The organism is Pseudomarimonas salicorniae, from assembly GCF_023156535.1.
GTDB lineage: Bacteria > Pseudomonadota > Gammaproteobacteria > Xanthomonadales > Xanthomonadaceae > Pseudomarimonas > Pseudomarimonas salicorniae.
This window is the reverse complement of record NZ_JALNMH010000005.1, coordinates 1-96174: the sequence shown is the minus strand read 5'-3', so window position 1 is coordinate 96174 and position 96174 is coordinate 1. Positions and strand designations below refer to the sequence as shown.

Here is a 96174-nt window from a genome sequence, read left to right as displayed (position 1 = left end):
GTTGCCGCCAAGAGCCAGGTCATCGCCGCCGTTGTTGCGCAGGACCAGGCCTGACCCGGATAGACCGGACAGCGTGCCGCCCACCGAGAAGGTGTTGGTGGAGCAGGTCACTTCAACGTGGGTGATATCCGCCGAGCTGACCGTGCCACTGCCGTTGGCGACGGTGCAGGTCTGGTGCGGAGAGACGGGCTGGCGTGCCACCGCAATGCGGTAGCGTGTGCCATCGACCATGGCCCTGTCGAAGGTGAAACTGCCTGCGCTGCTGATCGCTAGCGGGTCCTCGGCTCGGTTCCTCAGTTCGAGCCCGCTGCCGACAAGTCCAACGACGCTGCCCCCCAGCCGATAGCTGCGCAATGGGAACACGTAGGCAGCACCGCTACGGTCCGCTCCATCGTCATCGCCATCCCCGTCGATGCCGGTCGACCGGCTGGACTCAAGCGGCGCGCCCACGGCGACGACATCGCCTTCCAGCGCCACGTCATTCCCGAACCAGTCACCCTGCCCTGCATTGTGGGCCTTGAGCATCGACTGTTGCCGCCAGCCCACATCACCGCGCACGAACACATACGCTGCGCCGCTGTCGGTCAGCGAGTCATCGTCCTGGCTGCCGCCGACCGGACTGTCCTCGCGCCGGGCGCTCACCACCACGACGTCACCGGAGACGGCCAGGTCGTCGCCGAATCGATCGACACTGCCGGGGTTGCTGGGTTTGAGATAGGCCTCCTCGGTCCAGACGTCGGCCTCGCGCACAAAGACGTACGCGGCGCCACTGTCGAGCACGCTGTTGTCCGCCCCGTCACCGTTGACGGTACGGGCGCCCCCGTCTTCCAGAACGGCGCCGACCACCAGGGTGTCGCGGAAAAGCGCCACCTCCTGCCCGAAGCGGTCATCCGCATCGCTGTTGCTCGCCTTGATATAGGCCTGCTCGCGCCAGATCTCGCCCTCACGAACAAATACGTACGCGGCACCGGCTGCGACAGCCGAGTCATCGTGACCGTCACCGTTGACGCCCCGTGCAGAGCTGCTTTCAGCAACCGCGCCCACGGCAACCGTGTCGCCGAAGACCGCCACCGACACGCCGAAGCCATCGCCAGCGCCGGCGTTGCTCGCCTTCAGGTAGGCCTGCTCACGCCAGGTCTCGCCCTCACGGACAAATACATAGGCGGCGCCGCTCCGGTCTGCGAAGTCGTCGCTACCATCGCCGTTGACCCCTCGGGCCGCGCTGTCTTCACCAAATGCGCCGACCACGACCGTATCTCCCGACACATCGACAGACCAGCCGAAGAGGTCTCCCGGGCCGGGGTTGCTGGCCTTGAGGTAGGCCTGCTGGCGCCAGGTGTCGCCGCTTCGAACGAAGACATAGGCGGCGCCGCTGGAAGGCATCGAGTTGTCGTCTGCCTCGCCGTTCACCCCCGTGGAGGCGCTCGATTCATAGATTGCACCCACCACGATGGTGTCGCCGCAGATCGCCACGGCCACCCCAAAGTCGTCGTTCTCCTCGGCATTGCTAGCCTTGAGATAGGCCTGCTGCTCCCAGCTTCCGTTCCTGCGGACAAACACGTAGGCCGCGCCGCTGCCCGGGACGGAGTTGTCTTGCCCACCCTGCCCCGCCCCCGGCGCAGCGCCATCCTCCTCGGGCGCCCCCACCACCAGGGTGCTGCCAGAAAGAGCCAGTGAATAACCGAACTGATCGCCGGCATCGACGATCGCGGCCTTCAGATAAGTCTGGCCAGCGACAGAGGTGATGCCCTTCCCCTTTGGCCCGTTCCGGACAACCCGTTCCGAGGCGGTCGCAGGGGACGCTTGGCGCAGTTGGGCGGACACCTGCGCCCAGTCGGAGCCGCTCAGTCCCTGCGGCAGTGTTGGTGATGCGAAGGCAAGACCCGATACCAGGGGCAGCGCTAGGGCGAGGGTAGAGAGAGATCGGATCAAGCGTAGAGCAAGGTACATAGAACCCCCGAATGTACGTTCAACGGTTGGGCAGGCTCTGGGCATCCGGAATCGCCAGGGCTGCCCGGAATGATGTGAATCAGTGCTTGGGTGGTGCGGATGCGGAAAGCACTTCGCCCGCGGCCGATTCAAAGGAATCGACCGCGAGCGCCGACGCGCTACTCGTACCCCGAGCGGAACAGCGCCTCCGGCGCCGCCAGCTCGGACAAGACCCGGCGCAGGCTGCCGACCCGCTCGCTGCGGGCATCGGCAAGGCCCGTCCCGGTCAGCTCGGCCACCAACTCGATGAACCGCGCGCCCGGCACGAGGCGCCCGCTCACTTCGATGCTGACGCTCTGACCGACAGCAAGCCGCACCTGGGTGCGCACGTCCCCGCTGCCGTTGATCGGCGTGCAGGCGGCCGGAGGCGTGCAGGACCACAGCACCTCGCTCAGCGCGCCCTGGGCAGTCAACCGCACGCTCGCCGCGGCGAGCGGCTGCGGGCCGCGGTTGCTGATCTGCAGCGCGTAGCGCAGCAGGGTGCTGCCCTGGGCCACGTCCTCTCGCAGGTCGGCGCTGCCCGGATCCAGGCGCTGCAGAAGGAGATCCGTATGGGCGCGTGCGTTGACGTAGCTGCAGGTGATGCTGACCTGCGAGACCGCGGCGCCGCTGACCGTCCCGTTGCCGTTGCTCACCGTGCAGGACTGTGCCGGGGCGCCGGGCTGGGCGTGAACGGTCACCGCATAACTGCCTCCGTCGACCACAGGCGTGGAGAAGCTGAACGGGCCCTCGGCGTTGATGACCAGGTCGTCAACGCCGTTGTTGCGCAGGACCAGGCCCGAGCCCGTCAGCCCGCTGACCGTGCCGCCAATGTCAAAGCGGTCGATGGCGCAACTGACGACGACATCCGTGACGTTGGCTCCGTCTACCGTTCCGCTTCCGTTGGCGATCGTGCAGGTCTGGCTGGGTCCGGTGGGCTGCGCGGCAACCGTGACGCTGTACGGGGTCAGGTCGAACAACGGCGTAGCGAAACTAAAGCGACCGTTCACCCCCACCAAGAGGTCATCCCCGCCATTCTTCTGCAGCACGAGGCCTGCGCCCTCCAGGCCCTCTGTCGTTCCGCCGATGGTGTACGTGCCGGGGACGTAAAAGACGTAGGCAGCGCCGCTTCTTGCAGTTCCGTTGTCTGACTGCTCTCCGTCAACCCCTGATGCGCCGCTGCTCTCCCAGAAAGCCCCGGCCGCACCGACTCCACCGGAAATGCCGAGGGAGGTACCGAACCCGTCCTGAGGATCCGCATTGCTGGCCTTGATGTAAGCCTGCTGGCCCCAGAGCCCCCCAATGCGCACGAAGCCGTATACAGCCCCGCTGCCGCTGTTGGAATTGTCGTTCTCATCGCCTCCCACACCCCGGCTGCCGCCATCCTCTCGCGGCGCACCCACCACCAGGCTGTCTCCGGAGATGGCGACTGATGCGCCGAACCAATCGCCCGCTTCCGTATTGCTCGCCTTGAGGTAGACCTGTTGTCGCCAGCTCTCGCCATCCCGGACGAACACATAGGCAGCGCCGCTGTCGGGCGCCGAGTTGTCGATGCCCTCGCCATTGACACCGGTGGCGCTGCTGTCCTCACGGAATGCACCCACGACGATGCTCTCGCCCGACACCGCCACGGCGGAGCCGAACTCATCGCCCTCTCCCGGGTTACTCGCCTTTAGATAGGCGTGCTGAGTCCACGATCCTGCGCGGCGCACGAAGACATAGGCGGCCCCGCTGTCGAGCAGCGAGTTATCGGATTGATCACCGTTTACGCCACTGGCCGCGCTGGCCTCGTATCGCGCGCCGACCGCCAGCGTGTCGCCAGCCAGCGCGATGGCAGTTCCGAAGTAGTCTCCGGCGTCGGTGTTGCTGGCCTTGAGATAGGCCTGTTGCGACCAGCTCCCGCCTGCTCGCTCGAAAACGTAGGCAGCGCCGCTGTTGCTGGCTGAAGCGTCGTCCTGCCTTCCATCGACCCCTGTCGCACTGCTCGCCTCAAGTGGCGAGCCGACCGCGACGGTGTCGCCCCATACCGCGACCGAGGACCCGAACAGGTACGAGCCACCGGGGTTGCTCGCCTTCAGATAGGCCTGTTGGCGCCAGACACCTGCCTCACGCACGAAGACGTAGGCGGCGCCGCTTCTGAACAGCGAATCGTCGGACGCATCGCCATTCACGCCTATGGCGGCGCTGCTTTCGTTCGGGGCTCCGATCACGACAGTATCGCGGGAGATCGCCACCGCCGTCCCAAACCCATCCAACTCGCCGGGATGGCTGGCCTTGAGATAGGCCTGTTGCCGCCACGCGCTGCCCTCGCGCACGAAAACGTAGGCAGCACCACTGCTCAGCAGAGTATTGTCAGCTTGGTCTCCGTTCACGCCGCGGGCAACGCTGTCCTCGGAAGGCGCACCCACCACAACCGTGTCGCCGGACACCGCCAGAGCGATGCCGAAGTTGTCATCCACATCGGGATTGCTGGCCTTGAGATAGGCCTGCTGGACCAGGGTCGGATCAATGGTGACCGGGTACACCGCGCCGCGATCGTCGATCTGCAGGGCCAGCTGCCGTTCGTGCAAGACCATCCGTGCCGGCAGTTCGCGCTGCTGCGCATCCCACACCTTCAGGCCCTGGTAGCGCAGCTCGGCGCGCGTATCGAACAGCCTCAGATACTGATTGGGCAGATCGCCTTCCAGCGTCATCTGCAGGCTGCTTTGCACGTCCAGAAGCACCTCCAGCGGAGCACCCTCAGCGCCGCCTGCCGGGCGGCGGGCCAGCTCGAACCACTGCTGCGCTCCACTCGGACGGTTCTCCCACCACTCGCGAAAGCTGGGTGTCCACTGCGTGTGCACCGCGCCCTCCTCGGCGCGCTGGGACAGCGGCGTGTCCAGCCGCTCCCGCTCATCGGCGTAGCCGACCGACAGGGGGCGGATCCGCACACTGAAGTCCACGTCCGCGTCGGAGGGCGTGACCCCGGTCTGGCCGTCGGCGCCAAACCGCAGCCGGTAGCCCTGCCCGGGGTTGGCCATCAGGTACCCGTCCCCCGCCTCGATGGGCGCATAGGCCTGGGCTTCGATTCGCGACTGGATCTGCGTCCAGTCCGCTTGCGCAAGCCCATCCGGCAGGTCGGGCCGGGCCTGCACCCAGGTGCCGATGAGAGCGAGCAGCCACCAGGCCCGGATCAGAGCCGGGCGAGTGCGCATGGACACGGTGAACCCCCTTTGCGTGCGGTCTGACCGCGCTGACTGTGCGTGCAGAGGGGCGCTCGGCGCTGCTCCAAATGGTGCGATCTCGCGCTGGAATGTTGCAGGAAGGCGGCCGCGCGCTTGGCTAGGCCGACCCCGCCCGTGGGTGAACGCCTCTCTGGCGCAGCTCACCGGGCGGCATGCCATAGGCCTCGCGGAAGCAGCGGCTGAACCAGGACAGGCTCTCGAAGCCGCAGGCATAGGCCGCCTCCGACACCGAGCCTTCGCCGCGGAGCAGGCGCTCGCGGGCCGCGGCGAGACGCACGCCACGGATGAACTCGACCGGCGTACCCGCTTCAAGCTGCTTGAACTTGCGGAACAGCGCGCTGCGGTCCATGTGGAGGGCGGTCGCAAGCTCGGCGACGCCAAAGTCGGCTTCGTCCAGATGCGCCATGACTTGGGCGCGGGCATTCGCCAACAGCGCAGGTTCGCTGGGGGCCGGTGAAGGCGCCTCGACCGGCGGGCGTCCCTCGAAGCGGCGGCGGGCACGCAGTAATCCGGCGATGCGCGCGAGCAACTCATCGCTGTCGAAGGGCTTGGGAAGATAGTCGTCGACGCCCGCCTTCAGGGCAGTGGTGGCGTCCTCGGCATCCTTGGGTCCGGCGACCATGATGAAGCCGACCCCATCCAGTTCGCTGTCCGCGCGCACCGCTGCGACGAGGGCCATGCCGTCCATGCCGGGCATGCGCCAGTCGCTGACGATGACATCCGGCAGCTGCGCTCGCGCGAGATCCAGTGCGGTCTGCCCGTCACCCGCCTGCAGGACGCGGTAGTGTATGGCGAGCCGCCGGGCGACAAAGGCGCGCAACTCGGAGTTGTCGTCCGCCAGCAATACGCAGGGGAGATCTTCGGTCCCGCGATGGGCGACAGCTTCGGCGACGGGCGTCCGGAAATGGGCGATCGGATCCTGCCCGTCCTGCCCGCTCAGGGCGGGGTACTCATGGGAGCAGCGGTGATCCTTCGCATCATCGGCGTCGGAGGATCCCGGTTCCGCACTTGGGAGAAGGAGGATGAAGCAACTGCCGCCACCCTCCCGAGCGGTGACCTCCGCACGCCCCCCGTGGGCCTCGACCACTGCGCGGACAAGGGCGAGGCCGATGCCGGAGCCGACGCTCTGCTGACGGCTCGTGCTGCCGCGGTAGTAGAGTTCGAACACATGGGGCATTTCGCTTTCGGGAATGCCCTCCCCGCGGTCGCTGACGCGAACCTCGCAGCGACCGCTGGGGCGATCAAGCGTCACATCGATTGGGGCCCCGGGCGGCGAGTATTTGAAGGCATTACCGATGAGGTTGATCAACGCTCGTTGCAGCTGGGCCTGGTCGCCCTCGATCCAAGCCGGTACGGAGGCGCCCTCCAGCGTCAGACTGCGCTGCTGATGTGCGGCGAGGCTTTCAAACAGTGAAAACACGTGGCGCAGGAGCAGAGCCAAGTCGAACCGGGTCGTTCGCAGGCGAATGCCCTGCGCAGCATGCCGATTCAGTTCCAGGATCTGGTCGACAAGTACCGCCAGTTCTGCCGCGTTTCTCTCCATCACGCGAAGTTCCGCCGCTACCGACGCCGGCACACGACCCGCGTCTCCGCGGCGCATGCCCCGCAGCGGTCCGAGAATCAGCGAAAGCGGGGTCCGGAATTCGTGAGAGACACTGGCAAAGAAGCGTGTGCGGGCTTGGTCCATCGCCTCAAGACGACGGTTCTGTTCGGCGATCTGTTCCGCGCGCTCGGCCAGCTGCACGGTGCGCTGTTGGACTGCGGCCTCCAGCGCGCGCGTGCGCTCCAGCAGTTGTCCGGTGCGCAGCCGGGTCACCCAGCGCATGATGAGCGCCAGCAGCGCAAGCCCACCCAGCGCCCAAATCGCTCGGGCCACGCGGTGTGTGTACCAGGGGCGGGCGATCACAAACCTGTAGTTCGCCCCCTTACTCAATCGTCCGTTGGCGTCCCGTGCCTGCAGGTGCAGCCTGTACTGGCCGGGCTGCAGGCCGGAAAGTTCACGCGTTGCCTCATTCCGCCACGGTGTCCAATTGCGTTCGTGGCCCTCGGCCCAAGTCCGGTACTGGAAGGGACCGGCCAACGGGTCGCCGGCCCAGGCCAGGGCAAAGCGCAGGGCACGCGTACCGGGCTCCAGGGCAACCGCGCCATGGGGATCAAGCGGCAGCGCATCGCTACTCGACTCCCATGAGACGACCTGTGGAGACGGCAAATGCTTAGCTTGCGACGGGGCGGGGTCGAGGCGAAGCAGGGCGTGGTTGGTCGCGATCCACAGCGTGCCGTGTGCATCTCGCAAGGCGTCGGCGGGAGGGAACCGATGCCAAGGAGCCAGCGCCACGGGGTCGCTGCGCAGGTTGCCGCCCTCTGTCCAGCTTGCACGCTTGAGCTGGCCATCCAGATAGATCAGGAACTCCGTTTCCCCGATCGCCAACATACGATGGACGTTCTTTCCGCAGAGTCCGGCCAGCGGTCCACTGACGCAGGCGAAGCGGCCTTCGGGCGCGGGTTCAAACAGCCCCTGCCGCGTCGCAATCCAGAGCCGATTGCCTACGCGATAAGGGCGCGTATCGCCGAGTGGAAGGCCGGCTTCTGCGCCGAAGAGGCTGAGCGTGCCGTCGGTAGCCACGCGGGCAACGCGTTGCTGCGAGCTACCCGCCCAGACAACGCCGTCGGCGGCCAGGGCTAGGTGAGTCCATTCCCCCTCGCTGCCGGCGAGCCGTTCAGGCGCATGGGCCCCGGAAAGCGAGAGGCGGTGCAGTCCGTCCCCGGTTGCGACCCAGGCGGTGTCACCATTCACCAGCAGGTCAAGCGTGAATCGGGCCGGCATCAAGAGATCCGGTTGCCTGGGATTGCCCTCTCCGTCGAGACGGGTGCGGTAGACCCCGCCCAGCGCTCCCAAGAGCAGGTCACCTTTCACGTCCAACATGCGCCACACCTGGCCTGGCAGGGAGTCCAGCCGACGGGGCACTGCAGTGCCCCGGCCCAGGCTGAACACACCGCGCTGTCCGGCAGCCAGCAAGTGCCCGGAATGCTCGACAAGACTGAGCACAGGCGCCAGCCCGAAGTGCTTGCCGAACGCGGTCAGGGGTCCTGGCCAAGCGACTACGCTAACCCCGCCTTCCCCGGCCAGCCAAAGGCGTCCGTCCGGCCCCGCCGCCGCATGCACCTGGGTGTCGGCTGGCAGGCCGCTTTCGCGATCCAGGCGGAACGCCGGCTGCAACTCGGCATCCAGTACCAGCGCCCCCCCACCCACCCCCACCAGGACTACTCCGCCATCAGGGAGGGCCGCCATCTCAAGACCAAGGTGGTTGCTCAGCCAATCGCTGGCGACGCCCTCAAGTTGAGTCCAGCTACCGTCCTTGTTCAGCAGATACAATCCCTCAACGGCCCAGCCAAACAACTGGCTCCCATCCGGTCGCTGCACGCAGCCCATCCACAGGTCGCCGCGGAAGCGCTCCGACCCCGGCACAGGCTCGAGCGCACGCCGATCTTCAGACAACGCAAGCAGCCCGCCCTTGCGCTCGTTGATCAGATAGCGCTCACCGCACAGCCTGCCGACCTGGAACTCGATCTCCGCGGGCAGGCTGTGAACCCCCTCCCGTCCCCAAACCACCAGCTGGCGGCTATCCTGGAGAAGCAGGTCGCCATCGAGACGGCTGATATCAAACAGGTCACCGAGTGCGCGGGCAGGCATGGGGATCCGGTCACGCCAGGACTCCAACTGCAGCCGGCCATCTGCGGCGGTTTTCACTGCGCCGAAGTCATCGACGCTGGCATAAAGCACTTGGCCATCTGGCTCCCGCCAAAGGTCGCGCACCCGGGTGCCCTGCGGTGTGGGGGCGAAGACCCAACGCTGGCCATCGAAGCGCAGCACGCCGCCGCCATTGCCGGCCAGGACCTGACCCTCCCCCAGCGGGAGAACGACGAAGTTCTGAAAGTGTGCGCCGAGCTCAATCTCAAAATGATCGAACACGCGCATCGGGGGAGTGCTCGCTGCTCCTGAGGCCGGCTGGAACAGGAGGAAAACAAGTGGCAGCAAATTGGAACCGCTGAACCTCAGAGATCCCAGCATCGACAACCCCGCCCGACGATGACGAAACACAAAGACTAGCCGAAGCCATGGAGAACACCAGCACCGCCCTTGACTTGATGGTGGGTCGGCAGCGGTTCCGCGGTAGCGGAGGGGGCGCGAGGTACGACGCCGCCCACCCGGTCAGTCAAACCCACCGTGGTAGCGTAGCCCCTGGTTTCAAGGAGCGCCTGCATGGCTTCGGCACTCAGCGCCGTGGGGATCGAGCGCGGCGACAAGGTGACCCGGCTCGAGGCATTCGTCGATGCCTCCTTCGCCTTCGCCCTGACCTTGCTGGTGATCTCGGGCGACACCATCCCGGGCAGCATCGGCGAGCTGACCGATGCGCTGAAGCAGATCCCCACCTACGCGCTGAGCTTCAATCTGATCGCGCAGTTCTGGAGCTCGCACGCGCTGTGGAGCCGCTGGTTCGGCCTGGACGATGCCCTGTCGCGGCGGCTCAGCCTGACCCTGGTCTTCGTCCTGCTGATCTTCGTCTACCCGCTGAAGATGGTCTTCGCCGCCTTCTTCCACGCCATCAGCGCCGGCTGGCTGCCGGCCACCTTCACCCTGCAGAGTGATGTCGAGCTGCTGGTGATGTTCCAGGTCTTCGCCGTCGGTTACGGCAGCATGGCGATCATAATGGCCCTGCTCTTCGCTCACGCCGCGCGAATGGCCACGCCTCTCGGCTTCACCCCCATCGAACGGATGCGCGCCCGCCACCATCGCACCAACTGGCTCGTCGTCGCCGGCTTCTGCGCCCTGTCCTTCGCGCTTACCCTGATCCTCCCCACCGACCGTCCCCTCGGTCACTGGCTGGGCCTGCCCGGCTACATTCTGTTCGGACTCTTCGTCTTCCAGTTCATCCGCTGGCGCGTATTCGTCCGGCGCGAGCGGCGGATGGAGGCGGCGGGATAGGCGAGCAGCTATTGCTCGACGGACGAGCCGCCCGAGCTGCTTCCGCACCGCGGAAGAACCCAGGGGCCAGTTGGATCATGCTGGTCGCGGCCAGCCAGGGACATCCGCAGCTGATACGGCGAGGTTCTGGCAATAGATTGCCTCGGGGAGTGCGGGATTGGGCGCACGTTTGCCGCTCCTCACCGCCGCGGATGGGCGGGCTTCTCGTAGGAGCGGACATGGCCGCGACCGCAAAGATTCGCTCTGGCCACGGTCTGTGGTGGATCCGATACGCCGCGGTCGCGCCCATGTGCGCTCCTACGGTCGGGCTTCATTGGGCGTGAGCGAAGCCCCATAGGGTGTGCCTTGGGCGCACCGGTATGGGCATTCGGACGGTACGCCCGGTGCGGCCAGCCGCACCCTATGAATATCTGCTTTGCGCCGAAGCAGACATTGCCGAGCGCACCCCTGCAAACTACTCGTGCCCAGTCCGGCACCGTGCACCATTTGGTTGATCGGCCAAACGATAGGCTAAAATCCCCGGCCATTCTGTGATTCAACCGGAGGTTGCCTTGAAGTGTCGCTTGCTCGTGCTTCTGGCAACCGCTGCGGCGATTGGCTTTTGCGCCCTGCCACGGGCGACGGTGGCGTCCGATCTGCCTGCCGTGCCCTGCATCAACTGCGATGCGGAGGACTCCTTCCTGCGACCGACTTCGGGCCTGTGGTACGACCCGGACCGGCCGGGCACCGGTGTGCTTGTCCAGTTCCAGGGCGACATCGCCTTCGGGGCGCTGTATGCCTACAACCCGGACGGCTCAGCGCAGTGGTACACGTTTTCCGGTCCGCTGCGTGATTCCGTCGAGGGGGGCTATCAGCAGACGGTCGAAGGCGAGTTGCTGCGATACTCAGGCGGGGAATGCCTGAACTGCGAATACACGGAGCCCGAGGAAATCGCCGACGCCGGGCAGATCCGGCTGCAGTTCCGGCAGGCCAACTACGGAATCCTGACGGTGGCAGGCGGAGAGCCTCGCAGGATCTTCCCGCTCGTTGTCGGCGTCGACACCGCGGTGGATCTCGAGGGCACCGGTTATCCGGTGCCAAGGTTGACGGGCGTCTGGGTCTTTGCCTTTCAGGACACGCGTGAGCCGCTGCCCTACGGGCGCGCTTCCTCCGTTCTGCATCTCGGGCCGAGGTTCCTGACCGTGGATCCGTCCAGCGGCAGGACGGACCGTTTCCACTTTCCATTGAGTTCCTACGCGTTTCGCGGACCGGAGCAGTCCGTCATCGGAGGTCTCACCTGCGGGATCAATCTATTGAATGCCGAAAGAACCGCGCTCAAGCCGCCCTCCTGTGAACTGAGCTTGATCGTTCCCTCCATCACCGATGGGTCAAAGAGAGTGATCTTCAACATCAGTCTTGCGAACTTCGGTGTAGACACCTTTTCCGCGGTCAGCGATGACGGCGTGTTCCTGTTCCAGGCCTTTCGAGTATCCAAGCCGCTGGAATCCGATTGAACCGCCACGTGGCGGGGGCAGAAGTGGCGGGGTCAGCTCGATTCGCGGCTCCGGTCGTGCGGCGTGGTCGAGCGTACCAACGCTTGATGGGCGGAGACGCATGCGGTTTGTTGATCGCCCCAGTAAATGTCGTCCATTGCGGTTCAACGAGAACCAACCATCGATGATGCATTCTCGCCGGTTGCTCACACGGTAAGAGCTGATTTCCGTCCCGCGGCTCGGCATCTCGGACGGCGGCCAGCGCCGACGGAATATTCGGTGCGCCGAGGCGCACCCTATGAGCGGGCTTCGCCGCGCCGCTTGGGCTCCTCCCCTTGCGCTGCCGCAGACTGCGGAGGGGGAGGCTCGGAGGGGTAGGGCGGTAAGCGCAGTTGTGGCGCCCGCGAACAGGTGCTTCCCCGCTGAAGCGCATGAGGGAACCGAACCCGTTCGGACTGAGGTATCGAAGTCCGAACGGCCCCCATTCGCCGCGTCTGCGGCGCCGCTATCGATAGGGGTCCGCGGGCGTCAGCGCCGGACTTGCACTGCCGTCGACGCTGAGCGTGATGACGCTGCCGCTCTGGCCGCCATTGCCCAAGTGGTAGCTCTGCCCGGCCTGCAGGCGGATAGGCCGGAGGGTGCGGTGGATCAGCGGCCGGTTCGGGTCGACCTGGACCCGTGCGGTGCTGGCGGTCTCCTCGATGACATAGTTGGCGAAGTCGCCGTCAACCGTGCCGGGGCCCTTGCGGTCGATGAGCATCGAAGTGTCCTCGTCGATGCCCGGGCCCGCGCTGCGCTGGGCCGTGCGGTCACCGCGTATCCTGGCCATGAGGCCGGCAGGCCCACTCGGTCGCGCCGCGCGCGGATCCACGAGTTGGCGGAATGCGCTAACCGCGGCAGCTGGCGACGGCGTGGGCGAAGTCGCGGGCGACGATCTCGCGCAGCACGGCGAGGTCGATATCGGCCAGCTTGTTGACGTAGAGGCAGGCCACCGACTTGCGATGCTTGCCAAGCCGCGCGTAAAGCCCGGCCGCACCGGGAAAGCTGTCGCCGACGTAGAAGCTCATGTTGGCCTTGCGCGGCGAGAAGGCCGCCTGCGGCATGTCGCCCTCGCGCCCGCTGTCGTAGACGTAGTGCATCGAGCCGAAGCCGATGATCGACGGCCCCCACATCACCGGCGGCAGCCCGGTCACGTCCTGGTACAGCGCCAGCGCGGTGACCGCATCCTCGCGCCGCCGCGCCACCTCGATCGAGTCGATGAACTCCGCCACCGAGGCCGTGGTGGGCCGGGTCTTGTTCTCGGCCATGGCGATACCTCCGGGGGGGGCGCCCTTTCGACGACGTTTGGTCACGGTAGCAGCATGTGCTGGGCGGGAGGAGTTGGCCTTGCCCTTCAGTTGCGCCTCAAACGGATAGGGCGAAGGGATGTCTGTTGCGGGCGCAAATCGGAAGTTCGCCACCGACCCCGATCGGGCGGGCTCCTCATAGGAGCGGACATGGCCGCGACCGCGGAGATTCGCTCTGGCCGCGGTCTGTGGTGAATACGCCGCGCCGCGGTCGCGCCCATGTGCGCTCCTACAGTCGGGCTTCGTCGGGCGTCGACGAAACCCCATAGGGTGAGTCTTGGACGCACCGATTCGGGCGTTCGGACGGTGTGCCCGGTGAGGCCAGCTGCACCCTATGGATGTCTGCTTTGCGCCGCCAAGCAGAACTCGCCGCAGTCGGATTGTGGGGGGCGCCCTTGGGCGCGACCGCGGCGCTACGGATTCACCTCAGAGCGCGGCCAGATCGGAACTCGCGGTCGCGCCCAAGGACGCTCCTACAGTCGGGTTTCGTTGGGCGTCAGCGAGATCCTATAGGGTTTGACTTGGCGCGCGGGCACAGGCTTTAGACGGTACGCCCGGTGCGGTCAGCTGCACCCTATGGATGTTTCCCTTGCGCCCGAACCGCGCCCGCATCCGAGGGCACTCCACAGAATGCACGGCAGTTCGGTGGATGTCCGGAGAAGCATTGAGTCGCTGGCGGATTCCGCGCGGCGGACGCCTATCGATGCAAGTTCGCCGAGTCCAGACGCTCAACCGGAGCATGCAGTGGGGCGCCGGAGTGGCTCCACTGGATGTCGACTAAGCGGCACGTTCAGAAACTCTCGCGGGCGGGTTGCCCAGGCGGGCTGTTGGGCCGCGTGCGCAGCGCAGTTGCCGCTCAACGCCCCCGCAGCCGAAACCGCTCGCGGTAGTCGGACGGCGTCTATGTAGTTGCAATTGCGGGGCGTGCGGTGGCCAAAAGCAACGGACCTGCCGCGAGGCCTGGAACGTATGTCGACGCAGATGCGCGGGCGCAGGCGGCTCGTTCCCTTGGCTCCCCGGCTGCAGCTTCCCCGGCCTCATTGCCGGCTTGATTCAAGCGCGCCCAGTTGACCTTGGTGCAAGAACGGCTGCGCGCGTCCAATCCTGACGCAAATCGTCCAGGAAGGCCCTTTCGTGGCATCTTGACTGTCAATCAGGAGATTCCTTAATTTCTGCGACACAGTTCACGCAAGCGAAGACCAACCTCGGCTCGCCCTCGCAGGAACGTCCGTCATGCCGTCGGTGGTGATCGGGCCTGAAGCGCGGCGAGCCTGACAGAGGGGGCGGTGCGGAGAGCAGGCTCGCTTGGAAGGCGGGCAGCGCAGCGTCCTGGCGAGGGGGCGCGGGTTGCGCAACGGTTCCGGGGAAAGGGGCTGGCCCTCGGACTCGAAGAAGCAGGACGCGCCAGTTGTCGCTTCCATACTCGGAGATCCTGCATGTTGCGCACGCTCGTCGTCGCGTCGTTCGGCGCGTTGTTGTCCTGTTTCCCTGCGATCGGTCACTCGGCCTGCAGCATCGACCGGGTGTACTCCACGGGCTTCGAAGTCCAGGGGGCGTTGACCCTCAGAGGCTACGTGGCCGGGCTGCAGCAGGCCAGGGTCGAGGTGCGCCAGGGCGCCGCCGTTCTCAATCAAGCCACCGCCAATCAGGGGGCGTTTACGCTGCAATTGCCAGCCGGCGCCGCCGAGGCTGTCATCGAGTTGCGCCTGCGCGGGCTGGTCGAGAACGGTCAGGAGTTCATCGAGTTGGCCTCGGTGCTCGGGCCGCGCCGGTTTCTGGCCGAAAGCGCGGAGGCCGACGGAACGGTTTCCGCCGGAGCGGTGCCGGCGCTCGCCGTATCGCCCAAGTCGACGGCCCGTTTTTCGATGCTGAATAGCGAAGTGCCGCTTCCGGCAACCGAATGCCAACTTGAGGCTGAAGGCGCCGCGCTCGACCAAGAGGAGCTCTTGCGTCGCGCGGCCGTCATCAAGCTGTTGATCGAGAACGGAGGCGTCTACGCCTCAAGCGGGCAGTCGTCCAAGGGATCAGCCTCCACGCTTGACGTGCTGTTGTCTCCCACGCTGCTGAGCGAACAGGTCAACGCCATCGAGCAAGCGCGTCCGGGGCAGCTGGCGGCAACCGCCAGTCTTCTGGGAGAAGACTTCTGCGCCTACTTCCAGCCCGAGGCGGTTTTCATTTCGGCCGATGCCGATCGCCAGTACAACATTTTTACGGGCGAAGTTTTTCGAATCAGCGACCCGGTGAATGGCGAGCACGTCAACACCTTCGGCAGGGACCGATTCACCTATGAGTGTCGCGACGACCAGCTGATCGCCCAGCTGGAGGGCGAGCGGATTTCGGTGAGCTATCCGGTCAGGCAATTTCCTTCGGGCGCGCGGCAGGTCCAGCAAGAGTTCCGCACGCGGCAGATCAGGGTCATCCGGATCGATGCATCTTTCGACGAAGTGCGGGTGCTGCGCAGCAGCCAGATCGAGGGCAGCTTTCCCTTCGAGAATCTGCCCAACGAACAGAACGTGGAGGATGAGACGCTATCCCTGATCCGCCAACCAACCGCCGCGCCGTTCAGCGAGCAGCTCTTGCGTGGCACCGAATGGGTCTTGCCGAGCCGTCAGGAGACTACGCCCGCCTCCCAGCTCGGGGTCGAACGCCTGCGTTTCGAGGTGACGGGCAATACCGCCACGCAAGTGGACACCGGCGCATCGATGAGCTGGGAAGTGACACCGCGCGGGGAGCTGGTCATCAGCTCGGCGACGCGTATAGCGCGGGTGATTCCCCTGCGCTCGGTGCCCGGCGCCACCCGGGTCATGACCCTGGTCGATTTTGCGGACGGCAGGCGGGCGGCCTCCTCCGAATTCGCGGTGAGGGTCGAGCAGACGAACGACTGGGAGATGGAGGCCAATGTCCCGGCGACTTATCTGCAGAATGCCGGCAGGGTGTTGGGCGATAGCTTCTTCTGGCGACTTTCTGCCGACCGCTCCGCACCGGCCTTCAGCCGGGTCGCGGGTGCCGATGCCTTTGTTTTCCGTCTGCACTGGACGCGTGACGGCTCGACTTCCGTGGTCCTGCGGCGCTGCCGAGGGCCGGACGCGTCGAACGCGATGGTGGAAAAGGTAGTCACCGATCGTGAGCCGGTCATCGGCGAGTGCACCCAGTTCTACCGTCGCCGCGAATGGACCCTGCTCAACAGCCAGGCCGACCCTGACGGTGTGGGCCGATGGCTATGGGTGATCGAGGACAACCGGGACTGGAGCGGGGTGGATCCGGCGTCAAGCGCCGAAACCTTCCGCTTCTACCGGACGATCCTGTATCGCCGGCAGGCCAACGATGCGCCGATCCCCAAGGGCGAGCAGGCCGACATCGACGATCCATTGGGTGCGACCGGCTTCGTGCCTGCGACGCATAACGCCGCCGCCCGCTAGCACCCGCCGAGAGGCCGCCAGCGTGATTCGGTGCTGGCGGCCCGGTTGGCACATCCCATGAGTGCCCGGCTCGATGCCGGACAAGAAGAGGTTCGCGATGACGACGTTCGATGGGGTTCGGAGCTTCTTGTGTATTGTCGCGCTGGTTGGCCTGCTTGGCCGATCTCCACACGCGACCGGGGCCAGCTACGAGTTGATCACCGAGGCCGCGGTGCCTGCGGTCCTTCAGCCCAACTCGTCCGGGTCCGGGTTCCCCGACGCATCCTCGGACGGCCGGTTTGTGGTCTTCGCAAACTTCTCCAGCAATCTCGTGCCGACCGACAACAACGGCACCTGCGCCGACATCTTCCTCTTCGACGCTCAAAGCAGCGCCGACACCCTGGAGCATGTCTCCGTGAATGATCAGGGTGTGGGCGGAAGCAGCTGCTCCTACTCGCCGTCTATCTCGGCCGATGGACGTTGGGTGCTGTTCTTTTCCTTCTCAACCAACCTCGATCTGACCCTGCCCGGCTCTGTGGGCATGTTCCTGCGCGACCGCCAGGCCGGTACCACCCGCCGCGTGGATGTGCGCCCTGACGGCCAGCCGATGTCGGTCGGGGGCGGCGTGCTGTCCCGGAACGGGCAGTTCGTTCTGCTCTGGGACCGCGCCGATGGCTATCTCTATCGACGCGACCTGCAGGCGCAGCAGACTGTCCGGGTGTCCCTGGATAGCTCGGGCAATCCAATTGCCTTCAGCTCCCCGTTTGGAGTCGTCGGCAACTTCCAGTCCATGGCGATATCCGACGACGGCAACGTGGTCGCCTTCGCCACCCAGGCCGATGTGCCCTCGATGGGCGATACCGACGGAGCGCGGGACATCTATTTGCGGGATATCGGGCAGGACACCACGGAGCTGGTCACCCGGGCCGCCGATGGCAGTAACCCGCCAGGCTCGGTCTGGACACAGGCCTCGCCGTCGAGTTCGGACTTCAATACCTCATTCATGACCGGTGGGGCCGGGTTCCGCTGGCTGTCGGGGGACGGGCGAAAGGTGGCGTTCTCCAGCCCCGACCCGCTGACGACAACGGACCTGCCCGCCGGGAACCAGATCGTCGACGGCTTTGTGTTCACTCGTGCCGACCAGAGCACGCCCGCACGGCTGGAACTGGTCACCGTCGCCATCAACGGCGCGCGATCGTTTTCGACCAGCCTGGCCCAGGCGCTGTCGTCGGACGGCGCCCGGGTCCTGCTTGAATTCGGCTCGACGGTGTTCGACGGCAGCCAGGGTCTGCTGGGCGCAGCGGTCCGGCGCATGGCCGACGGCGTGCTGGAAAGCGCGCTCCGGGCCTCCTCCGGCCCCCCTGTCCTTCCCCGGGGCCGGACCTCGATCAGCCCCGACGGGTTGCACGTGCTTGCTCATGTGGGCAGCGACAGCCATCGGTTCACCGTGGATGGAGAAGCCCTGAACGAGGCGATCGTGCGCTCTCCAGTGGCTAGCGGCCAGGCCGTGCTGGTCTCCCGACCGAACCGTCTGGCGGCGAACGTCGCCCGGGCCGCCAACAATTCCACCTTCGACAGCGGGTTCTGGGCGCGACGCCTGCTCAGCGCCGACGGCAGCGTGATCGGCTTCGAATCCTGGGCCAACAACCTCACCGGAGATGACACCTTCCGGGGCGCCGATGTCTTCGTAAGGGACCGCTCGGCCGTCCAGACCCGGCGCTACGGCGGCAGCGGAGGCGCCTGCGCCACCACGCATTCGGACCTGTCCGCGGATGGTCGCTTCCTGGTCTTTGAAAGCTGCGCGCAGCTGACCGGGGATGCCAATGGCGGCACCCATGTGTATCGCGTGGATCGATCAAACAACGACATCAGCCTCGTCAGCCGCTCGGCGGGGTTGCCCGGCTCCGTGCAGTCTGCGTCGTTCCCGCTGATTTCGGACGACGGACGGTTCGTCCTGATGTCCTCAAGCACCGAACTGGTGGTCGACGGAGGCGGGTTCGGCCTGTTCCGCCGCGACCTTGTGACGGGAAATGTGGTGCGCGCCAACAGCAATGCGCAGGGCCAACCCGTGCCGCTGGCCTCCAGCAATCCGCACGCCTTCAGCGGCGATGGCCGCTATGTCGCCTTCACTACCTCGTCGGCCCTCGATGCCGCCGACGGCAACGGGCTGCGCGACATCTACCTGAAGGACCTGCAGACCGGCAGTTTGGTGTGGGTGACGCGCCCGGCGCTCGGGCTCAACCTGTCGCTCAACTCCCTCCCGGTGGGCCTGTCCCAGGACGGGCGGCATGTGCTGTTCGTCGCCTACTCTGCGCAGCTTCTGGGGGGTGGGTCGACCTTTGGTGCCAGCTTCCGTTTCGATCGCGTCACCGGCGAGACGGTACGTGTGGACGTCGATACCCAGGGCAGGGCCCTGGGCAGTGCCGTGGCACGCGGCGCGACCAGCGCGGGGAGCACCGGGGTGCGGATGTCGGCCAATGGCCGCTTCGTGGCGGTCGGTGCCCTGGTGAGAGACTTCGTCGTGAACGAGGGGCTCTTCAATGGGCTTTTCGTGCGCGACCTCGAAACCGGGGTCACCGTGCGCCTGACCGCGGGCACGAACGGCCAGACCATCGTTTCGGGGTCGCCCGCGGCCCTGGGCGCCGATGGCCGCTGGCTCCTGTTCAGTTCCAGCATGGCCAATCTCGTTCCCAACGACGGCAATGGCATTATCAGCGACCTGTTTCTGGTCGAGAACCCGCTGTTCGGCGGTGAGTTGGCCTCCGATGTGGATACGCTGACGCCAGCCACCACCGAGCCGAGCCTGCAGGCGGAGATCGCAGCGCAGGGGCGGTTCGTCGTGTTCGAGTCGCTGGACCCCAAGCTCCACGCTCCCTGCCCCGGCGTGGCGAATCCGCCGCTGCTCTGCGGTGCCGGTGGTGGAGCCTGTCCAGCGACCGGGCTGCTCTACGTCTTCCGCCTGGACACCACCCAGGGATGCGTCGATCTGGTCAGCCTGGACAACGAGCAGAAGCTGATCCCGATGCTCGCACTCCACAAGGGCCTTGGCGATCCCCTGCTGGGCAAGCCCAGCGTCTCGGCCGATGGCTCGGTAGTGGCTTTCGTCGCAGATGACACGTCGACCGGGAAGCTGGCCGGGGAAGGGAAAAAGCAGCGCGAGGCGCGACAGAAGACCGGCGGCGTCAGCGTGCTGATGCGCAACATGCTTACCGGCACCACCGTGCGGGTCGGGGCAAGCAACGGCGCCGGCAACGATCCCGCGACCGGGCAGCCATACAGCGGTGGCAAGCCGCAGGTGGCGCCGGGCGGGGATGTGGTGGTCTACACCGGGTTGCGCAATGGCAAGCCGGCGGTGCTGTTGGGAAGGGTGTCGGGAACCGCTATCCAGGAGGTGTGCGTGTCCTGCAAGCGCCCCCAGGGCGTGACCTCGGTAGACCCCTCCGCCTACACCGAGGCGCTGGACGGCTTTGCGCAGAATCCCACGGTGTCTGCGGGCGGCACTTGGGTGGCCTACGAGACCACCGCCAAGAATGCTCCCGACCAAGCGTCTTCCTGCAACAACGGCAGCGGAAACCTCTCCGTGATGATGCGCAACATGATCACCGGCACCACCCGTGCGGTGAATCGACCGGCTCCCGGTGCGGCGTGTCAGAGTGGGAACGCGAGCAAGCCCCGGCTTGATTTTTCCGGGCAGCGGCTGGTCTTCGAGAGTACCCAGCCGCTCGCTCCCGGCGCGGCGCCGCGCCGCGAGGTCTATTTGTACGAGCCGGTGCGTGACTCGCTGGTCCAGGTCAGCGTCGACGGTCTGGGTGGGCAGGTCGATGCCGAAAGCGGCGAAGCCACGATCTCTGGAGACGGCAAGCTCATTGCCTTCACTTCAAGGGCCCGGCGCGGCTACGGCGCGGAGCTTGACGGCTCGGCGCCGGCGGTGAAGAACGTGGTGGTGCGTGATCTGCGTGGGAACGTCGCGCGGCGCCTGTCGAAGAACCTCAATGGCATCGACGCCAACGGCGACAGTGCGAGGCCGTCGCTGAGCTACTCGGGCTCGTTCGTGGTATTCGACTCTCAGGCGTCCAATCTTTCTTCGGCTGACAGCAACGGCACCACCGCCGATGTGTTCTTGCGCAGCAATCCGGTGGTGGTCAACGTCATTTTCGACAGCAGCTTCGAGTGACGGTTGGGACTACCGGATAGGTGCGATGCGCGACGTGAGGTCCGGCTGCCCGCTCAATGCGCCCGCAGCCGGAACCGCTCGCGGTAGTCCGACGGCGTCAGTGTGGTCGCGCGCTTGAACAGCTTGCGGAAGCTGGCGCTGTCGGAATAGCCGCAGCGTTCGACGATCTCGTCGAAGCTGAGGCGGGTGGTTTCGAGCAGGGCCTTGGCGCGTTCGACGCGCAGGCGTTGGATGTGCTCCTGCGGGGTCACACCGAACTGGGCGCGGAAGTGGCGCAGCAGGGATCGTTCGCTGGTGCCGGCCTTCTCGGCCAGCCCGGCGACGCTGAGCGGCTGGTCCAGAGACTGCTGGAGCAGGGTCTCGATGCGCTCGCCCAGCGAGTGGCGGGGTTTCTGGCGCAGGGCCTGGCTGATGTAGGGCGCCTGGCTCTGGCGGTCGGGGTCGAGCAGCAGGATGCGTGCGGTCTGCTGGGCCAGCTCCTCGCCGGCCACCTGGGCGACCAGCCTCAGCACGTAGCTGAGCACGGCGGTGGTGGCGCCCGAGGTGGTGATCGGGCCGTCCTCGACGATCATCTTCTGGATGTCGACCTCGACCTTGGGGTAGCGCTCCTGGAAGACCGCGTCGAGCCACCAGCTGGTGGTGGCGCGGCGGCCGTCGAGCAGGCCGGCCTCGGCGAGCAGGAAGGCGCCGCTGCAGGCGCTGGCGATACGCACGCCGCGCTGCTGCATGCCGCGGATCAGCTCGACCTCGGGCTGCAGGTCGTCGAGCTTGTCGATCAGGTCGTCGGCGCCGCCATGCATCATCGCCGGCACCAGCAGCACGTCCGGATCACCGGGCAGGCAGCCAAGCCCGTCGATGCGCAGACCCGAGGAGCAGTGCAGGTGGCTGGCGCCGCGGGCACTGATCAATGAGGCCTGCAGCTGCAGGTCGGTATCCGGGTCCTGCAGCTCGGCGAGCTTCTGGGCCACGCGCAGCAGGTCGGTGGGGCCGGCCAGCCCGGACAGCATGACGCCGTCCAGGGCCAGCAGGCCCAGCACCAGCCGGCGGCCCGTGCGCTCAGTCATCGACCAGCACCGCGCCGGACTCGCTGACCAGCCAGTCCAGCACCTTGCCGGGCACGCCGTAGGCCTCGACGCTGGCCTCGCGCAGGGCGGGGTCGTCGCAGCGACGCAGGGCGACGCGGCCGCTGTGCCCTTCGGGCAGCAGGGTGGCGGAAGGCGCGATCAGCTGCGGCTGACCCTGCTCGTCGCGGCCGACCAGCCAGAGCCCGGGTACCGGGCGGATCGTGCTCGGGCACAGCTCGGCGCTGCGCACATCGATGGCCTCGCCGACGATCGGCGCGAGGCGCCACTGCTGCGCATCGCGGTCGAGCATGGCGGTGAACTGCCCGGCTTCGGCATAGACCGGGTGGAGGCTGCCCTGGCTGTTCGCCGAGGCGGCGCCGGCTGCCGCGAGGGTCAGGATCGCGGCCGTAAGAAGGCGTTTCATGGGAGGTCCTCGTGCTGTCACCCCTTGATCGGGGCATGGCCAGATTGCGCCTCCCGGTGATCCTGACACAGTGGCGGATCCGACTTGGTAATGGCGATATCCGCCAATTTATGAACCGTTCGGTTTATTTGCCCAAGCGTCCCCGGATGCTTGCGCCCATGCGGGCTGCAGGTATGCTCAGCCGATGGCCCCGAACGCACGAGCTTGATGCACAGGCGGAGCTTCCTCACCGCTGCCGCCCTGGCCGCCCTGCTTCCCGGGATGGGAACGGCCAGCGAGGGCTTGCTGCGTCGCCGACTGGGGCGGGGGCGTCCGGTGGCTGCGCTCGGGCTGGGCACCTGGCGCACCTTCGACCACCCGTCGGGCAGCCCGGACTGGGAGGACGCCAGGAAGACCCTGCAGCGCTTCGTCGAAGGCGGCGGCGAGCTGGTCGACAGCTCGCCGATGTACGGGCTCAGCTCCGGTGCGGTGGGCGAGATGGCGCGCCAGCTCGGCGTCGCCGACCGGCTGTACTACGCGAGCAAGGTGTGGACCCGCGGCCGAGCCGCCGGCCGCGCACAGCTCCTGCGCGAGGCCGAGCGCTTCGGCCGCGAGCGGCTCGACCTGATGATGGTTCACAACCTGAGCGACCTCGTCACCCAGCTCGCCATGCTGCGCGAGGCCTGCGAGGAAGGCCTGGTCGATCAGATTGGAATCAGCCACTACCTGACCCAGGCCCACCCCGAAGTGGAACGGGTCATGCGCGCCGAGCGGCTCGACGTGCTGCAGATCAACTACTCGATCATGGAGCCGCAGGCCGAGGACCGACTGCTGCCGCTGGCCGCCGAGCGCGGCATGGGCGTGCTGGCCAACAGGCTGTTTGCCGAGGGCGCCCTGTTCAGCCGTGTGCGCGGCAAGCCGCTTCCCGGCTTTGCCGCCGAGCTGGGCATCACCAGCTGGGCGCAGTACTTCATCAAATGGGTTCTGGGCCATCCGGCCGTCACCGTGGCCCTGACCGGCACCGGCAATCCCGACCACATCGTCGACAACCTCGGTGGCGCGCGGGGGCCCATGCCGGATGCGGCCCTGCGCCGGCGCATGCGTGAGGCTTTCCTCGCGCTGTGAGGGACGCCACCCACCGCATCCCATGTGCCTGATCGCGCTGGCCTGGAAGGCCCATGCCGAGTTCGACCTCGTACTCGCCGGCAACCGCGATGAGTTCCATGACCGCCCGGCCGCGCCGCTGGCATTCGATGCCGCCAGCGGGATCGCCGGAGGCACGGACCTGCAGGCCGGCGGCCGCTGGCTGGGAATCTCCGCCCGGGGGCGGTTCGCCGCGGTGACGAATGTGCGCCGCGGCGTGCCCGAAACGCCCCGCCCGCGCTCCCGCGGCGCCCTGGTCGAAGATTTCCTGCGCGGCGCCCTCGCCAGCCCGGGCCATCTCGACGCGCTCGGTCAGCAGGCCGCCGACTACGCGCGCTTCAACCTGCTGGTGACCGATGGCGAAACCATGGGCTATGCGGGCAATGCGGACGGCTGGACAGCGACAAGGGTGGCACCTGGCCTGCACACCCTGTCCAATGCCGAGCTCGACACGCCGTGGCCCAAGACACGGCGCCTTCGAGAGGCGCTTCGCGAGGCTCTGGTCGATCTTGGGGACGCGCCCTCGCAGCTGATGTGCGATGCGCTGTTCGCCACGCTGCAGTGGCGCCAGCCCGCGCCCGATACCGAGCTGCCCGATACCGGCATTGGCCTCGAACGCGAGCGCGCACTGTCTCCGCCCTTCGTTTCACTGGGGGTCTACGGTACCCGCTGCAGCAGCCTGGTCTTCCGCCGTCGCGACGGCCGCTGGTGGTTCTTCGAGCAGCGCTATGACTCAGACGGCAAGGTAGCGGGGCGCAGCCTGCTGCACGGTGACCGGAGCGGGCTGCTAGGGAGCCTCTGAATAGGTCCCGTGCCCCGCGTTGCCACGGTGTGCGTTCGCACCAAGGCGGACGCCGCAGGACGTGGTGGTGCCACGTTCAAGGTGGCCAACGCAGGTGCGGGCGCACACCGTGGCAACCCTCCGGGCCGGGATTGTGCAGCCATCCAGCCGCGTTGCGCGTCTTGGCCGTGGCACCACCACGCCCTGCGACGCGCGCCTTGCTGGCCGGCTGCACAGCCTCCGGCGCGGGGCGCTGGACTTGTTCAGAGTCTCCCTAGAGCGCTGAGCACCGGTGGGTCGGGACGTGAAGGCCTTCGGGTCCCGAGCTGAGGTGAATCCGTACTCCGCAATCCGTTCGCAGTGAGGTATCGAACTGCGAACGGCCCACTGAGGAAGCGTTCGGGCTTCGATACCTCAGCCCGTACGGTGGTGGGTGCGGTGGATCGTGGCGTTCGGTCTGCGCTCGGACCGAGTGCCGAAGCGCGCCGAGGGATTGAGCTCGGGTGCTGCGGTAGAGCCACATTCCGTTCGCAGTGAGGTATCGAACTGCGAACGGCACACTGCGACGGCGTTCGACTCTCGATAACTCATCCCGAACGTCTGCAGCCCTGCATAGCATAGCGATCCGGCGATACCTGATCATGGCCTGCAACCCGATCCTGCCGCAGCGTCGACGCTCTCGATTCCCGTCTCCCCAACCCGCGTCAACCACCAGGCGCTCCGCGCGTTGAAACAGGGGCAACCCCCAGACGGAGCAAGCCATGGACACCCGATTCCTTGTCGCCGCCGCAGCGGCGCTTTCGCTGGTCACCGGCGCGGCGTTCGCCCATCCCGATCGCGGCGCCATCGCCAAGCGCCTGGACAGCAACCGGGACCAACGCATCAGTCGTGAGGAGGCGGCGCTGGTGCCGCGCCTGGCCCAGCAGTTTCCCTTGATCGACCGCAGCGGCGACGGCCTGATCGACCGCGACGAATTCAAGGCCTACGCCGAGCAGCGCAGGGCCCTGCGCGAGGAGGCACTGGACCGGCGCTTCGCCCTGCTTGATGCCGATCGAGATGGCGTCCTGTCCGGCGCAGAGATCGAGGCCCGACCGCGGCTTGCGCGTCTGGACGGAAATGATGACGGCCGCATCGAACGCGCCGAGTTCACGCTCGCCAGGTGGTTCCAGGCGCGACGCTGCGGGCGCTGATGCGCGGCCTGGGCGCGAAGAAGACATTCATAGGGTGCGGCTGGCCGAACCGGGCGTACCGTGCGAACGCCCGTGTCGGTGCGCCCAACGCGCACCCTATGGGACTTCGCTGAAGCCCAACGAAGCCCGACTGTAGAAGCGCACATGGGCGCGACCGCGGCGTGGCGAGCCCACCACAGACTGTGGCCAAAGCGAACCTCCGCGGTCGCGGCCATGTCCGCTCCTACAAAGCCCGCTCATCCGAGGCTGCGGCGAACGCGACCTTCGCGCCCGATGTTGCCGACGGCGACCCGGGCGCTGCGGGTCGCAGGGTACCCGGCGCCCAGTCTCAGCGCGTCGCCGGCTTGACCCGGAACCAGGCCGCGTAGAGCGCGGGCAGGAAGAGCAGGGTCAGGGCGGTGGCGACGATCAGGCCGCCCATGATGGCCACGGCCATCGGGCCGAAGAACACGCTGCGCGAAAGCGGGATCATGGCCAGCACCGCGGCCAGCGCGGTGAGCACGATCGGCCGGAAGCGGCGCACGGTAGCTTCGACGATGGCGCGCCCGCGCTCGACGCCCTCGGCGATGTCCTGTTCGATCTGGTCGACCAGGATCACCGCGTTGCGCATGATCATGCCGGACAGGGCGATGGTGCCGAGCATCGCGACGAAGCCGAAGGGCACCCGGAACACCAGCAGGAACAGCACCACGCCAATCAGGCCGAGCGGCGCGGTGAGGAAGACCAGCAGGGTGCGCGACATGGAGCGCAGCTGCAGCATCAGCAGGGTGAGCACCGCGACCACGAAGAGCGGCACGCCCGCGTTGACCGAGCGCTGGCCGCGGGCCGAGTCCTCGATGGTGCCGCCGACCTCGAGCAGGAAACCTTCCGGCAGCGCGTCGCGGAAACGGTCGAGCACCGGCTTCAGGTCGGCCACGACGCTGGCCGGCTGCTCGTTGCCGTAGATGTCGCCGCGCACGGTGATCGTCGGCAGCTGGTTGCGGTGCCAGATCACGCCGTCCTCGAAGCCGTACTCAAGCGTGGCAATCTGGCTCAGCGGGATGCTCTGGCCATTGGCGGTCGGCACCGACAGGCTGCCGATCAGGCTCATCTTCTCGCGCTCCTCGGCGGGGCCACGGAGCAGGATCTCGATCAGCTGGTTGTCCTCGCGGTACTGGCTGACCGAGTTCCCGGACAGCGATCCGCGGATGAAGGTCGCCACCTGGGCCGAGCTGACGCCGAGCACGCGGGCGCGCTCCTGGTCGATCTCGACCCGGATCACCTTGCTCGGTTCGTCCCAGTCAAGCGAGACGTTGGTGACCGCCGGATGCTTGCGGACCTCGTCGGACAGGGCGCGGGCGATCTGCCGGACGCGGTCGGTGTGCTCGCCCGACACGCGCAGCTGGATCGGGAAGCCGACCGGCGGGCCGTTTTCCAGCCGGGTCACCCGGGCCTGCAGGGTCGGGAAGTCGCGGGCGAACAGGTCGATCAGCCAGCGTCGGGTCGCCTCGCGGGCCTCGATGTCCTCGGTGAGGATGACGAACTGGGCAAAGTTGGCCGCCGGCAGCTGCTGGTCCAGCGGCAGGTAGAAGCGTGGCGAGCCGGTGCCGATGTAGGCGACGTGGTTGACGATGCCCTCGCGGCCTTCGAGCATGGCCTCGAACTTCGCCGCCTGGCCCTCGGTGGCGCGCAACGAGGAGCCCTCGGCCAGCCGGAAGTCGACCATCAGCTCAAGCCGCGTCGAGGCCGGAAAGAACTGCTGCGGCACGAAGCGGAAGGCCGCGACGGAGGCGATGAACAGCAGCACGGTGGCCAGGATCACCGTCTTGCGGTGCTCCACACACCATTCCACCCAGCCGCGGAAGCGCTGGTAGAAGCGGGTCTGGTAGGGGTCGCGGCCGCCGTCATGCTTGCCGGCGAGATCCGGCAGCAGCTTGTCACCCAGGTAGGGGACGAAGACCACGGCGGCGATCCAGCTGACCAGCAGGGCCAGGGTCACCACCTGGAAGATCGAACGGGTGTACTCGCCGGTGCTGCTGTTGGCGGTGGCGATCGGCAGGAAGCCGGCCGCGGTCACCAGGGTGCCGGTGAGCATCGGAAAGGCCGTGGTCTGCCAGGCAAAGCCGGCTGCGCGCAGGCGATCGAAGCCCTGCTCCATCTTCACCGCCATCATCTCCACGGCGATGATGGCGTCGTCGACCAGCAGGCCCAGGGCCAGCACCAGGGCGCCGAGCGAGATCTTGTGCAGGCCGATGCCGAAGTAGTGCATGGCGGCGAAGGTCATCGCCAGCACCAGCGGGATCGACAGCGCGACCACCAGGCCGGTGCGGAAGCCGAGGGAGAAAAAGCTCACCACGAGGACGATGGCGACCGCCTCGAACAGCACCTGGACGAACTCGCCGACCGAGGCGCGCACCGCGGCGGGCTGGTCGCTGACCTTGTCCAGCGCCATGCCGATCGGCAGCGTGCCCTGCAGGCGGGCGAACTCGGTTTCCAGTCGATCGCCGAGCTGGATGATGTCGCCGCCCTTGCGCATCGACACCGCGATGCCGATGGCATCCTCGCCCATGAAGCGCATGCGTGGCGCGGGCGGATCGGAGAAGCCACGGCGCACCTCGCCGACGTCGCCTATGGTGAAGGTGCGGTCGCCGACCCGGATGGGAAACTGGCGGATCGCCTCGACATCGTCGAAGCGGCCCGATACGCGCATCTGCACGCGCTCGCTGACGGTCTCGAAAAAGCCGGCGGGGACGATGGCATTCTGCTCGTCGAGGGCCTGCTGCACGGCGGGCAGCGGCACGCCCAGCGTGGCCAGCTTGGTGTTGCTGATCTCGATGTAGATCTTTTCTTCCTGCAGGCCGATCAGCTCGACCTTGGCGACGTCCTTCACCCGCTGCAGTTCGAGCTGCAGTCGCTCGGCGTAGTCGCGGAGCGTGGCGTAGTCGAAGCCTTCGCCGGTCAGCGCGTAGATGTTGCCGTAGGTGTCGCCGAACTCGTCATTGAAGAACGGACCGATCGTGCCCTCGGGCAGCTCGTGGCGGATATCGGTGACCTTCTTGCGGACCTGGTACCAGAGGTCGGGGATGTCCTCGGAGACCATGTCGTCCGGGGCGACGTAGAGGATCTGCGACTCACCGGGCCGCGAGTAGGCGCGGATGAACTGGTACTGCCCGGTCTGCATCAGCTTCTTCTCGATGCGTTCGGTGACCTGGCGCGAGACCTCCTCGGCGGTGGCTCCGGGCCACAGGGTCCTGACCACCATGACCTTGAAGGTGAACGGTGGATCCTCGCTCTGGCCAAGCTTGGTGTAGGAGAGGATCCCGACGACGCCGAGCAGGAGCATCGCGTAGAGCACCAGCGAGCGGTTGCGCAGCGCCCACTCGGAAAGGTTGAAGGAAGAGGACATGGGTGGACCTCAGGCGCCGGCGGCCGGCGCGACGGGGCGGTTGTCGCGGTCTACCGGGCGGACCTTCTGGCCTTCTCGCAGCAGGTGCACGCCGGCGGCGACCACCCATTCGCCGGCCTCAAGACCCGAGGTGACCGGCACGGCCTGGTCGAGGAAGGGCCCGATGCTGACCTCGCGCCGCTGCACGGCGAGGGTCTGCGGGTCGACCACCCAGACATAGTGGCGGCCGGCATCCGCGGTCACCGCCGGCAGCGGCACGGCCAGGGCCTGGGCGCCGGCCTGGGCGAAGATCGCCCGCGCGCTCTGGCCCAGTTCGATGCCGGCTGCGGCGCCCTCCAGCTGGATGCGTGCGGCGTAGGTGCGGGCATTCGCATCGGCGGCGGGCGACAGCTCGCGCAGGGTACCCGCCAGGCGCATGTCGGGGTCCGACCACAGGCTGACCAGCACCGGCATGCCGACGCGGTACCGGTCGATTGCCGACTCCGGCAGGCTGATGGCGATTTCGCGCTCGCCGTCCGCGGCCAGCACGAAAACCGTCTGTCCGGCGGCCACCACCTGGCCGGCCTCGGCGAGGCGCTGGGCGATCACGCCGTCGGCATTGGCCTGCAGCCGGGTGTAGGTGGCCTGGTTCCGGGCCACGTCCATCTGCGCCCGGGCCTGGCCGACGCGGGCCTCGGCGGCCTTGAAGGCCGTCTCGCGGGCCTCGAACAGCGAGGCCGAGATCAGCTTCCGATCAAGCAGGGTCCGGTGCCGCTCAAGTTCGTTGCGGGCCTGTTCGAGATCGGCCTGGGCGGCGCGCAGCTGGGCGCGGGCGGCCTCGGCCTGCAGGGACAGGTCATCCGGGTCCAGCTCGGCCAGCAGCTGCCCGGCCTTGACCCGATCTCCGACATCGACCAGGCGGCGGGCGATCTTGCCGCCGACCCGGAAACCGAGCGCGGTTTCCTCCCGGGCGCGTACCTCGCCGGGAAACACGCTGAAGGTGCTGCTGGCCGGCTCGGGCCGGACCACCATCGCCGGCCGCGCCTCGGGCTCGCCGCCCTGGTCGCCGGCGCATCCAGCCAGCGCCATGGCGAGCACCAGCCAGGCAACGGAGTGGAACGGCAGTCGGGGACGGAGCGGGAGATTCATGCGAGGATCCTTGACGCCGGCGCCCGGCGTGGGGGACGTGGGTGGAAATTGAACTGTCCGGTATACTAAAATTAAAGAACCCATCAGTCCAGTATTCCAGATGCCAGAAGTCACCCCCGTCCGCCGCACCGTCCGCCGCCCCCAGCCGGGGCCCGGCCGACCCAAGGATCTGGAGAAGAAGGCCGCCATCCTGGAGGCCGCCAAGCAGCTGTTTCCGCAGCGCGGCTACGACGGGGTCAGCATGGAAGCCATCGCGGCCGAGGCCGGGGTGTCCAAGCTCACCGTCTACAACCACTTCAGTGACAAGGAAAACCTCTTCGCCGAAGCGGTGAAGTGCCGCTGCGAGGAGCTGCTGCCACCCTCCGTGTTCGAGGTGCGCCCCGGCGAGCAGCCGATCGGCGAACAGCTGCGCGGGATCGGCCACGCCTTCCACGCCCTGATCAGCAGCGACGAGGCCGTCCAGCTGCACCGCACCCTCGCCGCCAGGGCGATGACCGACACCGGCCTTGCCAAGCGCTTCTACGAAGCCGGGCCCAAGCGCACCATCGATGCGCTGGAAGGATTCCTTAAACGCGCCCACGCCGCCGGCGTGCTCGACGTGCCGGACACCCACCGCGCCGCGATCCACTTCTTCTGCCTGCTCAAGGGCGAGCATCACACCCAGCTGATCGTCGGCTGCTGCGAACGCCTCGCCGCGCGCGAATGCCGCGCCCACATCGACAGCGTGGTGGATTTCTTCCTGAGGGCCTACCTGCCGAGGTGATTGTCTGGGGCAGGTGAGGGCGCGAAGCAGACATTCATAGGGTGCGGCTTGCCGCACCGGGCATACCGCCCGAACGCCCGTATCGGTGCGCCAAGGCACACCCTATGGGGCTTCGCCGACGCGCAACGAAGCACGACTGTGGGAGCGTCCTTGGGCGCGACCGCGGCGTATCGGATTCACCACACACCGCGGCCAGAGCGGATCTCCGCGGTCGCGCCCAAGGGCACTCCCACAATTTGACTGCGGCAAGGCCTGCCTCGCGGCACAAACCGGACCTGGCAGCACCGTCGCACGTAGGAGCCAGCTTGCTGACGATAGGCGCCCCGGATGGGACGTTCGCCAGCAAGCTGGCTCATACATTCGGGTTCTGCGGTACGTCTGCTTCGCGCCCTTGGTTGCCGCTCGGCAGTGCGCGAACGCTCAGCGCAGCAGCAGGACCGGCACCAGGCAGGTGCGCAACATGGTGGTGGTGGCGCTGCCGATGATCAGCTGGCGGATGCGCGAGTGGCCATAGGCGCCCATCACCAGCAGGTCCACCGAGTCCTCGCGCACGCGGCGGGCGATGACCTCTTCGACATTGCCTTCCAGGCGCAGGCAGCGCGGGGCGAGGCCGGCTTGCTGCAGGGTCCGCTCGGCCCAGTCGAGGTGGGCGCTGTTCTCGCTGCTTGCCGCGCCGACCAGCAGCAGGCTCAGCTGCAGGGATTCGAACAGCGGGCTGGCGGCGACCATCTCGACGCAGCGACGGGTGGTCGGGCTGCCGTCAAAGGCGATCATGACGTGGCGGATCGGGCGGAACTCGCGGGCGGCGACCAGCACCGGGCGGTGCACGGCCCGGACCACGCGCTCGAGGTTGCCGCCAAGATGGCCCTTGGCGAAGTCGGCGTGCTCGCCGCGCTTGCCGATCACGAACAGACGCACTTCCGGTTCGATGCCGGTAAGTGTCTCGACCAGCGAGCCATGCAGCAGGCGCTGCTCGCGCGGCTCGCTGCCGGCCTCGCGGGCACAGGCAGCGGCGCGCTCGAGCAGGGCGCGGCCCTGCTTCTGGGCAAGCTTGCCGCGCTGCTCGTCGAGCCGGGTCAGCTCCTCCAGCAAGAGCTCACGGGCGCCGAGCGCAAGGTTGCCGCTGAAGTCGACCGCCGCGGCGGTGGCCGCTTCGGGATTGCGGTCGATCACGTGCAGCAGGTCGAGCGGGGCACCGGTGCGCTGCGCCGCCCAGGCGGCGAGGCGGGTGACGCTGTCGGCATAGACCGAGGCGTCGATGGCGGCGCAGACATGGCCGGCGGCGTGGATCAGCGGGTGGCTCATGACGGCCTCCTCAGTGCTCGGAGAGTCGGGCGACGGCGTCCGGCTTGTCATGCACGCCGAGCCGCTCGACCAGGGTCGCGCTGGCCTCGTTCATGCCGACCAGCTCGACATCGGTGCCTTCGCGGCGGAACTTCAACACTACCCGATCCAGCGCGCCGACCGCCGACAGGTCCCAGAAGTGGGCGCGGCTGACGTCGATGCGCACCCGCTCCACCGCCTCACGGAAGTCGAAGCCGGCGACGAAGGCGTTGGCCGAGGCGAAGAACACCTGGCCGGTGACCACGTAGTGGCGGGCGCGGCCGCCGTCTGTGGACGCCGAGGCCACGTGCAGCACCTGACCGACCTTGCGGGCAAAGAACAGGGCCGAGAGCAGCACGCCGGTGAACACGCCCTTGGCGAGGTCGTGGGTGGCCACGGTGACCACCACCGTGGCCAGCATGACGATGCTCGAACTGCGCGGATGGGTGCGCAGGTCGCGGATGGAGGCCCAGCTGAAGGTGCCGATCGAGACCATGATCATCACCGCGACCAGGGCGCCCATCGGGATCTGCCGCACCCAGTCGCTGGCGAAGACCACCATCAGCAGCAGGACCACGCCCGCGGTCAGGGTCGAGAGCCGGCCGCGGCCGCCGGACTTCACGTTGATCACCGACTGGCCGATCATCGCGCAGCCGGCCATGCCGCCCATCAGCCCGGCGGCGATGTTGGCCACGCCCTGTCCCGAGGCCTCGCGGTTCTTGTCGCTGGGCGTGTCGGTGAGGTCGTCGACGATCTGCGCGGTCAGCAGGGACTCGAGCAGGCCGACCACGGCCATGGTTGCCGACACCGGGAAGATGATGGCCAGGGTCTCGAGGTTCAGGGGCACGTCCGGCCAGAGGAAGACCGGCAGGCTGTCCGGCAGCTCGCCCATGTCGCCGACGGTGCGGATGTCGAGGCCGAGCAGGATCGAGACAATGGTCAGCACCACGATCGCGACCAGCGGCGAGGGAATGGCGCGGGTGAGATACGGAAAGCCGTAGATGATGCCCAGCCCGGCCGCGGTGACCACATAGACCGTCCACGGCACGCCGATCAGCTCGGGCAGCTGGGCGAGGAAGATCAGGATCGCCAGCGCATTGACGAAGCCGGTGATCACCGAGCGCGATACGAAGCGCATCAGGTCGCCGAGTTTCAGCAGCCCGGCGCCGATCTGCAGCAGGCCGGTCAGCAGGGTGGCGGCGAGCAGGTACTGCAGGCCGTGCTCCTTGACCAGGCCGACCATCAGCAGGGCCATCGCGCCGGTGGCGGCGGAGATCATTCCGGGCCTGCCGCCGGTGAAGGCGATCACCACGGCGATGCAGAAGGAGGCGTAGAGGCCGACCTTGGGATCGACGCCGGCGATGATCGAGAAGGCGATCGCCTCGGGAATCAGGGCAAGCGCGACCACCAGCCCGGAGAGCACGTCGCCGCGGACGTTGCCGAACCATTGCTGGCGCAGCGGCATCATTCGAATCACGGAAAGTCCTTTCGATGGCGCGCGACTGAGGGCGTGCGCGCGAGGGAAGGGCGGCGGAGTCTACCCGAGACGCACCGAGCAAGTACTCGGCCCGGCCCGCTGCCGTTCAGGCGGGGGCGGCCAGCAGCGCAACGCCGTGTTCGGGGTACAGCATGCATTCCAGCTCCAGTTGGGCGGCCAGCCACTCGATGCTGGTCGGGGAGAACAGCACCACGTGGGTCGGATCGCGCAGGTAGTGCCAGCGGACGAAGCGCTCAGGCTCGGGGACGAATCCGGTCTTGACCCCGATCACGCCTCCGCGGCGCAGCCGCCCGCGCAGCATCGCGAACACCGCGGCCGGGGCCTGCAGGTGCTCGGCGACCTCGCAGACCACCACGAAGTCGTACTGCCGCCGCAGCGCGTCGGCGCCGGGCGCGAACTGCGGATCGTAGCCGGTTACCCGGTGCCCGGCCTCGCGCAGCATCGCCGCCGGCGCCGAGCCCGGGCCGCAGCCGAAGTCGAGGCCCTCCGACGCGGGAGCCAGGCGTGTCCGGAGCGCCTCGACCAGCGGCGCGACGAAGCGCCGGTAGCCGGGGTCGTCCGGGTCATTGCGGTGCAGCCGGTAGTAGTCGGCCTCGGCCTGCGGATCCAGGCGCTGGGCCGGGTCGACGAAGACCAGGGTGCAGTCCCGGCAGCGATAGAAGCGCCGAGCCGCTGCCTCGGCGTGGGCGTCGATCGCGGTCGAGGCGCAAAGGGGGCAGTGCACGGTCTTCTCCCGCGGGGATGCGTCGGGCTGATCGACACGGCTCGCCTGCACGGGCGACCTCCACAGCGCTGGGGCGGCGCAGGCTAGCACGGGTGGGCGGGGCGATCCCGTTCGGGCTTCGATACCTCAGCCCGAACGGTCGGGGCCTCGCGGGAGGTTGGGTCCGACCAATGCGCGTTGCACCTTCCTCGAGACCGTTCGCGGTGAGGTATCGAACCGCGGGCGGCGGGCAGGGCGGTCGCGTTCGGACTTCAATACCCCATCCCACGCGGGTGACGACAGTCCACCGGCCCCGTCGCGCGCTTCTGGCATCATCCACGCATGCATCCCTGTCGAACTTCGGTCCTGACCATCGCCGGCTCGGACTCCGGCGGCGGCGCCGGGATCCAGGCCGATCTCAAGACGATTGCCGCGCACGGCTTGCACGGGCTGTCCGCCATCGCCGCGCTGACTGCGCAGCACACGCGCGGGGTGACCGCGGTGCAGGTGCCGGATGTCGGCTTCCTGCGCGCGCAGATCGATGCCTGTTTCGAGGATTTCGCCGTCGCCGCGGTCAAGCTCGGCATGTTGGCCAACGCTACGGTCATCCACGCCGTGGCTGATGCGCTGGAGCGCCATGCGCCGAAGCAGGTGGTGCTGGACCCGGTGATGGTGGCCAGCAGCGGCGCGCGGCTGCTCGAGCCCGAGGCCCTGGACGCCCTGCGCCAGCGCCTGCTGCCGCGGGCCACGCTGATCACGCCCAATATTCCGGAAGCCGAGCTGCTGCTCGGCCGGGTGATCGATGACGCATCCGCCGACGCCGCCCTGCAGGCGCTGCGTGATCTCGGTGTGGCCGGGGTGCTGCTTAAAGGCGGCCACCTCGATGGTACGCCGCAGATGATCGACCGCCTGCACGATGGCGAGATCGTGCATCGCTTCGAGCATCCGCGTCTCGAAGTGGAAGGCCACGGCACCGGCTGCACGCTGGCCTCGGCCATCGCCTCGCGCCTGGCACTGGGCGATCCCTTGCCCGACGCCTGCCGCGCCGCCGCGGACTACGTCCACGGCGCCCTGGTCAGCGCGTACCGCCCAGGCAAGGGCAGCGTCGCCGTGCTCGACCATTTCTGGGAAAGGCAGGCCCTTCCACGGTAGGAGCCAGCTTGCTGGCGAACGGCGGTGTGCCGGGCGAATCGCCAGCAAGCTGGCTCCTACAGGCGAGCCTGAAGATCTTCGATCCTAGCCAACCGTTTCACCGGTCTGCAGCCGCCACAGCGCGGCATAGGCGCCGTTGCGCGCCAGCAGGCTGTCGTGGTCGCCGGACTCGACCACCCGGCCGGCCTCCATCACGTGGATGCAGTCGGCCTGCCTGACGGTGGACAGGCGATGGGCGACCACAAGGCAGGTGCGGCCGCGGGCGGCCTCGCGCAGCGAGCGCTGGATGGCCGCCTCGGTCTCGTTGTCGACCGCCGAGGTGGCCTCGTCGAGGACCAGGATGCGCGGGTCGCGATACAGCGCGCGGGCCAAGGCAATGCGCTGGCGCTGGCCTCCGGAGAGCTGGGTGCCGCGCTCGCCGACCTCGCTGTCGTAGCCGCGCGGCAGGGCGCGGATGAAGCCATCGGCGGCGGCCGCGCGCGCCGCGGCTTCGACCCGGCCGAGATCCGGCTGGCTATCGCCGTAGGCGATGTTCTCGGCCACCGTGCCGTCGGTGAGGAAGGGATCCTGGGCGACATAGCCGATGACCCGACGCAGGGCGACAGGATCAATGCCCGCAAGGTCGACGCTGTCCAGTGTCACCCGGCCCTCGCTGGGACGGGCAAAGGCGAGCAGCAGCTTGAGCAGTGAGGACTTGCCGCCGCCGGTGGCGCCGACCAGGGCGTGGGTGGTGCCGGCCGGCACACTGAGGCTGACGCCATCCAGCGCACGGGTATCGCCATAGCGCAGGCTGACCGAGTCGAAGCCGACCTCGCCGGCGACCTTCTCGGGCAGCGGTTGCCTGCCGCGCGCCGGCAGCGGCGACTCCAGCAGGTCCATCACCCGGTTCACCGAGGCCATCGAGCGCTGGTAGAGGTCGGTCATCTCGGCCAGCCGGGTCAGCGGCCAGAGCAGGCGCTGGGTCAGATAGACCAGGGCCGAGTAGCTGCCGACCCCGAGATCCCCCGACAGTGTCTTCCAGCCGCCATAGAGCAGGGTGGCGACGAATCCGGCCAGGATGGCCATGCGGATGACCGGGGTGATCGCCGCCGAGAAGCGGATCGCCGCGGCGTTGCGCTGGCGGAAGCCGTCGGAGGCGGCGCGGACGTGGGCGGTCTCGAACTCCTCGGCCGTGTAGGCCTGGATGGTCGCCATGCCGGCGAGGTTGTTGGAGAGTCGGTCGGACACCACTGCCGCCGATTCGCGGGCGGCGCCGTAGCGCGGGGCGAGGCGCTTCTGGAACCAGAACGCGCCGACCAGGATCAGCGGAATCGGCAGGAAGGCGAGGGCGGCAAGGTCGGCGGTCAGCACGAAGAACACCGCGCCGACCAGCAGTGACGACACCACCACCTGGATCAGGTCGTTGGCGCCGGTGTTGAGGAAGCGCTCGATCTGGTTGACGTCCTCGTTGAGCACCGCCATCAGCCGCCCGCTGCGCGCAGAGGTCACGAAGTCCGGCGGCAGCTGCTGGATGTGCGCATAGGCGGCCAGGCGCAGCTCGTGCTGCAGGTCCTGGGCCAGCCCGCGCCAGCGCAGGGCGTAGAGGTACTCGAACAGGCTTTCCAGCACCCAGACCGCGATGGTCAGCCCGGTCAGCGCCAGCAGCTGGTGCATCGGGTCGGGCAGGCCGAAGCCGGCGAGGAAGCTGTCCTCGCGGTTCACCACCACGTCCACCGCCACGCCGATCAGGATCTCCGGCAGGATGTCGAAGACCTTGTTGAGCACCGAATACACGCTGCCCGACAGCGCCTGGGCGCGGTACGGGCGGGCGTAGTCGAACAGGCGGCGCAGCGGATGCATGGCGGTGGGTCCGTGACAAAGCGCGCAGCCTAGCCGATGCGCCCCGCCTGTAGGAGCCAGCTTGCTGGCGATCGTCGCCTTCGGTCCACGCTGGGCGGCTGCTCTGCCGGGCTATTCCATCGCCAGCAAGCTGGCTCCTACAGGCCGCGCTGGTGCAAGCTCGAAGTGAATCCCGACCGAGCGCAGCGAAGGCGCAGGTTGCGGAGCAACGGTTGCCGCGCAGCGGCCGACACCCGAGTCCAAACCCCATGCTGATCGCCTTCAACAAGCCCTTCAACGTTCTCTGCCAGTTCACCGACCGCAGCCAGCCGCCGCGGCGGACGCTGGCGGAGTTCGGCCTGCCCCCGGATGTCTATCCGGCAGGGCGCCTCGACTTCGACTCGGAGGGCCTGCTGCTGCTCACCGACGATGGAGCGCTTGCGCACCGTCTGACCGACCCGCGGCACAAGCAGCCGAAGACCTACTGGGTCCAGGTCGAGGGCGAGCCGGACAATGCACAGCTCGAGGCGCTGCGCCGTGGCGTCCAGCTCAAGGATGGCCCGACCCGGCCGGCCAGCATCGAACGCATCGATCCACCCTCGCTCTGGCCGCGCGATCCACCGGTGAGGTATCGCAAGAGCGTGCCCGATGCGTGGCTCGCCATCAGCCTGACCGAGGGACGCAATCGACAGGTGCGGCGGATGACCGCGGCGGTCGGTCTGCCGACGTTGCGCCTGGTCAGGGTCAGCATCGGCAGCCATGCGCTGGGCGGGCTGCAGCCGGGCCAGTGGCGACAGGTCGAGTAGTTGCTCCGGGGGTGCGGGGTTTTTTCCACTGTGGAGCTGACGTGAACAGGGGCATACTCGGGCCTATCTGCCAGTCGGGTGCGCCCTTCCAGCTGCATCGCGCCGCCCCACCGGCGATCTCATTGCACTGCAGGGGAACGTCTTGAAAGCATCGCTGGCCTGGGCGGCCATTGCCATCGCACTGTCGGCGCCGGTCGCCGCGGATCCCTTCCCGCCGGTCTACGGCAGCGGCACGGTCGACGAGGCCAACGGGCCGATCCATTTTGCCCCTGCGCCCTGGCCGGCGGAGCCGCTGAACCCGGCGCAGTGCGGCGGCGACTGCGGCGACTGGAAGCCCTACGGGCGCTTCCAGAACTCGATCAACGATCCGCGCATCCAGGACCCGTCGAACGGCGGCACGTCGCCGCAGAACTACGTCAACGTCGCCTCGTCCTGCATCGACAAGAACTTCCCGTCGATCTACTACAGCCTGCGCCAGGGCGCGGCGATGGACGGCTCGCAGGACGTGATCATGTTCCGCTGGCGCGTCGAGCAGATCGCCAACAACTATGCGACCGGGCCGAACCCGGGAAACTTCGGCGCCACCGACCCCTGGTCCTCGGCGCTGTGGACGGTGCTCTTCGATCTCGACGGCGACGGCTTCCGTGACCTGGCTGCGCATCTCAACGGCTCATCGGGCTCGCCCGCCACGCCGATCGACATGATCGCCGGCATCTGGGGCGATATCCCGACCCAGTCGATCGACTACACCAGCAACCCGGCGATCAAGCTGATCGCGCACAACCCGACGGGCTTCACCTCGGGCAGCACCCTTCTCAACTTCCAGAGTGCGCTCACGCCCACCACCAACTGGGGCAGCGCGCCGCGCACCCGCTGGGACTACGGCACCACCCGGGCGACCCTGGTCTCGACCAATGCCTGCAACGAGTACTTCATCGACTACCAGATTCCGGTGCGCATGCTCGATGCCTCGCCGACCGGGCCGAATCCGACGCTCAACGGGCCAAGGATCACCCGCTCGACGCCGATCTCGATGCTGTTCTGTACCGCCAACAGCCTGAACAACCCGTTCCAGAAGGACTGCGCGATCAACCGCCAGTGGCAGGCCGATCCGACCAAGCCCGGGCCGTTCGGCGACTACACGTCGTTCGACAAGGAAGATCCGTACTCGCAGCCGATCATCTCGCGGGTGACCGCGACACCGCCCGGCACCTGCGCCGGAACCTACGCGCTCGAGGCGCGGGTGCAGGACACGCTGGCGCTGAACAACGGCGTGGTGCAGCCCTCGATCGCCGACGTCCGCTTCTACTACTACTACGACGCCAACGGCGATGGCGTGGTCAACGACGGCGGCGCCTGGTCGGCGGCCGGGCCCAGCGCAACGCTCAAGTCCGGCACACTGAACACATGGATCGGAAACTGGGACACGACCAGCCTGCTCAAGGGCAAGTACCTGGTCGGTGCCCAGGCGGTCGACAACCGCAATATCGTCGACGACGACATGCCGCCGGCCCCGCGCGACCATCGCACCTTCAGCTATGCCGAGGGCAACGAGCAGGGCGAGGCCTACATCAATGGCGCCTGGGTGACCTACACGCCTGACCAGGGCGGCACGGTCGAGGGCAATTTCCCGGTCCACAGCCCGGCCCAGCTGCCGAACGCCGGCGAGGACTGGTACGGCAACCCGGACGTAGTCGGTCCGCAGGTCGCCCAGGTGGGTCTTGCGATCAACGCCTGCGGCGTGGCCCCGGAGATCAGCAAGACTGCCAGCCCGGACAGCGTGGCGACCAATGAGGACGTGACCTTCACCCTCAGCGTCGACAACCTGACCTCGACGCCGCTGTCGCTGGGCAGCATCAGCGACGCCCTGCCGGATGGCTTCACCTACCAGAGCACGACCAGCATCCTCAACGATGGCGCGCCGCTCGCCGCGGCTTCCTCGCCCAGCCTGGGGGCCACGGGCAACATCACCTGGAGTTTCAGCGGCGCCAGCATCGCTGCCGGCCGCTCGGTGGTGCTGACCTTCGTCGGCCGCGCCGGCACGGTGGCCGGCACCTTCAACAACACCGCCTCGGCCGACACCGGCTTCGGCGTGCTGGGCAGCGACCCGGTGCCTGTGAATGTCGATGCGGCGCGGATCTCGCTGTCGAAGACGCCCAACCTGTATTCGATCAACCCGGACGGGACCCAGCTGGTCTACACCCTGCGCTACAGCAACGACTCCTCGGTGCCGGTAACCAGCGCGCAGATCAGCGACCCGCTGCCGGCGAACACCAGCTACGTGGGCTGCAGTGGCGGGACCAGCTGCGCCAACGGCGGTGGCACGGTGATCTGGGACCTCGGCACGCTCGCCGGGGGCGCCTCGGGCAGCGTGACCTTGACCCTGACCGTCAACCCGGGCTACCCGACCTCTTCGCTGACCAACACCGCAACCCTCGACGTGCTCGCACCCGGCAACGTGCCGGTCAGCCGCACCGCGACCTCCACCATCGCCGTGAACATCCCGACCCCGGCCTTCAGCCTGGAGAAGTCCTCGCCGGCGGCCCAGGTCGCGCCGTCGGGCGACGTGACGTGGACCATCAGTTACCGCAACTTCGGCAGCGGCGCGGCCAGCGCCGCGGTGATCACCGATACCCTGCCGCAGGGCTTCACCTTCAATAACTGCGCTTTCGCCGGCAGCACCCACTTCAGCAGCTGCAGCCACAGCAACGGCGTGGTCACCTTCAATGCCGCCAGCGTGCCCGCGGGCGGCCAGGGCACGGTGACGGTGACCGCCACGGCAGCGGCCAGCCCCTTCACCTTCGACAACCCGGCGATCAACCGAGCGCGGATCACCTGGAGCGGCGAGCCGACCGGCGTCACCGCGACCTCGCCGCTGGGCGTGTCCGGGCAGTCGTGCAGCGCGGTGTACTACTTCAGGGACACCCAGGTCGCCACCACCACGCCGCCGACGGCCTCGGACCCCACCAGCACGGTCTCGACCACCGCCCTGACCAGCTACATCTTCAATGCCACCGCGCCGGCGGGCGGCATCGACGTCGCCGGCCGGCAGCTGACCATCAGCGCCTGGTTCGTCACCCGCAACGGCAACGGCAACTTCCGCATCCAGCTGCAGAACCTGACCCAGGCTACGACGTTGGCCGATTCCGGCACCGTCGGCATGTCCAACTCCGGTGGCGCCGCCCAGCTGCAGACCTTCCAGACCACGGTCGGGGCCGGGGTGACGGTGAACGCCGGTGATCAGCTGCGCTGGACGGTGTCGCTGTCCTCGAGCGGACAGCCCGTGGACTACCTCTACGGCAGCCAGCTGCGCAATTCGCGCTCCTCGTTCTGCCTTGCCAGCGCCCCGGCCAACCTGGTCATCGACAAGACCGTCGACCAGCCGAACGTCACCACGCTGCCGGCCGCCCTGCAGTACACCGTGCGGGTCTCCAACACCGGCGGCGCCGCGGCCACCGGCGCCTCGCTCAGCGACACCCTGCCGGCCAACGTCAGCCTGAACTCGGTGACCCTGAACGGCGTCACCGTCAGCCCGACGCCGACCGTTACCGCACAGAACTTCAGTCTCCCGGTGAACAGCCCCGGTCAGGCCCCGGGCACGCTTGCCGCAGGCGGGACTGCCACCGTAGTGATCAATGCAACGGCCGGCGCCGCCGCCAGCGGCACGCTGACCAACTCGGCCACCGCCAGCGCCAGCGGCGTCGCCAGCGTCACCGATACCGCCTCGACCCTGGTCGGCACGCCCGGGCCTACCGGCGGCGCACCCTCGCTGAGCATGGCCAAGTCGGTCGACCGCGCCCTGCTGCGCGCCGGAGAGATCGCGACCTATACCCTCACCGTGGTCAACACCGGCACCGGCGAAGCCACCGGGGTCAGCGTGGTCGACGATTTCCCTGACCAGGCCTGGTTCGACTATCTGGACTGCACGGCGCCGGCCGGCACCAGCTGCAGCGAATCGCCTGCCGGCACGCTCAGCTGGACGATCGGCACCCTCGGCGCTGGCCAGGCGCGCACCCTGAGCTTCCGCATGCAGGTCGACGCGACCGGCGTCCCCGCCGGCGTCACCACGCTCAACAACACCGCCGTCGCCAGCGATGCCAGCTTCTGCACCGGTGGCACGCCGCCGGCCAGCTGCACCAGCGAGATCGTCCCGGTCACGGTCAGCGGCGCGCCAGTGCTGACGCTCAGCAAGCAGGTGAGTCCGCTGACCGCCGTAGCGCCCGGCGACCTGCTGACCTATACGCTGACCGTCGGCAACGTCGGTTCCAGCAACGCGAGCGCGGTGCAGGTGGTCGATGCGGTGCCGGCGAACACCGTGTTCGATGCCATCGTGTCGAGCGGCAACGGCAGCGGAAGCTTCGATACGGTGAACAACCGGGTGCTGTTCAACCCGCGCACCGCCTCGGGCGTCGATCGCCTGGATGCCGGCGACAGCGAAACGCTGTCCTTCCGCGTGCGGGTGGTGGGCACCCTGCCGCAGGGCAGCACGCCGATCCCGAACACCGCCACCGCCAGCGCCGCCAATGCGCCCTCGGTCAGCGACAGCGTCAGCAGCAGCGCGCTGGCCTCGCCCGGACTGACCCTCGACAAGCAGGGCCCGGCGACGGTGTCCTTCCCGGCGACCACGCTGGCCACGACGGCCAGCGCCAGCAGCACGGTGCGTGTGCTGGACGCATCGCGCCTCGCGATCGGCGATACCGTGCGCATCGGCGGCAGCATCCGCCAGATCACCGCGATCGCCGGACAGACCGTCACCCTCGACGGCGCGGTCAGCGCCGCCGCCGGCGATCCGGTGCAGCTCGGCTTTACCTACACTTTGACCTACGCCAACCGCGGCAATGCGACCGCCACCGGCGTCACCCTGGGCGACACCCTGCCGGCCAATCTGGTGTATGCCGGCGCCTCGCCGACGCCGGCCACGGCGCCTGCGGTGGGCAGCAATGGCAGCCTGAGTTTCAGCATCGGCAGTCTTGCCCCCGGCGCGCTGGGCGTCGCCCAGGTGCGCGTGGTGCCGCTGCAGGCGGGCAGCTACACCAACAATGCGGTGCTGTCGGCTACCGACGTACCGAACGTGATCGACACCGTCACCACCCAGGTCGGCGGTCTGATCGTCGACAAGCGCACTACGACGCCGCTGCGTGCGGCGGGTGATATCGCGACCTATGTCCTGCGCGTGCGCAACACGCTGTCCAGCAGCGTCTCGGGCATCGTGGTGACCGATGTGCTGCCGCCGGGCTTCAGCTATCTCGCGACCGAGAGCGCCACCGTCAATGGTTCGGCCACGGCGGTGACCTCGCCTCCGGGCGCCGGTTCGGCCAGCCCGAGCTGGGGCAGCTTCACCCTGCCCGGCAATGGCACGCTGGAAATCACCTTCACCTCGACCATCGGCGTCGACGTCGGCCCCGCGACCTATGACAACGAGGTCAGCGCCACCAATACCAGCGGTATCGCCGTGGCCCCGTTCGATCATCTGGCAACGGACGTCGATGACGTCACCGTGCTGGCGGCCGGCACCGGCCTGGTCGAGGGCGTGATCTACCGCGACAACGACGGCAACGGCGCCTTCGATCCCCTGATCGACACCCCGCTGCCGTTCACCCAGCTGCTGATCACCGACAGCAACAACGTGGTCTACCAGCTGGCCAGCGACAGCACCGGCGCCTTCCGCCGGGTGGTGCCGGCGGGCACCACCCTGGTTGACGTCAGCGACGGCAGCCTGCCGGCCGGGCTGGCGCCAACCGTCGGCATCGACGGACTCGACCCGAACACGGTCGAGGTGCCCGCGGGCGCCAGCGCGCGCGACGACAACGGCTTCGTGGTCTCGGCTGCGGCGGTCGGTACGGTCTCCGGTCGGGTCTGGAACGACGGCGACGGCAACCAGCTGCAGAACGGCAGCGAGACGGGACGTCTCGGTGTGCTGGTGGAACTGCGTGATGCGGTGACCAATGCGCTGATCCAGCGCACCTTCACCGACCTGCTCGGCGACTACTTCTTTGCCAACGTGCCGCCCGGCGACTACCGCGTCGACATCTCGCCGCCGGTCGGCACCACCCTGACCACCGGCAACGACCCGGCGCCGGTGAGCGTGGTGGCCAACACCAATTCGACCGCCGACTTCGGGCTGATCGCCGGTGCGACCAGCAATGCCGATCTGTCGATCCTGAAGACCAACGGTCTCAGCCAGGTGGCGACCGGCGTGCCGACGGTCTACAGCCTGACCGTGGCAAACGCCGGACCGGCCACTGTCAGCAACGCGCTGATCTGGGATCCGCAGGCGACTGGCCTTGCCAAGACTGCGGTCAGCTGCGGCAGCCCCAGCGGCGGTGCGGTCTGTCCGTCGGCGCCCAGCGTGGCCGACCTCGAGGCCGGCATCCTCGCCATCCCGAGCCTGCCCCCGGGCAGCAGCCTGGTGCTCTCGGTCACGGCCGATGTCCTCGCCAGCAGCGGCAACGTCAGCAACCTTGCCGTGGTCTCGGCACCGCAGGGCATCTCCGACCCCAACCAGTCGAACAACACCTCCAGCGACACCGATCCGGTGGTCGGCTCGGTAAACGCCGATCTCGCGATCAGCAAGAGCAATGGCGTCAGCACCCTGACCTCGGGCAGCAGCACCACCTATGTGGTGGTGGTCAGCAACAACGGGCCGAGCGCGGCGAACGGGGCCACGGTCTCCGACCCGGCGGTCACCGGCCTTGCCAAGACCGCGGTCAGCTGCTCGGCGGCCAGCAATGGCGCGAGCTGTCCGGGCGCGCCGTCGGTGGCGGCGCTGGAGGCGGGCACCCTGGCCATCCCGGCGCTGCCGTCCGGCGGCAGCATCACCCTGCAGGTCACCGCGACGGTGACGGCAGCCGGGGGCAGTTCGGTGACCAACACCGCGTCCGTCGCACCGCCGGCCGGGGTGACCGACCCGGTGCCGGGCAACAACAGCGATGACGACACCGACAGCGTGGTCGCCGGCACCCTGCCCAGCGCCGACCTGTCGATCAGCAAGGACAACGGGGTCAGCGGACTCAGCGTCGGCGGCACGACGAGCTATACCGTGGTGGTGTCGAACGCTGGCCCGGACGCGGCCGACGGCGCCAGCGTCTCCGACCCGGCGGTCAGCGGCCTGTCCAAGACCGCGGTGAGCTGCACCGGCAGCAGCGGCGGAGCGGTCTGCCCTGCCTCGCCGGATGTCGCCTCGCTGGAGGCCGGGACCCTGGTGATCCCGACGCTGCCCAACGGCGGCAGCGTGACCCTCCGCATCGACGCCACGGTGACCGCCGCCGGCGGCAGTTCGGTCAGCAACACCGCCCTGGTCAGCGTGCCCGGTGGGGTGACCGATCCGAATCCGAACAACAACACCGACAGCGACACCGATCCCGTATCGGGTCCGTTGAACGCCGACCTGTCGATCAGCAAGAACAACGGGGTCACGTCGCTGACCTCGGGCAGCAGCACGACCTATGTGGTGGTGATCAGCAACGGCGGTCCGAGCTCGGCGGATGGGGCAACGGTGTCGGACCCGGCCGTGGCCGGTCTGAGCAAGACAGCGGTGGCCTGCGTCGACGCCAGCAACGGGGCCAGTTGCCCGGTGGCGCCCTCGGTGGCGGACATCGAGGCCGGCACCCTGGCCATCCCGGCATTGCCCACGGGCGGCAGCGTGACGCTGGAAGTGACCGCGACGGTGAGCGCCGCGGCGGGCAGCACGGTGACCAACACGGTGACCGTCTCCCCGCCGTCGGGGATCACCGACCCGGTGCCCGGCAACAACAGCGCCGATGACACCGACAGCGTGGTCGCCGGGTCCCAGCCCAGCGCGGATCTGTCGATCAGCAAGGACAACGGGGTGAGCAGCCTCAGCGTGGGCGGCAGCACGAGCTACACGCTGCTGGTATCGAACGCCGGTCCGAACGCGGCGGATGGGGCCAGCGTGTCGGATCCGGCGGTCAGTGGCCTGTCCAAGACCGCGGTTCTCTGTACCGGCAGCACCGGTGGTGCGGTGTGTCCGGCCTCGCCGGACGTTGCCTCGCTGGAGGCGGGCACGCTGGCCATCCCGACCTTCCCGGTGGGCGGCACGCTGACCCTGCGCGTGGATGCGTCAGTTACCGCGGCGGGCGGCAGCGCGGTCACCAACATCGCCGAGGTCAGCGTCCCCAGCGGGCTGACCGATCCGGACTCGAACAACAACACCAGCAGCGATACCGACCCGGTGCTGGGACCGACGGATGCCGACCTGTCGATCAGCAAGAACAACGGGGTCACGTCGCTGACCTCGGGCAGCAGCACGACCTATGTGGTGGTGATCAGCAACGGCGGTCCGAGCGCGGCGGATGGGGCAACGGTGTCGGACCCGGCCGTGGCCGGTCTGAGCAAGACGGCGGTGGCCTGCGTCGGCGCCAGCAATGGCGCCAGCTGCCCGGGCGCGCCCTCGGTGGCGGACATCGAGGCCGGCACCCTGGCCATTCCCGTGCTGCCCATCGGCGGCAGCGTGACGCTCGAAGTGACCGCGACGGTGAGCGCCGCCGCGGGCAGCACGGTGACCAACTCGGTCAGCGTCTCCCCACCGTCGGGGATCACCGACCCGGTGCCCGGCAACAACAGCGCCGATGACACCGACAGCGTGGTCGCCGGGTCCCAGCCCAGCGCGGATCTGTCGATCAGCAAGGACAACGGGGTGAGCAGCCTCAGCGTGGGCGGCAGCACGAGCTACACGCTGCTGGTATCGAACGCCGGTCCGAACGCGGCGGATGGGGCCAGCGTGTCGGATCCGGCGGTGAGCGGCCTGTCCAAGACCGCGGTTCTCTGTACCGGCAGCACCGGTGGTGCGGTGTGTCCGACCTCGCCGGACGTTGCCTCGCTGGAGGCGGGCACGCTTGCCATCCCGACCTTCCCGGTGGGCGGCACGCTGACCCTGCGCGTGGATGCGGCGGTCACCGCGGCCGCCAACAGCGCCGTCACCAACATTGCCGAGGTCAGCGTCCCCAGCGGGCTGACCGATCCGGACTCGAACAACAACACCAGCAGCGACACCGATCCGGTGTCGGCGGCGCCGGTGCCCGGGCTCAGCCTGCTGAAGCAGGCCGCGCTCGATGACGTGGTGATCGCCAATGGCCTCGCCGAAGCCGGCGAGCGGATCAGCTACACCCTGACCGCGACCAACACCGGGGGCACCCCGCTCAGCGGGGTCAGCATCAATGATCCGCTGCTGCCCACGCTCAGCTGCGTGCAGCCGGTGGCGCTGGCGCCGGGCGAGCGCCTGATCTGCACCGGCAGCCTGCTGGTCGACCAGGCCCGGGTCGACGCCGGGGCGGCGATCCTCAACACCGCCACTGCGCGCGGCACGCCGCCTTCCGGGCCCGAGCTGATCGATAACGATGATGCCTCGGTTCCGGTCTCGGACGTCGCGCGGCTTGGCGTCGCCAAGGGGTTGGTCTCGGTCGCCGAACTGGGCAGCGGCGCCTACCGCGTCGTCTACGAGCTGAGGGCGCGCAACTATGGCCAGGTGAGTCTGGATGCCCTGCAGCTTCGCGACGATCTGGCCGCGACTTTCCCTACACCGGTGCAGTTCAGCGTGCTGGGCGTGCAGGTCACCGCGGGCAGCGGCCAGCCGGATCCGACCTACGACGGACGCACCCGGACCAGCCTGCTGCAGTCGGCCGCTGTCCTGGCGCCCGGTGCCGAGCTGGCGCTGAGGCTGGAGCTCGAGGTGCGTCCCGGCACCGCCACGGGCCCCTTCCTGAATCGGGCCACGGTCTCCGGCCAGCGGGTCAGCGGCGGTCCGACGCTGGAGGATGACTCGGTGAACGGCACCTCGCCCGATCCTGACAACAACGGAGTGCCGGACGAGATCTCGCCCACCCCGCTCAGCTTCGGCGCTGCCCCGCCCGGCGTGCGCGAGATTCCCTCGACCGGCGGGCTGGCACTGGTTCTGATGGCCATGTCGCTGATGATGCTGGGCCTGCGCCGTGCCCGCCGGGCTCGGGTCCGCGGCGATTCCGACTAGGGTTTATCCCTAAGGACAGCGGCGTGCCGGTCGGCCTCATGACACGAGGCCGACGTCTCGGCCGGCTACACTCGGGCCGGCGCCGGGCGCGTTCGCGCCCGGCGTCCGTTCTACGCCGGGGAGTTCCGCATGACCTACGAATCGAAGGGCGCGCTCGCCCGGGCCGCCCTTTTGTTGCTTTCGCTGTGCGCCACGGGCCTTGCCCAGGCGCAGGACCCCAACGTCACCCTGGGCAAGCAGCTGGTGAGCCCGGCGGCGAACGCCACGGTGCCGCCCGGTTCCGACGTGCGCTACCGCATCACCTATGCCTGCAACGGCGTATCGCAGCCGAACTGCGGCAGCCTGACTCTCAATGACAGCCTGCCGGCGGAGCTGGAGATCGTCAGCTGCGATTTCCCGGCCTTTTCCACCGTCAGCTGCCCGGTGGGCGGCAACGCCTTCAGCGCGACACGCAACCTGATCAATTCGGGCGTCACCGGCGAGGGCTTCATCAATGCCCGGGTCCGGCCCAGTGCCCCGCCGACCAACGGCGTGATCAATACGGTGACTGCGACCTTTACCAACAACGTCGGCAACCAGCCGCTGCCGGTCACCGCCAGCAGCCCGCCCATCAACATCCGCGCCGCCGCGCTGCGCAACTATTCGATCAGCAAGGTGCGCGTTGATCCGATCGCCTCCCTGCTCATCTCCGACCAGGCGACCTTCGTCACCGACCGCGTGCAGTTCTGCGCCACGTCCGGCGTGGACCTCGTAGCGCTGCCGGGCGCGACCCTGTACGACGACCTGCCGGCGATTGCCAGCAACCCGCGCACGACCGTTCCCGCCGGAAGTCCCGCGATCACCGAGTCGATCAGCGGCAACCGGATCACGTGGACCATTCCACAAGAGCGGCTGGAGATTGACCGCTTGTATCCGGCCGGCAGCTCGCTGTCGCAGCCATCCTGCTTCACCTTCTTCGTCACCTACGACCTGCCGGCCGGCGTGGCCCCGGCCCAGGATCGCGCCCATGTGCGCACGCCCGACGACCAGTACTGCTCCGAGGCCGGCCTTGGGGTACCGCCGCCGGGCGACACCGATAACCCGCAGTGCTTCGGCGAAACCAACGGCACCCGCGGCGGTCCGCAGTCGATTGTTTCGCTGAGCAAGACCGGCAACGACGCCACGCCCAGTGATACCCCCGACGATCAGGGCATCGGCCGGATCAACTGGCGGCTTGGCGGCAGCTACGAGTCCAACGTCGGGCTGCAGGACGTGCAGGTCTTCGACATCCTGCCCGACGACGTGCTGCCTGGTTCGCCGACCCGGCTGCAGGTTGCCAGCTTCACCCTCGGCAACTGGGTTGGCGGCGCCCCGCTGTATGACGTGGTGGCCGACGTCTTCGTCACCGACAGCGTGCCGGCGCCGACCAGCGACTGTGGCAATCCCGCCGACTGGGTCCAGGTGGCCTTTGACGCGCCCGGCAACAACAGCACCACGATCAGCGGCGGCAGCATTCCCGTCGATTCGACCGGCATCTGCTGGCGCTTCGAGAACCTGGCCGGCGGCACGCCGGCAAACGAAGTGCCACGCGACTTTGCCTTCACCAGCTCGCCGACGATCACCCAGCCGGTGCCGAGCACGATCACCCCGCCGGCCCTGCCTGCCGCGACCACGGTGGAAAACTGCCTGCAGTTCAACTGGAACGCCGGCGGCGCGCAGACCTCGAACACCTGCCGCACGCAGCGCATCGAAGAACCCAGGCCTGGCCTCGACCCGGTGAAGACCGTGTTCAGCGCGCCCTCGCCGCTGCGTCCGCTGGACGAGATCGTCTATCGGATCGGTGTGAACCACGCGGTCGGTGACTCGACCGGCGCCATCGTTGATCCGGTGATCACCGACCTGCTGCCTCCGCAGCTGGAGCTGATCGGCACGCCCACCGTTGTCCAGCCCGGTAGCCCGGTTCCGGTGATCGAGGTGATCGAGGACTTCAATGCCGTCACCGACCAGACCCTTGTCCGGATCCGCTACACCGGCAGTTTCCCCCGCAATGCGGCACAGATGCCGCTGATCGAGCTGCGAACGCGCATCCGCGCCGGCACTGCCGACGGCAGCTACAGCAATCGGGTAGCGGTATTCGAGAACGGCTCCGCGCCGGCCACCTGTGCCGGCACCCAGGCCGCTGACACCGACGACCTCGACAATGACACCGATACCGCCGAGCTGCGCTGCCAGCGCGATCTCGGCTTCAACATCGTCCAGGCCGCCGTGCTCGATGGCACCAAATGGGTCAGCGGGCCGGGCCCTTTCGAGAACCCCGCGGACGAGATCGTCGATGACCCGATCGAGCTGCCGGTCACCGCCAACGCCGACTGCCCGGTTTACTCGACCGAGTTCGGTACCGCGGTCGATGCGAATCCCTACACCCGGTTTCCCTGCGTGGCCCGCACCGACTTCGGCGGCGCCTTCACCTATCGCATCCGCGTGCAGAACGCCGGCAACGTGGCCTTCGACAACTACGTCATCTACGACGTGTTCCCGTTCATTGGCGACACCGGCGTTGGTGAGCCGCAGTCGACGGTCACCCGCAACACGCGGTTCCGCCCGGTGCTGACCGGCGCGCCGGTGCTCAACGGGGCCCAGACCACCGCGCCGATCGCCGGCAACTTCGTGGTCGAATACTCGGCGTCCACCAACCCTTGCCGGCGCGAGGTCTCCGATGATGACGACCAGACCGGCTGGCAGGGCAGCTGCACCAACGACTGGAACAGCGATCCCACGGCACTGGGCGGCTTCCCCGCTGTGCGTGCGATCCGCATCTATGCCTTTACCGACCCGAACGGCTCGGACACCACCAACTGGGGCGTGCTGCAGACCGCGGTGTTCGAGATCCCGATGCAGGCGCCGGCCTACCAGCAGCAGCCGGTATCCGGCGATGCTCTGCCTTCGGTGGTCGGCAGCACCACGGTATTCAACCCGGCCTACGGCTCCTTCGCCCACCGCGCCTACCGTGCGGTGACCGGCGCTGCGCTCGACCCGATCAACCTGCTGCCCACCGCCGAGCCGGTCAAGGTCGGTGTGATCCTTCCCGAGCGCTACCGCGTCGGCAATCTGGTCTGGCGCGACATCAATAACGATGGCGACCATGACCAGGGCGAGCCGGGCATCGACGGCGTGGCCCTGCGCCTGTGCCTGGATGATGACGGCACGGCAGGTCCGAGCGCCGGGGACACCACGGTCGATACCACGGGGACGGTCACCCTCGGCGGCCGTGCCGGCAAGTACCGATTCGACGAGCTGGCCCGGGATACCCGCTACTACATCGCGATCCCCGATCTGCAGGCGCCGCTGGCAGGTCTACAGGTGTCGACCAACAACGCCCGCGATCCGAACAACCGCGTCGACAACGACAACAATGCCAGCCCGGGGGCGGTGACGGTGTGCGGCGGCGGCACGGGCTATGTATCCGCACCCAACTGGGCGGTGGGTGATCCCAGCGCGAACGAGCCGACCAACGAACGCACGCACAGCAACTCGGGCAATGCCGATGACGACCCGAACAACGGCGCCGGCACCGATACCTGGCCGGATCGCATGTCGAACTTCTCGGCCGATTTCGGTTTCTCCAATGGCGGCGGCGCGGCCATCGAGGACCTCGGTGACCTGCCGGATACCGGCAACGGCGACACCACCGGAAACTACCGCACCCTGCTGTCGGACAACGGGCCGAGCCACATCATCGTCCCGAACCTGTACCTCGGCGCCTCGGTCGATGCCGAGCTCGACGGGCAGCCCAATTCCAGCGCCAACGGGGACGACACCAGCGGCGTGCCCGACGATGAGGACGGCGTCACCACGCCATCCCAGCTGGAGTTCTTCCGCGGCGAGCCGGCCGTGGTGGAGCTGCGCGTGGTGAACGACACGGGCAGCGATGCGCGCTTGTGTGCCTACGCCGACTGGAATGCCGACGGCGATTTCAATGACACGGTCAGTGGCGTGCTGGAGCGCGCCCCGGCCGTGATCGTGCCCAGTGGAACCGGTGCCGGTGGCAGTCTCGTCAATGTGGACTGGGGGAGCGTGCCGTATCCGGGGCCCTTCATCGAGCCGACCTACGTGCGTTTCCGCCTCAGCCTCGATAGCGGCACCTGCAGTGCGGCCTTTGCCAACGGTCCGAGCGCCAGCGGTGAGGTCGAGGACTATGCTGCGGTGATCGTCGCCATCGACCGCGGCGACCTGCCGGACGCTGGGGCAGGCGTTGCCACGGGCGACTACGAGACACTCACCGCAAACGGCGGCCCGGCTCATGTCATCCTCAGTTCGGTCCGCTTCGGATCTCAGAACGACCACGACCAGGATGGTCGCCCGTCCATCGCCGCCAATGGTGACGACACGGCGCCGGGCGGCCAGCCGGATGATGAGGACGGCTTCACCGTCTCCGACCTGACCATGGTCGCCGGCAGCGTGGCCAATGTGCGCTTCAACGTCACCAACACCAGCGGATCCACCGCCATTGTCTGCGGCTTCATCGACTTCAACGGCAACGGCGTGCTGGACGACATCGGCGAGACGGCCTCCTTGTCGGTCAACACGGGCACCAACAATGCCCAGCGTACGCTGAGCTTCAGCGTGCCGCTGCTGGCCTCGCGCAATACGTATGCCCGCTTCCGCATCGATGTGGATGGCGGGGGCGCGGCGAGCTGCTCGCCGAACGGAGTGCGCTTCAGCGGCGAGGTCGAGGACTACGCGGTCACCATCAATGCCTATGAACTTGGCGACCTGCCCGACGTCTACGGCACCCTGGTGGCCAGCGGCGGCGCGCGCCACCTGATCGCGCCGGGTTTCCCGGCGGCGCCGAATCTGTTCCTCGGCGCCGGCGTCGACAACGAGATCGACGGCGCGCCGAGCGTGCTGGCCGATGGAGACGACGCCGCCGTGGGTGACGACGAGGACGGCATCGATGTCGCCGACCTCAGCCTGCAGGTCAACGTGCCGCCGGTGATCGACGTCACCGCGAGAAATGAAACCGGCACTGCCGCGCGGATCTGCGGCTTCATCGACTACAACGCCGACGGCGACTTCGACGATGCCGGGGAGAGTGCCGAGGTCGCAGTTCCGGCCGTGGCCGGCAGCCAGTCGCTGCAGCTCACCTTCGCGCCGCCGCTGGTCGGCGCCGCCAGCAGCACCTACGCCCGCTTCCGCATCAGCACCGACACCGCCGGGACCTGCGTGCCGACCGGCGACGCGCCCAACGGCGAGGTCGAGGACTACGCGGTGTCGATCGTCGAGCTCAGCGACCTTGGCGACCTGCCGGACAGCTATGGCACGCTGCGTGCGAGCAACGGTGCACGGCACCCGCTGCGACCCAACCTGCGGCTGGGCACGCTGATCGACGACGAGGCCGACGGCCAGCCGGGCAGCGGTGCCGACGGCGATGACCTCGCAAGCAGCGACGACGAGGACGCGGTGCTGATCGCCGACCTGGGCGACAGCAATCTGGTCGCCGGTCTCTCCGCCAACATCCGGGTGCGCGTCACCAATGGCACCGGTGTGCCCGCGCGGCTGTGTGGCTATGTCGACTTCAATGCCGACGGCGACTTCGCCGACACCGGCGAGGTCAGCCAGGTGCCCGTGCCGGACGGCAGCAACGACGTCGAGTTCATCCTGCCCTTCAACGTGCCCGACGCGGCGCGCCGCGACAGCTTTGCCCGCTTCCGCCTGAGCACGCTTGCCGGCACCTGCACCGCGGCCACCGCGCGGGGCGTCGAGCCGGACGGCGAGGTCGAGGACTATCCGGTCCGGGTACGGGTCTTCGACCTGGGTGACCTGCCGGATCCTTCGGTCGGCATCGGTCCTGACAACTACCGCACCACCCGCGCCGACGGTGGGCCGCGCCACGTGATCGTTGACCAGCTGTTCCTCGGCGCCCGGGTCGACGAGGAGCCCGACGGCCAGCCCAACGTCAACGCTACCGGCGACGACGTCGCCAACGACGACGAGGATGGCGTGACCTTCATGGCCGCCTACGAACTGGGCAGCCCGGCCCGGGTCGACGTGGTCGCCAGCAACACCACGGGTTCCACCGCCCAGCTGTGCGGATTCATCGACTGGAACGCCGATGGCGACTTCCTCGACGAGAGCGAGTCGGCACAGAGCAGCGTCCCGGACGGCAGCGTGGGCGCCCTGCTGACCATGAACTTCGGCCTGGTGCCGGTGGGGGCCGACCTCACGCCCTACGCGCGCTTCCGGATCAGCACGGACCCGACCTGCAGCCCGGATGGCGAGGCCAGCGACGGCGAGGTCGAGGACTACCTGATCGGCACCACCGGCAATGGCGCGCTGGAGCTCGGCAACCTGGTCTGGGAGGACCGCAACAACAACTGCCGCGTCGACATCGGCGAACCGGGCCTGTCCGGCATCCCGGTCGACCTGTTCCTCGACAGCGACCGCAACGGCCAGCCGGACGGCCCCGCGGTCGGCAGCACGGTCACCGACCTCAACGGCAACTACCTGTTCGTCGACCTGCTGCCGGACGACTACCTGGTGGTCGTGCAGCGCCCGGAGCGCTACATCGGCTCGACCGGCTCAGGCCTGCCCTTCTCCAACACCGGGGCCTGTGCCACGGGCGTCGACCCGGACAACGACGTCGATGACGATGACAACGGCTTCGATGACGGCGCGGTCACTCGCGCCCCGCCGGTCACCCTGATCGCCGAGAGCGAGCCGGGCCCGCCGAACAGCGACACCAATCCGACCGTCGATTTCGGCCTGCTGTACTTCTTCGATCTGGATCTGGTGAAGGAGCTGGCTCCCGGCCAGCGGGCCGAGGTGCTGCCCGGCGCGACCGTCGAGTACCGGATCCGGATCAGCAACCAGGGTACGGTGCCGGCCACCGACATCGAGGTGACCGATCGCTACCCGGCCGGCTTCCAGGTCCTGGACAGCGACTGGACGGTGGATGCCACGAATCGCCTTGCCCGGCGGGTGATCCCCGGCCCGCTGCTGCCGGGTCAGTCGGTAGAACTGGCGATCTCGATGCGCGTCCTCGGCGGCGCGGCGGGTCGCTTCCTCAACCGGGCCGAGATCACCCGGGCCGAGGACGACCTGGGTGGCACGCCGACCGACATCGACTCCACGCCCGACAACGACAACGAGGGCGAGGACGACCAGGACGAGGTCCCGGTGCTGGTGCTGATCGGTGTGCCGACACAGATTCCCGTGGGCTCCCCGTGGGGTCTGGGGCTGCTGGTCCTGCTGACCGGCCTGCTGGCCCTGCGCCACATCCGACGCCGGAGCTGAGCAGGAGGGAACGCGGCCGGCCCTTACCGGCCGCGTTCAACCTGGACCAAAGAGTGACCTGCGTTCGAAAGGCGCCTCCGGGCGGACTTCCTGTTCAGCTTTAGCGAGCCTTTCAGGAAAGGTCTGCTAGCCGCCGGGCAAGCGCTACAGCTTCGTGTTCTCCGGCGATGCGCAGATTCTCGACCACGTGATCGTCAACGCGGCGCTCAACGCCAGCGCCACGCCGCGCCTGGAGCACGCACGGATCGATGCCCATTCCGCCGAGGACACCGCGCCGCGCCCAACATCGCCGTGCGCCTCGCCGACCACGATGCGGCGGCCGCCGAGTGCGAGGGCCGGGGCTTGGGCCTGCCCGTCGTGATCCTGCGCGACGGTTTCGAGGCGCGCCAGGCGCGTATCGCCCGCCACCGGTCTGCGAGCCGGGAGCGAGCCAATCGGCGGTGGGCGCCCGTGTCGGGCGCGATGCAGACATTCATAGGGTGCGGCTGGCCGCACCGGGCGTAGCGTCCGAACGCCCGTATCGGTGCGCCAAGGCACACCCTATGGGGCTCGCTGACGCCCAACGAAGCCCGACTGTGGGAGCGTCCTTGGGCGCGACCGCGGAAATCCGCTCTGGCCGAGGTCTGTGGTGAATCCGTAGCGCTGCGGTCGCGCCCAAGGGCGCTCCCACAATTTGACTGCGGCAAGGTCTGCTTGGCGGCGCAGACCGGACCTGGCAGCGCCCTTGCGTGTAGGAGCCAGCTTGCTGGCGATAGGTGCCCCGGAAGCGACGATCGCCAGCAAGCTGGCTCCTACATCCGGGTTCTGCGGAAGGTCCGCTTCGCGCCCGAATCGCACCTCGCGCCATCGCGCCATCGCGCCATCGCGCGGTCGGGTGCTCAGCCGCCGCGCCGCTGCCTTGATGAGCCCAGCTTGCGGGTCAGCGTATTGCGGCCAAGGCCGAGGCGCTTGGCGGCCAGCTGGCGGTGGCCGCCGGTGGCGTCAAGCGCGGTCTGCATGAGGATCTGCTCGAAGCGCTGGTGGGCCGTCTCGTAGAGTCCGTTGGCGCCGCTCGCCAGCTCGCGCGCGGCCCAGCGGCGCAGGCTGCTTTCCCAGTCGTCGACCTCGCCCTGGGCGCTGCTGGCGGCGTAGCTGGCGCTGGTCTGGCCGAGCGCCTGCTGCAGGTCGCCGGCCTGGATGGTTTCGCCGGGGGCCAGCGCGGCCAGCCGCCAGCACAGGTTTTCCAGCTCGCGCACGTTGCCGGGCCAGTCGTGGGCCTGCAGTCGGGCGATAGCCGATTTCTCGAAGCGTTTGACGCTGCTGGCGAGCTGGGCGGTGGCCTGGCCGAGGAAGCGCACCGCCAGGGCCGGGATATCCTCGCGGCGCTCGCGCAGCGGGGGCATGCGCAGGCGTACCACGTCGAGCCGGTGCAGCAGGTCGGCGCGAAAGCGGCCCTGGGCGACCAGGGATTCGAGGTCCTGGTGGGTGGCGGCGATCACCCTTACATCGACCCGGATCAGCTCGCGGCCACCGACCCGGAAGAACTCGCCCTCGGCCAGCACGCGCAGCAGCCGCGTCTGCAGCGGCAGCGGCATGTCGCCGATCTCGTCGAGGAACAGGGTGCCGCCGTCGGCCTGCTCGAAGCGCCCGGTGTGGCGGCGCTGGGCCCCGGTGAAGGCGCCGGCCTCGTGGCCGAACAGCTCCGATTCCAGCAGCTCGGAGGGGATGGCCGCGGTGTTCAGCGCAACGAAGGGTTGTGAGGCGCGCGGAGAATGCGCGTGCAGCGCACGGGCGACCAGCTCCTTGCCGGTGCCGGTCTCGCCGGTGATCAGCACCGCGAGCGGCGCCTGCGATAGCCGGCCGATGGCGCGGAACAGCTCGCGCATGGCCGGAGCCTCACCGAGCAGCTCGGGTTCGCTTCCCGTGGCGGTTTCGGCCGGTGGCGCCTCGCGCCGGCGCGGCTCCAGCGCCCGGGTCGCCAGCTCGACTGCCTTGTCGAGATCGAACGGCTTGCTCAGAAAGTCGTGGGCGCCTCCCTTGAATGCGCCGGCGGTGCTGGCGATGTCGGTGTAGGCGCTCATCACGACTACCGGCAGGTCGGCCCGCCGCGACTTCAGCGTGTCGAGCAGCTGCAGGCCGTCCATCTCGGGCATGCGAACGTCGGTGAAGACCAGCGACGGCGTACCGCTGGCCAGCGCCGCCAGCGCGCTGCGCGCGCCCTCGAACTCCCGCACGCTGTACCCCGCCTCGCGCAGCCCTTCGGCCAGCACGAAGCGCACCGATCGGTCGTCGTCGATGACCCAGATGTCAGCCATTCGCTGCGCTCCGCGCAGCGCCGTGATTCGTGATTCGGCCGCTGAGCGGCAACGCGGCCTGTGGCCGCTGCGCCTTCGCTACGCTCGGTCGTGATGGGTGATTCGCAACAGCCGGTCGGCCGGTATGTCGCAGCTGCACCGGGCGCCGCTGGCAAGCAAAAAAAGGGCCGATCGCTGTGGACATGCAGTTACCCCGCTCTGGACGAATCACTAATCACCAATCACGCTGCTGCCGGCGGCATCGTCGCCGGCAGCAGCAAGGTGAACACCGTATGCCCGCGCCGCGAGCGGTAGCTCAGCGAGCCGCCGTGTTCACGGGCCACCTGTTGAGCCAATGCAAGACCGAGGCCAGTGCCCTCGGCGCGGCCGCTGACCAGGGGCAGGAAGATCTGTTCGGCCAGGCCCTCGGGGACGCCGCAGCCGTCGTCGACGATCTCGATGCGCAGGGCGAGCCGGTGCACCACGTCGCCGATCACCACGCCGGTGTCGGCACGCGTGCGCAGTCGGACCTCGCCGGCATCGGCCTGCAGGGCATTGCGCACCAGGTTCAGGACCGCCTGGGTGAGGCGGTCGGCGTCGGCCGGAATCTCGGGAAGCGAGGGGTCATAGTCGCGGACCAGGCGCACCGCCCAGCCGGCCTCGGCTTCGGCCAGCAGGCGCACGCGCTCGAGCACCGTGTGCACGTTGGTGGCCGCGAGCGGGCTCGGGGGCGCCGGCTCCAGAAGCCGCTGCACAAGTGCCGACAGGCGCTCGGTCTCGGCCACGATCACATCCAGATAGCGCTCGGAATCAGTGTCCTGCAGGCGTCTGCGCAGCAGCTGTGCCGCGCCCTTCAGCCCGGCCAGCGGGTTCTTGACCTCGTGGGCCAGCCCCTTGAGCGCGACGTTCAGCGCGGTCGGCAGCAGAACCGCGGGGTCGTCGCCCGGGAACTCGTCGACCGGATGGAATTCGAAGCGCACCCCGCCCTCGGGCTGCTCCAGGGCGGTGACCAGCACGTGGGCAAAGCGCGGTTCCAGCTCCCCCGGCTGCAGCCTCAACCGCTGCACGCGAAGGCCGGACGGCGTCGAGCGGGCGCGCTCGCAGAGGGCGTCGAGGTCCTGCTCGGAGGAGGCGATGCGGGACAGCGGATGCCCCAGCAGGCGGCGCAGGCCGAGGCCCAGCCAGCTGGCCGCGGCGGGATTCACAGACTTGATCCGTCCCTGCCCGTCCACGGACAGGATGGGTGTCGACAATGCATCAATGGGGTGCGTATCGGCGTTCATGATGCACCATGGTAGGGCATTTGCAGGTCATTGGGCCCCGGCCGGCGGCTTGCTATCGTGCCCGGCATGGGCCTCCTCCCCGACAACCTGCATCTACCGTGCCGCTGCCGCCGGCAAAGCCTTTCCGGGCCGCAAACCTGGGCGCTGCGATGAGCGCTGCGCTGCCGCGCTGGCAAGCGCTATGGCTGATCGGCTGGGAGCGTCGCCGGGAGGGCGAGGAGCCCCAGCCTGATCCGCCGGAGCAGCTGGCCCACTGGCGCAAGGAGGGGGCCGACGCCGAGCAGCGGGTGCTGCTTCGCGCGCAGGCGCGGCTCGGCGAGCGCGCCGGCCAGCTGGCGCCCGCCCTGCGTCGCGCCCGCTGGGCGCTGGGGGCGGTCTGCGCCCTGATCGCGCTGGCTGGCGGCGCCGGCGTGTTCACCCTGCTCGGGCCGGGTGAGCGCCCGGTCAACGTGATCTGGACTTGGCTGGCCCTGCTCGGGCCCCATCTGGTGATGCTCGCTCTGTGGCTGGCCGGCTTGTCGATGGGCGGCGGCGCGCCCTGGTCGGGCCGCAGCCTCGCAGCCCTCGGACAGCGCATCCCCGGCCTCGTTCCCGATCGCGCCGCCATCGAGGCGCTTTGGGACGGGCTGCGCCAGAGCGGTGCCGGTCGCTGGGCGCTGTCGGTGCTCAGTCATCTGCTCTGGCTGTCGGCGCTGGCCGGTGCCCTGCTCGGCCTGCTGCTGGCGCTTTCGCTGCGCCGCTACGGTTTCACCTGGGAGACCACCATCCTGCCCGCGGCCTGGTTCGAGAGCCTGGTGATGACCCTGGCCTGGCTGCCCGGGCTGGTCGGCTTGCCGCAGCCCGATGCGGGCCTGGTCGCGGCCAGCGGCGAGGGGCCGGTGGCCTCCGATCTTGCCCGCCGGAGCTGGTCGTTCTGGCTGGTCGGCGGACTGGTCGTCTACGGGATCCTGCCCCGCCTTGTCGCCCTGATCGTGTGCCGCTGGCGCCTGCAGCGCGCGGTGCAGCGGCTGCAGCTGCCCTGGCAGCAGCCCTACTACGCGGTGCTGCAGCGCCGGCTGGCACCGCGCAGCACGCGGCTTGGCGTCGTCGATGCCGACTCGGTCGGGGATTCGGTGGAGCAATGGGTGATGGGCGGAGTCGGCGCGGGCGCGGCGGTGATCGGGCTCGACGTGCCGGCCGACTGGCCCTGGCCGCCGGTGCCCGGCACATCCCGCGACCACGGCCGATGCGAGAGCCGCGAGCAGCGCGCCGCTGCCCTGCAGGCGCTGACCGACCAGCCTGCCGAGCGGCTGCTGGTGGTGGTCGAGGCCGCGCAGTCGCCGGACCGCGGCACGCTGCGCTTCATCGGCGAGCTGGCCGGCCACTGTCGTGCCCTGGCCCTGCTGCTGGCCGGGCCCGACCGCGACCGCCGCCGCGATCTCTGGCGCGACGCCGCCGGGCGTCGCGGGCTGGACGGCGCCGTGCTGTTCGTCGACGCCGAGCCGGCGGCGCGCTGGCTGTCCGGAGGGGCGTCATGAGCCAGGCGATCCGGGTCGCCGTGGTCGGCCATACCAATGTCGGCAAGACCTCCCTGCTGCGCACCCTGCTGCGCGACGCCGGCTTCGGCACGGTCTCGCGGCAGCCGAGCACCACGCGCCACGTCGAGGGTGCAGTGATGCAGGTCGAGGGCCGGCCGGTGCTGGAGCTTTTCGACACGCCGGGCCTCGAGGAGCCGATCGCCCTGCTCGAACACCTTGAGGGTTACCGCGGAGAAGGCCGGCTGGATGCCGCGGGGCGGGTCGAGCGCTTCCTCGCCGACGGGCCGGCGGTGGCCCGCTTCGAGCAGGAGGCCAAGGTGCTGCGCCAGCTGCGCCAGTGCGATGCCGGCCTGCTGGTGATCGACGTCCGCGACCGGGTGCTGGCCAAGCACCGCGACGAGCTGCAGCTGCTGGCCGCCTGCGCGGTGCCGCTGCTGCCGGTGTTCAACTTCGTCCGGGCACCCTCCAGCGAAGAAGCCGCCTGGCGCGAGGTGCTGGCCCGTGCCGGGCTGCACGCTTCGGTGCGCTTCGACAGTGTCGCCCCCGAGCGCGAGGCGGAGCCGCGCCTCTACACCGCCCTGGGCACCGTGGTCGAGCGCGCGCGGCCGGGGCTGCAGGCCCTGCTGGCTGCCCGCGAGGCCGAGCGACTCGGCCGCCGCCGCGGCGCCTGCGCCCTTCTGGCCGACTGCTTGCTGGAGGTCGCCGCGGCGCGCCGCGAGGTGCCGCTCGGCGAGCCGGTTGACGCCGCCGTGCGCGAACTCGGGGATGCCGTGCGCGCGCTGGAGCGCGGCGCCCTCGACGCCCTGCTGCGCCTGTACCAGTTCGACCCCGATGCGCTCGATGCGGTGGATCTGCCTGTCGAGAACGGGCGCTTGGAGCACGACCTGTTCTCGCCAGAAGCCCTGCGCGCCGCCGGCACCCGGGTCGGCGGCGGGGCGGCGGCCGGCGCCGCCGCCGGGCTTGGCATCGACCTTGCGGTCGGCGGGATCAGCCTGGGCGCGGCCGCCCTGCTCGGCGCCGCGGCCGGGGGCGGGGTGCAGGCGGCACGCCAGTTCGGTCGGCGGATGGCGGCCAGGCTTCGCGGCACGCGCGAGCTGAGCGTGGAAGACGCCGTCCTGCGCCTGCTTGGCCTGCGCCTGCTGGAGCTGGCGCAGGCGCTGGAGAGTCGTGGCCATGCCGCGCAGGACCCGCTGCCCCTGCCCGCCGACGCCCGCGATGCCTGGCGCGGCAGGCCGCTGCCGGCGCCGCTGCGCCGCGCGCGTGCCCATCCAGAGTGGTCGTCGCTGTCGAGCGTCCGCTTCGATCGCGAAGCCCGCGATGAAGCCGCAGCCGAGCTGGCCGCGGTCCTGCTGGCCCAGCTGGACGAGGCCCCGCCGGGCTGATCCGCTCGATCAGCCGGTGCCGTCCTCGGCGCTATCCGAGCGCGCCCGCAGCAGGGCCGGATCGTCCGGCGCGATGCCGGTCTCGGCGCCGAGAAAGTCGAGCAGGGCGCGCCAGCTGAGTGGGCGGCTGATCAGGAAACCCTGCAGGTACTCACAGCCCAGGTCGACCAGGGCCCGGGACTGCGAGGCGGTTTCCACGCCCTCGGCGATCACCGCCTTGCCGAGGCCATGGGCCAGGCCCAGGATGCCGCTGACCAGGAACTCGCCCTTCGGATGGTCCATGTCGCGGATGAAGCTCTGGTCGATCTTGAGGGTGTCCACCGGCAGGTCGCGCAGGCGGGCCAGGGATGAATGGCCGATGCCGAAATCATCGATGGTCAGGCCGACACCCAAGGAGCGCAGCCGGATCAGGCCGGCGACCGCCGCGCCTTCGCTTTCGGCCAGCGCTGCCTCGGTCACCTCGACCTCGAGGCGCGCCGGGTCGACGCCGCTGTCCAGTACCGCGCACTCGAAGTCATCCAGGAAGCCCGGATCCACCAGATTCAGCGGCGAGCAGTTCAGGGCGACACGGATCTGCGGAAAGCCCGCGGCGTCCAGCCACTTGGTCGTCGACAGGGCTTCGCGCAAGAGCCAGCGGTCGAACTCCGCGATCGCGCCGCTGCTTTCCGCCACCAGGATGAACTGGCGTGGCGAGACGCTGCCCAGGGTGGGGTGGTTCCATCGCGCCAGCAGCTCGACCATGCGCACGTCACCGCTGAGGCTGTCGACGATCGGCTGCATGACCAGACCGATCTCGCCTTCGCCCAGGGCGCGGCTCAGGCGGTTCTCGACCTGCATGCGGTGCTCGTTTTCCTCGCGCTGTGTGGCGTGGAATACCTGCAGCCCGCCCGGGGGGCAACGTTCCAGCGCAAGCAGGGCATTGGCCAGCAGACGCTGGAAGTCATCGCCGTGATCCGGCCACAGGCTGAGCCCCGCAGACGGCCGCAGGCGCACGCGACCCTCGCCCTCGCCCAGGGGCTGCTCGAACATCCCGATCAGCTGACGCACCCGCGCGCTGGCCTCGGTCGCGCCGCCGACCCGCAGCACCAGCAGGAAGCGCTGGTCGCCGATCGCCGCGATCAGCTCCTCGTCACGGCGGACGCTGCGCAGCCGCCAGGCGGCTGCCGCATACAGGCGGTCGCGCTCGGACTTGCCCTGGGTCGACAGGACGCGCTCGAGCGCTTCGAAATGCAGGACGACCAGCGCACAGGCGCTGCGCGTGGCCACCGCAAAGCGCAGCACGCGCAGGAAGCTGTCCGCAGCCACCTCGAGCACCGGCAGCCCGGAGACCGGATCCGTCCGGCTGCTGCGGCGCAGTCCGCCGCGCTGGTCGCGGGCGGCCAGCCAGCGAGGGGCCGCCAGCGGCACGGACACCGCCAATGCCAGCGCGCCGATTGCCAGCCTGAGCAGACCGGACGCGGCGCCGGGGTCTTGAGTCGGCGCCATTAGCAGCTGCGCGCAAAACAGGCCGGTTCCCACCAGCACGGCAGCCGCCGTGCCGAGCTGCAGCGGGCTGCCACTTCGCCGCCGGCGGAAGTGCGCCGCCACCATGAAGCCAGTTCCGCAGGTCAGCAACAGCACCGCGGCTGCCGGCCACCACTCTGCCGGGTGCGTGCCGGCGGGCAGGGACAGGGCCAGACCCAAGGTACCAAGGGCGAAGGGCAGGGCGGCCGCGGCGTGCAGCACGTTGCTGCCCGGTCGTTGGTCGATCATGACCGCGGCCAGAGCGGAGCCGGCGAGCAGTACAGTCCAGCCCAGCGCCGGAACGCCCGCCGACAGCGGCGCAAAGGGAGCCCAGGCAGCGGCCGCCAGCGCCAGCGCACAGCCGGCCCGTCGAACCCAGAGCCGGGGCGCGGACTGTGGTGGCGGCGGGTCGAGCAGGGCAAGACCAGAGAACGCTGCCAGCACGCTCACAACGAGACCGGCGAGCGCCTGCAGTCCGACGGAAGGATCGCTCATCGACAGCACCTCGCCTCGCCCCCCAATCCGCCTCGACGCTGGAGAATTCGAGGCTAGCACAGCCCCCGCCAGGCGCAGGCAGGTGGGCGGTCGCGAAGCCTTGCGTGCCCCGCACCCGGTCGCACCGAGCGCGGTGTCCGGAGGCCCGGTTCGGGCGCGAAGAAGACATTCATAGGGTGCGGCTGGCCGCACCGGGCATACCGTCGGAACGCCCGTATCGGTGCGCCAAGGCACACCCTATGGGGCTTCGCCGACGCCCAACGAAGCCCGACTGTGGGAGCGCCCCTGGGCGCGACCGCAGAAATCCGCTCTGGCCGCGGTCTGCGGTGAATGCGTAGCGCTGCGGTCGCGCCCAAGGGCACTCCCACAATTTGACTGCGGCAAGGTCTGCTTTGCGGCGCAAACCGGACCTGGCAGCGCCCTTGCGTGTAGGAGCCAGCTTGCTGGCGATAGGTGCCCCGGAAGCGACGATCGCCAGCAAGCTGGCTCCTACAGTCGGATATTGCGGAGGGTCTGCTTCGCGCCCCAAGCACGCATCGACTCTGCACATGTCGGGTCGGTGCACGCCGCCGGGAAGGATTGGGGCCCTGAAACGAAACACCCCGGGGAGAGCGGCCCCCCCGGGGTGTTTCAAGCCTTCCGGCCGACCGCGGTCGGCGTGGCGCTTACAGGCTGTAGTACATCTGGTACTCGAGCGGGTGGGTCGCCGCGCGGAAGCGGGTGACCTCCTGCATCTTCAGTGCGATGTAGCCGTCGATGAAGTCGTCGCTCATCACGCCGCCGGCCTTGAGGAAGTCGCGGTCCTGGTCCAGCGCTTCCAGCGCCTGGTCCAGCGAGTGGCAGACGGTCGGGATGTTCTTCTCTTCCTCGGGCGGCAGGTCGTACAGGTCCTTCTCGGCCGGCGCACCCGGGTCGATCTTGTTCAGGATGCCGTCGAGACCGGCCATCATCAGCGCAGTGAAGGTCAGGTAGCCCGAATTCATCGGATCCGGGAAGCGCATCTCGATGCGGCGTGCCTTCGGGTTTGACACGAACGGGATGCGGCAGGAAGCCGAGCGGTTGCGCGCCGAGTAGGCCAGCATCACCGGCGCCTCGAAGCCAGGCACCAGGCGCTTGTAGCTGTTGGTCGTCGAGTTGCTGAACGCATTGATCGCGCGGGCGTGCTTGAAGACGCCGCCGATGTACCACAGTGCCATCTGCGACAGGCCGCCGTAGCCGTCGCCGGTGAACAGGTTGGTGCCGCCCTTGGCCAGCGACTGGTGGACGTGCATGCCGGAGCCGTTGTCGCCGACGACGGGCTTGGGCATGAAGGTCGCGGTCTTGCCGTTGCGGTGGGCGACGTTCTTGACGATGTACTTGAGCATCATCAGCTCGTCGGCCTTGCGCACCAGGGTGTTGAACTTGGCGCCGATCTCGCACTGGCCGGGGCCGGCCACCTCATGGTGGTGCACCTCGACCTCGATGCCGACCTGCTCGAGGATCTTGCACATCTCGGCGCGCAGGTCGTTCAGCGAATCGATCGGCGCGACCGGGAAGTAGCCGCCCTTGACGGTCGGGCGATGGCCCGAGTTGACGCCGTCGAACTTCTTGTTCGAGGACCAGGGGGCTTCTTCGCTCTCGATCTCGAACGAGGCACCGGACATGTCGTTCTTGTGGCGCACCGAGTCGAAGATGAAGAACTCGGGTTCCGGGCCGAAGAAGGCGGTGTCGGCAAGGCCGGTCGACTTCAGATAGGCCTCGGCGCGCTTGGCCACGCCGCGCGGGTCGCGCTCGTAGCTCTGCATGGTGTTCGGGTCGAGGATGTCGCAGACCATGACCAGAGTCGGGTCGGCGGTGAACGGGTCGATGAAGGCGGTGGCCGCATCCGGCATCAGCACCATGTCGGACTCGTTGATGCCCTTCCAGCCGGAGATCGACGAGCCGTCGAACATCTTGCCTTCCTCGAACAGGCCGGGCTCGAGGATGCGCGCCGGATAGGTCACGTGGTGCTGCAGGCCACGGACGTCGGCAAAGCGCAGGTCAACGAACTCGACGTTGTTGTCCTGGGCCAGTTTGAGGACGGAATCAATCGACATCGCACTCTCCAATATTTCTAGGGATGGGGCAGACAGACTGCAGGTGCCGCATTGCAGCAAAGTGCGTGCCAAGTGCAATCGGCTGCAAGTGATTGATTCAAGGTAGCCGAAACGCACCGTGCAAGTGCTATTGCAGCACAAACGCACCAAGCGTGTACGAACGCACCGGCATGGTGCGTTCCGTTGGCCAGGGCTAGAGCCGGCGCAGCACCGCGGCCAGTGCGTCGGCGTCGGCGGCCAATGGGTCGGCCCGGCTCGGCCGCTCGAGGATGGACGATAGCGCTGGGGGCGCCGCCACGGCGTGGCCGACGCAGGGCTCGACCACGCTGTCGAACTTGGCCGGATGGGCGGTGGCCACGGCGACATAGGGTCGCCGATCACCGGCGTCCCGGCGCCGCTCGATCAGCTTCAGGGCGGCGGCAGTGTGCGGGCAGACCACGTGGCCGTAGCGTTCCTCGGCGTGGCCCATGACCTCGCGCAGGGCGTCGTCGTCGACGCTGTCGGCGCTGACCTGGGCGCGCAGGTCGGCCAGCTCCGGGTGCAGGGCGCGCAGGCGCTCGAGGTTGCTCGGTGCGCCGACGTCCATCGCATTTGCGAGGGTCGGGATCGATGGCTGCGGCCGATACTCGCCGGTCCGCAGCAGGTCCGGCAGTACGCGGTTGGCATTGGCCGCCAGCGCGATCTCGCCGATCGGCAGGCCCAGCCGCCGCGCCAGCACGCAGGCCAGGGCATTACCGAGGTTGCCGGTGGGGATGACGAAGTGGGCCGGCTCGGCATGCAGCACCTGCCAGCGCAGCGACGCCGCGGCGTAGTAGCTCATCTGCGGCAGCAGGCGGCCGAGGCTGATCGAGTTGGCCGAGGACAGCGGCACCTGCGAGCGCAGGCCCTGATCGGCAAAGGCTGCCTTCACCATGGCCTGGCAGTCGTCGAAGCTGCCGGCGACGCGGAAGGTGTGCACGTTGTCGCCGAAGGCGCCGAGCTGATGGGCCTGGCGCGCCGAGACCTTGCCGTCGGGATAGAGCACGACGACGCGGAAGCCGGGGCGCCGGTGAAAGGCGGCGGCGACCGCGCCGCCGGTGTCGCCGCTGGTGGCCACCAGGATGGTCAGCACCGGGTCGGACGGCCCGCGCAGCCGGGCAAGGCAGGCGGCCAGGAAGCGCGCGGCGAAGTCCTTGAAGGCGGCGGTGGGGCCGTGGAACAGCTCCAGCAGGTACAGGCCCGGATCCTTCGAGGCGACCAGCGGCGCCGGCAGGTCGAGTGCCTCGCGGCAGATCGCCGGCAGCGCGTCCTGCAGGGCGTCGCCCTCGAAAAACGGACCGAGCAGGCGGATCGCGGCTTCGGGAATCGGCAGCGGCTCGTCCCAGTCCTGCGGCGCCGGCCAGTGCCCGGGCAGGTAGAGCCCGCCGTCCGGCGCGAGGCCCAGGGTCAGCGCTTCGGAGAGTGAAACGGCGGGTGCGTCGCCGCGGGTGCTGATGAACTTCATGGACGGGTTCCAGTGTCGCAACAAGCAGAGTCCGCCCGCCGTAGGAGCCAGCTTGCTGGCGATGAGGGGTTTGCCAGCTGCCGATCGCCAGCAAGCTGGCTCCTACGGGCAGCGGTGCAGGACGGACCCGGGCTACGCCACATGGGTTACCCGGGCACCGGGGGCGTCGACCGGACCGACCAGCAGGTCGCTTTCGAGACCGGCCCCGGCAAACGCCGAGCGCATCGCATCGGCGGCGCGCCGGGCATCGTTCTCGCCCCAGCACCAGGCGAACACGCTGGGTCCCGCCCCGGAGATCGAGGCGCCCAACGCGCCGGCGTCCAGGGCCGCCTGCTTCACCTCAGCGAAGCCGGGAATCAGCCGGGCCCGGCGCGGCTCGATCAGGACGTCATCGAGCCCGGCCGCGATCAGCGCCCGGTCAGCGCGGGCCAGACCGGTCAGGACCAGGGCCAGATGCCCGCTCTGGGCGATGAACTCGCCCAGCTCGTAATGTCCGGCCAGCGCGGCGCGGGCGTGGCGGGTCTCGATCGCGCAGTGCGGATGCACGTGCGCGCAGTACAGCAGCGGCGGCACGTCCAGCTTCAGCGGCGCACGTTCGCCCACCGCCATGGCCACGCCGCCGAGCAGCATGGGCGCCACGTTGTCGCCGTGCCGGCTGCCGCTGGCCACCGACTCGCCTTCCAGCGCGTGGTGGTACAGCGCCTCGACCTGAAGCGGCTCGGCCAGCAGGGCATTGGCGGCGACCACCGCGGCGACCGCCGAAGCGGCCGATCCGCCCATGCCTGAGCCGAACGGAATGCCCTTCTCGATGCGCAGGGTCAGGCCCTGCTCCGAGCCCAGCGCCGCCAGCATCGACAGCAGGGCAGCGCCCGCGGTGTTCTCCTCTGCGGCCTTGGGCAGGGGTCGATCCGAGCCCTCGATAGACTCGATGCGCACTCCGGGTGCGTCCACCACCCGTACTTCCACCGAATCCCCGGCGCCGCTGAGCGCATGGCCGAGCAGGTCGAAGCCGATGCCGATATTGCCGACGCTGGCCGGGGAGAAGGCGCGTGCGGTGGAGTGGACGAAGCGGCTCATGATCGGGCCTCGCCGGCTACCCGGCACCTTGGCCTCGTCCCCGTGCAGGCGCTGATCCGGGGCGCGAGCCCTGTCCTCAGGATGCTCCATCGCCATGGCGATCAGAACCGCGAGCCCAGCGCCTGGGCAATGCGCAGCAGGTCGGCGAAGACGCCGGCGGCGGTGACCGCGGTGCCGGCGCCCGGGCCCTGGACCACAAGCGGATTGTCGCGGTAGCGGCGGGTGGTGAACTGGACGATGTTGTCGGTGGGCTTCAGGTGGGCGAAGGCGTGGTCCATCGGCAGCTCCACCAGTCCGACCTTGGCCCCGGCCCCGTCGACACGGGCGACGAAGCGCAGCACGTGCTGCTTGGCACGGGCCGACTCGGCGCGGGCGGTCAGGTCGGCATCCATCTCGTGGGCGCGCTCGAGGAAGGCGTCCTTGTCCAGCGTAGCCAGGTGTTCGGGCACCAGGCCGACCAGGTCGACATCGCCAAGCTCGATGTCCTGGCCCCACTCGCGGGCAAGGATCACCAGCTTGCGGGCCACGTCCATGCCCGACAGGTCATCGCGCGGGTCGGGTTCGGTAAAGCCCTTGCCCCGCGCGTCCAGCACCAGCTCGGAGAACGGTTTGCTGCCGTCGAAGCTGTTGAACAGGTAGCTCAGCGTGCCGCTGAAGATGCCCTCGATGGCGAGGATCTCGTCGCCGGTGTCGATCAGATCGCGCAGGGTGCCGATGATCGGCAGGCCGGCGCCGACCGTGGCCTCGTAGCGCCAGTGGGCGCGGCGGGCCGCGGCGCGGGCGGCGCGGTACTGCGACAGCGGCGCGCTGCCGGCCTGCTTGTTCGGGGTGACCACGTGGATGCCCTCGGCCAGCCAGCCGGCATAGCGCGCCGCCACCTCGGCGCTGGCCGAGCAGTCGATGATCATCGCGTGTGGCAGGTGTGGCGCCTTGATGTGCGCGGTGAAGGCGTCGAGGTCCAGGGGCGTCGCGGCCTCGACGTACTGGGACCGCCAGTTCGGCCAGTCGACGCAGCGGTCGGCTAGGTGCATGCGGCTGCTGCCGGCGATGCCGCGCAGGCGCAGGTCGAGCTGATGGGCCTCGAGCAGGCGACCCGCGGCCGAAGCCAGCTGGTCGAGGAACTCGCTGCCGACCTGGCCCGGACCGATCACGCCCACGCTGATGGTCTGCGGCGACAGCCAGAATCCGGAGTGCACGGCGCGCAGCGCGCGGGCTGCGTCGGCCTCGCGGATGGCCACCGAGATATTGCGCTCCGATCCGCCCTGGGCGATCGCCCGGACATTGACCTCGGCATGGGCAAGGCCGGCGAACAGCCGCGCGGCGACGCCCGGATGGCCGGCCATGCCGTCGCCCACCGCGGCCAGTACGGCGACCCCGCCCTCGGCCTCGATCGACTGGATCAGCCCGGCGGCCAGCTCCTGGGCAAAGGCCTGGCGCAGCACGCCGACCGCGCGACCGGCGTCGGCCGACCTCACCGCGCAGCAGATCGAATGCTCGGAGCTTGCCTGGGCGATCATCACCACCGATACGCCGGCACCGCGCAGGGCGCCGAAGACGCGCTCGGCCGTGCCCGGCACGCCGATCATGCCGGTGCCCTCGACCTCGACCAGGGCCAGCTGGGGGGCAATGGTCAGGCCCTTGACCGGACCATTCTCGTCCTGCTGCTCCGGGCCGATCCGGGTGCCTTCCAGCTCCGGCTTGAAGGTATTCCGCACGTAGACCGGAATGCCCCGCTCGAGCACCGGGCTCATGGTGCCGGGGTGGACCACCTTGGCGCCGAAATAGGCCAGCTCGAAGGCCTCGTCATAGCTCATCCGAGGCAGCAGTACCGCATCGGGCACCAGGCGCGGGTCGGCACTCAACACGCCGTCGACGTCGGTCCAGATGTGCAGGGCGCTGCAGGCGAACAGGCGGGCGAAGATCGCCCCGGAGTAGTCGCTGCCGTTGCGCCCAAGGGTGGTCGGGCGGCCGTTCCCAGAGCGGGCGACGAAGCCGGTGACCACCAGATGGCGGACCGGCGCGTGGCGCTGCTGCCAGTCGGCAAGCCGCGCCTCGCTGAGCGCCCAGTCGACGCCCATGCCGAGTTGCCCCGGCTCCACCACCAGCACTTCACGCGCGTCCAGCCAGCCGGCATCCTCACCACGGGCGCGCAGCAGGGCGGCCAGCAGCTGCGCCGACCAGACCTCGCCGAGGCCCTGCACGTAGTCGAGCAGGTCAGCCGAAGGATGGCTGAGCAGGTGGGCCGCGCGGAGCAGGGCGGTGAGGTCGTTCCAGTCGCGCTCCAGGCGTCCGAGCAGCTCGGCCTCCTGCTCGCCGAGCAGGGCGTGGGCCGTCTTGCGGTGGCGTTCGATCAGCGTCTGCAGCTGGCCCTGCGCGGTCTCCGGGTCGCTGCTCGCGGCGTGGACCAGGGCGATCAGCGCGTCGGTGACGCCCTGCATGGCCGAGACCACGATGATCTGGGTGGGATCGTCGCGGGCGGTCAGGACATCGGCGACATGCGCGATGCGCTGCGCGTCGGCCAGGCTGGATCCGCCGAATTTGTGGGCGACCGGAACGGTTGCAGCAGACACGTTTGCCTCAGCTCGGAGCGAAGGGCTCCCGAGTGTGCACCAGATGACGCAGTGCAGCACAGGGGCGTCGGCATCTGCTTATGGGCTGGCTGTCGGGCAGGGGCTGGATCGGGCCCAAGGAATCCATTCATAGAGTGCGGCTGGCCGCACCGGGCGTACCGCCCGAACGCCCGTATCGGTGCGCCAAGGCCAAGGCACACCCTATGGCGATTCGCCGACGCGCAGCGAAGTCCGACTGTAGGAGCGCACATGGGCGCGACCGCGGCGTGGCGTGGCGTGGTCTCCACAGACCGTGGCCAGGGCGAATCTCCGTGGTCACGGCCATGTCCGCTCCTACGAAAAGCCTGCCCATCCGAGGCCGCAGCGAACGGCAAATATGCGCCCGAATCGGCCGCTCGGGGCGCTCCGGCCGATCGGGGAGCGCCGGTCGGCGAAAGCCGCAGGGCGGCCAGGTTTCATCCCAGTCCGCCGCCCGCCCGACCCCGCAACGCAGCGTTGCATCGGCGAGGCTGTTTCCCGGCGACTGCCGGGGGGATGCTGTGCGGCAGTCGGAATCAGGAGAGCTTCAATGAAGCGCGTCGTGTCCATCCATGCACCGCCACCCATGCACTGGGTCGGCAACGGTTTTCCGGTGCGTTCGGTGTTTTCCTATCAGCAGCTGGGCCGTGAACTGAGTCCGTTCCTGCTGCTCGATCATGCGGGACCCTACGACTTCGCACCGGCCGGGCAGCCGCGCGGGGTCGGGGTGCATCCGCATCGCGGCTTCGAGACCGTGAGCATCGTCTACCAGGGCGAGCTGGAGCACCGCGACAGCGCCGGCAACAGCGGCGCGCTGGGCGCGGGCGACGTGCAGTGGATGACCGCGGCCTCGGGGATTCTCCACGAGGAGTTCCACTCCCGCGACTTCACCGGGCGCGGTGGCACGCTGGAGATGGTCCAGCTGTGGGTCAACCTGCCGGCGGCGAAGAAGATGATGCGGCCGGGCTACCAGGACATCCGCGGCCGGGACATTCCGGTGGTCGAGCTGCCGGGTGGCGGACGGCTGAGGCTGATCGCCGGCGCCTTCGACGGCCGCGAGGGCGCGGCGCGGACCCAGTCGCCGCTGGAGGTCTGGGACATCGCCCTGCCGGCCAACGGCGAGGCACGGCTCAGCCTGCCCGCGGGGCACAGCGCCGCGCTGGTGGTGCTGCGTGGCCGAATCGAGATCGACGGCCACTCGGCGGGCCGCGGCGAGCTGGTCCGGCTGTCGAGCGAAGAGGACGTCCTGCAGCTGCGGGCCAGCGAGGAGGCACTGGTACTGGTTCTCGGCGGGGAGCCACTGAACGAGCCGATCGCCGGCTATGGGCCCTTCGTGATGAACAGCGAGGCCGAGATCCGCCAGGCGATGGTCGACTTCCAGGCCGGGCGCTTCGGCCGGCTGGAGCCGGTGGCGGTGGCCTGAGCGATCGGCGGCGGCGGGCAGGGAAGCCCGCCCCCGCGGGGCGGTGCGTTCGCCCTTCGATACCTCAGGGCGAACGACGTCGGCGCCGAGGTGTTTCCTTCGATGCTGCGGGGCGAACGGAGTCTCCGCTGACGATGCGCTACTCACCAGGTCCGGGCGGGCAGGGAAGCCTGCCCCTGCGGTACGGTGGGTTCGCCCTTCGATACCTCAGGGCGAACGGGGTGGCGGGGTCGGTTCCTGCCTCACTGGACGGGCCAGCCGGAGCGTGCCGGGCGCGACAGTCACGCGCCTGTGGCGATTTCGGCGATCCGTCCCAATCGTGATGGTCAGGCTGCCGGGCGGCGTGCCGGGCGATCTGCTTCCCCGGTCCATGCCGCCTGCTTCACCACCCGGCCGCCCTGGATCACCACCGGCACCTTCTCCAGCAGGCGGATGTCCTCGAGCGGGTTGCCGCGTACGCCGATCAGGTCGGCGTGGTGGCCGGCCTCGATGGCGCCCAGATCGCTGCGGCCCAGGGCCTCGGCGGCATTGACCGTGGCCGCGCGGATGGCCTCGATCGGGGTCATTCCGTAGCGCACCATCACCGCGAACTGGCGGCCGTTCTGGCCGTGCGGATAGACGCCGGTATCGGTGCCGTAGACCATCCGAACGCCGGCCTGGTGGGCGCGGCGGAAGTTCTCGCGCTGCAGTTCGGCGATCTCGCGGTCCTTGCGCAGGTTGTCCTCGAGCACGCCGTTCTTCTTGCCCTCGGACTGGGTGTACTCGGTGTTGTAGATGTCCATCGACAGGAAGGTGCCGTGCTTCCTGGCCAGCGCGATGCCCTCGTCGTCGATCAGGCTGGCGTGCTCGATGGTGTCGACGCCGGCGCGGATGGCCGCCTTGATGCCGGCAGCGCCGTGGGCGTGGGCGGCGACCTTCAGCCCCCACTGGTGCGCTTCCTCGACGATGGCGCGCATCTCGGCCTCGGCAAGCTGCTGCTGGCCGGGTTCGGTGTTGCGCGAGAACACGCCGCCGGTGGCGCAGATCTTGATCACCTGGGCGCCGTGCTTGCGCAGTTCCCGGACCCGCTTGCGGCCCTCGGCCGGGCTGTCGGCGTTGTACGGGCTCTTCTGGTCCATCGAGGGCGGGAAGAAGGTCGAGTCGCAGTGCCCGCCGGTGGCGCCGAAACTGTGGGTGGCGGTGATGATGCGCGGCCCGCGGACGTGGCCTTCCTCGATCGCCTGGCGCAGGCCGACGTCGTTGAAGGCATCGGCGCCGACGTTGCGCACGGTGGTGAACCCCGCCATCAGGGTCTTGCGGGCGTTCGGCACGGCGATCACCGACCAGAAGCGGTCGCTGAACTGCAGGCCGGTGTAGCCGCCATAGCGCGGGTCGCTGTCGAGGTGGGTATGCATGTCGATCAGGCCGGGCAGCAGGCTGAGCCCGGGCAGGTCGACGTGGCGGATTCCCTCGGGGGCCGGCTTGCCGGCGGAGCCTGCCTCGATGGCGGCGATCCGGCCGTCCTCGACGCGGATGCCGGGGCGCTCGATCCAGCGGCCACTGCGGGCATCCAGCGCGCGCTCGGCGGTGATCCACACCGTCTCGGCGCTGGCCGGCAGGGCGCCGAGGAGGGTGGCGACAAGCGCAAAGGGGCGCAGCAGGGCAGGCAGCATGGGCAGGTTCCCGAACGGTCCGGCGGCGAGTGTAGCCCTGCCCGGGCCGGGCTTCGTCACGCCGCGGCGGGATTCATCGCGCCAGGGACGGGCTTCGTCGCACGGCCGCACGTCGCCGATGGCGGATTCCTAGGCTAAGGTCATCCCACACCGGAGATCCCCGATGTTGCCCACGCCCCTGATCAGCCTTGCATTGTCCGTTGCCCTGGTGAGCCCGGGCATGGCGATGGACGATGCCGCCCTCGCCGCCAAGCTGGCTTCCCGCCTCGACGGTGACCGCACCGGCGCCTGCTTCGCCGCGGCCGTAATCGATGCCGGCGGCGTGTCCCGCGCGGTGGCCTGCGCCGATCCGGATCGCGCGGGCAAGCTCGATGCCGCCACCGCGTTCGAGATCGGTTCGGTGAGCAAGACCTTCAACGGCCTGCTGCTCCAGCAGCTGGTCGAGGCCGGCAAGCTGTCGCTGGACGATCCCGCCGAGCGTCACCTGCCCGAGGGCGTGAGCCTGTCTCGGCACGGCGAAGCGCCGATCACCCTGCGCCATCTGCTCACCCACACCTCGGGCCTGCCTTCGCTGGCGCCGGGCTGGCAGATCCGCGATCCGTCCAACCCCTACCGCGACATCGACCGCAAGGCCCTGTACGCCGGCCTCGACGGGCTCCGCCCGAGGCGCGCCCCGGGCGAGGCGTTCGAGTACTCCAACCTCGGCGCCATGCTGCTCTCGGACATTATCGGCCGGGTCGCCGGCAAGCACTTCGATGCCCTGGTCGCCGAGCAGGTGTTCGCCCCCTTGGGCATGCGCAGCTTCGTCGGCAAGCCACCCAAGGGCGTGGAGCGCGTCACCGGCCATCTGCCCAACGGCGAGTCGACGTCGGCCTGGGATTTCGACCCGGCCCTGGCCGGGGTTGGCGGCGTGCGCGCCTCGCTGGACGATATGGTCCGCTACCTGGAGGCGCAGATGGGTCGGCGCGAGAGCCCGCTCGACGCGAGCATCCGCGCCAGTCAGCAGCCGGTGCACGTCGAGGGCCAGCCGCCGATGGCCATGGGCTGGATGATCGCCCCGCTGAACGGGGCCAGGGTGCTGGCCCACGAGGGTGGCACCGGCGGCTTCTCCAGCTTCGTCGCCTTTCGTGCCGACCGCTCGCGCGGCGTGGTGGTGCTCTCCGACACCGCGATGACCTCGCTCGGCGGGCTCGGCTCGGTCGGCCTGCACCTGCTCGACGAGCGCGTGCCGCTGGGCGAACCGCGCCGCGTCGCCAGCCCGCCGGTGGAACTGCTGGACAAGTTGGCAGGCGATTGGCGGCTCGAAGGCGGCCTGAAGATGAGCCTGCGGCAGCGCGACGGGGCCCTGGAGATCCAGGCCGAGGGCCAGCCGGCCTTCGAGATGCGCTATGACAGCGCCGGGGACTTCTACCCACTGGCCTTCGACGCCGTGCTGCGGCCGCAGGTCAACGGCGAGCGGGTCGGCTTCATCTGGCTGCAGGGCGGCGCCGCGACGCCGGCGAGCCGGATCGAAGCCGGGGTGCCGACCGCCGAGGCCGCAGCGCTCGCCGACTATGCTGGCCGCTATCCGCTGATGCCCGGCTTCGCGCTCAAGGTCTTCGTCGAAAACGCCACCCTGATGGCCCAGGCCACCGGACAGGGCGCCTTCGCCCTCGCCCCCGCCGGTGAGGACGTGTTCCGCGCCGACGCCTTCGGCATCGAGATCCGCTTCGACCGCGGCGAGGACGGCGCGGTCAGGCGTCTTGCCCTGCACCAGGGCGGACAGGTGATGCGTGGCGAACGCAATGAGTGAAACGCCCCGCTATGGGCTGGACCGGCCACTGCCGTCCTCGGCGGTGGTCGGTGGCATGCAGGGCTGGTTCGGCTACCGGCAGTACCCGGTGTTCAGTCGCCCCTGGCTGCTGCGCCGCGCCGCCCTGTTCGCCTTGCCCATCGGGGGCCTGGGTCTGCTCACCCTGCTCGGAACCTGGGCGACCAGCGAGGACCTCGAGCTCGGGCTCGCCAGCGGCGGCATGCTGTTCGGAAGCTTCATGCTGATGAGCTTCACCGGACCGGGCTTTGCCGCCGTGGTCCGCTACCGGGGCTGGCCGCTGCGCCGGGAGCGCATCGGCGTCGTGGTGGCGGTGCTGCTCGGCATGGCGGTGTCCTTCTTCGTCGATCGCGAGGTTTCCGCCCGCCTCGAGCCGATGATCGAGCAGCGCCTCGGCGAGACCGGAATGGTCACCGAGGCGCAGAAGACGCAGGCCGAGAAAGTGGAGCGTTCGCCGCTTGGCCTCACCGTCAACCTGCTGTTCCTTGCCGGCACCTACTTCCTGCTCGGCGGCGGCCTGGCCCTGCGCGGATATTTCACCGAGCAGCGCCGGGTGGTGGACAGCGCCCGCGAGGCCGAGCTGGCCGAGGCGCGCCTGTCCGCCCAGCAGAGCGCCCTGCGCCTGTCCCTGCTGCAGGCCCAGATCGCCCCGCACTTCCTGTTCAACACCCTGGCCTCGATCCGCGCCCTGCTGCGCCGCGACGCCGACCGCGCCGAGGCGACGCTCGATGCCCTGGTCGACCACCTGCGCGCCTGCATGCCGCGGCTCGACGTCGAGGGCCGGGTCGGCCTCTCGACCCTGGGCCGTGAGCTGGAGGCCTGCCGCAGCTATCTGGAGCTGATGCGCCTGCGCCTTGGCGGGCGGCTGGACTACCGGATTGCCGATCCCGGTCCGCTGGCCGATCACCCGCTGCTGCCGATGCTGCTGCTGACCCTGGTCGAGAACGCGGTCAAGCACGGCATCGAGCCGCTGGCCGGACCGGGCTTCATCGCGGTCGAGGTGCAGCAGGCCGACGGCGCCCTGCTGCTGGCGGTGGAGGACAGTGGCGTCGGCCTGCAGCCCGGGCTCGGCAAGGGCGTGGGCCTGGCCAACCTGCGCGGCCAGCTGCGCGACCGTCATGGCGAGGCCGGACGGCTTGAACTGATGCCGCGCGCCGCTGGCGGCGGCGTGCGTGCCGAGATCCGTCTGCCGCTCGCCGAGGGGGGCGCATGAGCCGGGTGAGCGCGGTGCTGGCCGAGGACGAGGCGCCGCAGCGTGAGGCCCTGGTCGAGCTGCTTGGCGAGCTCTGGCCGGAGCTGGAACTGTGTGCGGTGTGCGAGGACGGCCTGTCGGCGCTGGAGGCGCTGGCCGCGCATCGCCCGCAGCTGGCCATCCTCGACATCCGCATGCCCGGCCTGTCCGGCCTCGAGGTGGCGCGCAGCGCCATCGCTGGCGGGGCCCGGGTCCTGTTCACCACCGCCTACGACGAGTACGCAGTGCGCGCCTTCGAGGCCGGCGCGGTCGACTATGTACTGAAGCCGCTGCGCCGCGACCGCCTGGAACTCGCGTTGGAGCGGGTGCGCGAAAGGCTGCAGCAGCGCCAGGCGCCGTCCGGCCTGCCCGAGCGACTGGGCCCTGCCGAGTCGGGCACCCTGCAGTGGATCACCGCCCAGCTCGGCGACAGCGTGCGCCTGGTGGGCATCGAGGAGGTCCTGTACTTCCAGTCCCAGGACAAACTGACCCGGGTGGTCACCGGGCAGGGCGAGGCGCTGATCCGGACGCCGCTCAAGGAGCTGGTCGCCCAGCTCGACAGCCAGCAGTTCTGGCAGGTGCACCGCAGCGTGGTGGTCCGGGTGGCGCAGATCCGCGCCTTCGAGAAGAACGAGCTGGGCCGCCACGAGCTGTGCCTGCGCGACCGGCCCGAGCGCCTGCCGGTGGCCCAGGCCTTCGCCGCGCGGCTGCGCAGCATGTAGTCTTGCCGGCGGCCCGGGGATGGGCCGAGCCGGCAAACCGCCGATCCAGCCAGGGGAACATCGATGGAACCGCTTGTACCGACCCGCTCCGCGGACCGTGCGCTGCAGCTCGACGTGCTGCGCGGCTTTGCCCTGATCGGCATCCTGCTGATGAACATCGAGGGGTTCGTGGGTCCGCTCAACATCAGCCTGCTCGGGCTGAACCCCGAACTCAGCGGCGCCGACCGCTGGGTCGATGCGCTGATCTACGTTCTGGTCCAGGGCAAGTTCTACACCCTGTTCTCCCTGCTCTTCGGCGCCGGCTTCGCCCTGATCCTGCAGCGCGCCGAGGCCCGCGGCAGCGGCGGCGGCTGGCTGTACCTGCGCCGGCTGCTGGTGCTGCTCGGCATCGGTCTGGTCCACGCGCTGTGGATCTGGGCGGGTGACATCCTGGTCAGCTACGCCCTGACCGGCATGCTGCTGCTGCTGTTCTTTCGCCGCACCCCGGCTTCGCGAGCGCCGAAGTGGGGCATCGCCCTCTACCTGGTGCCCAGCGCGTTGTTCCTGCTGCTGTCCTGTTTTGCCTGGCTGGCCTCATTCGATCCGGCCAGCGCCGAGGCTTTCGCCCAGGGTTCGGCGGAGGCGCGCGCGGACTTTGCCGAGGTAGTGGCGGCGCAGCGCGCTGCGTACGGCCCGGAGGGCAGCTTCGCCGCGGCCACCGCGCAGCGGATCAGCGACACCGGCGACTTCCTTGGCTACTTCATGTTCTTCGGCCCTCAGGTGCTGGGCATGTTCCTGATCGGTGTCGGCCTGATCCGCTCCGGCGCCCTGCTCGAGCCGGCCGATCATCTCCCCCTGTTCCGCAACCTGCGCCTGTACGGTTTCCTGCTCGGCCTGCCCGCCGCCATCCTGTCCTTCTGGCAGGTGCCGACGATGGACTGGGGGCGGATGGATTTCGAAGCCACCGGTGCCGCCGCGCTCATGGCCGTGGCCAGCCTCCTGCTTTGCCTTGCCTACCTATCGAGCATCGTGCTCGCCCTGCAGCAGCCGGTCTGGCGCGAGCGGCTGGCGGTGCTGGCCCCGGCCGGGCAGATGGCGCTGACCAACTACCTCATGCAGTCGCTGATCTGCGTCGGGCTCTTCTATGGCTATGGTCTCGGCTACTTCGAGCAGCTGCCGCGGGCCTGGCAGCCGCTCTTCGTGCTGGCCCTGTTCGCCGCGCAGGTGGCCCTCAGCCACTGGTGGCTGGCCCGCTTCCGCTTCGGCCCGGCCGAGTGGCTGTGGCGCACGCTGACCTACCTGCGCTGGCAGCCGATGCTGCGGCGCTGAGGTCCGATTCGGGCGCGAAGTTCGCATTCGCCCCGGTCCCGCTGTAGGAGCCAGCTTGCTGGCGATAGGCGCCCCGGATGGGACGATCGCCAGCAAGCTGGCTCCTACATTCGGGTGTTGTGGAAGGTCTTCTTTGCGCCCATTGCTTCCCTCGGGCCTCGCGCGTGGCCGGGGGCGAGGCCAGCGCGGGCTGCCTCTGCTAGAGTTCGGCCTCTCCGCCGCAACGCCCACCGGATGCACGCCACCGAACTGCCCCGCCTGCTGCACGCCGAGTCGCCCTGGTGGCCGCGTGCCCTGATCGCGCTGGCGCTGGGGGTGCTGCTGTGGTGCGCTGCGCGGCTGCTCGTGCTGCTGGTCGGCGGGCCGACCCTGCCCGAGCCGGTCCTGCCGGCGGATCCCGATCTCGCCCCGCGCGGCGTCCGCGGCCCCGATGTGCCGCTCTCGCAGTGGCATCTGTTCGGCAACCCCGGCTCGCTGAGCAGCCTCGCCCAGCGCACCCAGCAGGCGCCCGAAACCGCCCTGCAGCTGGTCCTGCGCGGCACCCTCAACCTCGACAGCAGCGACGGCGGCATTGCCATCATTGCCGATGCCAGCGGCGCCGAGGCCGCCTACCGGGTGGGCGACAGCCTGCCCGGGGATGCCACCCTCACCGCGATCTATGCCGGCCGTGTGCTGCTCTCCCGCGGCGGTGTCGACGAAGGCCTGAGCCTGCTGCCGCCGGGCGCGGCCCAGGATGCATCGACGGCGCCGGGCGGCGTCGCCGCCGCGCCGCGGCCGCCGGTGCCCGCAAGCGGGGGGCCGCGCGCCCCCGGCGCCATGCCGGGCAGCCCGGGCAACCCCTTCGTCAATCCGGTGATCAGCACCGGCATGCCCTCGCTCGAATCGCTGCGCGCCGCCACCGGCACCGACGTCGCCGAGCTGGCGCGCCAGGTCAACGTGCAGCCGGTGATCGAGAACGGACGCTTCGCCGGCGTGCGCCTGACCGTGGGCCGTGACTCCGACATCCTTTCGCGCACCGGCCTGCGCAGCACCGACCTGATCACCGCTGTCAACGGCATCCCGCTGGATGGCCCGCAGCGGCAGCCGGAGCTGATGCGCATGCTGCAGAGCGCGAGCCAGCTTAGCCTTACGATTCGCCGAGACGGCCAGGTGCAGACCCTGACCGTCGGCCTGTAGACGCAACACCCGGGGGATTTCCGATGCGACTGAAGCCGCTTTGCCTTGCCTGCCTGCTGGGCGCCGCCTCCACCCTCTCGGCCCAGGAGCCGCCGGTGGTCCACCTGCCGCAGGCGGGCGACGCCACGCCCAGGGGCGTAGCCAGCCAGGAAGGGCGGCACACGCTGAACCTCAAGGGCGCCGACATCGGCGTGCTGATCCAGACGGTCAGCGAGATCACCGGCAAGAGCTTCATCGTCGACCCGCGGGTCGAGGGCAAGGTCACGGTGATCTCCAGCAAGCCGATGGACGCGGCCGAGCTGTACGAGACCTTCCAGTCGGTGCTGCGCGTGCACGGTTTCGCTGCGGTGCCGGCGGGTGGCCAAATGGTCAAGATCCTGCCCGACGCCATGGCCGTGCAGGACGGCGGGACCGCGGCCCGCGCCAGCAGCGGCAAGGACGAACTGGTCACCCGGCTGATCACGGTCAAGCATGTGCCGGCCCAGCAGCTGGTCGAACTGCTGCGTCCGCTGATGCCGCAGCAGGGCCATTTCCAGGCCCACGGCAGCAGCAACTCGCTGCTGATCACCGACCGCGCCGGCAACGTCGACCGGCTGTCGGCGCTGATCGCGCGCATCGATACCGCTTCGGATGCCGAGGTCGAGATCATTCCGCTGCGGCATGCGTCCGCGGCCGAGGTGGCTCGTACGCTGTCCTCCTTCGATGCGCCGGGCGGTGCGGCGGCGGCCCAGCTCAACAACAACACTTTCAAGCTGGTGGCCGATGACCGCACCAACTCGGTGCTGCTCTCCGGCGACAAGTCGCAGCGGCTGCGCTACCGGGCCCTGATCGCCCACCTCGACACCCCGCTCAGCAGCGGCGAGAACACCCAGGTGATGTACCTGCGCTACGCCAAGGCGTCGGACATCGTGCCGATCCTCGAAGGCGTGGCCGACACCCTGACCGGCACCGCCGCCAAGACCGAGGGTGCCAAGCCGGCCACCATCCAGGTGCATGAGGACACCAATGCCCTCGTCGTCACCGCCTCGCCGGCGGTCTACCGCGAACTCGCGGCCGTGGTCCGCCAGCTCGACGTGCGCCGCGCGCAGGTGCTGGTCGAGGCGATCATTGCCGAGGTCAGCGATGACCTGGCGGACGAACTGGGTGTGCAGTGGCAGACCACCAACTACGACGGTGGCGCCAACGAGTCCGGGGTGATCGGCGGAACCAACTTCCCGAACAGCCAGGGCGGCAACAGCATCGTCGGCGCGCTGACCAATCCGCTCGGCGCGGTGGGCGGCGGCGGTCTCAACCTCGGTTACCTCGGTGGACGCGTGACCCTGCCGATCGGGCCGAACGGTGAGGACGTGACCGTGTTCCAGGTGGGCGCCCTGGTCCGTGCGCTGCGCGGCGACGGACGCGCCAACATCCTCTCGAACCCCTCGGTGGTCACGCTCGACCACCAGGAAGCCGAGTTCAAGGTGGTCCAGGAAGTGCCCTTCCTGACCGGCCAGTACACGAACACCACGCAGGGCGGCGTCAGCCAGCCGGCCAACCCGTTCCAGACCGTCGACCGCCGCGATGTCGGCCTGATCCTCACCGTCACCCCGCACGTCAACGAGGGCGACGCCGTGCGTCTCGACCTCAAGCAGGAGGTCAGCTCGCTGGCGCCCAACGTCAGCGGCGCGGTCGACCTGATCACCAACAAGCGCGAGCTGACCACCAGCGTGATGGTGGCCGACGGCGGCCTGCTGGTCCTCGGCGGCCTCAAGCAGGAGGAAACGCTCGAGAACACCCAGGGCGTGCCGGGCCTCTCGCGCATCCCGCTGCTCGGCCACCTGTTCAAGTCGCGCTCCTCGAGCAAGTCCAAGCGCAACCTGATGGTCTTCCTGCGCCCCACCATCCTCCGGGACGCCGCCGCCGAACAGGCGATCAGTTCGGAGAAGTACAACTTCCTGCGCTCCGAGCAGATCCGCCTGCGCGAGAACCATGAGCTGCGCTATCGCAACCAGCAGCCGGTGCTGCCGGCCCTGCCGGTCGCGCCGTCCACCGACGTGGTGAACGATTGAGCACGAACGAACAGGCGCTTCCCGCGCGCCCCGGTTTCGGCTTCGCCCGCCGCCATGGCGCGGCGGTGCTGGAGCGCGAGGGCGCGCGCGTACGCGTGGCCTGCCGGCGCAACGTCAGCGTCGAGACGATGGCCGAGCTGCGTCGGCATCTTGGCCTGGACCTCGGCATCGAGTTTGTCGGCGACAGCGAATTCGAGACCCTGCTGCGCCGGCTCTACGAGACCGGCAGCGATGACGCGCGGATGATGGCGGCCGACCTCGACGAGGGCGGTTCGCTGGCCGAGATCGCCGATTCCCTGCCCGAGCCGCAGGACCTGATGGAGAGCGAGGACGACGCGCCGATCATCCGGCTGATCAATGCCCTGCTCACCGAGGCGGTCAAGGAGAACGCCTCGGACATCCATATCGAGCCCTTCGAGAACCGCCTCGTCGTGCGCTTCCGCGTCGACGGCGTGCTGCGCGAGGTGCTCGCCCCGCAGCGCGCGCTGGCCCAGCCGGTCGTCTCGCGGCTCAAGGTCATGGCCAAGCTCGACATCGCCGAGAAGCGCCTGCCGCAGGACGGCCGCATCGGCCTGCGCATCGCCGGGCGCCCGGTCGACGTACGCGTCTCGACCATCCCTGCCGGCCATGGCGAGCGCGTGGTGCTGCGCCTGCTCGACAAGCAGGCCGGGCGGCTCGACCTCGCCCAGCTCGGCATGGACGCGGAGACCCTCGGACGCATCGACCAGCTGATCCACCGACCGCACGGCATCGTGCTGGTCACTGGTCCCACCGGCAGCGGCAAGACCACCACCCTCTACGCCGCGCTGTCGCGTCTCAACGACGCGACGCGCAACATCCTGACCGTCGAGGACCCGATCGAGTACTACCTCGACGGCATCGGTCAGACCCAGGTCAATCCGCGCGTCGAGATGACCTTCGCCCGCGGCCTGCGCGCCATCCTGCGCCAGGACCCGGACGTCGTGATGGTTGGCGAGATCCGCGACCTCGAGACCGCCGAGATCGCGGTGCAGGCCTCGCTCACGGGCCATCTCGTGCTGTCGACCCTGCACACCAATTCGGCAGTCGGGGCGATGACCCGCCTGCGCGACATGGGCATCGAGCCGTTCCTGCTGTCTTCATCGCTGCTCGGCGTGCTCGCCCAACGCCTGGTCCGCGTGCTCGACCCGGCGACCCGCGAATCCTACGCGCCTAGTTCCACCGAGCTGGCGGCGCTCGGGCGTGGTGCGGAGTCCGGCGTCACGTTCTACCGTCCCAGCGCCGAGGCCGCCGGGCGCAACGCCGGCTACCGCGGCCGCTGCGGCCTCTACGAACTGGTCCTGGTCGACGAGGCCCTTCGCCAGGCCATCCACGACGGCCGCAACGAATCCGAACTCACCCGCCTCGCCCGCCAGCGTACGCCCTCGATGCTCGATGACGGCTGGCGCAAGCTGCTCGACGGCGTCACCTCGCTCGACGAGGTCCTGCGGGTCACCCGCGACGAGGGTTGAGCCTGCGGTTGCACCCTCAACTCGACTGCGGTAAGGCCTGCTTTGCGGCGCAAACCGGTCCTTACGGCGCCGTTGCACGTAGGAGCCAGCTTGCTGGCGATAGGCGCCCTGGATGGGATGATCGCCAGCAAGCTGGCTCCTACATTCGGGTATTGCGGAAGGTCTGCTTCGCGTCCAATGCGGCCGTTCACCGGCGTTAACCCCGGCTCGACGCGGCCGCCCTAGAATTCACCCATGAGCACGCATCACGACGACCCCCGACCGATTCCGCCCGAGGCGCCGCTGCCCACGGACTGCTGCGACAGCGGCTGCGATCCCTGCGTGCATGACGCCTATGCCGAGGAACTGGCGCATTACCGGTTGAAGCTGGCCGAGTGGCAGGCGCGGCACCCGGAAGAGACCGCCTAGTGAGGCTGTGACGAGGCCCGGCGCGGGGCGCCGGGCTTGCCCGGAATCCCTCCGGGAAATCGGGCCGGCGTCAGCGCGGGCCCGATCATCCACTCGCAGGGGTCGCTGACTCAGGCCGCGGCTTGGCGGGTGGCGGCGCCGCGGTAGGTGGCGAGCAGCTCGGCCTCCTTGGCCTTGGCCTTGGCCAGGTGCTCTTCCTTGACGTGGCCGTAGCCGCGGATCTCCTCGGGGATCGAGGCGATCTCGGCGGCGAGAGCGACGTTGTCGGCGTCCAGGCGCTCGATCAGGCTGTCCACGGTCTTCGCGTAGTCGGTGATCAGCTGGCGCTCCATCCTGCGCTCGGCGGTGTAGCCGAAGACGTCCAGCGCTGTTCCGCGCAGGCCCTTGAGCTTGGCCAGCAGGCCGAAAGCCTTGTACATCCAGCCGCCGTACTCGGCCTTGACCAGATGGCCCTGGCCGTCCTTCTTCGCCAGCAGCGGCGGGGCCAGGTGGAAGTGCAGGCTGTACTTGCCCTCGAAGGTCTGCTCGATCTGCCGGCGGAACTCGGCACTGGTGTGCAGGCGGGCGACCTCGTACTCGTCCTTGTAGGCCATCAGCTTGAAGTAGTAGCGGGCCACGGCCTCGGTCAGCGCGGTGCTGCCCGGCGCCTTCTGCGCTTCGGCCGCCTTCACCTTGTCGACCAGGGCGGTGTAATGCGCCGCGTAGTCGGCGTTCTGGTAGTCGGTGAGGAAGGCGACGCGGCGCGAGATGGTCTCGTCCAGGGACTTCGACAGGCGGGCGTCGTCCAGCGGCAGGGCGACGACCTCGGCCTCCGTCTTCTTGAGGCCAGCGGCCTCGAGCACGGCGTCCGGGTTTTCGGCGGCCAGGCGCCCCCAGGCGAAGGCCTGCTGGTTCATCTTGACCGCCGCGCCGTTCAGCTCGACCGCGCGCATGATGGCGTCGAGGCTGATCGGCACCAGGCCCTTCTGCCAGGCGTAGCCAAGCATGAACAGGTTGCTGGCGATCGAGTCGCCGAGCAGCTTGGTGGCGATCTCGGTGGCCGCGACCTGCAGCGGCTCGGCGCCGCCCAGCGCGGTGCGCACGGCGTTTACGATGCCCTCATGCGGGAACTGCATGTTCGGGTTCATCGTGAACGTGCCGGGCATCGCCTCGTAGCTGTTCAGCACCACCTGCGAGCGGCCGGCGCGGATCTTCGACAGCGCCCAGTAGTCGTTGACCACCACCATGTCGCAGCCGAGCACCAGGTCGGCCTCGCCGGCGGCGATGCGCACGGCGTGGATGTCCGAGGGCTTGGCGGCGATGCGGATGTGGGTGGTGACCGCGCCGCCCTTCTGCGCAAGGCCGGTCTGGTCGAGCACGGTGGCGCCCTTGTTCTCCAGATGGCCGGCCATGCCGAGCAGGGCGCCGATGGTGACGACGCCGGTGCCGCCGACGCCGGTGATCAGGATGTTCCAGGGCTGGCTCAGCTCCGGCAGGCGCGGCTGGGGCAGCTCGGCCAGCAGCTGCTGCGGGTCGACGCCCTTCTTCTTGCGCAACTCGCCGCCATGCACGGTGACGAAGCTCGGGCAGAAGCCCTTCACGCAGCTGTAGTCCTTGTTGCAGCTCGACTGGTCGATCTCGCGCTTGCGACCGAACTCGGTCTCCTTGGGCAGCACCGAGACGCAGAAGCTCTTCTTGCCGCAGTCGCCGCAGCCTTCGCAGACCAGCGAGTTGATCATCACCCGCTTCTTCGGGTCGACCATCTTGCCGCGCTTGCGCCGGCGGCGCTTCTCGGTGGCGCAGGTCTGGTCGTAGATCAGCACCGAGGTGCCGCGGACTTCGCGCAGGCGCTTCTGCACCGCATCCAGGTTGTCGCGGTGCTCGAACTCGACGCCGGCCGGGAAGATCTCCGGCTTCGACCACTTCTCGATGTCGTCGCTGACCACCACGATGGCCTCGACGCCCTCGCTGCGCACCTGCCAGGCGATGTCCGGCACGGTCAGCGTGCCGTCGACCGGCTGGCCGCCGGTCATGGCAACGGCGTCGTTGTAGAGGATCTTGTAGGTGATGTTGACCTTGGCCGAGATCGCCTGGCGGATGGCCAGCGAACCGGAGTGGAAATAGGTGCCGTCACCGAGGTTCTGGAACACGTGCGGGGTGTCGGTGAACGGCGCCTGGCCGCACCAGGTGACGCCCTCACCGCCCATCTGGGTGAAGGTGTCGGTCTTGCGGTCCATCCAGGTGACCATGTAGTGGCAGCCGATGCCGCCCAGCGCGCGGGAGCCCTCGGGCACCACGGTCGAGGTGTTGTGCGGGCAGCCCGAGCAGTAGTGCGGCACGCGCGGGAAGTTGGCGCGCGGCACGGCGAGCTCGGCCTCCTTGGCGGCGATCCACTTCAGCCGGCTCTCGATGGCCTCGCTGGTGTGGAAGCGCTGCACGCGGCCGGCGATCACCTTGGCGATCATCGCCGGAGTCAGCTCGTTGGTGCTGGGCAGGATCCAGTTGCCGTCCTCGTCGTACTTGCCGACCACCGAGGGGCGGGTGTCGCGGTCCCAGTTGTACATCTGCTCCTTCATCTGCGATTCGATGAAGGAGCGCTTCTCCTCTACGACGATGATGTCCTCGAGGCCGCGGGCGAACTCGCGGATGCCGACCGGTTCCAGCGGCCACGTCATGCCGACCTTGTAGACGCGGATGCCGATGTCCTCGCAGGCGCGCTGCGACAGGCCGAGGTACTCCAACGCCTGGAGCACGTCGAGGTAGCTCTTGCCGGTGGTGACGATGCCAAGGCGCGCCTTGGGCGAATCGATCACCGTGCGGTCGATGCGGTTGGCGCGGGCGAAAGCGCAGGCCGCCTTCACCGCGTACTGGTGCAGGCGCATTTCCTGGTTGAGCGGCGGATCCGGCCAGCGGATGTTGAGCCCGCCCGGCGGCAGCTCGAAGTCCTCGGGGAGGATGATGTCGAGCTGGTGTGGATTGACGTTGACGCTGGCCGAGGACTCGACGGTTTCGGCGATGGTCTTGAAGCCGACCCAGCGTCCGGTGAAGCGCGACATGGCCCAGCCCAGCATGCCCATGTCGAGGATGTCCTGGACGCCGGCCGGGTTGAGGATCGGCATCATCGCCGAGACGAACTCCAGCTCCGAGCCATGCGGAAGCGTCGAACTGCGGCAGGCATGGTCGTCCGCGGCCAGCGCCAGCACGCCGCCGTGCTTGCTGGTGCCGGCGGCGTTGCCGTGCTTGAAGACGTCGCCGCAGCGGTCGACGCCCGGGCCCTTGCCGTACCACATGGCAAAAACGCCATCGACCTTCGCGCCCGGGAACAGGTTGGTCTGCTGGGTGCCCCAGACCATGGTCGCGCCAAGGTCCTCGTTGAGGCCCGGGGTGAACTGGATGTTGCTGGCCGCCAGGTGCTTCTTGGCCTTCCACAGCTCGAGGTCGAAGCCGCCCAGCGGGCTGCCGCGATAGCCGGAGATGAAGCCGCCGGTGTTCACGCCCGCTGCCCGGTCGCGCATCTGCTGCATCAGCGGCAGTCGTACAAGGGCCTGCACGCCAGACAGGTAGATCCGCCCTTCCGCGCGGGTGTACTTGTCTTCCAGCGTGTACTCGGCATCGAAGGCGGTTGCGGGCACGGCCATGGTGCGTTTCCTGCGGAATGAAGAACAAAGACCGCGAATTGTAGCAGGGGGCAGGCCTGCAGCCTGTGCAGGGTGCGTGTCCGGCACCCCGACATGACGGAGTTCACAAGCCATGCAGGACGCTCCAGGCCAGCCTTACCAGCGCGTGCGACAGTGGGGTAATCTCGACCCCTTGCAGCCTCTGGCGGGAGTGGGGATGACGGCGGCGGACGTGAGCATCATGGTGGTCGAGGACCACGGCTTCCAGCGCCGCATGGCGCTGCGTCTGCTCGCCGAGCTCGGGGTGACCCGAACCCTCGAGGCCGCCCACGGCGAGCAGGCCTTGCAGGTGCTCAAGGAGCACGGGTCCGCGCCTGACATCCTGCTGGTCGATCTCGACCTGCCGGGCATGGACGGTATCGAGTTCATCAGCCAGGTGGCCCAGCAGCGTCTTGCCCAGGCGGTGGCCCTGGTCAGCGCGCTGGACCAGGCGCTGATCAGCAGCGTGCAGGGGATGGCACGTGCCTATGGGCTGCGGGTGATCGGTGCGGTCGAGAAACCGCTGACCGCGAGCAAGCTGGCCCATCTTATCGAGCGTTTCGAGCAGCCCGAGGCCGGTGATGAACCTGTCGAGGGCGAAGAGCTGGACGCCGCGGCGATCCGCGCCGCCATCGCCGAGCGTCGCATCGAGCCGTTCTTCCAGCCCCAGGTCACCTTCACCAATGGGCAGTTGATCTCGGTCGAGGCGCTGGCGCGGCTGCGCGGCGAGGATGGCGAGATCGTCTGTCCAAACCGCTTCATCGGGGTGGCCGAGCGCGAGGGGCTGATCGACGCCATCACCGAGGCGGTGCTGGTGCAGGCCTGCGAGTGGAAGCGGCGCTGGGTGCGCGAGGGCCTGCACAGCAAGGTCGCGGTCAACATGTCGATGCGCAACCTTGGCCGGGTCGATGCCGCTGATCGCTATCTCGGTATCGTCCGAGACTGCGGCGTCGATCCACGCGAGGTGGTGCTCGAACTGACCGAGAGCTCGGTGATGGAGGAGGCGGCCTCCTCGCTGCACGTGCTCGCGCGGCTGCGCCTGAAGGGCTTCGGCCTGTCGATCGACGACTTCGGTACCGGTTATTCCTCGCTCTCGCAGCTCTCGCAGATCCCCTTCACCGAGCTGAAGGTGGACCGAAGCCTGGTCTCCGGCTCGCCGCGCCACCCGCGCAAGCGGGCGGTGATCGAGGCCAGTCTTGACCTTGCCCGCAAGCTCAACCTCGGGGTGGTCGCCGAAGGTGTCGAGACCGTCGATGAGTGGCAGATGCTGGCCGAGCTCGGCTGCACCTATGCCCAGGGCTATCTGATCGGCAAGCCGACCGCGGGCGCCGAGCTGCCGGATGCGATCGCCCGCTGGCGGCGACCGGAGCGCTGAGGTGAGCCGGCCGGCCCGGTCCGGGCCCGCGGTCATCCGCCAGCCCCGGGGCGGCTGAGCGATGCCTGCGCGTCGGCCGCGGGTCAGCCTTCGCCTGCAGCTGATCGCGGTGTTCGGCATCCTGCTCGCCTCGGCGACAGCGATGCTGGTGGTCGAGGAGATCAGCCAGTACCAGGCCAGCCGCGCGCTCGACTCGCTGAAGAGCCGTTCGCTGGAGGGCCAGCGCCGCCTGATGGCGGTCTTCGACGCCTACGGACATGAGATTGTCGACAGCGTCTGGAAGGTAACCCATGGCCGGATGGGCTGGGCCCAGGCGGCCGGTGCGGTGGACAACGCCGCCACGCGGATCACCCTGCACTGGCAGGCGCTGGAGCTGCTGCCGCGCAGCCCGGAGCAGCAGCTGCTGTTCGAGCAGGCGGCCAGTGCCCGGGCCGATGCCGATCGCCTGGTCGAACGCATCCGCGAGCTGATCGAGGTCCAGGACGCCGATGGCCTGCGCCTGCTGGCCGAGGCCGAGCTGTACGCGGCGATCGATCCGGTGACCACCCGCCTGCGCTATCTCACCGACCTTGAACTCATCGGCGCCGAACGCCTGGTCAAGGAAGAGGATCGGCGTGCCTGGATGGTGCGCTGGCTGCGCATCACCCTGCTCCTGCTCATGCTCGGGGTGTCCGCCCTGATCGGACGACAGATCCTGCGCAACACCTACCGTGGCGTGGAGAGCCTGGTCCGCCTTGCGAGCACCCTGCAGGAGGGCAAGTTCGAGAAGTCGCCCGGCTATCGGCCCCGCGGCGAGATGGGCGAGGTCATGGACGCCTTCCTCGACATGCGCGGCGCCCTGCGCGCCAACGAGGCGGAGCTGCGCGCCTCGCTCGAGGCCAACGAGGCGGTGCGCCAGCGACTGCAGGAGCGCGAACTGTTCCAGCGCTCCCTGCTGCAGGCCGCGCAGATCGCCATCATGTCGGTGGACAGCAGTGGCCGCTTCACCCACCTCAACCCCTTCGCCGAGAAGCTGATCGGCTCCCCCGCGGCCGATCTGGTCGGCAAGGCCACGCCCGATCGCCTGCTGGTGCCCAGCCAGACCGCCCAGCTGGCGGCCGAGCTGAGCCAGAGCCTGGGTCACCCGGTGCGCGACGACTGGCGCCTGTTCCTGACCCTCGCCGCCCAGCAGTACCCGCCGGTGGAATGCCTGCTGCAGCGCGCCGACGGCAGCCGGGTGCCGGTCCTGCAGGCGGTCTCGGCCATGCACGATGACGACGGTCAGCTGACCGGCCTGCTCTTCGTGGCCACCGACCTGACCGAGCTGAAGAAGCTGGAGGACGAACTGCGCCGCAGCGAATCGCGGGCCCAGGAGGCCAATCGTGCCAAGAGCGCCTTCCTCGCTGCGATGAGCCATGAGATCCGGACGCCGATGATCGGCGTCACCGGCATGATCGAGATCCTCAACCACACCCGGCTCGACGAGGAGCAGCGCCGCGCGCTGAACATCATCCAGCACTCGGCCGATTCGCTGCTGCAGATCATCGGCGACATCCTCGACTTCTCGAAGATCGAGGCCGGGCGGATGGAGCTGGCGCCGACCACCGTCTCGCTGCGCAAGCTGGTGGCCTCGGTCGGCTACAACTTCCTCGGCAGTGCCTCGAGCAAGGGCCTCGAGCTCGGCTTCGAGGTCGAGCCGCCGGTGGCGCGGGCGCACGTCGCCGACCCGCTGCGCCTGCGGCAGATCCTCGGCAACTTTCTGTCCAACGCGGTGAAGTTCACCGAGCAGGGCAGCATCCAGGTGAGGGTGCGGGTGATCGAGCAGGATGACGATGCCCAGCGCCTTGAGTTCAGCGTCGCCGACACCGGGATCGGCATCTCCGAGGAGGCGCAGAAACGCCTGTTCTCGGCCTTCAGCCAGGCCGACGCCCACATCACACGTCGTTTCGGCGGTACCGGCCTGGGTCTGGCCATCTGCCAGAAGCTGGCCCAGCTGATGGGCGGCGAGGTGCTCCTGGAGAGCCGCGAGGGCGTCGGCACCACGCTCCGCCTGCGGGTGCGCCTGCCGCTGGGCAATGCCGAGGCATTGCCCGACGAGGAGACTGCTGCCGCCAGTGGCGAGGCGCTGTTCCAGCCGCGCCCCCTTCCCGACCTCGAGCGCGCCGAACGGGAGCGCAGCCTGGTGCTGCTGGTCGACGACCACCCGACCAACCGCACGGTGATCCAGCGCCAGCTGGCGCTGGGCGGCTTCCGCTGCGAGACCGCCGAGGACGGACAGCAGGGCCTGGAGAAATGGCGCAGCGGTCGCTACGCCCTGGTGCTTTCCGACCTGCACATGCCGCGGCTGGATGGCTATGAGCTGATCGCTGCCATTCGTGAGGAGGAGCGGGCGCGTGGCCTGCCGCGCACCCCGGTGGTGGCGCTGACCGCCGCTGCCATGCGGGGCGAGGCGGAGAAGTGCCTCGGCGCCGGCATGGACGACTATCTGACCAAGCCGGTCTCGCTCGGAACGCTGTCGCGCTGCCTGCATCGCTGGCTGCCCCACCTGGTGCCCGAACCGACGCCCGCAGTCGACCCGCCGGCGCGCCTGGCCCTGCCCCAGGTCGACCATCCGCCGCCGATCGACCAGGCGGTGCTCGACGAGATCAGCGGCGGCGACGCCGACACCGCCTACGGCATCCTCGTCGACTTTCTCGACACCTCGGTCAATGACCTGCGCGCCCTGCGCCAGTCCCTCGACGCCGGCGAGCCGCAGCTCGCCGCACGCGAAGCGCACCGGCTTCGCGGCGCGGCTTCCCTGGTCGGTGCCCGCGGGGTGGTCGCCGCTGCGGCCCTGGTCGAGGAGGCCGGTCGATCAGGCGACCACGGCGCCCTGCAGCGGCTGCTGCCCGACCTCGACTCCGCCCTGGCCCAGCTGCGGCTGTACGTGGAATCGCGCCTCCGGGAGTGACCCCGGCCCGCCAGCGGCCGTGTTTCATGGGCGCAAAGCGGACATTCATAGGGTGCAGCTGGCCGCACCGTGCGAACGGTCTGAACGCCCGTATCGGTGCGCCGAGGCACACTCTTTGGGGCCAGCTGACGCCCAGCGAAGCCCGACTGTGGGAGCGCCCTTGGGCGCGCCCGCGGCGATCCGCTCTGGCCGCGGTCTGTGGTGAATCCGTCGCGCTGCGCTCGCGCCCAAGGGCGCTCCCACAACTTGACTGCGTCATGGTCTGCTTTGCGACGCAAACCGGACCTGGCAACGCCGTTGCGTGTGTAGGAGCCAGCTTGCTGGCGATAGGCGGCCCTGAAGGGACGATCGCCAGCAAGCAGGCTCCTACATTCGGGTCTTGCGGAGGGTCTGCTTTGCGCCCGTAGCCGGCCTTCGCCGCGGCGCCGTGGCGCCGTGGCGCGGGCTATTCGCCCTGCGCCAGCGAGTAGCCGCGCTCGCCGTCGAAGCGGTAGAGGTTCTCCGTCTTGATGGCGTCGAACCCGGCCTCGGCGAGTCGCAGCAGCAGGGCGGGGATCGCGCGGCGGTCGGCTGCGTCGGCGAGCAGGAAGCGGCAGCGCCAGTGGTCGGTGCAGAAGGTCCCGGGGTGCCCGTGCGGAAACACCTTGACGCCACGATTGGTGATCAGGCGCAGGTTGAATTCGGGACCAGCCAGGCTGCCGAGTGCCTGGCCGAGTACCTGCGGGTCGCGGCCGGCCTCGTTCCAGTGCAGGAAAGCGTCGACGCCGTCCAGCGTCTTGGTGGCGCGGGGCAGGCTGTCCTTGCCGCTGACCAGCTTGAGCTGCGCCGCCGGCTGTTCCGGATAGTCGACCGGGGCGAGTTTGCGCGGACGCTGGCCCAGGCGTTCGATCACTGCCTGGGCAAAGGCCCGGGTGCCGAGGCGCTGCGCGGAGCGCCCCTCGCGGAAGATGTCGGCAGTGTGCAGGCCGTCCTCCAGTGCACACAGCCAGGCGTTGTGGATATCGGTCGCCGGGCGGGCGCGGCCGAGGTGGACCAGCATCATCACCGCGGACAGCAGCAGGCCGGAGGGGTTGGCGATGTCCTGGCCGGCGATGTCCGGGGCCGAGCCATGCACCGCCTCGAACATGGCGCAGGTCGGACCGACGTTGGACGAGCCGGCGAGGCCGATCGAGCCGGCCACTTCCGCGGCGACGTCGGAGAGGATGTCGCCGTACAGGTTGGGCGTGACCACCACATCGAAGTCCTTCGGCCGCGCGGCAATGCGCGCGGTGCCGATGTCGATGATCCGGTGCTCGGAGATGATCTGCGGATACTCGGCGGCGATCTCATCGAAGACCTTGTGGAACAGGCCGTCGGTGAGCTTCATGATGTTGTCCTTGCTCATGCAGGTGACCTTCTTCCGGCCGTGCGCCACCGCGTACTCGAACGCATAGCGCACGATCCGCTCGCAGCCGGGGCGGCTGATCAGCTTCAGGCATTGCACCACCTCGTCGGTCTGCCGGTGCTCGATGCCGGCATAGGTGTCCTCCTCGTTCTCGCGCACGATGACGAGATCCATGCCCGGGTGCAGGCCGGGCACGAACGGGTCATAGGCGATGCAGGGACGCAGGTTGGCGAACAGGCCGAGGGTCTTGCGCAGGGTGACGTTCACGCTCTTGTAGCCGCCGCCCTGCGGGGTGGTGATCGGACCCTTCAGCAGCACCCCATGGGCATCGATCGCCTCCCAGGTTTCGGCACCGACGCCGGACAGCTCGCCGGACTCATAGGCCTTGAGCCCGACCGTGCTCTGTTGGAAGCTGAGCGCGGGATCGGCCGCGCTCAGCACCGCCAGCGTGGCCTGCATGATTTCCGGACCGATGCCGTCGCCCTCGGCGACCGCGATGGTGCGGGCGGGCAGCGAAGCGGGCTGGTAGGGCGCGGGCTTGAGGACGGCGGACATGCGGTAAACCTCCCTGGGACGCTGGTTGCATCCGAAATCGATGAAGTAAGATACGCGAATGACAATACGCGACAAAAATGTCGTAGATAGAATGGCAGCCAGCAGTCGCCCGGTCAAGCAGGCGCGCTCGGGCGAGTCCGCGCCGGAATCCGATGAACCGGGCTGGACCTTTCTCTCCAACCACACCCATGTGCTGGTCTGCCTGCAGCGGGATCCGGAAATGACCCTGCGCGATGTCGCCGCGCGTATCGGCATCACCGAGCGCGCGGTCCAGCGCCTGGTGGCCGACCTCGAGGCGGCTGGCGTGCTGGAGCGCTGGCGCGACGGCCGCCGCAACCGCTATGCAATCCACGGGGAGACGCGTCTGCGCCACCAGCTGGAAGCACACCGGACCCTGGGGGAGCTGCTGGATCTGCTGGAGTCCTGAACCGGCCGATCCACCACAGGCCGGATCCGCCGGTCGCCGAGCGGCGAAGCAGGTTCCTGAGAGGGGGCTTGGGGCGTCCGCTGCGCTCGCTGCGCCCCGACCGGCAGGCAGGCCGCCGCAGGAAGCGCCCGGGCGAGGCGTTCGCCCGGGCTTCGGGCCCGCTCAGTCGAGGACGGCGAACTCCAGTCCCGCGTGCTGTTGCAGGCGGGAAAGCAGCGCTTCGCCCATCAGCGTGGAGGGCGTCCAGAATCCACCCGCCGCATCGCGCGGAAGGTCTTCGGCCAGGCAGGCCGCGGCCTCGCAGAGCATCTTTGCGGTCGAGCCGTAGCCGGGGTCGCGGTCACCGGTGACCTTGGCGCGCAGGCTCCGGCCCTGCTCGGTGGTGCCGTGGAAGCGCATGTCGAAGAAGCCCTTCTCCTGCTGCTCGGGCGTCGGGCCCTCGCCGGGCTTGGGCACCACGAAACGCTCAAGCACCCAGCGCGAAGGCTTGATCGCGGCGGCCACCATGAAGCCGCCGAGCCCGCCCGCCATGCCGGCCGCCTTCACCCGGCCCGACAGGCCGCGGCCGGTCAGCACCGCCTCGTCGTAGGCGAAGGTCTTGCCATAGGACAGCCCGCTCAACGCGTTGCTGCGCTGGACGATGCGGGTGTTGATCGCGCCCATGACGAAGGGCGCGGTCCAGGCATCGAAATCCTCGTCGAAGGCCGGCCCCTTGACCTGCGGCTGGCGGGTCTTGTTCGGATGACCCTTCGGACAGAGCGAGTAGGGGTTGGCCAGTTCCTTGCGCAGGGAAGGGTCCCGGCCGACCTCCTTGACCACGTTCATCAGGCTGGCGACCGTGCCACCGGAGAAGCCGCCGCGCATCGCCCGAACACGCATCTTCACCCGGGTGCAGGGTGCGTCGAAGCGCTGTCGCGATTCGCGCTGCAGGAACCACACGCCGAGGTCGGAGGGAATCGAATCGAAGCCGCAGCAGTGCACGATACGCGCCCCGCTCTTCTTCGCCGCGTCCTCGTAACGCTCGATCATCCGGCGGATCCACTGCACCTCGCCGGTGAGATCGCAGTAGTCGGTGCCGCTCTCCGCACAAGCCTTGACCAGCGGCTCGCCATACAGGGCATAGGGCCCGACCGTCGACACGATCACCCGCGCCTGTCCACACATTGCCCTGAGCGCCGGCTCATCCGCGGCGTCGGCGACGATCAGCGGCACGCCGGCGGCCCCCTTGCCCAGCGACTCGCGCAGCGCCTCGAGCTTGTCCTGCGACCGCCCCGCCATCGCCCAGCGCGGCGGCCCCTCCGCCCCGAAACGGCGCAGCAGGGTACGGCAGAGGATCTGGCCGACGAAGCTGGTCGCGCCGAAGACGATGATGTCGTGGGCCGGTCGGGACATGGCTGGGCTCGCAGAGGGCAGGGCGGCCCATCATCCCAAGCGCTCCACGAGGGGTCCAGCGATGGCGCGAGCGTCCCGGCTCGCGGGCGCGGACAGGTAATGACGGGAAGGGGCGCGAAGAAGACATTCATAGGGTGCGGCTGGCCGCACCGGGCATACCGTCGGAACGCCCGTATCGGTGCGCCAAGGCACACCCTATGGGGCTTCGCCGACGCCCAACGAAGCCCAACTGTGGGAGCGCACATGGGCGCGACCGCGGCGTTTCGGATTCACCACAGACCGAGGCCAGAGCGCGCCTCCGCGGTCGCGCCCCAGGGCACTCCCACATTTTGACTACGGCAGGGCCTGCTTTGCGGCGCCAACCGGACCTGGCAACGCCGTTGCGTGTGTAGGAGCCAGCTTGCTGGCGATCGTCCGGTCCAGGGTGCCTATCGCCAGCAAGCTGGCTCCTTGTACCTTGGATCCGGCTTCAGATTCGCCTATACCACCGGTCGATTTCCGGGGAAGCCGCTTGCTCCTTGGGGCAGCTTTGGCTGACCTCGTATGTAGAGCG

The 96174-nt window shown here is 69.0% G+C and carries 51 protein-coding genes; 26 read left to right on the top strand and 25 right to left on the bottom strand.

Annotated elements, in window-relative coordinates; translation table 11 throughout:
• The 3 genes from M0G41_RS07240 to M0G41_RS07230 form a co-directional block, all read right to left on the bottom strand.
• Window positions 1–1824: FG-GAP repeat protein (locus M0G41_RS07240; RefSeq protein WP_248207031.1), on the bottom strand; the 1824-nt coding region annotated here is incomplete at its 3' end.
• Between the two features lie 284 nt (window positions 1825–2108).
• Window positions 2109–5336 carry an FG-GAP repeat protein gene (locus M0G41_RS07235; protein ID WP_248207029.1) on the bottom strand — a complete coding sequence of 1076 codons (3228 nt, stop codon included), beginning with the start codon at window positions 5334–5336 and terminating at the stop codon, window positions 2109–2111.
• A complete protein-coding gene (locus M0G41_RS07230) occupies window positions 5290–9168 on the bottom strand; it encodes an ATP-binding protein (RefSeq protein WP_248207027.1) in 3879 nt (1292 codons plus the stop codon). Before M0G41_RS07230 ends, M0G41_RS07235 begins: the two co-directional genes overlap by 47 nt.
• Window positions 9169–9453: 285 nt before the next feature.
• Here M0G41_RS07230 and M0G41_RS07225 point away from each other — a divergent pair, with 285 nt between their 5' ends.
• Complete coding sequence (locus M0G41_RS07225) at window positions 9454–10176, top strand: TMEM175 family protein (protein ID WP_248207024.1); 723 nt, start codon at window positions 9454–9456, stop codon at window positions 10174–10176.
• 563 nt (window positions 10177–10739) lie between these two features.
• Complete coding sequence (locus M0G41_RS07220; RefSeq protein WP_248207023.1) at window positions 10740–11669, top strand: hypothetical protein; 930 nt, start codon at window positions 10740–10742, stop codon at window positions 11667–11669.
• Window positions 11670–12153: 484 nt separating this feature from the next.
• Here the strand turns inward: M0G41_RS07220 and M0G41_RS07215 are convergent, their stop codons facing one another.
• A complete protein-coding gene (locus M0G41_RS07215; protein ID WP_248207021.1) occupies window positions 12154–12477 on the bottom strand; it encodes a hypothetical protein in 324 nt (107 codons plus the stop codon).
• A gap of 58 nt (window positions 12478–12535) precedes the next feature.
• Complete coding sequence (locus M0G41_RS07210; RefSeq protein WP_248207020.1) at window positions 12536–12955, bottom strand: DUF1801 domain-containing protein; 420 nt, start codon at window positions 12953–12955, stop codon at window positions 12536–12538.
• Window positions 12956–14430: 1475 nt separating this feature from the next.
• On the opposite strand from M0G41_RS07210, the gene M0G41_RS07205 reads away from it, so the two are divergent.
• Complete coding sequence (locus tag M0G41_RS07205; RefSeq protein WP_248207019.1) at window positions 14431–16413, top strand: hypothetical protein; 1983 nt, start codon at window positions 14431–14433, stop codon at window positions 16411–16413.
• Between the two features lie 73 nt (window positions 16414–16486).
• Window positions 16487–20566, top strand: coding sequence for a TolB-like translocation protein (locus M0G41_RS07200; protein ID WP_248207018.1), 4080 nt, complete (start codon window positions 16487–16489; stop codon window positions 20564–20566).
• Window positions 20567–20619: 53 nt separating this feature from the next.
• Here the strand turns inward: M0G41_RS07200 and M0G41_RS07195 are convergent, their stop codons facing one another.
• A complete protein-coding gene (locus M0G41_RS07195) occupies window positions 20620–21630 on the bottom strand; it encodes a GlxA family transcriptional regulator (protein WP_248207017.1) in 1011 nt (336 codons plus the stop codon).
• Window positions 21623–22054 carry a hypothetical protein gene (locus M0G41_RS07190; protein WP_248207016.1) on the bottom strand — a complete coding sequence of 144 codons (432 nt, stop codon included), beginning with the start codon at window positions 22052–22054 and terminating at the stop codon, window positions 21623–21625. Before M0G41_RS07190 ends, M0G41_RS07195 begins: the two co-directional genes overlap by 8 nt.
• Window positions 22055–22261: 207 nt before the next feature.
• Between M0G41_RS07190 and M0G41_RS07185 the strand changes: the two genes are divergently transcribed.
• From M0G41_RS07185 to M0G41_RS07175, 3 genes are all read left to right on the top strand, one after another.
• Window positions 22262–23158: an aldo/keto reductase gene (locus M0G41_RS07185; protein WP_248207014.1), complete on the top strand. Its 897-nt coding sequence runs from the start codon at window positions 22262–22264 to the stop codon at window positions 23156–23158.
• Between the two features lie 22 nt (window positions 23159–23180).
• Window positions 23181–23978 (top strand): NRDE family protein, encoded by a 798-nt coding sequence (locus M0G41_RS07180; protein WP_248207012.1) that lies wholly within the window; start codon window positions 23181–23183, stop codon window positions 23976–23978.
• Between the two features lie 740 nt (window positions 23979–24718).
• Window positions 24719–25147, top strand: coding sequence for an EF-hand domain-containing protein (locus tag M0G41_RS07175; protein WP_248207010.1), 429 nt, complete (start codon window positions 24719–24721; stop codon window positions 25145–25147).
• A gap of 328 nt (window positions 25148–25475) precedes the next feature.
• On the opposite strand, the gene M0G41_RS07170 is transcribed toward M0G41_RS07175, so the two are convergent.
• Together M0G41_RS07170 and M0G41_RS07165 are read right to left on the bottom strand one after the other, a co-directional pair.
• Complete coding sequence (locus tag M0G41_RS07170) at window positions 25476–28532, bottom strand: efflux RND transporter permease subunit (RefSeq protein ID WP_248207008.1); 3057 nt, start codon at window positions 28530–28532, stop codon at window positions 25476–25478.
• A gap of 9 nt (window positions 28533–28541) precedes the next feature.
• Window positions 28542–29660, bottom strand: coding sequence for an efflux RND transporter periplasmic adaptor subunit (locus M0G41_RS07165; RefSeq protein WP_248207006.1), 1119 nt, complete (start codon window positions 29658–29660; stop codon window positions 28542–28544).
• Window positions 29661–29760: 100 nt separating this feature from the next.
• Between M0G41_RS07165 and M0G41_RS07160 the strand changes: the two genes are divergently transcribed.
• A complete protein-coding gene (locus M0G41_RS07160; RefSeq protein WP_248207004.1) occupies window positions 29761–30423 on the top strand; it encodes a TetR/AcrR family transcriptional regulator in 663 nt (220 codons plus the stop codon).
• A 420-nt stretch (window positions 30424–30843) separates the two neighbouring features.
• Here M0G41_RS07160 and M0G41_RS07155 read toward each other — a convergent pair whose 3' ends face one another.
• The 3 genes from M0G41_RS07155 to M0G41_RS07145 form a co-directional block, all read right to left on the bottom strand.
• The gene (locus tag M0G41_RS07155) at window positions 30844–31728 is read right to left on the bottom strand and encodes a universal stress protein (RefSeq protein ID WP_248207001.1); all 885 of its coding nucleotides are present in this window, start codon (window positions 31726–31728) and stop codon (window positions 30844–30846) included.
• Between the two features lie 10 nt (window positions 31729–31738).
• Complete coding sequence (locus M0G41_RS07150) at window positions 31739–33214, bottom strand: SulP family inorganic anion transporter (RefSeq protein WP_248207394.1); 1476 nt, start codon at window positions 33212–33214, stop codon at window positions 31739–31741.
• 115 nt (window positions 33215–33329) lie between these two features.
• Entirely contained in the window at window positions 33330–33968 is a 639-nt protein-coding gene (locus M0G41_RS07145) for a class I SAM-dependent methyltransferase (RefSeq protein ID WP_248207000.1), read from the bottom strand.
• Window positions 33969–34289: 321 nt separating this feature from the next.
• Here M0G41_RS07145 and thiD point away from each other — a divergent pair, with 321 nt between their 5' ends.
• A complete protein-coding gene (thiD, locus tag M0G41_RS07140; protein ID WP_248206998.1) occupies window positions 34290–35099 on the top strand; it encodes a bifunctional hydroxymethylpyrimidine kinase/phosphomethylpyrimidine kinase in 810 nt (269 codons plus the stop codon).
• Window positions 35100–35183: 84 nt separating this feature from the next.
• On the opposite strand, the gene M0G41_RS07135 is transcribed toward thiD, so the two are convergent.
• Window positions 35184–36938 (bottom strand): ABC transporter ATP-binding protein, encoded by a 1755-nt coding sequence (locus M0G41_RS07135; RefSeq protein WP_248206996.1) that lies wholly within the window; start codon window positions 36936–36938, stop codon window positions 35184–35186.
• Window positions 36939–37186: 248 nt separating this feature from the next.
• Here M0G41_RS07135 and M0G41_RS07130 point away from each other — a divergent pair, with 248 nt between their 5' ends.
• The 3 genes from M0G41_RS07130 to M0G41_RS07110 all read left to right on the top strand — a co-directional run bounded on the left by M0G41_RS07130 (window position 37187) and on the right by M0G41_RS07110 (window position 54980).
• Window positions 37187–37723, top strand: coding sequence for a pseudouridine synthase (locus M0G41_RS07130; RefSeq protein ID WP_248206994.1), 537 nt, complete (start codon window positions 37187–37189; stop codon window positions 37721–37723).
• A 142-nt stretch (window positions 37724–37865) separates the two neighbouring features.
• Window positions 37866–47708: a DUF7507 domain-containing protein gene (locus tag M0G41_RS18610; RefSeq protein WP_282452786.1), complete on the top strand. Its 9843-nt coding sequence runs from the start codon at window positions 37866–37868 to the stop codon at window positions 47706–47708.
• 129 nt (window positions 47709–47837) lie between these two features.
• Window positions 47838–54980, top strand: coding sequence for a GEVED domain-containing protein (locus M0G41_RS07110; RefSeq protein ID WP_248206990.1), 7143 nt, complete (start codon window positions 47838–47840; stop codon window positions 54978–54980).
• A gap of 144 nt (window positions 54981–55124) precedes the next feature.
• Here the strand turns inward: M0G41_RS07110 and M0G41_RS07105 are convergent, their stop codons facing one another.
• From M0G41_RS07105 to M0G41_RS07095, 3 genes are all read right to left on the bottom strand, one after another.
• Entirely contained in the window at window positions 55125–55388 is a 264-nt protein-coding gene (locus M0G41_RS07105; RefSeq protein WP_248206987.1) for a hypothetical protein, read from the bottom strand.
• Window positions 55389–55858: 470 nt separating this feature from the next.
• Complete coding sequence (ntrC, locus tag M0G41_RS07100) at window positions 55859–57274, bottom strand: nitrogen regulation protein NR(I) (protein ID WP_248206986.1); 1416 nt, start codon at window positions 57272–57274, stop codon at window positions 55859–55861.
• A 221-nt stretch (window positions 57275–57495) separates the two neighbouring features.
• Window positions 57496–58536: a two-component system sensor histidine kinase NtrB gene (locus tag M0G41_RS07095; RefSeq protein ID WP_248206984.1), complete on the bottom strand. Its 1041-nt coding sequence runs from the start codon at window positions 58534–58536 to the stop codon at window positions 57496–57498.
• Window positions 58537–58685: 149 nt separating this feature from the next.
• Between M0G41_RS07095 and M0G41_RS07090 the strand changes: the two genes are divergently transcribed.
• Together M0G41_RS07090 and M0G41_RS07085 are read left to right on the top strand one after the other, a co-directional pair.
• The gene (locus M0G41_RS07090) at window positions 58686–60053 is read left to right on the top strand and encodes a DUF2868 domain-containing protein (protein ID WP_248206982.1); all 1368 of its coding nucleotides are present in this window, start codon (window positions 58686–58688) and stop codon (window positions 60051–60053) included.
• Entirely contained in the window at window positions 60050–61435 is a 1386-nt protein-coding gene (locus tag M0G41_RS07085) for a GTPase/DUF3482 domain-containing protein (RefSeq protein WP_248206980.1), read from the top strand. The genes M0G41_RS07090 and M0G41_RS07085 overlap by 4 nt, the downstream gene beginning before the upstream one ends.
• Before the next feature lie 9 nt (window positions 61436–61444).
• On the opposite strand, the gene M0G41_RS07080 is transcribed toward M0G41_RS07085, so the two are convergent.
• The 5 genes from M0G41_RS07080 to thrA all read right to left on the bottom strand — a co-directional run bounded on the left by M0G41_RS07080 (window position 61445) and on the right by thrA (window position 70683).
• The gene (locus M0G41_RS07080; RefSeq protein WP_248206979.1) at window positions 61445–63433 is read right to left on the bottom strand and encodes a bifunctional diguanylate cyclase/phosphodiesterase; all 1989 of its coding nucleotides are present in this window, start codon (window positions 63431–63433) and stop codon (window positions 61445–61447) included.
• Window positions 63434–64098: 665 nt separating this feature from the next.
• A complete protein-coding gene (gene glnA, locus M0G41_RS07075) occupies window positions 64099–65508 on the bottom strand; it encodes a type I glutamate--ammonia ligase (protein ID WP_248206976.1) in 1410 nt (469 codons plus the stop codon).
• 193 nt (window positions 65509–65701) lie between these two features.
• On the bottom strand, window positions 65702–66991 hold the full coding sequence (gene thrC / locus M0G41_RS07070) for a threonine synthase (RefSeq protein WP_248206972.1): 1290 nt from the start codon (window positions 66989–66991) through the stop codon (window positions 65702–65704).
• Window positions 66992–67123: 132 nt separating this feature from the next.
• Window positions 67124–68068: a homoserine kinase gene (locus M0G41_RS07065; RefSeq protein ID WP_248206968.1), complete on the bottom strand. Its 945-nt coding sequence runs from the start codon at window positions 68066–68068 to the stop codon at window positions 67124–67126.
• 101 nt (window positions 68069–68169) lie between these two features.
• Window positions 68170–70683: a bifunctional aspartate kinase/homoserine dehydrogenase I gene (gene thrA, locus M0G41_RS07060; RefSeq protein ID WP_425511238.1), complete on the bottom strand. Its 2514-nt coding sequence runs from the start codon at window positions 70681–70683 to the stop codon at window positions 68170–68172.
• A gap of 523 nt (window positions 70684–71206) precedes the next feature.
• On the opposite strand from thrA, the gene M0G41_RS07055 reads away from it, so the two are divergent.
• Window positions 71207–72079, top strand: a complete 873-nt coding sequence (locus M0G41_RS07055) for a pirin family protein (protein WP_248206965.1) — start codon at window positions 71207–71209, stop codon at window positions 72077–72079.
• A gap of 326 nt (window positions 72080–72405) precedes the next feature.
• On the opposite strand, the gene M0G41_RS07050 is transcribed toward M0G41_RS07055, so the two are convergent.
• The gene (locus M0G41_RS07050) at window positions 72406–73731 is read right to left on the bottom strand and encodes a Xaa-Pro dipeptidase (RefSeq protein WP_248206961.1); all 1326 of its coding nucleotides are present in this window, start codon (window positions 73729–73731) and stop codon (window positions 72406–72408) included.
• A 163-nt stretch (window positions 73732–73894) separates the two neighbouring features.
• Between M0G41_RS07050 and M0G41_RS07045 the strand changes: the two genes are divergently transcribed.
• The 8 genes from M0G41_RS07045 to M0G41_RS07010 all read left to right on the top strand — a co-directional run bounded on the left by M0G41_RS07045 (window position 73895) and on the right by M0G41_RS07010 (window position 83924).
• A complete protein-coding gene (locus M0G41_RS07045; protein ID WP_248206959.1) occupies window positions 73895–75523 on the top strand; it encodes a serine hydrolase domain-containing protein in 1629 nt (542 codons plus the stop codon).
• On the top strand, window positions 75516–76754 hold the full coding sequence (locus tag M0G41_RS07040; protein WP_248206957.1) for a sensor histidine kinase: 1239 nt from the start codon (window positions 75516–75518) through the stop codon (window positions 76752–76754). Before M0G41_RS07045 ends, M0G41_RS07040 begins: the two co-directional genes overlap by 8 nt.
• Window positions 76751–77494 carry a LytR/AlgR family response regulator transcription factor gene (locus M0G41_RS07035; protein ID WP_248206955.1) on the top strand — a complete coding sequence of 248 codons (744 nt, stop codon included), beginning with the start codon at window positions 76751–76753 and terminating at the stop codon, window positions 77492–77494. Before M0G41_RS07040 ends, M0G41_RS07035 begins: the two co-directional genes overlap by 4 nt.
• Window positions 77495–77557: 63 nt before the next feature.
• Window positions 77558–78802, top strand: coding sequence for a DUF418 domain-containing protein (locus tag M0G41_RS07030; RefSeq protein WP_248206953.1), 1245 nt, complete (start codon window positions 77558–77560; stop codon window positions 78800–78802).
• Between the two features lie 234 nt (window positions 78803–79036).
• Window positions 79037–79978: a type II secretion system protein N gene (locus M0G41_RS07025; RefSeq protein ID WP_248206949.1), complete on the top strand. Its 942-nt coding sequence runs from the start codon at window positions 79037–79039 to the stop codon at window positions 79976–79978.
• A gap of 23 nt (window positions 79979–80001) precedes the next feature.
• The gene (gene gspD / locus M0G41_RS07020) at window positions 80002–82026 is read left to right on the top strand and encodes a type II secretion system secretin GspD (protein ID WP_248206947.1); all 2025 of its coding nucleotides are present in this window, start codon (window positions 80002–80004) and stop codon (window positions 82024–82026) included.
• Window positions 82023–83516 carry a type II secretion system ATPase GspE gene (gene gspE, locus M0G41_RS07015; RefSeq protein ID WP_282452784.1) on the top strand — a complete coding sequence of 498 codons (1494 nt, stop codon included), beginning with the start codon at window positions 82023–82025 and terminating at the stop codon, window positions 83514–83516. Before gspD ends, gspE begins: the two co-directional genes overlap by 4 nt.
• 234 nt (window positions 83517–83750) lie before the next feature.
• Window positions 83751–83924 (top strand): oxidoreductase-like domain-containing protein, encoded by a 174-nt coding sequence (locus tag M0G41_RS07010; protein WP_248206945.1) that lies wholly within the window; start codon window positions 83751–83753, stop codon window positions 83922–83924.
• Window positions 83925–84034: 110 nt separating this feature from the next.
• Here M0G41_RS07010 and M0G41_RS07005 read toward each other — a convergent pair whose 3' ends face one another.
• Entirely contained in the window at window positions 84035–87541 is a 3507-nt protein-coding gene (locus M0G41_RS07005; RefSeq protein WP_248206943.1) for an indolepyruvate ferredoxin oxidoreductase family protein, read from the bottom strand.
• A gap of 196 nt (window positions 87542–87737) precedes the next feature.
• Between M0G41_RS07005 and M0G41_RS07000 the strand changes: the two genes are divergently transcribed.
• Window positions 87738–88934, top strand: a complete 1197-nt coding sequence (locus M0G41_RS07000) for an EAL domain-containing response regulator (protein WP_248206940.1) — start codon at window positions 87738–87740, stop codon at window positions 88932–88934.
• Between the two features lie 61 nt (window positions 88935–88995).
• Window positions 88996–91863, top strand: coding sequence for an ATP-binding protein (locus tag M0G41_RS06995; RefSeq protein ID WP_248206939.1), 2868 nt, complete (start codon window positions 88996–88998; stop codon window positions 91861–91863).
• Window positions 91864–92308: 445 nt separating this feature from the next.
• On the opposite strand, the gene M0G41_RS06990 is transcribed toward M0G41_RS06995, so the two are convergent.
• Entirely contained in the window at window positions 92309–93802 is a 1494-nt protein-coding gene (locus M0G41_RS06990) for an NADP-dependent isocitrate dehydrogenase (protein WP_248206937.1), read from the bottom strand.
• A 91-nt stretch (window positions 93803–93893) separates the two neighbouring features.
• Between M0G41_RS06990 and M0G41_RS06985 the strand changes: the two genes are divergently transcribed.
• On the top strand, window positions 93894–94229 hold the full coding sequence (locus tag M0G41_RS06985; protein WP_248206935.1) for a helix-turn-helix transcriptional regulator: 336 nt from the start codon (window positions 93894–93896) through the stop codon (window positions 94227–94229).
• 162 nt (window positions 94230–94391) lie between these two features.
• On the opposite strand, the gene M0G41_RS06980 is transcribed toward M0G41_RS06985, so the two are convergent.
• Window positions 94392–95621 (bottom strand): saccharopine dehydrogenase family protein, encoded by a 1230-nt coding sequence (locus M0G41_RS06980; RefSeq protein ID WP_248206933.1) that lies wholly within the window; start codon window positions 95619–95621, stop codon window positions 94392–94394.
• Between the last annotated feature and the right edge of the window lie 553 nt (window positions 95622–96174).

Bases quoted from the DNA above. Each gene is read 5' to 3' on its own strand.
- thrC (WP_248206972.1), bottom strand. From the start codon at position 66,991: ATGAAGTTCATCAGCACCCGCGGCGACGCACCCGCCGTTTCACTCTCC.
- M0G41_RS07150 (WP_248207394.1), bottom strand. From the start codon at position 33,214: ATGATGCCGCTGCGCCAGCAATGGTTCGGCAACGTCCGCGGCGACGTG.
- M0G41_RS07170 (WP_248207008.1), bottom strand. From the start codon at position 28,532: ATGTCCTCTTCCTTCAACCTTTCCGAGTGGGCGCTGCGCAACCGCTCG.
- M0G41_RS07165 (WP_248207006.1), bottom strand. From the start codon at position 29,660: ATGAATCTCCCGCTCCGTCCCCGACTGCCGTTCCACTCCGTTGCCTGG.
- M0G41_RS07050 (WP_248206961.1), bottom strand. From the start codon at position 73,731: ATGCTGCCTGCCCTGCTGCGCCCCTTTGCGCTTGTCGCCACCCTCCTC.
- M0G41_RS07200 (WP_248207018.1), top strand. From the start codon at position 16,487: ATGCCGGACAAGAAGAGGTTCGCGATGACGACGTTCGATGGGGTTCGG.
- M0G41_RS07010 (WP_248206945.1), top strand. From the start codon at position 83,751: ATGAGCACGCATCACGACGACCCCCGACCGATTCCGCCCGAGGCGCCG.
- M0G41_RS07130 (WP_248206994.1), top strand. From the start codon at position 37,187: ATGCTGATCGCCTTCAACAAGCCCTTCAACGTTCTCTGCCAGTTCACC.
- M0G41_RS07135 (WP_248206996.1), bottom strand. From the start codon at position 36,938: ATGCATCCGCTGCGCCGCCTGTTCGACTACGCCCGCCCGTACCGCGCC.
- M0G41_RS07090 (WP_248206982.1), top strand. From the start codon at position 58,686: ATGAGCGCTGCGCTGCCGCGCTGGCAAGCGCTATGGCTGATCGGCTGG.
- M0G41_RS07035 (WP_248206955.1), top strand. From the start codon at position 76,751: ATGAGCCGGGTGAGCGCGGTGCTGGCCGAGGACGAGGCGCCGCAGCGT.
- M0G41_RS07085 (WP_248206980.1), top strand. From the start codon at position 60,050: ATGAGCCAGGCGATCCGGGTCGCCGTGGTCGGCCATACCAATGTCGGC.
- M0G41_RS07215 (WP_248207021.1), bottom strand. From the start codon at position 12,477: ATGGCCAGGATACGCGGTGACCGCACGGCCCAGCGCAGCGCGGGCCCG.
- M0G41_RS07205 (WP_248207019.1), top strand. From the start codon at position 14,431: ATGTTGCGCACGCTCGTCGTCGCGTCGTTCGGCGCGTTGTTGTCCTGT.
- M0G41_RS07185 (WP_248207014.1), top strand. From the start codon at position 22,262: ATGCACAGGCGGAGCTTCCTCACCGCTGCCGCCCTGGCCGCCCTGCTT.
- M0G41_RS07095 (WP_248206984.1), bottom strand. From the start codon at position 58,536: ATGAACGCCGATACGCACCCCATTGATGCATTGTCGACACCCATCCTG.
- M0G41_RS06995 (WP_248206939.1), top strand. From the start codon at position 88,996: ATGCCTGCGCGTCGGCCGCGGGTCAGCCTTCGCCTGCAGCTGATCGCG.
- M0G41_RS06985 (WP_248206935.1), top strand. From the start codon at position 93,894: ATGGCAGCCAGCAGTCGCCCGGTCAAGCAGGCGCGCTCGGGCGAGTCC.
- M0G41_RS07175 (WP_248207010.1), top strand. From the start codon at position 24,719: ATGGACACCCGATTCCTTGTCGCCGCCGCAGCGGCGCTTTCGCTGGTC.
- M0G41_RS07230 (WP_248207027.1), bottom strand. From the start codon at position 9,168: ATGCGCGTGTTCGATCATTTTGAGATTGAGCTCGGCGCACACTTTCAG.
- M0G41_RS07025 (WP_248206949.1), top strand. From the start codon at position 79,037: ATGCACGCCACCGAACTGCCCCGCCTGCTGCACGCCGAGTCGCCCTGG.
- M0G41_RS07110 (WP_248206990.1), top strand. From the start codon at position 47,838: ATGACCTACGAATCGAAGGGCGCGCTCGCCCGGGCCGCCCTTTTGTTG.
- M0G41_RS07065 (WP_248206968.1), bottom strand. From the start codon at position 68,068: ATGAGCCGCTTCGTCCACTCCACCGCACGCGCCTTCTCCCCGGCCAGC.
- M0G41_RS07080 (WP_248206979.1), bottom strand. From the start codon at position 63,433: ATGAGCGATCCTTCCGTCGGACTGCAGGCGCTCGCCGGTCTCGTTGTG.
- glnA (WP_248206976.1), bottom strand. From the start codon at position 65,508: ATGTCGATTGATTCCGTCCTCAAACTGGCCCAGGACAACAACGTCGAG.
- M0G41_RS07055 (WP_248206965.1), top strand. From the start codon at position 71,207: ATGAAGCGCGTCGTGTCCATCCATGCACCGCCACCCATGCACTGGGTC.
- ntrC (WP_248206986.1), bottom strand. From the start codon at position 57,274: ATGGCTGACATCTGGGTCATCGACGACGACCGATCGGTGCGCTTCGTG.
- M0G41_RS07005 (WP_248206943.1), bottom strand. From the start codon at position 87,541: ATGGCCGTGCCCGCAACCGCCTTCGATGCCGAGTACACGCTGGAAGAC.
- gspD (WP_248206947.1), top strand. From the start codon at position 80,002: ATGCGACTGAAGCCGCTTTGCCTTGCCTGCCTGCTGGGCGCCGCCTCC.
- M0G41_RS07210 (WP_248207020.1), bottom strand. From the start codon at position 12,955: ATGGCCGAGAACAAGACCCGGCCCACCACGGCCTCGGTGGCGGAGTTC.
- M0G41_RS07030 (WP_248206953.1), top strand. From the start codon at position 77,558: ATGGAACCGCTTGTACCGACCCGCTCCGCGGACCGTGCGCTGCAGCTC.
- thiD (WP_248206998.1), top strand. From the start codon at position 34,290: ATGCATCCCTGTCGAACTTCGGTCCTGACCATCGCCGGCTCGGACTCC.
- M0G41_RS07000 (WP_248206940.1), top strand. From the start codon at position 87,738: ATGACGGCGGCGGACGTGAGCATCATGGTGGTCGAGGACCACGGCTTC.
- M0G41_RS06990 (WP_248206937.1), bottom strand. From the start codon at position 93,802: ATGTCCGCCGTCCTCAAGCCCGCGCCCTACCAGCCCGCTTCGCTGCCC.
- M0G41_RS07155 (WP_248207001.1), bottom strand. From the start codon at position 31,728: ATGAGCCACCCGCTGATCCACGCCGCCGGCCATGTCTGCGCCGCCATC.
- M0G41_RS07045 (WP_248206959.1), top strand. From the start codon at position 73,895: ATGTTGCCCACGCCCCTGATCAGCCTTGCATTGTCCGTTGCCCTGGTG.
- M0G41_RS07040 (WP_248206957.1), top strand. From the start codon at position 75,516: ATGAGTGAAACGCCCCGCTATGGGCTGGACCGGCCACTGCCGTCCTCG.
- M0G41_RS07195 (WP_248207017.1), bottom strand. From the start codon at position 21,630: ATGACTGAGCGCACGGGCCGCCGGCTGGTGCTGGGCCTGCTGGCCCTG.
- M0G41_RS07180 (WP_248207012.1), top strand. From the start codon at position 23,181: ATGTGCCTGATCGCGCTGGCCTGGAAGGCCCATGCCGAGTTCGACCTC.
- M0G41_RS07160 (WP_248207004.1), top strand. From the start codon at position 29,761: ATGCCAGAAGTCACCCCCGTCCGCCGCACCGTCCGCCGCCCCCAGCCG.
- M0G41_RS07190 (WP_248207016.1), bottom strand. From the start codon at position 22,054: ATGAAACGCCTTCTTACGGCCGCGATCCTGACCCTCGCGGCAGCCGGC.
- M0G41_RS07225 (WP_248207024.1), top strand. From the start codon at position 9,454: ATGGCTTCGGCACTCAGCGCCGTGGGGATCGAGCGCGGCGACAAGGTG.
- M0G41_RS06980 (WP_248206933.1), bottom strand. From the start codon at position 95,621: ATGTCCCGACCGGCCCACGACATCATCGTCTTCGGCGCGACCAGCTTC.